The sequence below is a fragment of the Stenotrophomonas sp. 704A1 genome (assembly GCF_030549525.1).
GTDB lineage: Bacteria > Pseudomonadota > Gammaproteobacteria > Xanthomonadales > Xanthomonadaceae > Stenotrophomonas > Stenotrophomonas tuberculopleuritidis.
In genome coordinates this window covers 1181833-1293688 of the sequence record NZ_CP130831.1, presented here as the reverse complement: position 1 = coordinate 1293688, position 111856 = coordinate 1181833, and the positions used below count along the sequence as shown (strand labels likewise).

General features: G+C 68.2%; 108 protein-coding genes (2 of these 108 running past the window's edge). 56 read left to right on the top strand and 52 right to left on the bottom strand.

Annotated features, from left to right (window positions below; translation table 11 throughout):
* The 3 genes from obgE to rplU all read right to left on the bottom strand — a co-directional run.
* Window positions 1–42, bottom strand: the 5' portion of a protein-coding gene (obgE, locus tag Q5Z10_RS06020; protein ID WP_303638350.1) for a GTPase ObgE. 1011 nt of this gene lie to the left of the window's left edge; 42 of the gene's 1053 nt are visible here — the first part of the coding sequence; its start codon is at window positions 40–42; the stop codon falls past the left edge of the window.
* 177 nt (window positions 43–219) lie between these two features.
* Window positions 220–483, bottom strand: a complete 264-nt coding sequence (gene rpmA / locus Q5Z10_RS06015; protein WP_049467623.1) for a 50S ribosomal protein L27 — start codon at window positions 481–483, stop codon at window positions 220–222.
* A gap of 18 nt (window positions 484–501) precedes the next feature.
* Window positions 502–810 (bottom strand): 50S ribosomal protein L21, encoded by a 309-nt coding sequence (gene rplU, locus Q5Z10_RS06010; RefSeq protein ID WP_108748943.1) that lies wholly within the window; start codon window positions 808–810, stop codon window positions 502–504.
* A 294-nt stretch (window positions 811–1104) separates the two neighbouring features.
* Between rplU and uvrA the strand changes: the two genes are divergently transcribed.
* From uvrA to Q5Z10_RS05995, 3 genes are all read left to right on the top strand, one after another.
* A complete protein-coding gene (gene uvrA, locus Q5Z10_RS06005) occupies window positions 1105–4095 on the top strand; it encodes an excinuclease ABC subunit UvrA (RefSeq protein ID WP_303638349.1) in 2991 nt (996 codons plus the stop codon).
* Window positions 4095–4502: an acyl-CoA thioesterase gene (locus Q5Z10_RS06000; RefSeq protein WP_303638348.1), complete on the top strand. Its 408-nt coding sequence runs from the start codon at window positions 4095–4097 to the stop codon at window positions 4500–4502. The genes uvrA and Q5Z10_RS06000 overlap by 1 nt, the downstream gene beginning before the upstream one ends.
* A gap of 84 nt (window positions 4503–4586) precedes the next feature.
* Complete coding sequence (locus Q5Z10_RS05995; RefSeq protein WP_303638347.1) at window positions 4587–5312, top strand: enolase; 726 nt, start codon at window positions 4587–4589, stop codon at window positions 5310–5312.
* Window positions 5313–5512: 200 nt separating this feature from the next.
* Here Q5Z10_RS05995 and Q5Z10_RS05990 read toward each other — a convergent pair whose 3' ends face one another.
* The gene (locus Q5Z10_RS05990; protein WP_303638346.1) at window positions 5513–5959 is read right to left on the bottom strand and encodes a copper chaperone PCu(A)C; all 447 of its coding nucleotides are present in this window, start codon (window positions 5957–5959) and stop codon (window positions 5513–5515) included.
* Between the two features lie 34 nt (window positions 5960–5993).
* On the opposite strand from Q5Z10_RS05990, the gene Q5Z10_RS05985 reads away from it, so the two are divergent.
* The 4 genes from Q5Z10_RS05985 to Q5Z10_RS05970 all read left to right on the top strand — a co-directional run bounded on the left by Q5Z10_RS05985 (window position 5994) and on the right by Q5Z10_RS05970 (window position 9684).
* A complete protein-coding gene (locus tag Q5Z10_RS05985; RefSeq protein WP_303638345.1) occupies window positions 5994–6770 on the top strand; it encodes an enoyl-CoA hydratase/isomerase family protein in 777 nt (258 codons plus the stop codon).
* A 92-nt stretch (window positions 6771–6862) separates the two neighbouring features.
* Complete coding sequence (gene tesB, locus Q5Z10_RS05980; RefSeq protein WP_440138079.1) at window positions 6863–7783, top strand: acyl-CoA thioesterase II; 921 nt, start codon at window positions 6863–6865, stop codon at window positions 7781–7783.
* 4 nt (window positions 7784–7787) lie between these two features.
* Window positions 7788–8288, top strand: coding sequence for a pathogenicity-like protein (locus tag Q5Z10_RS05975; protein ID WP_303638343.1), 501 nt, complete (start codon window positions 7788–7790; stop codon window positions 8286–8288).
* Between the two features lie 172 nt (window positions 8289–8460).
* Entirely contained in the window at window positions 8461–9684 is a 1224-nt protein-coding gene (locus Q5Z10_RS05970; protein WP_303638342.1) for an RNA polymerase sigma factor, read from the top strand.
* 51 nt (window positions 9685–9735) lie between these two features.
* On the opposite strand, the gene Q5Z10_RS05965 is transcribed toward Q5Z10_RS05970, so the two are convergent.
* Entirely contained in the window at window positions 9736–10284 is a 549-nt protein-coding gene (locus tag Q5Z10_RS05965; protein WP_303638341.1) for an EF-hand domain-containing protein, read from the bottom strand.
* 156 nt (window positions 10285–10440) lie between these two features.
* On the opposite strand from Q5Z10_RS05965, the gene Q5Z10_RS05960 reads away from it, so the two are divergent.
* Both Q5Z10_RS05960 and Q5Z10_RS05955 read left to right on the top strand, forming a co-directional pair.
* Window positions 10441–11196: an arginyltransferase gene (locus Q5Z10_RS05960; RefSeq protein ID WP_303638340.1), complete on the top strand. Its 756-nt coding sequence runs from the start codon at window positions 10441–10443 to the stop codon at window positions 11194–11196.
* Between the two features lie 38 nt (window positions 11197–11234).
* Window positions 11235–12449 (top strand): endonuclease/exonuclease/phosphatase family protein, encoded by a 1215-nt coding sequence (locus tag Q5Z10_RS05955; protein WP_303638339.1) that lies wholly within the window; start codon window positions 11235–11237, stop codon window positions 12447–12449.
* 87 nt (window positions 12450–12536) lie between these two features.
* Here the strand turns inward: Q5Z10_RS05955 and purT are convergent, their stop codons facing one another.
* Complete coding sequence (purT, locus tag Q5Z10_RS05950) at window positions 12537–13724, bottom strand: formate-dependent phosphoribosylglycinamide formyltransferase (RefSeq protein WP_303638338.1); 1188 nt, start codon at window positions 13722–13724, stop codon at window positions 12537–12539.
* Between the two features lie 133 nt (window positions 13725–13857).
* On the opposite strand from purT, the gene Q5Z10_RS05945 reads away from it, so the two are divergent.
* Genes Q5Z10_RS05945 through Q5Z10_RS05920 form a run of 6 tightly spaced genes read left to right on the top strand, consistent with a single transcriptional unit; the run spans window position 13858 to window position 17841 of the window.
* Window positions 13858–14739 (top strand): SPFH domain-containing protein, encoded by an 882-nt coding sequence (locus Q5Z10_RS05945; RefSeq protein ID WP_303638337.1) that lies wholly within the window; start codon window positions 13858–13860, stop codon window positions 14737–14739.
* A 45-nt stretch (window positions 14740–14784) separates the two neighbouring features.
* The gene (locus Q5Z10_RS05940) at window positions 14785–14964 is read left to right on the top strand and encodes a type II toxin-antitoxin system antitoxin (RefSeq protein WP_005412615.1); all 180 of its coding nucleotides are present in this window, start codon (window positions 14785–14787) and stop codon (window positions 14962–14964) included.
* On the top strand, window positions 14961–15140 hold the full coding sequence (locus tag Q5Z10_RS05935) for a DUF4177 domain-containing protein (protein ID WP_303638336.1): 180 nt from the start codon (window positions 14961–14963) through the stop codon (window positions 15138–15140). The genes Q5Z10_RS05940 and Q5Z10_RS05935 overlap by 4 nt, the downstream gene beginning before the upstream one ends.
* A 2-nt stretch (window positions 15141–15142) precedes the next feature.
* Entirely contained in the window at window positions 15143–16432 is a 1290-nt protein-coding gene (locus Q5Z10_RS05930; RefSeq protein WP_303638335.1) for an alpha/beta hydrolase family protein, read from the top strand.
* Window positions 16429–17022: a PH domain-containing protein gene (locus tag Q5Z10_RS05925; RefSeq protein ID WP_303638334.1), complete on the top strand. Its 594-nt coding sequence runs from the start codon at window positions 16429–16431 to the stop codon at window positions 17020–17022. The genes Q5Z10_RS05930 and Q5Z10_RS05925 overlap by 4 nt, the downstream gene beginning before the upstream one ends.
* 9 nt (window positions 17023–17031) lie before the next feature.
* Window positions 17032–17841, top strand: a complete 810-nt coding sequence (locus Q5Z10_RS05920; RefSeq protein WP_303638333.1) for a M15 family metallopeptidase — start codon at window positions 17032–17034, stop codon at window positions 17839–17841.
* A gap of 51 nt (window positions 17842–17892) precedes the next feature.
* On the opposite strand, the gene Q5Z10_RS05915 is transcribed toward Q5Z10_RS05920, so the two are convergent.
* From Q5Z10_RS05915 to Q5Z10_RS05900, 4 genes are all read right to left on the bottom strand, one after another.
* Window positions 17893–18264, bottom strand: a complete 372-nt coding sequence (locus Q5Z10_RS05915) for a DUF423 domain-containing protein (RefSeq protein WP_303638332.1) — start codon at window positions 18262–18264, stop codon at window positions 17893–17895.
* A 105-nt stretch (window positions 18265–18369) separates the two neighbouring features.
* On the bottom strand, window positions 18370–19443 hold the full coding sequence (locus Q5Z10_RS05910) for a polyketide cyclase (protein WP_303638331.1): 1074 nt from the start codon (window positions 19441–19443) through the stop codon (window positions 18370–18372).
* Between the two features lie 234 nt (window positions 19444–19677).
* Window positions 19678–20319, bottom strand: coding sequence for a response regulator (locus tag Q5Z10_RS05905; protein ID WP_117309795.1), 642 nt, complete (start codon window positions 20317–20319; stop codon window positions 19678–19680).
* Window positions 20319–21524 (bottom strand): sensor histidine kinase, encoded by a 1206-nt coding sequence (locus tag Q5Z10_RS05900; protein ID WP_303638330.1) that lies wholly within the window; start codon window positions 21522–21524, stop codon window positions 20319–20321. The genes Q5Z10_RS05905 and Q5Z10_RS05900 overlap by 1 nt, the downstream gene beginning before the upstream one ends.
* A 149-nt stretch (window positions 21525–21673) precedes the next feature.
* Here Q5Z10_RS05900 and Q5Z10_RS05895 point away from each other — a divergent pair, with 149 nt between their 5' ends.
* Genes Q5Z10_RS05895 through Q5Z10_RS05875 form a run of 5 tightly spaced genes read left to right on the top strand, consistent with a single transcriptional unit; the run spans window position 21674 to window position 24704 of the window.
* Complete coding sequence (locus Q5Z10_RS05895; protein ID WP_303638329.1) at window positions 21674–22270, top strand: GNAT family N-acetyltransferase; 597 nt, start codon at window positions 21674–21676, stop codon at window positions 22268–22270.
* Window positions 22271–22272: 2 nt separating this feature from the next.
* Window positions 22273–23070, top strand: a complete 798-nt coding sequence (gene minC, locus Q5Z10_RS05890) for a septum site-determining protein MinC (RefSeq protein ID WP_303638328.1) — start codon at window positions 22273–22275, stop codon at window positions 23068–23070.
* Between the two features lie 35 nt (window positions 23071–23105).
* Window positions 23106–23915 carry a septum site-determining protein MinD gene (gene minD / locus Q5Z10_RS05885; protein WP_303638327.1) on the top strand — a complete coding sequence of 270 codons (810 nt, stop codon included), beginning with the start codon at window positions 23106–23108 and terminating at the stop codon, window positions 23913–23915.
* 2 nt (window positions 23916–23917) lie between these two features.
* The gene (gene minE / locus Q5Z10_RS05880) at window positions 23918–24178 is read left to right on the top strand and encodes a cell division topological specificity factor MinE (protein ID WP_004148073.1); all 261 of its coding nucleotides are present in this window, start codon (window positions 23918–23920) and stop codon (window positions 24176–24178) included.
* Between the two features lie 46 nt (window positions 24179–24224).
* Window positions 24225–24704, top strand: coding sequence for a hypothetical protein (locus Q5Z10_RS05875; RefSeq protein WP_303638326.1), 480 nt, complete (start codon window positions 24225–24227; stop codon window positions 24702–24704).
* Window positions 24705–24756: 52 nt separating this feature from the next.
* On the opposite strand, the gene Q5Z10_RS05870 is transcribed toward Q5Z10_RS05875, so the two are convergent.
* From Q5Z10_RS05870 to Q5Z10_RS05860, 3 genes are all read right to left on the bottom strand, one after another.
* On the bottom strand, window positions 24757–26001 hold the full coding sequence (locus Q5Z10_RS05870) for a DUF819 family protein (protein WP_303638325.1): 1245 nt from the start codon (window positions 25999–26001) through the stop codon (window positions 24757–24759).
* A gap of 123 nt (window positions 26002–26124) precedes the next feature.
* Complete coding sequence (locus Q5Z10_RS05865; RefSeq protein WP_303638324.1) at window positions 26125–28203, bottom strand: alpha/beta hydrolase family protein; 2079 nt, start codon at window positions 28201–28203, stop codon at window positions 26125–26127.
* A gap of 176 nt (window positions 28204–28379) precedes the next feature.
* A complete protein-coding gene (locus Q5Z10_RS05860) occupies window positions 28380–30344 on the bottom strand; it encodes an OPT family oligopeptide transporter (RefSeq protein WP_303638323.1) in 1965 nt (654 codons plus the stop codon).
* A gap of 200 nt (window positions 30345–30544) precedes the next feature.
* Between Q5Z10_RS05860 and Q5Z10_RS05855 the strand changes: the two genes are divergently transcribed.
* Both Q5Z10_RS05855 and Q5Z10_RS05850 read left to right on the top strand, forming a co-directional pair.
* Entirely contained in the window at window positions 30545–31690 is a 1146-nt protein-coding gene (locus Q5Z10_RS05855) for an acetyltransferase domain-containing protein (RefSeq protein ID WP_303638322.1), read from the top strand.
* 209 nt (window positions 31691–31899) lie between these two features.
* The gene (locus Q5Z10_RS05850) at window positions 31900–33654 is read left to right on the top strand and encodes a peptide MFS transporter (RefSeq protein WP_303638321.1); all 1755 of its coding nucleotides are present in this window, start codon (window positions 31900–31902) and stop codon (window positions 33652–33654) included.
* 47 nt (window positions 33655–33701) lie between these two features.
* On the opposite strand, the gene Q5Z10_RS05845 is transcribed toward Q5Z10_RS05850, so the two are convergent.
* The 3 genes from Q5Z10_RS05845 to Q5Z10_RS05835 form a co-directional block, all read right to left on the bottom strand.
* Window positions 33702–35687, bottom strand: coding sequence for an alpha/beta hydrolase family protein (locus tag Q5Z10_RS05845; protein WP_303638320.1), 1986 nt, complete (start codon window positions 35685–35687; stop codon window positions 33702–33704).
* A 60-nt stretch (window positions 35688–35747) separates the two neighbouring features.
* Window positions 35748–37733, bottom strand: a complete 1986-nt coding sequence (locus tag Q5Z10_RS05840) for an alpha/beta hydrolase family protein (protein WP_303638319.1) — start codon at window positions 37731–37733, stop codon at window positions 35748–35750.
* Between the two features lie 167 nt (window positions 37734–37900).
* Window positions 37901–38536, bottom strand: a complete 636-nt coding sequence (locus tag Q5Z10_RS05835; RefSeq protein ID WP_303638318.1) for a LysE/ArgO family amino acid transporter — start codon at window positions 38534–38536, stop codon at window positions 37901–37903.
* A gap of 138 nt (window positions 38537–38674) precedes the next feature.
* Here Q5Z10_RS05835 and Q5Z10_RS05830 point away from each other — a divergent pair, with 138 nt between their 5' ends.
* The 5 genes from Q5Z10_RS05830 (at window position 38675) to Q5Z10_RS05810 (ending at window position 45104) form a co-directional block, all read left to right on the top strand.
* Window positions 38675–39580 carry a LysR family transcriptional regulator ArgP gene (locus Q5Z10_RS05830; RefSeq protein WP_303638317.1) on the top strand — a complete coding sequence of 302 codons (906 nt, stop codon included), beginning with the start codon at window positions 38675–38677 and terminating at the stop codon, window positions 39578–39580.
* 67 nt (window positions 39581–39647) lie between these two features.
* Window positions 39648–40232, top strand: a complete 585-nt coding sequence (locus Q5Z10_RS05825) for a hypothetical protein (protein ID WP_303638316.1) — start codon at window positions 39648–39650, stop codon at window positions 40230–40232.
* 60 nt (window positions 40233–40292) lie between these two features.
* Window positions 40293–40739: a GNAT family N-acetyltransferase gene (locus Q5Z10_RS05820; protein ID WP_303638315.1), complete on the top strand. Its 447-nt coding sequence runs from the start codon at window positions 40293–40295 to the stop codon at window positions 40737–40739.
* A 224-nt stretch (window positions 40740–40963) separates the two neighbouring features.
* Window positions 40964–42664, top strand: coding sequence for a malate dehydrogenase (quinone) (gene mqo / locus Q5Z10_RS05815; protein WP_303638314.1), 1701 nt, complete (start codon window positions 40964–40966; stop codon window positions 42662–42664).
* 247 nt (window positions 42665–42911) lie between these two features.
* The gene (locus Q5Z10_RS05810) at window positions 42912–45104 is read left to right on the top strand and encodes a TonB-dependent siderophore receptor (protein ID WP_303638313.1); all 2193 of its coding nucleotides are present in this window, start codon (window positions 42912–42914) and stop codon (window positions 45102–45104) included.
* A gap of 115 nt (window positions 45105–45219) precedes the next feature.
* Here the strand turns inward: Q5Z10_RS05810 and Q5Z10_RS05805 are convergent, their stop codons facing one another.
* A complete protein-coding gene (locus tag Q5Z10_RS05805) occupies window positions 45220–45696 on the bottom strand; it encodes a hypothetical protein (protein ID WP_303638312.1) in 477 nt (158 codons plus the stop codon).
* 176 nt (window positions 45697–45872) lie between these two features.
* On the opposite strand from Q5Z10_RS05805, the gene mdcA reads away from it, so the two are divergent.
* The 9 genes from mdcA to Q5Z10_RS05760 all read left to right on the top strand — a co-directional run bounded on the left by mdcA (window position 45873) and on the right by Q5Z10_RS05760 (window position 54102).
* The gene (gene mdcA, locus Q5Z10_RS05800) at window positions 45873–47516 is read left to right on the top strand and encodes a malonate decarboxylase subunit alpha (protein WP_303638311.1); all 1644 of its coding nucleotides are present in this window, start codon (window positions 45873–45875) and stop codon (window positions 47514–47516) included.
* A gap of 10 nt (window positions 47517–47526) precedes the next feature.
* The gene (gene mdcC, locus Q5Z10_RS05795) at window positions 47527–47847 is read left to right on the top strand and encodes a malonate decarboxylase acyl carrier protein (RefSeq protein WP_303638310.1); all 321 of its coding nucleotides are present in this window, start codon (window positions 47527–47529) and stop codon (window positions 47845–47847) included.
* A complete protein-coding gene (locus Q5Z10_RS05790; protein WP_303638309.1) occupies window positions 47844–48752 on the top strand; it encodes a biotin-independent malonate decarboxylase subunit beta in 909 nt (302 codons plus the stop codon). Before mdcC ends, Q5Z10_RS05790 begins: the two co-directional genes overlap by 4 nt.
* Window positions 48749–49459 carry a biotin-independent malonate decarboxylase subunit gamma gene (gene mdcE / locus Q5Z10_RS05785; RefSeq protein WP_303638308.1) on the top strand — a complete coding sequence of 237 codons (711 nt, stop codon included), beginning with the start codon at window positions 48749–48751 and terminating at the stop codon, window positions 49457–49459. The genes Q5Z10_RS05790 and mdcE overlap by 4 nt, the downstream gene beginning before the upstream one ends.
* Complete coding sequence (gene mdcG / locus Q5Z10_RS05780; protein ID WP_303638307.1) at window positions 49452–50093, top strand: malonate decarboxylase holo-[acyl-carrier-protein] synthase; 642 nt, start codon at window positions 49452–49454, stop codon at window positions 50091–50093. The genes mdcE and mdcG overlap by 8 nt, the downstream gene beginning before the upstream one ends.
* A complete protein-coding gene (gene mdcB, locus Q5Z10_RS05775) occupies window positions 50090–50947 on the top strand; it encodes a triphosphoribosyl-dephospho-CoA synthase MdcB (protein ID WP_303638306.1) in 858 nt (285 codons plus the stop codon). The genes mdcG and mdcB overlap by 4 nt, the downstream gene beginning before the upstream one ends.
* Complete coding sequence (gene mdcH / locus Q5Z10_RS05770) at window positions 50944–51864, top strand: malonate decarboxylase subunit epsilon (RefSeq protein ID WP_303638305.1); 921 nt, start codon at window positions 50944–50946, stop codon at window positions 51862–51864. The genes mdcB and mdcH overlap by 4 nt, the downstream gene beginning before the upstream one ends.
* Window positions 51865–51961: 97 nt before the next feature.
* A complete protein-coding gene (locus tag Q5Z10_RS05765) occupies window positions 51962–53329 on the top strand; it encodes an SLC13 family permease (protein ID WP_303638304.1) in 1368 nt (455 codons plus the stop codon).
* A gap of 53 nt (window positions 53330–53382) precedes the next feature.
* Complete coding sequence (locus Q5Z10_RS05760; protein WP_303638303.1) at window positions 53383–54102, top strand: GntR family transcriptional regulator; 720 nt, start codon at window positions 53383–53385, stop codon at window positions 54100–54102.
* A gap of 44 nt (window positions 54103–54146) precedes the next feature.
* Here Q5Z10_RS05760 and Q5Z10_RS05755 read toward each other — a convergent pair whose 3' ends face one another.
* Window positions 54147–54476 carry a hypothetical protein gene (locus Q5Z10_RS05755; RefSeq protein WP_303638302.1) on the bottom strand — a complete coding sequence of 110 codons (330 nt, stop codon included), beginning with the start codon at window positions 54474–54476 and terminating at the stop codon, window positions 54147–54149.
* 229 nt (window positions 54477–54705) lie between these two features.
* Between Q5Z10_RS05755 and Q5Z10_RS05750 the strand changes: the two genes are divergently transcribed.
* The gene (locus Q5Z10_RS05750) at window positions 54706–55653 is read left to right on the top strand and encodes a nucleoside hydrolase (protein ID WP_303638301.1); all 948 of its coding nucleotides are present in this window, start codon (window positions 54706–54708) and stop codon (window positions 55651–55653) included.
* A 4-nt stretch (window positions 55654–55657) separates the two neighbouring features.
* On the opposite strand, the gene Q5Z10_RS05745 is transcribed toward Q5Z10_RS05750, so the two are convergent.
* The 5 genes from Q5Z10_RS05745 to Q5Z10_RS05725 all read right to left on the bottom strand — a co-directional run bounded on the left by Q5Z10_RS05745 (window position 55658) and on the right by Q5Z10_RS05725 (window position 60484).
* The gene (locus Q5Z10_RS05745; RefSeq protein ID WP_303639142.1) at window positions 55658–56932 is read right to left on the bottom strand and encodes an MFS transporter; all 1275 of its coding nucleotides are present in this window, start codon (window positions 56930–56932) and stop codon (window positions 55658–55660) included.
* 100 nt (window positions 56933–57032) lie between these two features.
* Window positions 57033–58349, bottom strand: coding sequence for a sensor histidine kinase (locus Q5Z10_RS05740; protein WP_303638300.1), 1317 nt, complete (start codon window positions 58347–58349; stop codon window positions 57033–57035).
* Window positions 58346–59086, bottom strand: a complete 741-nt coding sequence (locus Q5Z10_RS05735; RefSeq protein WP_303638299.1) for a response regulator — start codon at window positions 59084–59086, stop codon at window positions 58346–58348. The genes Q5Z10_RS05740 and Q5Z10_RS05735 overlap by 4 nt, the downstream gene beginning before the upstream one ends.
* 56 nt (window positions 59087–59142) lie before the next feature.
* On the bottom strand, window positions 59143–59688 hold the full coding sequence (locus Q5Z10_RS05730) for a redoxin family protein (protein WP_303638298.1): 546 nt from the start codon (window positions 59686–59688) through the stop codon (window positions 59143–59145).
* Between the two features lies 1 nt (window position 59689).
* On the bottom strand, window positions 59690–60484 hold the full coding sequence (locus tag Q5Z10_RS05725) for an alpha/beta fold hydrolase (protein WP_303638297.1): 795 nt from the start codon (window positions 60482–60484) through the stop codon (window positions 59690–59692).
* A gap of 343 nt (window positions 60485–60827) precedes the next feature.
* On the opposite strand from Q5Z10_RS05725, the gene Q5Z10_RS05720 reads away from it, so the two are divergent.
* The 6 genes from Q5Z10_RS05720 (at window position 60828) to Q5Z10_RS05695 (ending at window position 65131) form a co-directional block, all read left to right on the top strand.
* Entirely contained in the window at window positions 60828–61472 is a 645-nt protein-coding gene (locus Q5Z10_RS05720) for an HvfX family Cu-binding RiPP maturation protein (protein ID WP_303638296.1), read from the top strand.
* A 97-nt stretch (window positions 61473–61569) separates the two neighbouring features.
* Window positions 61570–62046: an HvfA family oxazolone/thioamide-modified RiPP metallophore gene (locus tag Q5Z10_RS05715; RefSeq protein WP_303638295.1), complete on the top strand. Its 477-nt coding sequence runs from the start codon at window positions 61570–61572 to the stop codon at window positions 62044–62046.
* Between the two features lie 56 nt (window positions 62047–62102).
* Complete coding sequence (locus Q5Z10_RS05710; protein WP_303638294.1) at window positions 62103–62948, top strand: HvfB family MNIO-type RiPP peptide maturase; 846 nt, start codon at window positions 62103–62105, stop codon at window positions 62946–62948.
* Window positions 62941–63675, top strand: coding sequence for an HvfC family RiPP maturation protein (locus tag Q5Z10_RS05705; protein ID WP_303638293.1), 735 nt, complete (start codon window positions 62941–62943; stop codon window positions 63673–63675). The genes Q5Z10_RS05710 and Q5Z10_RS05705 overlap by 8 nt, the downstream gene beginning before the upstream one ends.
* Window positions 63676–63726: 51 nt before the next feature.
* Window positions 63727–64365, top strand: coding sequence for a ferric reductase-like transmembrane domain-containing protein (locus tag Q5Z10_RS05700; RefSeq protein WP_303638292.1), 639 nt, complete (start codon window positions 63727–63729; stop codon window positions 64363–64365).
* 31 nt (window positions 64366–64396) lie between these two features.
* Window positions 64397–65131, top strand: a complete 735-nt coding sequence (locus Q5Z10_RS05695) for an SDR family NAD(P)-dependent oxidoreductase (RefSeq protein ID WP_303638291.1) — start codon at window positions 64397–64399, stop codon at window positions 65129–65131.
* 34 nt (window positions 65132–65165) lie between these two features.
* Here the strand turns inward: Q5Z10_RS05695 and Q5Z10_RS05690 are convergent, their stop codons facing one another.
* The 8 genes from Q5Z10_RS05690 to Q5Z10_RS05655 form a co-directional block, all read right to left on the bottom strand.
* Entirely contained in the window at window positions 65166–66293 is a 1128-nt protein-coding gene (locus tag Q5Z10_RS05690; RefSeq protein WP_303638290.1) for a metallophosphoesterase, read from the bottom strand.
* Between the two features lie 70 nt (window positions 66294–66363).
* Window positions 66364–67902, bottom strand: coding sequence for a TerC family protein (locus Q5Z10_RS05685; protein WP_303638289.1), 1539 nt, complete (start codon window positions 67900–67902; stop codon window positions 66364–66366).
* A gap of 51 nt (window positions 67903–67953) precedes the next feature.
* Window positions 67954–68184 (bottom strand): helix-turn-helix domain-containing protein, encoded by a 231-nt coding sequence (locus tag Q5Z10_RS05680; RefSeq protein ID WP_303638288.1) that lies wholly within the window; start codon window positions 68182–68184, stop codon window positions 67954–67956.
* A 13-nt stretch (window positions 68185–68197) separates the two neighbouring features.
* Window positions 68198–68665, bottom strand: coding sequence for a DUF2975 domain-containing protein (locus Q5Z10_RS05675; RefSeq protein ID WP_303639141.1), 468 nt, complete (start codon window positions 68663–68665; stop codon window positions 68198–68200).
* 218 nt (window positions 68666–68883) lie between these two features.
* Window positions 68884–69477 (bottom strand): NMCC_0638 family (lipo)protein, encoded by a 594-nt coding sequence (locus tag Q5Z10_RS05670; protein WP_303638287.1) that lies wholly within the window; start codon window positions 69475–69477, stop codon window positions 68884–68886.
* 180 nt (window positions 69478–69657) lie between these two features.
* On the bottom strand, window positions 69658–70089 hold the full coding sequence (locus tag Q5Z10_RS05665; protein WP_303638286.1) for a pyridoxamine 5'-phosphate oxidase family protein: 432 nt from the start codon (window positions 70087–70089) through the stop codon (window positions 69658–69660).
* Window positions 70090–70222: 133 nt separating this feature from the next.
* Entirely contained in the window at window positions 70223–70723 is a 501-nt protein-coding gene (locus Q5Z10_RS05660) for a GNAT family N-acetyltransferase (RefSeq protein ID WP_303638285.1), read from the bottom strand.
* A gap of 7 nt (window positions 70724–70730) precedes the next feature.
* The gene (locus Q5Z10_RS05655) at window positions 70731–71180 is read right to left on the bottom strand and encodes a hypothetical protein (protein ID WP_303638284.1); all 450 of its coding nucleotides are present in this window, start codon (window positions 71178–71180) and stop codon (window positions 70731–70733) included.
* A 286-nt stretch (window positions 71181–71466) separates the two neighbouring features.
* On the opposite strand from Q5Z10_RS05655, the gene Q5Z10_RS05650 reads away from it, so the two are divergent.
* Both Q5Z10_RS05650 and Q5Z10_RS05645 read left to right on the top strand, forming a co-directional pair.
* Window positions 71467–71910 (top strand): hypothetical protein, encoded by a 444-nt coding sequence (locus Q5Z10_RS05650; protein WP_303638283.1) that lies wholly within the window; start codon window positions 71467–71469, stop codon window positions 71908–71910.
* A gap of 25 nt (window positions 71911–71935) precedes the next feature.
* Window positions 71936–72442 carry a PaaI family thioesterase gene (locus tag Q5Z10_RS05645; protein WP_303638282.1) on the top strand — a complete coding sequence of 169 codons (507 nt, stop codon included), beginning with the start codon at window positions 71936–71938 and terminating at the stop codon, window positions 72440–72442.
* Between the two features lie 5 nt (window positions 72443–72447).
* Here Q5Z10_RS05645 and Q5Z10_RS05640 read toward each other — a convergent pair whose 3' ends face one another.
* From Q5Z10_RS05640 to Q5Z10_RS05630, 3 genes are all read right to left on the bottom strand, one after another.
* Window positions 72448–74190, bottom strand: a complete 1743-nt coding sequence (locus Q5Z10_RS05640; RefSeq protein ID WP_303638281.1) for a GGDEF domain-containing protein — start codon at window positions 74188–74190, stop codon at window positions 72448–72450.
* Window positions 74191–74244: 54 nt separating this feature from the next.
* Window positions 74245–75270, bottom strand: a complete 1026-nt coding sequence (locus Q5Z10_RS05635) for an AI-2E family transporter (protein WP_303638280.1) — start codon at window positions 75268–75270, stop codon at window positions 74245–74247.
* A 147-nt stretch (window positions 75271–75417) separates the two neighbouring features.
* Window positions 75418–76428: a LacI family DNA-binding transcriptional regulator gene (locus tag Q5Z10_RS05630; protein ID WP_303638279.1), complete on the bottom strand. Its 1011-nt coding sequence runs from the start codon at window positions 76426–76428 to the stop codon at window positions 75418–75420.
* 94 nt (window positions 76429–76522) lie between these two features.
* On the opposite strand from Q5Z10_RS05630, the gene Q5Z10_RS05625 reads away from it, so the two are divergent.
* The 5 genes from Q5Z10_RS05625 to Q5Z10_RS05605 are packed head-to-tail and all read left to right on the top strand — an operon-like array spanning window position 76523 to window position 81159.
* Window positions 76523–77575, top strand: coding sequence for a sugar phosphate isomerase/epimerase family protein (locus tag Q5Z10_RS05625; RefSeq protein WP_303638278.1), 1053 nt, complete (start codon window positions 76523–76525; stop codon window positions 77573–77575).
* A gap of 27 nt (window positions 77576–77602) precedes the next feature.
* Window positions 77603–78820, top strand: coding sequence for a nucleoside permease (locus Q5Z10_RS05620; protein ID WP_303638277.1), 1218 nt, complete (start codon window positions 77603–77605; stop codon window positions 78818–78820).
* A 12-nt stretch (window positions 78821–78832) separates the two neighbouring features.
* Window positions 78833–79957: a Gfo/Idh/MocA family protein gene (locus tag Q5Z10_RS05615; RefSeq protein ID WP_303638276.1), complete on the top strand. Its 1125-nt coding sequence runs from the start codon at window positions 78833–78835 to the stop codon at window positions 79955–79957.
* Window positions 79958–79977: 20 nt separating this feature from the next.
* Window positions 79978–80844, top strand: a complete 867-nt coding sequence (locus Q5Z10_RS05610) for a sugar phosphate isomerase/epimerase family protein (RefSeq protein ID WP_303638275.1) — start codon at window positions 79978–79980, stop codon at window positions 80842–80844.
* 18 nt (window positions 80845–80862) lie between these two features.
* Complete coding sequence (locus tag Q5Z10_RS05605) at window positions 80863–81159, top strand: c-type cytochrome (RefSeq protein ID WP_303638274.1); 297 nt, start codon at window positions 80863–80865, stop codon at window positions 81157–81159.
* Between the two features lie 30 nt (window positions 81160–81189).
* Here Q5Z10_RS05605 and Q5Z10_RS05600 read toward each other — a convergent pair whose 3' ends face one another.
* From Q5Z10_RS05600 to Q5Z10_RS05575, 6 genes are all read right to left on the bottom strand, one after another.
* Window positions 81190–81951 carry a 3-keto-disaccharide hydrolase gene (locus Q5Z10_RS05600; RefSeq protein WP_303638273.1) on the bottom strand — a complete coding sequence of 254 codons (762 nt, stop codon included), beginning with the start codon at window positions 81949–81951 and terminating at the stop codon, window positions 81190–81192.
* Window positions 81951–82526 carry a gluconate 2-dehydrogenase subunit 3 family protein gene (locus Q5Z10_RS05595; RefSeq protein ID WP_303638272.1) on the bottom strand — a complete coding sequence of 192 codons (576 nt, stop codon included), beginning with the start codon at window positions 82524–82526 and terminating at the stop codon, window positions 81951–81953. The genes Q5Z10_RS05600 and Q5Z10_RS05595 overlap by 1 nt, the downstream gene beginning before the upstream one ends.
* Complete coding sequence (locus Q5Z10_RS05590; RefSeq protein ID WP_303638271.1) at window positions 82526–84211, bottom strand: GMC oxidoreductase; 1686 nt, start codon at window positions 84209–84211, stop codon at window positions 82526–82528. Before Q5Z10_RS05590 ends, Q5Z10_RS05595 begins: the two co-directional genes overlap by 1 nt.
* 27 nt (window positions 84212–84238) lie before the next feature.
* Window positions 84239–85138, bottom strand: coding sequence for a hydroxypyruvate isomerase family protein (locus Q5Z10_RS05585; RefSeq protein WP_303638270.1), 900 nt, complete (start codon window positions 85136–85138; stop codon window positions 84239–84241).
* 201 nt (window positions 85139–85339) lie between these two features.
* Window positions 85340–85921, bottom strand: coding sequence for a single-stranded DNA-binding protein (locus Q5Z10_RS05580; protein ID WP_049413472.1), 582 nt, complete (start codon window positions 85919–85921; stop codon window positions 85340–85342).
* 170 nt (window positions 85922–86091) lie between these two features.
* On the bottom strand, window positions 86092–86487 hold the full coding sequence (locus Q5Z10_RS05575) for a hypothetical protein (RefSeq protein ID WP_303638269.1): 396 nt from the start codon (window positions 86485–86487) through the stop codon (window positions 86092–86094).
* A 137-nt stretch (window positions 86488–86624) separates the two neighbouring features.
* Between Q5Z10_RS05575 and Q5Z10_RS05570 the strand changes: the two genes are divergently transcribed.
* Window positions 86625–87656 carry a LacI family DNA-binding transcriptional regulator gene (locus Q5Z10_RS05570; RefSeq protein WP_303638268.1) on the top strand — a complete coding sequence of 344 codons (1032 nt, stop codon included), beginning with the start codon at window positions 86625–86627 and terminating at the stop codon, window positions 87654–87656.
* A gap of 7 nt (window positions 87657–87663) precedes the next feature.
* On the opposite strand, the gene Q5Z10_RS05565 is transcribed toward Q5Z10_RS05570, so the two are convergent.
* From Q5Z10_RS05565 to Q5Z10_RS05530, 8 genes are all read right to left on the bottom strand, one after another.
* Window positions 87664–89739: an ATP-binding protein gene (locus tag Q5Z10_RS05565; RefSeq protein ID WP_303638267.1), complete on the bottom strand. Its 2076-nt coding sequence runs from the start codon at window positions 89737–89739 to the stop codon at window positions 87664–87666.
* Window positions 89729–91213 (bottom strand): ATPase domain-containing protein, encoded by a 1485-nt coding sequence (locus Q5Z10_RS05560; RefSeq protein WP_303638266.1) that lies wholly within the window; start codon window positions 91211–91213, stop codon window positions 89729–89731. The genes Q5Z10_RS05565 and Q5Z10_RS05560 overlap by 11 nt, the downstream gene beginning before the upstream one ends.
* Window positions 91214–91338: 125 nt before the next feature.
* Entirely contained in the window at window positions 91339–91644 is a 306-nt protein-coding gene (locus tag Q5Z10_RS05555) for a hypothetical protein (protein ID WP_303638265.1), read from the bottom strand.
* Entirely contained in the window at window positions 91641–91892 is a 252-nt protein-coding gene (locus Q5Z10_RS05550; protein ID WP_303638264.1) for a hypothetical protein, read from the bottom strand. Before Q5Z10_RS05550 ends, Q5Z10_RS05555 begins: the two co-directional genes overlap by 4 nt.
* A gap of 89 nt (window positions 91893–91981) precedes the next feature.
* The gene (locus Q5Z10_RS05545) at window positions 91982–92368 is read right to left on the bottom strand and encodes an SseB family protein (RefSeq protein ID WP_303638263.1); all 387 of its coding nucleotides are present in this window, start codon (window positions 92366–92368) and stop codon (window positions 91982–91984) included.
* 87 nt (window positions 92369–92455) lie between these two features.
* On the bottom strand, window positions 92456–94171 hold the full coding sequence (locus Q5Z10_RS05540; RefSeq protein WP_303638262.1) for an alpha-amylase family glycosyl hydrolase: 1716 nt from the start codon (window positions 94169–94171) through the stop codon (window positions 92456–92458).
* Window positions 94171–95658, bottom strand: a complete 1488-nt coding sequence (locus tag Q5Z10_RS05535; protein ID WP_303638261.1) for an MFS transporter — start codon at window positions 95656–95658, stop codon at window positions 94171–94173. Before Q5Z10_RS05535 ends, Q5Z10_RS05540 begins: the two co-directional genes overlap by 1 nt.
* Window positions 95655–97847 carry a glucosidase family protein gene (locus Q5Z10_RS05530; RefSeq protein ID WP_303638260.1) on the bottom strand — a complete coding sequence of 731 codons (2193 nt, stop codon included), beginning with the start codon at window positions 97845–97847 and terminating at the stop codon, window positions 95655–95657. The genes Q5Z10_RS05535 and Q5Z10_RS05530 overlap by 4 nt, the downstream gene beginning before the upstream one ends.
* 236 nt (window positions 97848–98083) lie before the next feature.
* Here Q5Z10_RS05530 and Q5Z10_RS05525 point away from each other — a divergent pair, with 236 nt between their 5' ends.
* Window positions 98084–100141: a glycoside hydrolase family 97 protein gene (locus Q5Z10_RS05525; RefSeq protein WP_303638259.1), complete on the top strand. Its 2058-nt coding sequence runs from the start codon at window positions 98084–98086 to the stop codon at window positions 100139–100141.
* A gap of 224 nt (window positions 100142–100365) precedes the next feature.
* Window positions 100366–103125 (top strand): TonB-dependent receptor, encoded by a 2760-nt coding sequence (locus tag Q5Z10_RS05520; protein WP_303638258.1) that lies wholly within the window; start codon window positions 100366–100368, stop codon window positions 103123–103125.
* A 251-nt stretch (window positions 103126–103376) separates the two neighbouring features.
* Here the strand turns inward: Q5Z10_RS05520 and Q5Z10_RS05515 are convergent, their stop codons facing one another.
* Window positions 103377–104990 (bottom strand): alpha-glucosidase family protein, encoded by a 1614-nt coding sequence (locus Q5Z10_RS05515; protein WP_303638257.1) that lies wholly within the window; start codon window positions 104988–104990, stop codon window positions 103377–103379.
* Between the two features lie 202 nt (window positions 104991–105192).
* On the opposite strand from Q5Z10_RS05515, the gene Q5Z10_RS05510 reads away from it, so the two are divergent.
* Entirely contained in the window at window positions 105193–106191 is a 999-nt protein-coding gene (locus tag Q5Z10_RS05510; protein WP_303638256.1) for a polyprenyl synthetase family protein, read from the top strand.
* A gap of 76 nt (window positions 106192–106267) precedes the next feature.
* Here the strand turns inward: Q5Z10_RS05510 and Q5Z10_RS05505 are convergent, their stop codons facing one another.
* The gene (locus Q5Z10_RS05505) at window positions 106268–107059 is read right to left on the bottom strand and encodes a dienelactone hydrolase family protein (protein ID WP_303638255.1); all 792 of its coding nucleotides are present in this window, start codon (window positions 107057–107059) and stop codon (window positions 106268–106270) included.
* A 147-nt stretch (window positions 107060–107206) separates the two neighbouring features.
* On the opposite strand from Q5Z10_RS05505, the gene Q5Z10_RS05500 reads away from it, so the two are divergent.
* Entirely contained in the window at window positions 107207–108442 is a 1236-nt protein-coding gene (locus Q5Z10_RS05500) for a hypothetical protein (protein ID WP_303638254.1), read from the top strand.
* 70 nt (window positions 108443–108512) lie between these two features.
* Window positions 108513–109106 (top strand): SMI1/KNR4 family protein, encoded by a 594-nt coding sequence (locus tag Q5Z10_RS05495; RefSeq protein WP_303638253.1) that lies wholly within the window; start codon window positions 108513–108515, stop codon window positions 109104–109106.
* Between the two features lie 106 nt (window positions 109107–109212).
* Here the strand turns inward: Q5Z10_RS05495 and murD are convergent, their stop codons facing one another.
* Entirely contained in the window at window positions 109213–110622 is a 1410-nt protein-coding gene (gene murD, locus Q5Z10_RS05490; RefSeq protein ID WP_303638252.1) for a UDP-N-acetylmuramoyl-L-alanine--D-glutamate ligase, read from the bottom strand.
* A protein-coding gene (gene murL, locus Q5Z10_RS05485) for a UDP-N-acetyl-alpha-D-muramoyl-L-alanyl-L-glutamate epimerase (protein ID WP_303638251.1) crosses the window boundary here: on the bottom strand, window positions 110603–111856 show its 3' portion. Its footprint extends 99 nt past the window's final position; only the last 1254 of its 1353 coding nucleotides appear in the window; its start codon lies off the right edge, out of view; its stop codon occupies window positions 110603–110605. The genes murD and murL overlap by 20 nt, the downstream gene beginning before the upstream one ends.

The following is a 111856-nucleotide window of genomic DNA, read 5'->3' as shown; positions in this document are numbered from 1 at the left end:
GCCGGCGAACACTTCGATTTCTGCTTCGTCTACCAGTTTCATTGTTTCGATGCCTGCGATGGGCGCGGCGTGCACGCCGCCACCTTGATGTAGTGCCGGCCTCGGGCCGGCAACCGGGCGATGCCCGTTTTACCATTGATTCCAACGAAAAGCCCCGCCGAAGCGGGGCTCTTCATGCAGCGATCCCGTGCCGGAGCATGGGCGCCGGCCGTTGCCTTATCAGGCTTCGACCGAGACGACGCTGACGGTGCGGCGCTTCTTCGGGCCCTTCACCGAGAACTCCACCTTGCCGTCCGTGAGGGCGAACAGGGTGTGGTCGCGGCCGAGGCCAACACCGGTACCCGGGTGGAACTGGGTGCCGCGCTGACGCACGATGATGTTGCCGGCTTCGATGGCCTGGCCGCCGAAGATCTTGACGCCCAGGTACTTCGGGTTGGAGTCGCGACCGTTGCGCGAGGAGCCTACGCCCTTTTTATGTGCCATGACTGCTTCTCCTGATGCTTAGCCGGCGATGCCGGTGATCTCGATTTCGGTGTAGTACTGACGGTGACCCTGGCGCTTCATGTGGTGCTTGCGGCGACGGAACTTGATGATCCGGACCTTGTCAGCACGACCCTGGGACACGACCTTGGCGGTGACCGAAGCGCCGCTCAGGGCGTCGCCGATCTTGATGCCGTCGCTGTCGCCCAGCAGCAGGATGTTGTCAAACTTGATCTCGCTGCCGACTTCGACTTCGAGCTTTTCGACGCGGAGCTTTTCGCCCTGCGCCACGCGGTATTGCTTACCGCCGGTGACCAGTACTGCGTACATGACCAGACTTCCTCTGTAGTTATTGTGGTCTATGGACTGCCGCCATCGAGGGCGGACAGAAGCGGGATTTTAATGACTGGCAGGGCCTCGGGTCAAGTCACCCCCTGCCCTGGACGGCGGGGGCCTGAATCCCGTTCAGGTAAGCCGCCGGCCGGTCTCAGGAGATGAGACCGGGGGCTGGCATTGTCGCCGATTGCCCCCAAATCCCAAGCTCGGTAGGCTGATCGATTGCCGTCTCCGCTTGCCCCACCCGCTTGCCGACCTTCACGGTCGAAGCCTCACAACGGATCCCCCATGGCGATGGATTTCATCCGCATCCGCGGCGCGCGGACGCACAACCTCAAGAACATCGACCTCGACCTGCCCCGCGACAAGCTGATCGTGATCACCGGCCTGTCCGGCTCCGGCAAGTCCTCGCTGGCGTTCGACACCATCTATGCCGAGGGCCAGCGCCGCTACGTCGAGTCGCTGTCGGCGTACGCGCGGCAGTTCCTGAGCGTGATGGAAAAGCCGGACCTGGACCATATCGAAGGCCTGTCCCCGGCGATCTCGATCGAGCAGAAGTCGACCTCGCACAACCCGCGCTCGACGGTCGGCACGATCACCGAGATCTACGACTACCTGCGCCTGCTGTACGCACGCGTCGGTACCCCGCGCTGCCCGGACCATGGCTACCCGCTGGAAGCACAGACGGTCAGCCAGATGGTCGACCAGGTGCTGACGCTGGACCCGGAGCAGCGCTACATGCTGCTGGCCCCGGTGATCCGCGACCGCAAGGGCGAGCACGCCCAGGTCTTCGACCAGCTGCGCGCGCAGGGGTTCGTACGCGTGCGGGTGGATGGCGAACTGCATGAGATCGATGCGGTACCGCCGCTGGCGCTGCGCCAGAAGCACACCATCGAGGCGGTGATCGACCGCTTCCGGCCCCGCGAGGACATCAAGCAGCGGCTGGCCGAGAGCTTCGAGACCGCGCTGAAGCTGGGCGACGGCATGGCCTCGGTGCAGAGCCTGGACAACACCGACACCGCGCCGACCCTGTTCTCGTCCAAGTACTCCTGCCCGGTCTGCGACTACTCGCTGCCGGAGCTGGAGCCGCGCCTGTTCTCGTTCAACGCACCGATGGGCGCCTGCCCCGGCTGTGATGGCCTGGGCATGGCCGAATTCTTCGATCCCTCGCGCGTGGTGGTGCACCCGGAACTGTCGCTGGCCGCCGGCGCGGTGCGCGGCTGGGACCGCCGCAATGCCTATTACTTCCAGCTGATCGCCTCGCTGGCCCGGCACTACCGGTTCGATGTCGATGCGGCCTGGAGCTCGTTGCCGGCCGCGGTGCAGCAGGCCGTCCTGTACGGCAGCGGTGACGATGCGATCACCTTCACCTACTTCACCGAGGCCGGTGGCCGCACGCAGCGCAAGCATCGCTTCGAGGGCATCATTCCCAACCTCGAACGCCGCTACAAGGAAACCGAATCGGCGGCGGTGCAGGAAGAGCTGGGCAAGTACATCAGCGAGCATGCCTGCCCGGAATGCAACGGCGCGCGCCTGAACAGGGCCGCGCGCAACGTGTTCGTGGCCGATCGCCCGCTGCCGGAGCTGGTGGTGCTGCCGATCGACGAGGCCCTGAAGTTCTTCAGCGAACTGAGCCTGCCGGGCTGGCGCGGCGAGATCGCCGCGAAGATCGTCAAGGAGATCGGTGAACGCCTGGGCTTCCTGGTCGATGTGGGCCTGGACTACCTGACCCTGGAGCGCAAGGCCGACACCCTGTCCGGGGGCGAGGCCCAGCGCATCCGCCTGGCCAGCCAGATCGGCGCCGGCCTGGTCGGCGTGATGTACGTGCTCGACGAGCCGTCCATCGGCCTGCACCAGCGCGACAACGAACGCCTGCTGGGCACCCTCACCCGCCTGCGCGACCTCGGCAACACGGTGATCGTGGTCGAGCATGACGAGGATGCGATCCGCCTGGCCGACTATGTGCTGGACATCGGTCCCGGTGCGGGCGTGCATGGCGGCGAGATCGTCGGCCAGGGCACCCTGCAGGACATCCTGGATGCGCCGCGCTCGCTGACCGGCCAGTACCTGTCCGGCAAGCGTGCGATCGAGATCCCGGCGCGCCGGCACAAGCCGAACCCGAAGATGACGCTGCACCTGCGCGGTGCCAGCGGCAACAACCTGAAGGGCGTGGACCTGGCCATTCCGTCGGGCCTGCTGACCTGCGTGACCGGCGTGTCCGGCTCGGGCAAGTCGACCCTGATCAACGACACCCTGTTCTCGCTGGCCGCCAACGAGATCAACGGCTCCTCGCACCAGGTGGCGCCGTACCGCGAGATCGATGGCCTGGACCTGTTCGACAAGGTGGTGGACATCGACCAGTCGCCGATCGGGCGCACGCCGCGCTCGAACCCGGCCACCTACACCGGCCTGTTCACTCCGCTGCGCGAGCTGTTCGCGCAGGTGCCCGAGGCGCGCGCGCGTGGCTACTCGCCCGGCCGCTTCAGCTTCAACGTGCGCGGCGGCCGCTGCGAGGCGTGCCAGGGCGATGGCCTGATCAAGGTCGAGATGCACTTCCTGCCGGACGTGTACGTGCCCTGCGACGTCTGCCACGGCAAGCGCTACAACCGCGAGACGCTGGAGATCCTGTACAAGGGCTTCAACATCAACGATGTGCTGGAAATGACCGTCGAGGATGCGCTGAAGCTGTTCGAGCCGGTGCCGTCGATCGCGCGCAAGCTGGAGACGCTGGTCGATGTCGGCCTGAGCTACATCAAGCTCGGCCAGAGCGCGACCACGCTGTCCGGCGGTGAGGCGCAGCGCGTGAAGCTGTCCAAGGAACTGTCGCGCCGGGATACCGGCCGCACCCTGTACATCCTTGACGAGCCGACCACCGGCCTGCACTTCCACGACATCGAAGCGCTGCTGGGCGTGCTGCACAAGCTGCGCGACGAGGGCAACACGGTGGTGGTGATCGAGCACAACCTGGATGTCATCAAGACCGCCGACTGGATCGTCGACCTCGGCCCCGAGGGCGGCCACCGCGGTGGCACCATCCTGGTCACCGGCACTCCGGAAGACGTGGCGGCCTGCCCGCAGTCGTACACCGGCCAGTTCCTGGCGCGGATGCTGCCCTCCACCAGCGCGCGGCCGGACCAGCCGGCCGCCGTGGCCAACAAGCCCGACGCCCGCCCGCCGCGCAAGGTGAAGCCGGAGAAGCCCGCGAAGAAGGCGGCCGCTGCCAAGAGCACCGGCAAGGCCAGCAAGACCGCTTCGCCCCGCAAGAAGAAGGATGCCTGATGAGCAACGAGCACAAGATCCTGGCCCGCGTACCGATCAGCGTGCGCTGGCGCGACATGGACAGCATGGGTCACGTCAACAACGCCAAGTACATCTCCTACCTGGAAGAGGCGCGCGTGCGCTGGATGCTGGGCGTGGACGGCGTGTCGATGACCGATCGCATCGCACCGGTGGTGGCCGCGACCAACGTCAACTACCGGCTGCCGATCGTGTGGCCCAACGACATCCTGGTCGAACTGTTCGTCGAGCGCCTGGGCAACAGCAGCGTGACCATCGGCCACCGCATCGTTGACCAGCAGGATGATTCGAAACTGTATTCGGACGGCAACGTGGTGGTGGTCTGGATGGATACCCAGACCGGCAGGAGCGCGCCGCTGCCGGAGGCGATCCGCAGCGCGTCGAGCTGACACCCCCTCGATGGATGCCGACCGCGGCCGGCACCGAGCCGCCGGGCCTGGCCCGGCGCTACCGTTCCCGTTCAAAGGACTGAGATGATCCACCTGACCGAACTGCGCGACCTGCTGCCCGGCATGGTCGCCTTCCCCACCGATGTCTTTCCCACCGACCAGGCCTGGCTGGCACGGCACCTGCTGCCGCTGCTGCAGATCGACCTGGGTGTGCTGCGCCCGGAGCTGGCCGGCCAGGTCGCGACGATGCTGTGCCCGATCGAACCGTATGAAGGGCTGATCGGCGAGCACACCGAAGATCACCACAACGAGGTCACAGCCACCAACTGGATCGCGTTCGAACTGACCGCCGACAACCGCATGCGCTTCCTCGGCAACGAGGGCTACTTCCAGGGCGATGCCGTGCAAGATGAAGACGCGCGTGCGCACATCGCGCAGATGCGCGACAGCCATGCCAAGGCCAGGGCGTATTTCCAGCAGCACAGGACGCTGGCCAGCTATTCGCGCTATGGCAATGGCGAGCCCGGCGAACAGGCGTGGCTGGACACCTTGGGCGGGCAGATTTCGACCGGCAACTGGATCGAAACCACCGAGCTGCCGCCGGCGTTCACGCTGCAGTTCACCGCAGCCGCCGACGACTGGGATGCGCCGGACGATACCGAACGGGCGATCATCCGCCGCGATGGCAACAAGTTCTTTGCGGTGGCCGAAGTGGCCGGCTACAACTGGTGCGCCGCCGGCGCTGATGCCATCGTGATGCTGTACGAGCCGGTAAGCCGCACGGTGTTGTTCTCGTACGACTGGTCGTAAGCCTGCCGTCCCGCCGGGCATGGCCCGGCGCTACCGGGGGTGGTCTGGCCGTGATGCGTGCTCGCCGGGCATGGCCCGGCGCTACCGGGGGTGGTCCGGCCGTGATGCGTGCCCGCCGGGCATGGCCCGGCGCTACCGGGGGTGGTCCGGCCGGGTAGCCTGGGTAGCGCCGGGCCATGCCCGGCGGAACACGGAGTGCCTCAGGGTGCGGTCCTGCGCACGGTCAATGTCGCATCCGCTTCACCATTGCCTTCCAGTTGCAGCCGCAGTGGCACCGCCTGCCCTTCCTTCAGCGCGCTCCTGCCGTCCATCAGCATCAGGTGCAGGCCACCGGGCTTGAGTTCGGCGCGCGCCCCCGGCGCCAGCGGCAGGCGCTCGATCGCATGCATGCGGCTGACCCCATCGACGATCGTGGTCTCGTGCAGCGACACATCGCCGAAGCGGCTGCTGGTCGCCCCGATGATCGCCACCGCTTTGCTGCAGCCGTTGTGGATCACGCCGTAACCGGCGGTCATCGGCATCGCCGGGTTCGGCGGCAGCCGCGCCCAGCCCTGCTGCACGGTGACGCAGGCCGGCGCAGCGGCTGCCGCCGATGCTGCGCCCGCACACATCATCAACAATACGGCAACGAATGGTTTGGTTATCATCGTCCAGGTTCCTTCTCCGCAACGAGACCGCAGCATGACGACGCTCATCGAGGTGTTCAACCACGGCCCCATCCGCGAACTGCGCCTGGCGCGCCCGCCGGTCAATGCGCTGGACACCGAACTGTGCCGGCAGCTGATCCATGCCATCGAGCAGGCCATGGCCGAGGATGTGCACGGCATCGTGCTGTCCGGCAGCGAGCGGGTGTTCACCGGGGGCATGGACGTGCCGCACCTGCTCTCGCACGGGGATGATGCGCGCAAGCTGCTGGACAGCTGGAATGCGTTCTTCGGTGCGGTACGCACGCTGGCCGAGTGCCGCATTCCGGTGGTCGCCGCCATTACCGGGCATGCGCCGGCCGGCGGCTGCGTGCTGGCCCTGTGCTGCGATTACCGGGTGATGGCACGCAGTGCCGACCCGGCGCGACCCTATGCGATCGGCCTGAACGAGGTGCAGGTGGGACTGGTCGCTCCGGAAGGCATCCAGCGCCTGCTGCGCCGCGCCGTGGGCGTGCACCGCGCCAGTGTCCTGCTCAGCACCGGCGCACTGGTGCCGGCCGAGCAGGCCCTGCAGATCGGCCTGGTCGATGAGCTGGCCGAGGGCGATCTGGTGGTCGCACGCGCGGTCGCGTGGCTGCAGACGCTGCTGAAGCAGCCGCGACAGCCGATGCTGTTGACCCGCGCCATCGCCCGCGCCGAGCTGCATGAGGCGCTGCATCCGGACCTGATCCAGCTGGACCGCTTCGTCGAGGCCTGGTTCGCCCCCGATGCGCAGCATGCCCTGCACGCGCTGGTCGCCCGGCTGGGCAAGTAACCGGTCGCACCGGCCGCCGGCTGCCGGCCAGCGCCCGGCACGAGCGATGATGGGGCGGCCTGCACCGGTATAATCGGGCTCTCTTCATTGCTGTGGCCGCCCCTTTGAACGACACGCCCGAACCCGTCGTCTCCGAGCTGATCGACCTGCTCACCCTGGAGCGGCTGGAGGACAACCTGTTCCGCGGGCAGAGCCGCGATATCGGCACCAAGTACGTGTTCGGCGGGCAGGTGCTGGGCCAGGCCCTGGCTGCGGCGCAGGCCACGGTCGACAATGGCCGCCACGTGCATTCGCTGCACGCCTACTTCCTGCGCGCCGGCAACATCGACCACCCGATCGTGTACGACGTGGACCGTACCCGGGACGGTGGCAGCTTCTCGGTGCGCCGGGTCACCGCGATCCAGCACGGCAAGGTGATCTTCTTCTGTGCAGCCTCGTTCCAGCAGGCCGAATCCGGTGCCGAGCACCAGCACAAGATGCCCGAAGTGCCGCAGCCGGAAGACATCGAGCCGAACCGCCCCCTGCCGGCCGAGGTGCTGGAACGCCTGCCGATCAAGGTACAGCGCTGGCTGTCGCGCGGCGGCCCGTTCGAGTTCCGCCATGTGTACCCGCGCGATGAACTCAACCCGCCCAAGCGCCCGCCTTACCACCAGGTGTGGCTGCGCCTGAGCGAACCGGTCGGCGACGCTCCCGAGCTGCACCAGGCCCTGCTGGCCTATGCCTCGGACTTCCACCTGCTGGGGACGGCCACCTTCCCGCACGGCATCAGCTACTACCACCCGCACGTACAGATGGCCTCGCTGGACCATGCGATCTGGTTCCACCGTCCGTTCCGTGCCGACGAGTGGCTGCTGTATTCGCTGGACAGCCCCAGTGCGCAGGATTCGCGTGGCCTGGCCCGCGGCCAGTTCTTCACCCGCGACGGCGTGCTGGTCGCCAGCACCGCGCAGGAAGGCCTGATCCGCGTGGTTCCAGACCAGGCAGCAGCGGCCGCCGTGCCGGCCAAGGATTGATCCGATGCGGCAGATTTTCAGCAGCCAGCGCGTGGAAACCGTCGAAGGCGTGGCCGAGCTCCTGCGTGGCCATGGCATCGAAGTCAAGGTGACCAACGGGCGCTCGTACAAGACCCGTCGCCGTGGCCAGTTCAGCTATACCGACCTGGGCAACGCCAGCGCCTATCCGGCGGTATGGATCGTGCGCGCCGACGACCAGCCGCGAGCGCGCGAGATCCTGCGCGAGGCGCGCCTGCTCGACACCACCCGCCGTGACCACCCGACCGCCGAATTCGCCTTCCGCGACGAGGCACCGGCCGCCGGGGGCGGTCGTGGCTGGGCATGGCGCATCCGCATCGCGCTGCTGGTGGTGATTGCCGGTGTCGCCCTGGTGATCGGCCTGCGCCACCGCGGCGCCCCGGCACCGGCGGCCCCTGCCCCGGCGCCGCAGGCCCAGCCACAGCAGCCGCAGCCCGCCGCGCCGGAAGAAGAGGAAGTGCGGGTCCGCATCCAGCCTGCGAAGTAGCCGGGTGCGGCAGCGCCGGGCCATGCCCGGCGAGCGCAGCGGCGTGCATCAGCGGCCGTTGCGCTTTGTGGAAGCGCCGCCGGGCATGGCCCGGCGCTACCGTGACGACTCCCGGTCACACTTCGCGCGCCGCTCCGTCATGGGACACAATCCCCGCAGGAGAGCCGCCGCCATGACGACGTTCGCCGCATCGATCGACCAGACCCTGGAACGCGAACTGCCCGCTGCCAGCCGCGGCTGCCAGCACGCGTATGGCCGCATCGTGCTGGCCTGCCAGAACACGGTCACCGCCATCGCCCTGGCCATCACCGGTGACCGCCAGGCCAGCGAGGACATCGCCCAGGAAGCCTTCGTGAAGGGCTGGCAGCAGCTGCACCAGCTGCGCAGCGCCACCAGTTTCCTGCCGTGGCTGCGGCAGATCACCCGCAACCTTGCCCGCGACTGGCTGCGCGCCCAGCGCGGCCGCCCGCTCAGTGGCGAGGCTGCCGAACTGGCACTGGGCATGGCCGCCGACCCGGCCCCGGGCGCCGCCGACCGCCTGCAGCGGCTGGAAGAGGAAATCGCGGCCGAAGACATCATCTCCGCCCTGCCCGCCGACAGCCGCGAAGTGCTGCTGCTGTACTACCGGGAAGGCCAGCGTTCGCAGCAGGTCGCCGACCTGCTCGGGCTCAGCGATGGCGCCGTGCGCAAGCGCCTGTCGCGCGCCCGCACGCAGGTGCGCGATGGGCTGCTGCAGCGCTTCGGCGAATTCGCCCGCAGCAGCGCACCCAGCGCCGCGTTCGCCACCACGGTGGTCTCGATGGTGCTGGTGGCCGCGCCCGGTACGGCCAGCGCCGCGATCCTGCTCGGCACCGGTGTCGGCGTGGGCGGCAGCAAGCTCGGCCTTGGCGGCGCCAGCGTTGCCGGCGGCACCGCGCTGGGCTCGCTGACCGCCACCCTGGGCCAGCTGCAGATGCTGCCTGCATCGAGCTGGGGCGCGATCATCGGCGGCGTCGTCGGGGGCGCGCTCGGCAGCTATCTCGGTGGGCGATTCCTGTTGTCCTATGCAGAGACCGCGGCCGAGCAGCTGCAGGTCCGCCGCTTCGTCAACCTCAGCACCGGCACCAGCCTGGGCTGGTGCCTGGTCATCCTGTTCGCCGTGCTGCTGCAGGCGCCGGTGTGGGCGCAGCTGCTGGTGCTGGCACTGGGCCTGGCGGTGATCAACTACCAGTGCCTGGTGCCGCTGCGACGGATCATGGCACCGATGCTCGCCCGTGATGCCGCCCGGCGTGGCCGCACCGGGGTCAACTGGAAGTACGAATCCATGTACGGCCTGACCGGCATGATCGCGGTGAACCTGATCGTCACTGCCGCCGTCGCCTATACCTACGTGGTGAGGCTCAACGCCCCCCTGTAACGGACAACGCCGGCAGTACGCCGGCGTTGTCGTCGATCATCGCAGCGACACTCAGCGCTGCGGCTTCGGTGCGGCGCCATGGCGCGGGCCACGGTGCATCGGGCCCTTGGCCGCATCGAATTCGGCCTTGCTCAGCTGGCCATCCCGGTTGCTATCGGCCGCGGCGAACCAGGCGTCACGATGCTGCTTCCTGCGCAGTTCGCGGTCGGCCTTGTCCAGGTAACCATCCTTGTTCACATCCAGCTGGTCGAAGCGCTCGGCCAGGCGCGGGTCGGCCTTGGCTTCGTCGCGGCTGATGCGGCCGTCCTTGTTGGCGTCCAGCTTCGCCCAGCGCTCGCCGCCATGACCACCGCGGCGGCCGTGCTTCCAGCGCGGCATCTCATCGCGCGAGAGCTTGCCGTCCTTGTTCTTGTCCAGCGTGTCGAACGCCGCCGCCAGGCGGGGGTTGGCGGCCGCTTCGCTACGGTCGATGACACCATCGCCGTTGCTGTCGAGCTTGGCCGGACGCGGTGCCGGTGCGGTCGGGGCATCGGCGGCCAGGGCGATGCCGGAAGCAGAGGTGCCGAGCAGCAGGGCCAGCAGCAGGGGGGTACGGATCATGGGGTCACTCCTGGGGATGGAAATTGCGTCGGGGTGATCAGTTCACCCTCAGGGGACAACAACGCCCGGCCGCGACGCCGGTTGACGCAGCGGCCGGTTCCGTTCATCCGGCGGACAGTCGCCGCCGCTGCGACAGGCTGGCGCTATGCTGTGCCAATGGCGATACACGGCGACAGAGACGACGAACTGCGACTGTTCCAGACCGGCGAGCACCCTTGCGGGTATTGGCCCGATCGCGTTGCGCGCGATCTGGTGCTGGACCCGCATGATCGCCGCCTCGGCGGGCTGTACCCGCTGGCCCTGAGCTGGGGCTTCCGTCGCAGCGGTGATCTGGTCTACCGCCCGCACTGCGCCCAGTGCCACGCCTGCGTGGCGGTGCGCATCCCGGTCGCCCGTTTCGCGCCCGACCGCAGCCAGCGCCGCTGCGCCACGCGCAATGCGGACCTGGAAGTGCGCATCACTGCGGCGACCGCGCGCGATGACCTGTTCGCGCTCTATCACCGCTACCTGGCCCATCGCCACGCCAACGGCGGGATGGACGACCACGGGCCGCACGAGTTCGAACAGTTCCTGATCGGCAGCTGGTCGCATACCCGCTTCATGGAGATGCGCCTGCCCGGCCACGATGGCCAGCCCAGCCAGCTGCTGGCGGTGGCGGTGACCGACGTGACCGAACACGGACTGTCGGCGGTCTACACCTTCTTCGACCCGGACCACGCCGCGCGCGGGCTGGGCACCTTCGCGATCCTGCAGCAGATCGAGTGGGCGCGTCGCGAGGGCTTGCCACACGTGTACCTGGGCTACTGGATCCGTGGCCACCGGAAGATGGACTACAAGCGCCGCTTCCATCCGCTGGAAGCCTACGATGGCCGCCGCTGGCACGATTTCGACAATGATCTGGACGGGCGCTGACAAACCGCTGACACCGGGCCGGGTGCACAATACGGCCCATGAACATGACCCGCCGCCATCCCCTGATCCTCGCCCTGGCCCTGCTCTGCGGCGCCACCGCCCCTGCCTTCGCCACGTCCCCCGCGATGACCGAAAAGCCGTCCGCTGCGCTGCGCCTGGCCACCTACAACACCTCGCTGTACTCCGATGACGCCGGTGGCCTGATCAAGGAACTGGAAGGCGACAGCGAGCACGCACGCAAGATCGCTGCGGTGCTGCAGCAGGTGCGCCCGGACCTGGTGCTGCTGAACGAATTCGACTTCGACGACGCCCATCGCGCCGCCGACCTGTTCCAGAAGCGCTACCTGGAAGTGGCCCAGCCGGGCGGTGGCAAGCCGCTGCACTTCGCCTACCGCTACCTGGCCCCGGTCAACACCGGCGTGCCCAGCGGCCTGGACCTGGACAACAACGGCGTGGTCGGCGGCGAAGGCCGCAGCCGCGGCAACGATGCGTGGGGCTACGGCCTGCACCCGGGCCAGTACGGCATGCTGGTGCTGTCGCGCTACCCGATCGACGAAGCCAAGGTGCGCAGCTTCCAGCTGCTGAAGTGGAGCGCGATGCCCGGTGCGATCCGTCCGGTCGATCCGCGCACCGGCAAGAGCTTCTACAACGATGCGGTGTGGTCGCAGCTGCGGCTGTCGTCGAAGTCGCATTGGGACGTGCCGGTGAAGACCCCGGCCGGCGTGGTGCATGCGCTGGTCTCGCACCCGACGCCGCCGGTGTTCGACGGCCCGGAGAAGCGCAATGCCGCGCGCAACCACGACGAACTGCGGCTGTGGCAGGAATATCTGTCGGCCGGCGACAAGCCCTGGCTGTGCGATGACAAGGGCCACTGCGGCGGCCTGGCCCAGGATGCGCGCTTCGTGCTCCTAGGCGACCTCAACAACGACCCGGTCGACGGCGATGGCCGCCATGAGGCGATCGTCGAGCTGATCGAGAACGCCCGCGTGCTGCGCTACCCCACCCCGCGCAGCGTCGGCGCCGAACAGACCAGCCTGGCCTATGCGGCCAAGGGCATCGCGCGCAGGGGCGCACCGTTCCACGCCACCGGCGATTTCGGCCCGAAGGCGGGCACCATGCGGCTGGACTACGTGCTGCCCTCGACCGGTTTCGAGTACATCGGCAGCGGCGTGTTCTGGCCGGCCAATGAAAGCCCGGAAGCGAAGATCGCCGACGGCAGCGACCACCACCTGGTGTGGGTGGACGTGAAATAACCCGGTAGCGCCGGGCCCTGCCCGGCGGTTTTTGCAGGCCCCGTTGCACACACGCAAAGCCGCCGGGCATGGCCCGGCGCTACCTTTTCACGGGCGCAGTTCGACGCCGATGGCTTCGGCGGCATCACGGGCGATGGCGCGGGCTTCGTCGATGGTCTCGGCCCGCGCCAGGGTCACGCCGACGCGGCGGTGGCCGTGCACGCTCGGCTTGCCGAACAGGCGCACGGCGGTATCCGGTACCTGCAGGGCGGCGGCGACGTTGTTGAAGTACGGCACGCCCTCGCCATGCGCCAGCAGCGCGCACGAGGCCGACGCGCCGCTCTGGCGGATCAGCGGAATCGGCAGGCCGAGGATGGCGCGCGCATGCAGCGCGAACTCGCTCAGTTCCTGCGACACCAGGGTCACCAGGCCGGTGTCGTGCGGGCGCGGCGACACTTCGCTGAACCACACTTCGTCGCCCTTCACGAACAGCTCGACACCGAACAGGCCCCAGCCGCCGAGGTCGTCGGTGATCGCACGCGAGATTTCTTCCGCACGCGCCAGCGCCTTGTCCGTCATCGGCTGCGGCTGCCAGCTTTCGCGGTAATCGCCATCCTTCTGCAGGTGGCCGATCGGCGCGCAGAACGCGGTGCCGCCGGCGTGGCGCACGGTCAGCAGGGTGATCTCGTAATCGAAATCGATGAAGCCTTCGACGATGCAGCGGCCGGCACCGGCACGGCCGCCGGTCTGCGCGTACTCCCAGGCCGGCGCGATGTCCGACTCGCTGCGCAGGGTGCTCTGGCCTTTGCCCGAGGACGACATCACCGGCTTGACCACGCACGGCAGGCCGATCGCGGCCACCGCGGCACGGTACTCGGCTTCGGTGTCCACGAAACGGTACGGCGAGGTCGGCAGGCCCAGGGTCTCGGCCGCGAGGCGGCGGATGCCTTCGCGGTCCATGGTCAGGCGCGCGGCACGCGCGGTCGGGATCACCCGCAGGCCCTGCTCCTGTTCCAGCTGCACCAGGGTCTCGGTGTGGATGGCCTCGATCTCCGGCACCACCAGGTGGGGCTGTTCCTGGGCAATCAGCGCGCGCAGCGCCATCGCATCCAGCATGTCGATCACATGCGCGCGGTGCGCGACCTGCATGGCCGGGGCGTCGGCGTAGCGGTCGGCGGCGATCACTTCCACGCCCAGCCGCTGCAGCTCGATGGCCACCTCCTTGCCGAGTTCGCCCGAACCCAGCAGCAGCACGCGGGTGGCGGCGGGAGACAACGGAGTTCCAAGCTTGGCCATGGCGGGGGTCCGGCAGCAATGTGAAGGCGGGTGGGCATTCTAGCCGGTCCGCCCCCGGGTCCGCCGACGAACGGCACTTGCAGGTTGATATCAATTTGATATCTTCCAATCGAGCCCTCAAGGACGCACGACCATGAAAGAGAAGTCGCTTTCCTCCCTCAACGGCCTGGGCGCGCTGGCTGGCGCCCTGCTGGTCGCGCTGGCCGGTGGCGCGCTGTTCGTGCTCGGGGTCGCGGCCAAGGCCAGCACCGGTGCGCCGAACCTGCTGCTCCTGCTCGGCGGCCTGCTGGTTGCCGCACTGGCCCTGTTCGCGCTGGCCGGCCTGTACACCGTGCAACCCAACCAGGCCGCGGTCCTGAGCCTGTTCGGCAAGTACATCGGCACCGTCAAGGACAACGGCCTGCGCTGGAACAACCCCTTCTACAGCAAGCGCCGCGTCAGCCAGCGCGTGCGCAACTTCGAAAGCGGCAAGCTGAAGGTCAACGAGCTGGACGGCAGCCCGATCGAAATCGCCGCGGTGATCGTCTGGCAGGTGGTGGATGCCTCCGAGGCGGTCTACAACGTGGACGACTATGAAAGCTTCGTGCACATCCAGTCCGAATCGGCGCTGCGCGCGATGGCCACCAGCTATCCCTACGACCAGCACGAGGATGGCCAGCTCGCCCTGCGCAGCCACGCCAACGAGATTTCCCAGCACCTGAAGAACGAACTGGCCGAGCGCCTGGCCGACGCCGGCGTGCAGGTGATCGATGCGCGCATCAGCCACCTGGCCTATGCCGCCGAAATCGCCCAGGCGATGCTGCAGCGCCAGCAGGCCAACGCGGTGATCGCCGCGCGCACGCGCATCGTCGCCGGTGCGGTCGGCATGGTCGAAATGGCATTGGCCGAACTGCAGAAGAACGGCGTGGTGCAGCTGGATGAGGAGCGGAAGGCACACATGGTCAGCAACCTGCTGACCGTGCTGTGCTCGGACCGCGGCACCCAGCCGGTCGTCAACACCGGCTCGCTGTACTGAGCCACCCTCGCAACGGGGCGCCCCACCGCCCCGCCAGGAGCCTGCATGAGCGAAAAGAAGGCCTATCCGCTGCGCATCAACGCCGAGGTGCTGGCCGCGGCGCAGCGCTGGGCGGACGATGAGCTGCGCAGCCTCAACGCGCAGATCGAATACGTACTGCGCGATGCGCTGCGCAAGGCAGGACGCCTACCCAAACCCAAACCGTCACCGGAGGACAAGGAATGAGCAAGCGCTGGAGCTACCAGACCATCGAGGTCAACACGACGATGATGGGCCTGCTCAAGCCTGAAGACGTGCAGGCTGAACTCAGCCGCCAGGGGCAGCTGGGCTGGGAACTGGTCAACATCATCATCCCGGCGCCGTTGCGTCCGGCCATGCTGGTGTTCAAGAAGGAGCAGTGACGATGAGGACGTCCCGTTCCCTGTTGGCCAGCATGCTGTCGCTGCTGGCTGGTACCGCGCTGGCGGCCGAGCCGCAGCAGGTCGCGTCGCAGCTGCTGGACCACCTGCAGGCCGGGCGCAGTGCCGATGCCGAAGCGATGCTGACCGCGCAGATGGCCACGGCCGTGCCCGCCGACAGGCTGCAGGTCCTGTGGCAGTCGCTGGGCGAACTGCAGCAGCGCGGCCCCGCGCGCAGCAGCGAACAGCAGGGCATGCACCTGGTGGAAGTGCCGCTGACGTTCGCCACCGGCGCGGTGATCGCGCAGGTCGCGGTGGACGCGCAGGACAAGGTGGCCGGCCTGCTGCTGCGCCCTGCTCCGCCGGCCAAGGCGCCGCCACCGCCGGCCGATGCCCGCTACAGCGAAGCCGATTTCAGCATCCCGCAGGCGCGGGGCGCATTGCCCGGCACGCTGGCCGTGCCCAAGGGCAACGGCCCCTTCCCGGCGGTGCTGCTGGTGCACGGCTCGGGCCCGCAGGACCGTGACCAGACCATCGGCGGCAGCCGCCCGTTCCTGGACCTCGCCCGCGGCCTGGCCGCGCAGGGCATTGCGGTGCTGCGCTACGACAAGCGGACACAGGCCCGCCCGCAGGACTTCCAGAGCGGCAGCTTCAGCGTCGACGACGAAACCACCGACGATGCGGTGGCGGCGCTGACTGCGCTGGCAGCCGATGCGCGCATCGACAGCCGCCGCGTGTTCGTTCTGGGCCACAGCCAGGGCGGCATGCTCGCCCCGCGCATCGCCAGCCGCTGGCCGCAGGCGCGTGGCGCGATCCTGTGGGCGGCACCGGCACGTAGCCTGCTGGACCTGCTGCCCGAGCAGAACCGCTATCTGCTGTCGCTGGACGGCAGTATCAGCGCCGCCGAACAGGCCTTCCTGGACACGCTGGACCGGCAGATCGCCGCCGCACGCGGCAGCGCGCCGGCCGCGGCCGCCGAGCTTCCGCTGGGCGTGCCCCAGTCGTTCTGGAAGAGCATCGAGGCGGTCAATGCGCGTGCCGATGCGCAGGCCCTGCACATGCCGCTGCTGATGCTGCATGGCGGCCGCGATTTCCAGGTGCCCGATACGGACTGGAAGCTCTGGAAGGACGCTCTGGGCAACCGCAGTGACGTGCAATGGCAGGCCTATCCCGCGCTGAACCACATCGGCGTGGCCGGCAGCGGCCCGAGCTCGCTGAAGGAATACGCCAGCGCCGGCCATGTGGATCCCCAGCTGATCGCCGACGTGGCGCGCTGGATCGGAGCACAACGATGAGCGGCAGTGATCCGAAAGCCTTCGATGTTGCCGAAAGCTCGCCGCTGCGGGTGTTGTGGGTGCTGCTGCCGGTGCTGGCGGTGCTGGGCATCGGCGCCTGGGCGCAGCTGCATGACAACCGCAGCAACGCGCCATGGATCGAGATCACGCTGACCCCGCCGTTCTTCCTGATGGGCGGCAGCGCTGCGTGGAGCATGGCGGTGATCGTGCTGATCGGTGCCGGGCTGGGCGTGTCGTTCTTCCGTCGCCGGGTGGAACTGGCAGGCGGCGTGCTGGACGTGCGCTCGACGCTGTACCGGCGCCGCACCGCGGTCGCCGATCTGCTGCTGGACCAGGCCGAGGTGGTCGATCTCGGCCGGGACCGCCGTTACGGCATCCGTTTCAAGACCAACGGCTACAGCATGCCCGGCTTCTACTCCGGGCACTTCCGCCTGCAGGGCGGCGGCAAGGGCTTTGCGCTGGTCACCGACCGCGCACGCACGCTGGTGATTCCGGTACGCGGTGGCAGCGCCCTGCTGCTCAGCCTGGAACAGCCGCAGGCGCTGCTGGAGGCATTGCGCAAGGTGGCCGCCACCGCTGCACGGCAGTAAGCTGGGCCGATGCACCGCACCGCGCCGCTGTTGATCAATACCGAGGCCATCGAACTGTGGCCGGCCCATCTGCTGCGCGCGCGCAGCAACCTGGATGCCCGCCTGCTGGCGCGCGCGCGCTGGGTACTGCGGCGCAAGCACGATGGCCGTTATCTGGCAGCGGTGCTGGCGCACGGTGTGCATTCCCTGGTGCCGCGGCTGCCGCGCGAACCCGGCGTGGAAGCGGCCCTTGCGCTGCTGGAGCACACCCGTGCACGGCCCTTCGCCGCGACGCTGGACGATCAGTGGCTGCCGCTGGCCGGCCTGCAGCAGCGCCTGCAGCAGCTGGGCCTGGACGCACAGCGCTACGCCGAGGACAGCGGCCTGCCGCTGGAAGCCGAGCCCTGCCTGCTGCACTTTGCCGGGCGTGACCGCTTCGGCCGCCCGCTGTGGCTGCGCCGCGGCGCCGCGCAGGGATGGCGGCGGATGCGCCAGCACGCCGCGCGCGAAGGGATCGCGCTCGATGCCATTTCCGGCTTCCGCAGCCATGCGTACCAGCTGGGCATTTTCGAGCGCAAGCTGGCCCGCGGGCAGCACGTGCCGGACATTCTGAAGGTCAATGCGGCGCCCGGCTTCAGCGAACACCACAGCGGCCATGCACTGGACATCGGCACGCCGGGCGACGCACCGGCCGAGGAAACCTTCGAGGCGACCGCGGCGTTCGCCTGGCTGCAGGCCAACGCCGGGCAGCATGGTTTCCGCCTGAGCTACCCACGCGACAACCCGCACGGGATCGTTTACGAACCGTGGCACTGGTGCTGGGCGCCGGCCAACGGCTGAGGCCCCCTGCGCCGCCGACAGATCCCCGCATCGCAGGGATCTGTGGCCGCCTCAGCGCCTCAGCGCATTGACCGCCAGCACCACCCAGCCCGCCATCAGCGTGGTGCCGCCCACCGGCGCCAGCCGCGTCGGCCACTGCCACAGCGCCCCACCGGCCAGGCTGCCGGAGAACAGCAGCACGCCCAGCAGCAGCACATACAGCGCCAGATGCGCGATGACCCCCTGTGCGCGCGGCCCGATCGCCACCAGTACCGCACCGTGGGCGAAGGCGTACAGCGCGGCCATGTTCAGGTGCTGCTGCGCCAGTGGATCGGCCACGCCATGGGCCGCATAGGCGGACAGCCCGATCGAGGCCGCCGCCAGCAGGGCGCCCAGGCAGGCCAGCAGGGAGGGTTTCCGCGCGCGTCGTTCGTGATTGAACATGACTGCTCCTTGCGCAGTGCCCGCTGCCGGGCACGGGATGAAAAAAAAACGCGCCGCAGGAAGCGGCGCGTTTTCGTGTCCAACACTACATGGGTCAGCCGAGGCTTACTTGACGGCCCAGTAGATGTCGTAGGTCGCTTCCGGGGTGAACGACTTGTCCACGCCGTCCTTCCAGGTTTCGTACGGACGGTCGATGACTTCGTTACCCGAGGTCACGGCCCATGCACGCAGGGCGTTGCGGGCGACATCCAGGCCGGCCATGTGGCCGGTGTAGGCCGCATGCGCCGAGCGGTGCGGAGCCACACGGACGTACTTGACCGGGGCGCCACCGTCGATCTTGACGGTCATCGCTTCGGCGGCCGGCGCTTCAGCACCCTTCTTCTTCACCGGCTGGGCGATGTCGAAGGCGTACTTCTCGGCGCCGAAATCGGTGGTGATGATGCGCAGCGGGCCAGCGGCTTCCAGGCCATTGGCCTCGATCACGCGCTTGATCCATTCCTGGTTGTCCTTGATGGACTTGGTGATCGAATCCTGGCCGCGGTCGACGTTGCCGGCGGTGACGACCAGCAGATCCTCGGCCGGGACATCGACGATGCCCAGATCGGTCAGCGGCGCCTCGGCGGTGCGGTAGTCGACGTTCGGCACGGTGGCCAGCATGTTCGCCATGCGCGACAGGCCCATCTTGATGTCATCGCCGATCTGGCGGCTGACATACAGACCGGCGTAGCGGCCGAACAGGTCGAAGCCGTACTTCACCGAGTAGTCCTGGGTGATCTTGACGTTGCGACCGCCCTTGCCGGTCGGCTCGAGGGTGAAGGTGCTGACCTTGTCGTGACCCTTGGTGGCGTCGTCGATGGCGATCACAACACGCTTGTTCTCTTCGGCTTCGGTGATCTTCCAGGAACCGGTGCCCAGCTCCTTGGAGTTGAAGTCGAGGGTGGCGCCGACGCCGGAGGCCGGGCCGGACAGCTTCAGTTCAACGGCGGGATCGCGCAGGACCAGCGGGTTCCAGTCCTTGAAGCGGCGCAGGCTGCTGACCGTGTCGTACACGATCGTCATCTTGCGGTTGGTCTCGATGCTTTCGGTGATGTGACGCTCGCCCGGCAGACACACGCCAATGATGACGAACAGGCCAGCCACGATCCCCAAGGCGATCAGGAACTCGATAATACGGGTCATTCAGAGAGTCTCCGGGGCCGATCCCACGGCCGGGTTGATTGAAGCGAAGCGCCAATCCTAGCAGGCTTCGCGGGCATTGGTTATCGGGATTGGCGCACCGGTTTCCGTGCCGGCAGCGCATTTGTATGGACAAAGAATTCCAAGGGTACCGCATCCGCGTACCCGGCATGTAGGGGGCCTACCGGCGCCTGGGCCTGCGCAATGCCCCAAGTCTTTGTCGCAAAAGGATTTTCCTCAGACCAGCTGGAGTTCAAACGCTTTCAGGACCGCGCGCGTACGGTCACGTACGCCCAGCTTGGAGAGGATGTTGGATACGTGGTTCTTGATCGTTCCTTCGGCGACCCCCAGCGAATTGGCGATCTCCTTGTTGGAGAAACCGCTGGCCATCAGCCGCAGGATCTCGGTTTCACGGTCGGTCAGCGGATCCGGACGGTCCAGGCTGACGAAGTCGTTGCGCATGTGCTCCAGCCCGGACAGCAGGCGCTGGGTCACCGCCGGCTGCACCAGCGAGCCGCCCTCGGCCACCGTGCGGATGGCGCCGACCAGCTGCGCCAGGGTCACGTCCTTGAGCAGGTAGCCCTTGGCCCCGGCCTTGAGCCCGGCCAGCACCAGCTGGTCGTCGTCGAAGGTGGTGAGGATGATGGTCGGCGGCAACTGTTCCTGCCGCGACAGCACCTGCAGCGCCTCCAGCCCGGACATCACCGGCATGCGCATGTCCATCAGCACCACGTCCGGACGGATCTGCGGGATCAGCTCGACCGCCTGGCGCCCATCGGCCGCTTCGGCCACCACTTCGATGCCGTCGTCGAGCGCCAGCAGCGAGCGGATTCCCTGCCGCACCAGGGTTTGGTCATCGACCAGGCAGACGCGAATCATCAACGCACTCCTTCAGGAACCTGGGTAAGGGCGGCCAGAACCGTGGCCGGCACCGCGGCCCGCAGCCGGAAGCCCTCTCCGGGGCGGGTCTCCACCTGCAGCTGGCCGCCACATTGTTGCAGGCGCTCGCGCATGCCGCGCAAGCCATTGCCCACATTGACCGTTTCCGCACCGACACCGTCATCGCGGGCCTCGACCACGACCAGGTCCGGGGCCTCACGGTACACCCGCAGCCACAGGTGGCGGGCGCTGGCGTGGCGCACGGTATTGGTGATGATCTCCTGGGTGCAGCGCAGCAGCACGTGGGCCCGCTGCGGGTCCTCCACGTTCAGCGGCTCCTCGATCTCCAGCTGGATGTCCAACGAGGGCACGTTCTCGGTGAGCGGGCGCAGCGCCGCGGCCAGGTCGATCGCGCCGGTCTCGCGCAGCTGGCTGACCACTTCACGCACGTTGCCCAGCAACAGCTTGGCCAGGGTGTGCGAGCGCTTCACGTGGTCCAGCGCCTGCCCTTCGGCCAGGTGCCCGGCCACCTCCAGGTTCAGGGTCAGCGCGGTCAGCTGGTGGCCCAGCAGGTCATGCAGTTCGCGCGAAATACGGGTGCGTTCATTGACCCGCGCGCTCTCGGCCAGCAGGGCGCGGGTGGCACGCAGCTCGGCATTCAGGCGGCGCTGCTCCTCGCGCGCCTCGGCCTGGCGACGGGCGACCAGGGCGATGACGAACACGAAGCTGGAGAAGCCCATGTAGCCGACCGCCTGCAGCACGGCGATGACCGGCGGGAAGCCCAGTGGCTGGATGTAGACCGGCAGCACGGCCAGGTTGCTGGCCACCAGCCAGACCACGCCGATGCGCGGCCCCAGCAGCCATGGCAGCAGCCCGGCCACGACCATCAGCAGGATGCTGCCCAGCGCGGTGCCGGAGAAATAGCTCACCCCGATCGCGCAGCCGGTCAGCAGGATCAGGGCGGCGTGGTCGAAGAAGCCCGGACGGCTCTCGCCCAGCGAACGGGTCAGTACCCAGTACACGACGCCGAAGGCCAGGTAGGCCGAGGCCCAGGGAATGATCCGGTAGCCTGCCTCGCCGTCCAGGCTCTCCAGGGTCAGCGAGACCGGGTCGATCAGGTAGATCGCGAGCCAAAGGCCGACGGTGCCCCAGGTGAACAGCCCGGAGTAGCGCAGCATCGCATTGTGGTTCAGTCGGGCCAGCATGTCCCATCGTAGCCTGTGCGCCTGCGGGCCCAAGCGCCGAAAGTCATGTTTGGCCATATCCCCTGTTCATGCCGCAGCCCACCCCGGGCATGCAATAATCGTGCGCAGGGTCCTGTGCTGGACCAACCGCGTTACCCCACGGAGTCACAATGTCGATTGTCATCCGCGACGTGCGCGAGCACGAGCTCGATTCCGTCCTGGCTTTGAACAACAACGCTGGCCTGGCCATCCTTCCGCTGGATGCCGACCGCCTGCGCCTGTTCTATGAAACCGCTGAATATTTCCGCGTCGCCGAGCGCGACGGCAACCTGGCCGGCTTCCTGATCGGCTTCGGCAGCGACAGCCAGCACGACAGCAGCAATTTCGCCTGGTTCAAGCAGCAGCTGGACACCCCCTTCTTCTATATCGACCGCATCGTGGTCGCCAGCCGCCGCCGCGGTGGTGGCGTCGGCCGTGCGTTCTATGCCGATGCACAGAGTTTTGCCGAACTGCGCTACCCGCAGATGACCTGCGAGGTGTTCCTGGACCACGGCGCCGACGCCGCCCTGCTCTTCCACGGCAGCTTCGGCTTCCGCGAGCTGGGCCAGAACACCATGCCGCAGGTGGACGTGCGCGCCAGCATGCTGGCCAAGGAACTGTGCAGCTATCCGTGGGTGCACGAAACCTACGCGGGCAAGCTGCCCGATGTTGCGTGGGCGCGCGACCGGCAGCTGCCGGCGCAGGCACAACGGCCGACGGGGACCTGAGCGTGGCGGTGAATTTCGATTACGAACAGGCCGGTGAACTGAAGATCGGCCAGGTGGGCATCGCCAACCTGCGCATCCGCACCCTTGATGTCGAACGCCTCGTGCAGGAAATGCAGGAGCGCGTCACCCGTGCACCGAAGCTGTTCGGTCGCGCGGCGGTGATCCTGGACTTTGGCGGGTTGAGCCAGGTGCCCGACGTGGCCACGGCACAGGCGCTGGTGGATGGCCTGCGTGGCGCCGGCGTGCTGCCGGTGGCGCTGGCCTACGGCACCAGCGCGGTCGACCTGCTGTCGCAGCAGCTCGGCCTGCCGCTGCTGGCCAAGTTCCGGGCGCAGTACGAGCGTGCCGACGTCGAACCGGCGCCGGCGCCACCGCCGCCGCCGCCGGCCGAACCGCGTCGTGCCGTGCGTGCCGAACCGAAGCCGGCACCGGCCACGCCGCTGGCCAGGGTGGCCGACGCCAGCGCACCGCAACCGGGCCGCATGCAGCTGGGCAACGTGCGCTCGGGCCAGCAGCTGTATGCCGAGAACTGCGACCTGACCGTGATGGCCACCGTCGGCGCAGGCGCCGAGGTCATCGCCGACGGCAGCATCCATATCTACGGGACCCTGCGCGGCCGCGCGCTGGCAGGGGCCCAGGGCAACACCGCGGCACGCATTTTCTGCCGTGATTTCCATGCGGAACTGGTCGCCATTGCAGGCCACTACAAGGTACTGGACGATGTCCCGGACACCCTGCGCGGCAAGGCCGTGCAGGTGTGGCTGGAACAGGACCAGATCAAGATCGCTGCGCTGGACTGACGCAGCCCCCAAACAGAATCATCAGGAGAAGTCCTTTGGCTGAAATCATCGTAGTCACCTCCGGCAAGGGCGGCGTCGGCAAGACCACTTCCAGCGCGAGCCTGGCCTGCGGCCTGGCCCGGCGCGGCAAGAAGGTGGCGGTGATCGACTTCGACGTCGGCCTGCGCAACCTCGATCTGATCATGGGCTGCGAACGCCGCGTGGTGTACGACTTCGTCAATGTCGTGCACGGCGAAGCGACCCTCAAGCAGGCCCTGATCAAGGACAAGCGCTTCGACAACCTCTACGTGCTGGCCGCCTCGCAGACCCGCGACAAGGACGCACTGACCCAGGAAGGCGTGGGCAAGGTGCTGAAGGACCTGGCCGCCGACGGCTTCGACTTCATCATCTGCGACTCCCCGGCCGGCATCGAGAAGGGCGCCTTCCTGGCGATGTACTTCGCCGACCGCGCCGTGGTGGTGGTGAACCCGGAAGTCTCGTCGGTACGCGACTCGGACCGCATCATCGGCCTGCTCGATTCCAAGACCCACAAGGCCGAGTCCGGCCAGGACGTGCCGGCCTTCCTGCTGCTGACCCGCTACACCCCGGTGCGCGTGGAAAGCGGCGAGATGCTCAGCATCGCCGACGTCGAGGAAGTCCTCGGCCTGAAGGCGATCGGTGTGATCCCCGAGTCCGGCGACGTGCTCAACGCCTCCAACAAGGGCGAGCCGGTCATCCTGGATGCCGAGTCGGCTGCCGGCCAGGCCTATGACGACGCCGTCGCGCGCATCCTCGGCGAAGAACGCCCGATGCGCTTCACCAACGTCGAGAAGAAGGGCTTCTTCAGCAAGCTGTTCGGAGGGTAAGCATGGGCCTGTTTGATTTCCTCAAAGCGAAGAAGACCACCGCCGAAACCGCCAAGAACCGCCTGCAGATCATCATTGCGCAGGAACGCAGCAACCGCGGCGGTCCCGATTACCTGCCGCTCCTGCAGCGCGAGCTGCTGGAAGTGATCAAGAAGTACGTCAACATCGACGTCGATGCGGTGAAGGTGGATCTGGTCAAGGATGGCCAGCACGACGTGCTGGACATCTCCGTGGCGCTGCCGGAAGGCCCGGACAAACCCTGACGCCCTGCCCCGCCCGTGCCTGCATGGGCGGGGCTGCATGACCCGCATGACCGACACCACGCCCGAACCGAACGTCACCCGCGTTGGCGATATCGCCTTCGCCGATGCGCAGCGCCTGCTGGCGGCGCATGACCTGCGCCTGCACCACGTTGCCGCCGGCGCGCCGATTCCCGGCAGTTACTGGGGCGAGCCTGAGGCCGGGATCATCGCCAGCGACGTCTACGTGCGCGATGACACGCCCGTGCACTCGATGCTGCACGAAGCCTGCCACCTGATCGTGCTGCCGCCGGAGCGGCGTGCGCAGGTGCATACCGATGCCACCGACTCGGTACCCGAGGAAGACGCCACCTGCTACCTGCAGATCGTGCTGGCCGGGCACCTGCCGGGCGTCGGCAGCGAACAGCTGATGGCCGACATGGATGCGTGGGGCTATACGTATCGGCTGGGGTCGACGAAGGCGTGGTTCGAGCACGACGCCGAAGACGCGAAAGCATGGTTGGTTGAACGCGGATTGCCGGTGGCGTAACGCCTGCCGCCGCGATGCGGCTCGCCGGGCATGGCCGGGCGCTACCGCTGGATCAGCCCTGCCCTGCCAACGCGCGCAGGGTGATGCCGACGATGTAGGCCAGGTACGTGCCGGTGGCATAGCCCATCGTGCCGAGCAGCACGCCCACCGGCGCCAGCGCGGGATGGAACGCGGCCGCCACCACCGGCGCCGACGCCGGCCCGCCGATGTTCGATTGCGAACCAATGGCAAAGTAGAAGAACGGCACCTTCAACAGTTTGCCCAGGCACCACAGCAGCACGATGTGCACGGCGATCCAGATCAGCCCGAGCAGGAACAGCCACGGCCGGTCCAGCAGCGCCAGCAGATCCATCTGCATGCCGATGCAGGCGATCAGGAAATACAGCAGCAACGACCCCAGCCGCGATGCGCCGGCGCCCTCCAGCGTGCGCGCGCGGGTGAAGCTCAGGCCCAGGCCGAGCGTCGTGGACAACACCACCACCCACACGAACGGCGCATCCAGGCTGAACTGCGCGGCCCAGCTGACGTTCGCCTTGAACCACGCTGCCAGCGGCGCGCCGATGGCATGGGCCAGGCCGACGCCACCAAAGGCCACTGCGACGATCAGCATCAGGTCGGTCAGGCTGGGGATGCGTTCGTGCTCGGCCTGGAAGCGTGCGATGCGCTCCTTCAGTTCATCGATGGCCGAGGTATCGGCGCCGCTGCGCGCGTCGATCTTCGCCGCGCGACCGGCCAGGAAGATCAGCACCGCCATCCACACATAGCCCACGCCGACATCGACCACCGCGAACTGGCCGAACGTGGTGGCGTTGACATCGAATACCTCACGCATTGCCAGCATGTTGGCGCCGCCGCCGATCCAGCTGCCGGCGAGCGCGGCCATGCCGGCCCAGGTATCGCCGGCCACGGTTTCCGGATGCACGGCGCGCATCAGCAGGAAGGCCACCACCGCACCGAGCATGATGCTGGCCGACGCGCCCAGGTACATCAGCACCAGCTTCGGGCCCAGCCGCAGGATGCCCTTGATGTCCACTGCCAGGGTGAGCAGGATCAGCGCCGCCGGCAGCAGGATGTCGCGCGCCACCGGGTTGTAGAGCTGGGTGTTCTGCCCGTCGATCAGGCCGACGGTGTTGTAGATGCCCGGCAGCAGATAGCACAGCAGCAGCGCCGGCACGAAGGTGTAGAAGCGCTTCCACAGCCCCTGCTCGCGCGAGGCGGTCCAGAACACGGCGCCCAGGGTGGCGGCGATCAAACCGAACACGACGATGTCGTTCTGGATCAGGGCGGTCGAAGGCATGCAGGCGCTCGTGTAGAGCCGAGCCATGCTCGGCTGCTGTTGGTGGAAGGAGGGCAGAGCAGCCGAGCAGGGCTCGGCTCTACAGAAAGCAGGACGCCGCCCCGAAGGGCGGCGCTGCAGTCATCAATTGCCGATGTGCTGCTTCAGCCAGGCGTTGACGGTGTCATGCCACAGGATGCTGTTGTTCGGCTTCAGCACCCAGTGGTTCTCATCCGGGAAGTACAGGAACTTCGATTCGATGCCCTGGCGCTGCGCCGCAGTGAACGCGGCCAGGCCCTGCTCAACCGGAATACGGAAGTCCTGCTGGCCGTGGATGACCAGGATCGGCTTCTTCCAGTCAGCCACGTGGTTGACCGGGTTGAACTTCTCGTAGTTCGCCGCCTTCTGGTACGGGGTACCACCCTGCTCCCACTCGGTGAACCACAGTTCTTCGGTGGCGTAGCCCATCATGCGCTGGTCGAACACACCGTCGTGGTTGACCAGGCACTTGAACGGGCTGTTCCAGTTGCCGGCGATCCAGTTGACCATGAAGCCGCCGTAGCTGGCGCCCAGCGCGCAGGCCTTGTCGCCGTTGAGGAAGGAATATTTCTTCAGCGCCGCGTCCCAGCCCTTCTGCAGGTCTTCCAGCGGGCGGTCGCCCCAGTGCTGGCTGATCGCATCGGTGAAGGCCTGGCCGTAGCCGGTGGAGCCGTGGAAGTCGATCATCACCACTGCGTAGCCCTGGCCCGCGTACGTCTGCGGGTTCCAACGGTAGCTCCAGCCGTTGCCGAAGCTGCCCTGCGGGCCGCCGTGGATCAGGAACGCGACCGGGTAGGACTTGCCTTCCTGGTAGTTGTGCGGCTTGACCACGTAGCCGTGCACGGTGTCGTTGTTCCAGCCCTTGAACTCGAACTGTTCGTAGTCGCCGAAGCTGACATCCTTCAGCACGTCTCCGGCGGCCGGGGTCAGCGCGCGCAGCTCGCCGATGGCTTCGCCGGCGGCCGGCAGCAGGCCGACCAGCACCTGGTCGTTGCTCTTCAGGCTGTTGCGGGTGATCGCCACGCTGTTGCCGGCCACGTCGACCGCGGTCACGCTGCCGTCGCCGATCAGCCGGGTGGCCTTGCCGCTGGCCACGTCGATCTGGAACAGCGGGTGCTCGCCGAGGTCATCGGCGGTGGTGTAGATGCTGGCGCCGTCAGCGGACAGGGTGATGCCGCCGGCCGAGCGATCCCACTGCGGGGCGATCTCGCGGGTCTTGCCGCTGGCCAGGTCCATCGCCATCAGGCCGAAACGGTCGGCCTCGAAACCCGGGCGCTTCATCGCGCGGTAGAACAGGGTCTTGCCGTCGGCGCTGAACACCGGGCCGGCATCCCAGGCCGGGTTGGCGGCGGTCAGGTTGACCGGCGCCTGCTTGCCGGCGGCGTCGAAGCGGTACAGGTCGAAGTTGGTCGACCACGGCTCCTGCTTGCCGGCCACGCGGATGCTGGCGACCACGCTGGCGCCATCCGGCGACCACGCGAAATCATCGTTGCCACCGAACGGCTTGGACGGCGCATCACCGTCGATGGTCGCGCTCAGCGCCGAAGCGCCCTTCACCGCACCGGCCTTGCCTGCCGGCAGCGGTGCCACGAACAGCGTGTTGCGGCGGCCATCGTTCCAGGTGTCCCAATGGCGCACGAACAGCGAATCCCACACCTGGCCACTGGCCTTGGCGTCCTTCGTGTCCTTCAGCTTCTTCTCGGTGCAGGCCAGGTCCGAGGCGCAGGCCTGGAACACGCCGGCACTGAACAGCACGCGGTCGTCCTGCGGCGACACGTGGTAGCTGTCCACGTCGACCGGGAAATCGGTCAGCTGGCGCGGCGTGCCGCCACTGATCGGCTGCGCGTACAGCTGCTGGCTGCCGTTCTTGGCGCTCAGGAAATACACGGTCTGGCCATCGGCCGACAGCGATGCCGAATTGACGTTCCAGCCGGCCGGGGTGATCTGCTTCGGCGGTGCCGCATCGCGGGTGCGCAGGTTGCGCGCGAACAGCGCGGTGCTGGCCTTGAGGTTGGCATCGGTGCTGCGCTTGGCGAACACCACGGTGCCGCCGTCGGCGGTCAGCACCGGCGCCGAAACGCGGTCCATGGCCACCATGTCGCGGATCTCCAGGCCACGGGCAGCGGCAACGCTGGGCAGGGCGGCCAGCAGGCTCAGTGGCAGCAGGGCATGACGCAGTTTCATCGGGGTCTCCGCAGGACGGCAAAAGACCGATGGTAGGCCCGTGCGGCCGGGGCTGCCAAGGCCATCGGTCATGGCAGCCCGGCCGGGGTCGCCGCGCCGCCAGAAAAAGCAAACCGCGCCGTAGCGCGGTTTGCCAAGGCAGCCGAGCACAGGCTCGGCTCTACATGGGCACGGCGTTACGCCATGGCGCGCTTGCCGGTGCGGTAGATCAGCCAGCCCACCAGGAACAGCACGGCCAGGCCGAACCACTGCGCGGCCGGCAGGTGGAACGGCAGGGCCAGCACGTCGGCGCGGCTGCTGACCACGATCGGCACGGCGATGGCGATACCCATCAGGGCCTCGCCGGTGATCAGGCCGGCGGCGAACAGCACGCCCGGCTTGTGCACGCGGTCGCGGCCTTCCTCGTCATCGCCACGCACCTTGTGGAAGCGCTCGACCAGGTAGGCGATCAGGCCACCGAGGAAGATCGGCACCATCAGTTCCAGCGGCAGGTAGATACCGATGGCGGCGGCCAGCACCGGCACGCGGAAGCGCGCATTGCGCGACTTCAGCCAGCTGTCGAAGGCGATGATGACCGCACCGACCACGGCACCGATGCCGATGAAGGTCCACGGCAGTTCGCCACCGAACAGGCCCTTGGCCACCGAGGCCATCAGGTTGGCCTGCGGGGCGGCCAGCGCGTTCGGATGCAGCTCGGACTTCACGCCGATGCCGTAGGCGGTGGCCAGCAGGTTCAGCACCGGGGCCATGATCAGCGCGCACGAGAACGCGCCGATGCCCAGCATCAGCTGCTGCTTCCACGGGGTGGCACCGACGATGTAGCCGGCCTTGAGGTCCTGCAGGTTGTCACCGCCCACCGCGGCGGCGCAGCAGACCACCGCGCCGATCATGATCGCGGCCACCGCACCCAGCGGCGCACCGCCGGCACCGACCGGCTTGAGGCCGTCGGCGCCCAGCAGCACCACCAGCACGGCCGAAGCGAACAGGATGGTGGAGATGGTGATGCCCGAGACCGGGTTGTTGGACGAACCGATCAGGCCGGCCAGGTAAGCCGAGACCGACACGAACAGGAAGCCGGCGACGATCATGATGAGGGTCATCGGGATCGACACGTGCCACTGGCCGACGATGGCCTGGTACAGGGCCAGCAGCGGCAGCACGAAGACCACCAGGGCCACCAGCATCCACTTCATCGGCAGGTCGCGTTCGGTGTGGGCCAGCACCGGGCCGCCACTCTTGCGCGCGGCGGCAAAGCCGCTCTTGACGCCGTTCAGCAGCGACTTGCGCAGCGAGATCAGGGTCCAGATGCCGCCGATCAGCATCGCGCCGACGCCGAGGTAGCGCATCTTGGCGCCCCAGATGGCGAACGCCGCTTCGGTGGACGACGCAGTGGCAACCGACGCGGCCAGCGCCGGATCGGTGTTCATGAAGAACGCCTGGTAGATCGGGATGGCGATGTGCCAGGTCAGGATCGAGCCGGACACCACCACGATGCCGACGTTGAGGCCGACGATGTAGCCCACGCCCAGCAGGGCCGGCGACAGGTTGGTGCCGATGAAGGCGGTGATCTTGGAGCTGCCGACGTAAGCCGAGGTCGACCAGGCATCGGGGATCAGGCGCAGGCCGCTTTCGGCGGCCAGCTTGACGAAGGCGCCGATGACGGCCGACAGGCCGAGGATCTTCAGGCCCGGGCCGGGGTTCTCACCGGCCTTGAGGACTTCTGCGGCGGCCTTGCCTTCGGGGAACGGCAGCGGATCCTCGACGATCATCGAACGGCGCAGCGGCACCGAGAACAGCACGCCCAGCAGGCCGCCCAGGCCGGCGATGCCCAGCACCCACCAGTACTTGAAGTCCGGCCAGTAGCCCATGATGACCAGCGCCGGGATGGTGAAGATGACACCGGCGGCGATCGACGAACCGGCCGAAGCGCCGGTCTGCACGATGTTGTTCTCCAGGATCGAGCCACCGCCCAGCAGGCGCAGCACGCCCATGGAAATCACCGCGGCGGGAATGGCGGTGGCGATGGTCAGGCCTGCGAACAGACCGAGGTAGGCGTTTGCGGCCGACAGCACCACCGCCAGCACGATGGCCAGGGCCACTGCGCGGAAGGTGAGCTGCTTGGGCGCAGCGTCGTGGTTCATGGAAGCCCCTGCTGGCAAAAAATCCCTGCCACGCTAGCGTTCAGGCCCCGGCAAGTCCAGCGTGCCAAAGGATGGGGGCCAGCCGTGGAGCGCCCTGTCCCCGCATCGGCATGGCCAACCAGCCGATCCGGCAAAGCCCGGCTGGGCGCAGCTCAATTGGCATGTTATAACTTTACATACACCTGCACCTTTCCTTCTGCATGCCCCCTTCCTCCCCCCGGCTGGCCTCCATCGACCAGCTGCGCGGCACCGTGATGCTGCTGATGCTGATCGACCACGTCCGCGAGACCTTCTTCCTGCAGTACCAGGTCAGCGACCCGATGGATGCGGCCAGCGTGTCCCCTGCCCTGTTCGCGTGCCGCCTGCTGGCGCATCTGTGTGCGCCGGTGTTCGTGCTGTTGACCGGCATGTCGGCGTGGCTGTACGGCCAGCGCCAGGCCGACCCACGCCGCGCCACGGCCAGCTTCCTGCTCAAGCGCGGCCTGTTCCTGGTGCTGCTGGAGCTGACCCTGGTGAGCTTCGCCTGGACCTTCCAGTTCCCGCCGGACACGCTGTACCTGCAGGTGATCTGGGCGATCGGGCTGAGCATGATCGCGCTGGCCGGCCTGCTGTGGCTGCCGCGCCCGGCGCTGCTGGTGCTGGGCGTGCTGCTGGTGGCCGGCCACAACCTGTTCGACGGCGTGCGGGTGGAGGGCAACGGCGTGCTGGCCGTGCTGTGGAAGGTGCTGCACCAGCGCGACTGGATCGAGGCCGGCGTGATGCGCGTGCGCACCTCTTACCCGGTGCTGCCGTGGATCGGGGTGATTGCCCTGGGCTATCTGATGGGGCCGTGGTTCGCCGCCGGACGTGACCCGCAGCAGCGCCGGCAGTGGCTGCTGTGGGCTGGCGTGGGCGCGCTGGCGCTGTTCGCGCTGCTGCGCTTTGCCAACCAGTACGGCGATGCGCCGTGGCAGTACCAGACCAGCACGCTGCGCACCTGGATGAGCGTGTTCAACGTGACCAAGTACCCGCCGTCACTGCAGTTCCTGTTGCTGACGCTGGGCGTGGGCCTGCTGCTGCTGCGCTTGTACGAATGGCCGCCGCTGGCCCGTGCGCTGCGGCCGCTGGCCGATATCGGCGCGGCGCCGATGTTCTTCTACCTGCTGCACCTGTATGTGCTGAAGCTGCTGTATCTGGCTGCGTTGGCGACCTGGGGCCCGACCCAGGGCGAGCTGTACGCACTGGATTCGGTGGCCGGCCTGCTGCTGGTGGCCTGCGCGCTGGCGGTGGTGCTGTACCCGCCGACGCTGGCGTTCGCGAGGTTCAAGGCACGGCGGCGTGATCTGGCCTGGCTGCGGTATCTGTGAGTGCTCCGCCGGGCATGGCCCGGCGCTACCCGGGTGCCTGAGGCGCGCTTGCCGGGCATGGCCCGGCGCTACCGGGTGCCTGAAACGCGCTCGCCGGGCGTGGCCCGGCGCTACCGGGTGCCGGAGGGGGTTGGCCGCGCTGCGCGCTCGCCGGGCATGGCCCGGCGCTACCCGGCGTGTGCCTGTGGCACACGCCTATAATCCCGGCGATGAATTCCACCGCACTTGCTTCCGACGACTTCCTGGGGCATCCGAAAGGCGTCTACGTCTGCTTCTTCACCGAAATGTGGGAGCGCTTCTCCTTCTACGGCATGAAGGCGCTGCTGCTGCTCTATCTCACCAAGTACCACCTGTTCGGCGACAAGGCCGGCCTGGACCTGCTCGGCGCCTATGGCGGCCTGGTGTACTGCATCCCGGTATTCGGCGGCATGCTGGCCGACCGCTGGCTGGGCATGCGCCGGGCCGTGCTGTTCGGCGGCATCCTGCTGGTGCTGGGCCATCTGGGCATGGCCTTCGAAGGACACGCGGCGTACCGGGTCAACGGCGAAGTGGTGCGCGACACCTCCGCCCTGGCGGTGACCTATCTGTCGCTGGCCCTGATCATCATGGGCGTGGGCTTCCTGAAGCCGAACATCTCCACCATCGTCGGCAAGCTGTACCCGCAGGACGACCCGCGCCGCGATTCGGGCTTCTCGCTGTTCTACGCCGGCATCAACCTGGGTGCGCTGTTCTCGTCGCTGGTATGCGGCTTCCTCGGCGAGGCCTACGGCTGGAAGTACGGCTTCGGCGCGGCCGGCATCGGCATGCTGGCCGGCCTGGCGATGTTCCTGTGGGGCCAGAAGTACCTGCAGGGCCATGCCGAGCCGCCGCAGCCGGCCGCACTGAAGCAGAAAGTGCTGGGCCTGCCACGCGAATGGCTGATCTATCTGTGCGCGATGATCGGCGTGCTGCCGGTGGCCTGGCTGATGTGGGCTGCCGGCAACGGCGCCTTCGCGCTCGGCGGTGAAATCAGCCTGGCGCTGATGCTGATGCTGGTGGTGCTGGGCGGCGTGCTGGTCTGGTTCGCCTGGTTCACCGGCACCCAATGCACGCCGGTGCAGCGCCAGCAGATGATCGCGCTGATGGTGCTGATCTTCATGGCGCTGGTGTTCTTCACGATGTACGAGCAGTCCTACGGTTCGTGGGTCACCTTCACCGATCGCCTGCTGACCAAGGACATCGTGCCGGCACTGGTGATCACCGGTGGCACCCCGCTGCCGTGGTCGATCGTGTCGCTGCTGCTGGCACCGCTGGGCTTCGTGGTCAGCGCGCGCCTGTCCGAGCGGCGCCCCCGCTCCAACGCACCGCGTGCCTTCTTCATCGGCATCGTGGCCCTGATGCTGGTGCTGCTGGTACGCGACTGCCTGGTGATTCCGCAGACCGCCGGTTCGCTCACTTACCTGGGCGGGTTGTTCCTGGTGCTGCTGGCACCGGCCTTCGCGGCGTTGTGGACCTGGATGGACCGCCGCGGCTGGGAACCGGGCAAGCCGGTGAAATCGGCCTGGGGCCTGGTGATCGGTGCGCTGTCGTTCGTGCCGCTGGCACTGGCCGCGCAGCAGGTCGGCGCCACCGGTGAAATGGCCAGCGTGTGGTGGCTGGTGCTGGCCTACTTCCTGCTGGCCAGCGGTGAGATGTGCCTGTCGCCGGTCGGCCTGGCGGCGGTGACCCAGCTGGCCGTGCCGCGGGTGATGAGCCTGATGATGGGCACCTGGTTCCTGGCCACCGCATTCTCGGAGACGCTGGCTGCGCTGTTCGGCAAGCTGGCGGCGATCGAGGTGCCCGAAGGCGAGGCGCTGGACAGGGTCGCCGCCGCCGGCGCCTATGCGCACCTGTTCTGGCTGCTGATGTGGATCGGCCTGGGGTGCGCGCTGCTGGCCTTCATCGCCGCGCCGCTGTTGAAGCGGATGATGCACGGGGTGAAGTGACCCCGTGCCCTGCGGCGGCGGTGCTGACGGCCGCCGCCGTTGCCGCTTCAGGGTGCCTTGTCACGGGCTGAGGCCTGGGCGGTGGCTGCGGTCGCACCGCCCAGGCTGCGCGACAGGAATGCCAGCAGCCGGGTGTAGTAGTCGCGCTGGTTGGCTTCGGCGTAGAGACCGTGACCCTCGCGCGGGTAGTAGACCGCTTCCACCGGCACGCCTGCCTGTTTCAGCGCGGCCTCCATGCGCTCGGTGTGCTGCACCGGCGCACGCAGGTCTTCCCGGCCGGCGGCCAGCAGCACCGGCACCTTGATGCCCGCAGCGAGGTTCACCGGCGAGACCGCGTCCAGCGTGGCCGGATCACCGAGCCACTCGCGCAGGTAGGTGACCCCCGAGGCGCGATCCTGGATGTCACCGCGCTTGAACATCAACGGCAGGTCGTACACCCCGACCTGGCCCACCGCGCATCGGTACAGTGCGGGTTCGCGTACGACCCCCATCAAGGCCGAGTACGCACCGTAACTGGCGCCGTAGATGCAGATGCGCGTGCCGTCGGCGATGCCCTCGCTGATCGCCCAGCGCGTGGCATCGGTGACATCGTCCTGCATGGCACGCCCCCACTGCCGGGCAGCGGCCTGGGTGTGGGCACGACCGTAGTTGCCCGAACCGCGGAAGTTGACCTGCAGCACCGCGTAGCCGGCCTCGGCCAGCAACTGGTTCTCGCGCTCGAAGCCGCCATCGTCGAACTCGCCGATCGGGCCGCCGTGCGGCACCACCACCATCGGCAGGTTGCGCCCATCACTTCCTTTGGGCAGGGTCAGGAACCCATGCAGCGGCAGGCCATCGCGCGCGGCCAGGGTGAACGGGCGAACACTGGCGCTGGCGTCATGGTCGAACCAGCGATGGCGGCCGGTGAGGAACGCGGCGTTGCGGGTGGCCGTGGTGTAGAGGAAATAGTCACCGGGGTTGCTCGCCGACGTCACCTTCACCAGCAGCCGCGCGTTGTCGCGGGTACCGGAGACCAGGCTCACCGTCTGCCCGGGGAAGGCCTTCTCAAGCCTGCGCTGGGTGGCCGCGATCGCCGAGCTCTCGTCGAAGAAGGCCGTGCGTGTGGTTGCCCCGACGAACCGGACGCCGACCGGCACACGCGTGCCAGGCTGATGGATCACATGGGTCGGGTCGACGTCGTCGTCCTGCAGCAGCGTGCGCCGCTCGCCGGTGGCCGGATCCCAGCTGATGACCGCATCGGGACCGCGCGCCTGCTCCACCACCAGGTAGGCCAGACGGTTGTCGGCGGAGAAGCCGATCGGACGTTCGACGCGATGGCTGCTGCCTTCGTCATTGACCAGGGTCCACTGATCGCGGTCCTGGCGATAGTAGAGCTTGTTGACGTTGTCGGCGGCGGCACCGTGGGCGAAGCGCAGTTCACCTTGATTGTCGGTGGTGAACGTTGCGCGCTGCACCGGCGAGCGCGAGACCAGGACGCGGCGCCCGGTGATGACATCCATCCGTTCCAGCCGCGTATTGGTGTCGTTGGCAAACGGCCACAGCGAGATCAACACATTGCGCTCGTCCGCCGGCAGCGGATCGGCCAGGAATGCAGCCACCGGCTCGACCACCCGTCCGGTCACGAAGCCGGGCTCGTCCGGGCGCGCCCGGTAACCGACCAGCAGATCACCGCGCTTGCCATTGGCATCGATGGCATACAGTTCGCCGGTCGGCCGTGGCTGGTCCAGTGGCCCCCATTTCTCGGCCAGGCCGATGAGCAGGCGGGTGTCGCTGACCCAGTCGACCTCGGCGGCATGATTGTTGCGGGGCGGCCGGAAATTGCCGACCAGTTCCATCGTGTCGGTACGCAGCACCGCCACGGCAGTTGCGCCGTCCAGCGGCAAGGTCATGGCCAGGTACTCGCCGGTGGGCGAGAGCTGGATGTCATTGAACTCCGCGCGGCGCACGTAGCCGTCCAGCGAAACCTCCGCGGCCTCCACCCCACCCACGCCGCAGATGGCCATCCATGCGGCCAGCACCCTTGCATGCTTCATGACGTTCTCCTTGAAGCCGGGCATCCCCCTGCCCGGCACCGGGTCCGCGGCGCGCCTGCCTTACGGCGCCTTGTCGGCGCCTGCGGTCGCGCTGGCGCTGGCGGTGCTGCCGCCCAGGCTGCGTGACAGGAAGGCCAGCAGCCTGCTGTAGTACTCGCGCTGGTGCTCAGGCCGGTGGAAACCGTGCCCTTCGGTGCGGTAGTACAGGCTCTCCACCGGTGAGCCGGCCGCCTTCAGCGCTGCCTCCATGCGCTCGGTGTGCTTGACCGGCGCACGCGTGTCTTCGCCGCCAGCGGCCAGGAACACCGGCACTTTCAGCTGCGCGGCCAGGTTCACCGGCGAACGGGTTCCCAGGGTCTTCGGATCGCCTACCCATTCGCGCTGCCAGGCCATGGCCGAATCGCTCAACTGTGCCTCACCGCTGAACATCAGCGGCAGGTCGTACACACCGACGTAGCCTGCGGCGCACTGGTACAGCCCGGGCTCGCGAATCGGCCCCATCATCGCGGCATACGCACCGTAGCTGGCCCCATAGATGCAGATGCGGTTGCTGTCGGCGATGCCCTCTGCGATGGCCCAGCGGGTGGCGTCGCTCACATCGTCCTGCATGGCCGCGCCCCACTGCTTCGCACCCGCCTGGGTGAACGCGCGGCCATAGTTGGCCGAACCACGGAAGTTGACCTGCAACACGGCATACCCTGCCGCCGCCAGCATCTGCGGCTCGTTGCTGTAGCTGCCCTCATCGAATACGCCGAAGGGGCCACCGTGCGGCAGCACGACCAATGGCAGATTGCGCCCTTCGCTTCCCGGCGGCAGGGTCAGGAAGCCGTGCAGCGGCAGTCCGTCGCGCGCCTTCAGCGAGAACGGACGCACGCTGGCGGCCAGCTTCGGGTCGATCCATTCGCTGCGGCTGAGCAGATGCTCGGCCGCCTTTGCGCGGGTGTCGAACAGGTAGAAATCCCCGGGGTTGCTGCCCGACCACGTCTGCACCACCACCTTGCCGCCATCGCGGGTGCTGGAGGTGATGAACACCGGGCCGCCGAACGCCGCCTCAAGGCTGCGGTACTGACGGGCATCGGCGCCCTTCTCATCGAAGAACCGCGTACGCGGTGCATCGCCGGCAAACAGCGCACCCACCGGCACGCGGGTGCCCGGGCGGAAGATGATCGCGTAGGGATCGACCACGCCATCGCGCAGCACCTCGCGCCGTTGGCCGGTCTGCGGGTTCCAGCTGACGATGGCATCGGGCCCGGTGGGCTGCTCGACCTGCAGATAGGCCAGCGCGCCATCTTCGGAGAAGCCGATTGCGGTTTCTATCCGGTGGCTCAGCGACTCGTCATTGACCAGCGACCACTGCGCATTGGTCCCGGCGCGGTAGTAGAGCTTGTTGACGTTGTCCGACGCTGCGCCGTGGGCGAAGCGCACTTCACCCTGATGATCGGTAGTGAAATCGGCGCGCTGCACGGGTGAACCGGAAACGCGCACGCGACGCCCACTGACCACATCAAGCCGCTCGACCCGGGTGTAGGGGTCCTCGGCGAAGGGCCATACCGCGATCAGCACATTGCGGTCGTCGCTCGCCAGTTCGTCGGTGAGGAAGGCCGCGACGTCCTCCACCTTCTTCGGCTGGATGCGCGTGCCCAACCCGCGCCCCTGCACGCGGTAGCCGACCAGCAGTTCCCCGCCCTTGCCATCGACATTGACCCCGTACAGTTCACCGGTGGGCTGCGGCGTATCGAGTACGCCGAGCTTCTCGGCCAGGCCGACCAGCAGACGCTCGTTGCTCACCCATTCAAAGGTGTTGGCGTGGTTCCTGTCCTGCGGGCGGAACACGCCGGCAGGCTTACGGTCGGACGTGCGCAGGATGACCAGCGCAGTGGAATCGTCCAGTGGTACGGTGCCGGCAACGTATTCGCCGCCGGGCGAGAGCTTGACGTTCGAAAACGACTCCGGCTTCAGGTACTTCTCCAGGTCCACCCCGCCGGTACCCGCCGACGTCCCGCCCACGACCGCGCACAACAGCGCGGCAAGTACAGTCCTGCGCATCCTTCCCCCTCCCTGCCCGGACACCCTGTCCAGATTCGCCGATTCTAGGCAGGCAGGCGGCCGCGCCGCCAGTGGGCAGAAAAAACGACGGCACCGTTGCCGGTGCCGTCGTTGCCACTACCTTGGAGAGAGAGTAAGGACGTGGGTTCGGGGGGCGTGCGCCGGGATCAGTGGACCCCGCGCACCGCCAACGTGAGGGCCAGGATGCTGAGGATCACGGCGATGGTGCCGTCCAGCACGCGCCAGGTGCTGGACTTGGTGAACAGCGGTGCCAGCAGGCGTGCGCCCAGGCCCTGCGCGGTGAGCCACAGGCAGCTGGCGGTGACCACGCCGGCAGCGAAGGCCATGCGCGCGTTGCCGAAGTTCTCGGCGATCGAGCCGATCACCATCATGTCCAGCCAGAAGTGCGGGTTGATCAGCGAGAAGCCGACTGCGGCCATCAGCACCGCGCGGCGGCTGCCGTCGTCGCTGTCGGCCTCGCCCATGCCGCCGCCACCGGCGATCGCACGGCGCGCGGACTTCATCGCGTACCAGGCCAGGAACGCCACGCCGGTCCACAGCACGGCGGTGGTCAGCCACGGCAGCGCCGAGGTGAGCGTGCGCAGGCCGGCCACGCTGGCGAAGATGAAGATCGCATCGATGGCCGCACAGGTGGCGACCACCGGCACGATGTGCCTGCGCAGGATGCCCTGGCGCAGGATGAAGGCGCTCTGGGCACCCACCACGGCGAACAGGCCGATGCCGGTGGCTGCACCAGAGAACCAGGCACCGAGGCCGGTGCTGGCGGAGATGACCGAGAACATGGGATTCACTACCTTGTCTTGCCTGGGGGGCGGTGCCTCGCGAAGGCGGACAGCACCGGAACGGGCGCCATTGTCGCGCCGCAACATAGAAAAGACGAGCTAAACTTACTAAACCAACATTAGCGGAGCTTAATCGTCATGCGCATCGACCATGCCCAGCTGCGCGCCCTGGCCGCGGTGATCCGCGAAGGCAGTTTCGATCGCGCCGCGAAGTCGCTCAATGTCACTCCGTCGGCCATCTCGCAGCGGGTCAAGGCACTGGAAGACCGGATCGGACGCCTGCTGGTCAAGCGCGGTACGCCGGCCACCGCCACCGCCGAGGGCCAGCTGCTGGTGCAGCTGGCCGAGCAGACCGCCCTGCTCGAGCACGATGCGCTGCACCGGATGGGCCTGGCCGACGAGGACCTGCCGCAGGCCAGCATTCCGGTGGCGGTGAACCATGACAGCCTGGAGACCTGGTTTCCCCAGGCCGCGCATCAGTTCGCCCAGGGCACCGGCACCACTCTGGATCTGCGCGTGGAAGACCAGGACCACACCGTGGAACTGCTGCGCCAGGGCACCGTGCTGGGCGCGGTGACCACCCTGGACGAGCCGGTGCAGGGCTGCCAGATCCACGCCCTGGGCAGCATCCGCTACGCCGCCACCTGCACCCCGGAATTCCGCGAGCGCCATTTCGCCAAGGGCGTGACCGCCCAGGCGCTGGCCACCGCCCCGGTGCTGGTGTTCAACCGCAAGGACGACATGCAGTCGCGCTTCGCCCGCCGCCTGGCCGGCGATGACCTGCCCAGCACCGCACCGACGTGGTGGATTCCGTCCACCCGTGCCTTCGTGCAGGCCAACCTGGGCGGGCTGGGCTGGACCATGAATCCGCTGCCGCTGGTGAAGCGCCACCTGGACGCCGGCCGTCTGGTCTACGTGCGGCAGCGCGCGTGGGAGGACGTGCCGTTGTACTGGCAGCACTGGAAGGGCGACGTGCAGACCATGTCCCTGCTGACTCGCGCCGTGCTGGACGCCGCCTCGGCGCTGGTGCGGCGCCGGCGCTGAACCGCCCGTATGCATTCCTTCCACAGCGGTCGTGGATCCATTAGCCCATCCAACGAGGGCGCGACCGATGGAGACCGAACCGGTATTCCTGCATATCCGCGTGGTGATGGGGATCATCCTCGGCCTGTCCATCACCACCCTGCTGAAGGGCCTGGCCCAGGTGATCGAGCACCCGCAGCGACGCGGCTGTTCGGCCCTGCACCTGTGCTGGGTGGCGTGGACGCTGGTCTCGCTGGTCACGTTCTGGTGGTGGGAATTCCGCCTGATCGAGGTGCATCGCTGGACCTTCGAGACCTACCTGTTCGTGATCGGTTACTGCGCGACCTGGTTCCTGCTGTGTGCGCTGCTGTTCCCCGACGACCTGCGTGACTACCACAGCTACGGCAACTACCTGATGCAGCGCCGCCGCTGGATCTTCGCGGTGATCGCGGCACTGACCCTGCTGGACCTGGTGGATACCGCGATCAAGGGGGAAAGCCGCTGGCGGCTGCTCGGCCAGGCCTACCCGCTGCACACGGCACTGATGCTGGTGGTGTGCGTGCTGGGCTGGAACCTGCGCACGGCCCGCGCGCAGGTGATCCTGGCCGGGATGGCGCTGGCATACCAGATCGGCTATTTCGCTGCGGAATACTTCACCATTGGCAGCGATTGAGGGCTCATGCCGGGCACGGCCGGGCGCAACCGGTCACTCCCCCTTGCACAAGGAACGTACATGCCGATCCATTACCGCCCTGCGCTTGCCGATGATGCCGCTGCCTGCATCGACCTGCGCGGGCGCACCCGCGAGAACGCCTTCACTGCGGCGCAGCTGGCCGCGCTGGGCATCACCGTGGAGAGCTGGGCCGCAGGCATCGCCGCGGGCGACTTCGTCGGCCGCATCGCCTGGGAGGGCGAGCGCATGGCCGGCTACTGCTTCGCCGACCGTGGCAGTGGCGAGGTGCTGGTGCTGGCGCTGCTGCCGGAGTACGAAGGCCGTGGCATCGGCCGCCAGCTGCTGCAGCAGGTGGTCAGCCTGACCCGCGATGCCGGCCACCGGCGGCTGTTCCTGGCCTGTTCGGCCGACCCGCGGTCGCGCTCGCACGGCTTCTACCGCTACCTGGGGTGGCGACCGACCGGCGCGATCGACGAGGCCGGTGACGAGATTCTTGAGCTGGTCTGATTGAAGGCGTCGCCGGGCATGGCCCGGCGCTACCGGGGCTGCGATCGCCGGGCATGGCCGGCGCGCGGGTGACGGGCTGCGAAACCTCGGATGCTGCGTTGCATCAAATCCAGACCGGAACCGGTTAAAATTGCTGCACGGATGCTGCAAGGCGTTGTTTCTTCACGCTCTTTCGCGTTTCCTCGCGCATCCTGATCCCCTTCCCCGCCAACGATCCCGCCCCCATGAAGAAATTTGGCAAGGCCCTGCTCGCCCTGCTCGTGCTGCTGTTGCTGGCCGCCGCGCTGTTCCTGTACTGGCCGCTGACCAAGCGCTCGGTGCCCGCCGCCAGCAACGACAAGCCCGTCGATGTCGTACTGGTCGGCGCCGGCATCATGAGCATCACCCTGGCCACCTACCTGCAGGAACTGCAGCCGGACTGGAACATCCAGGTCTACGAACGCCTCGACGGTGTTGCCGGTGAAAGCTCGGACGGCTGGAACAATGCCGGCACCGGCCATTCGGCCTTCGCCGAGCTGAACTACACCCCGGAGCTGCCCGACGGCAGCATCGAGACCAAGCGCGCGGTCGGCATCGCCGAATCGTTTGAAGTCTCGCGCCAGTTCTGGTCCCACCAGGTGAAGCAGGGACGGCTGAGCCAGCCCAGCGACTTCATCAATCCGACCCCGCACATGAGCTTTGTCTGGGGTGATGACAACATCGCCTACCTGCACAAGCGCCAGCAGGCGCTGGTCAAGAATCCGCTGTTCTACGGCATGCAGTACTCCGAGGATCCGGCGCAGATCAAGCAGTGGGCACCGCTGCTGATGGAAGGCCGCGACCCGAAGCAGAAGGTCGCCGCGACCTGGATGCCGCTGGGTACCGACGTCAATTTCGGTGTCATCACCCGCCAGCTGACGGCCGGCCTGCAGCGCAGCCCGAATTTCGGCCTGCACCTCAACCATGAAGTGAGTGCGCTGCGGCAGAACCCGGACAAGAGCTGGAACGTGACGGTGAAGGACCTGAAGGCCGGCACCGAAAGCACCACCCATGCCCGCTTCGTGTTCATCGGTGCCGGTGGCGCCGCGCTGAAGCTGCTGCAGATGTCCGGCATCCCGGAGTCGAAGGACTACGCCGGTTTCCCGGTCGGTGGCCAGTTCCTGGCGTTCCAGGGCCAGGACGTGACCTCGCGGCACAGCGTGAAGGCCTACGGCATGGCCGAAACCGGTTCGCCGCCGATGTCGGTGCCGCACCTGGATGCCCGCAAGCTGGACGGCAAGCCGGTGGTGCTGTTCGGACCGTTCGCGCTGTACAGCACCAAGTTCCTCAAGCACGGTTCGTGGTGGGACCTGTATTCGTCGGTCACCCACAACAACGTCGGCCCGATGCTGGAAGTGGGCAAGGACAACCTGGACCTGGTGCAGTACCTGATGGGCCAGGCACGCCTGAACGATGCCGATCGCCAGGCCGAGCTGGTCAAGTACTTCCCCACTGCCAAGCCGGGTGACTGGAAACTGGTGACCGCCGGCCAGCGCGTGCAGATCATCAAGCGCGACCCGCTGAAGGGTGCGGTGCTGCAGTTCGGCACCGAGATCGTGACCGACAAGGACCACACCCTGGCCGCGCTGCTGGGCGCTTCGCCCGGTGCGTCGACCTCGCCGCCGATCATGCTGGACCTGATGGCCAAGGCGTTCCCGGAGCAGATGAAGGCCGGCTGGGAAACCCGCCTGCGCGAGATCGTGCCGTCCTACGGGCGCAAGCTCAACGACAGCGCGGCACTGGTCAATGAGATCCGCACGCTGACCAGCCAGACCCTGCGCCTGCCGTACCTGGAGGTGCCGGTGGACGCCAATGCGGCGGCGCCGGCCCCGGCGGTCATGCCGGCAGCGGTTCCGGCACCGGCCAAGGAAAAGCGCAACGCCAACGAGGAACTGCAGGCGCTGTAAGCCTGCGGCAGCTTCGGTAGTGGCGGACGGCCACCTTCGGGTGGCCGTTCGCGTTTGTGCGGCGCCTGGGCCTGCTGGCTGCCACGAAGCCGCTGGCGAATGATGCGAATTGTAATGGTGTTAAGAATTATTTACATTTACGCCCTGCGCAATGACCGCGCCGCTCCCAGATGGACCTGATGTGCCCGACGCCGCCGCCCGGGTGCTGGACCACTGTTGCCGCCCCCTTCCCGCCCTCGAGCCTTCCATGTCCCTGCCTACCTGTTCGTCTCTGCCCCGCCGTGCACTGCTGCCGGCTGCCCTGCTGTCCTGCCTGACCGTGGCGGCCTCGCCGGCGTTCGCCGAGGCGGCCGCCGATGCGTCCGATGCCAAGACCCTGGACCGGGTCAGCGTGCGCGCCGAACAGTCCGCGCCGCCGTCCAGCACCACCCGCCTGCCGATCACCCTGCAGGAGACGCCGCAGTCGTCGACCGTGATCGGCCTGCAGCGTTTGCGCGACGAATCGCTGTTCAGTCTCAACGACGTGATGCGCAACGTCACCGGCGTCAGCGTGTCCTTCTATGACACCCAGCGCCCGCTGTACTACGCGCGTGGCTTTGCCATCACCGATTTCCAGGTCGATGGCATTCCCACCTACAGCGGCTCGACCAACCAGGAATACGACACCGCCTTCTACGACCGCGTGGAAGTGATCCGCGGTGCCAACGGCCTGCTCAGCGGCGCCGGCGTGCCGTCGGCCACGGTGAACCTGCTGCGCAAGCGTCCGGGCAAGGAGTTCGACGCCTCGTTCTCGGTCAGCGCCGGCAGCTGGGACTACCGCCGCATGGAAGCCGACGTGACCGCACCGCTGACCGCCGACGGCCGCTTCCGCAGCCGCGTGGTCGCCGCCTATACCGATCGTGATTTCTATTACGACCGCTACAAGGAAAACAAGATGGCGGGGATGGCGGTGCTGGAAGGCGATGTGACCGACAGCACCACCGTCACCCTCGGCTACCAGACCCAGGACAACAACCCGATCGGCTCGACCTGGGGCACCGTGCCGTTCTTCGACAGCCAGGGCAACTTCGCGCACCTGCCGCGCTCGACCAACCTGGCGCCGAAGTGGAGCTACTGGCAGCGCGAGACCAGCACGGTGTTCGCCAACCTGGAACAGCGTTTCGGCGAGAACTGGCTGCTGAAGATCAACACCGCCTATACCCGCGGCAACGTGCAGAACATGCGCCTGTACGGTACCGGCAACCCGGACCCGGCAACCGGTGCGGGCATCTACCTGCGTACCGCCGCCGGTGATTCGGAAGACACCCGCCGCAACGTTGATGCCTACCTGACCGGCACCTTCAGCCTGTGGGGCCAGGAGCACGATGTGACCCTGGGTACGCAGTGGTCGGACCTGGAAGGCACGACCAACACCACCACGCTGAATTTCCCGAGCGACTGGGCGCGCTGCGGCAGCGAACGCTGCTACTACATTCCCAACGTCTACACCTGGGACGGCGACATTTCCGAGGTGACCTACACCCGTACCGGTGCGCGCCGCGTGGCCAAGACCACGCAGAGTGGCGTGTACCTGGCCACCCGCCTGCGCCTGGCCGACCCGCTGGCGCTGATTGCCGGCGCGCGCCTGAGCCGCTGGGAAACCCGCACCCGCGCCTACAACGCATCCGGCACCTATACCGGCACCAGCGGTGCCTACAAGGTCAGCGATGAAGTAACCCCGTACGTGGGCCTGGTGTACGACATCACCCCGAACGTTGCGGCCTATGCCAGCTATACCGAGATCTTCAATCCGCAGAACTACAAGGACCGCAACGAGAACCTGCTGGCTCCGGTGCAGGGTTCGAACCTGGAAGCGGGCCTGAAGACGCAGTGGCTGGATGGCCGCCTGACCGCCAATGCGGCGGTCTTCGAAGCCAAGCAGGACAACTACGCCGTGCGTGACATGAGCGTGCCGGATGGCTCCCTGAGCGATGGCAGCTCGGCCTACATCGGCGTCAACGGCACCAAGGCCCGCGGCTGGGAAGTGGACGTCAACGGCGAGATCCTGCCGGGCTGGACGGTCAATGCCGGCTACACCCACGTCAAGGTCACCCGTGCGGCCACCGACCTGCTGTACGCCAACCCGGCCGAAGACCTGCTGCAGCTGAACACCCAGCTGCAGCTGAGCGGCGCACTGGAGCGCCTGAGCGTGGGTGCCGGCGTGCAATGGCAGAGCAAGGTGCAGGGCTACAACATCCCCTACCCGCTGGGCGGCACGGTCACGGTGAACCAGCCGGCCTATGCGCTGGTGCAGTTCAACGCCAACTACCGCATCAGCGACAACTGGACAGCCACGCTGAGCGTGCGCAACGCGCTGGACAAGACCTACTGGGCCAACCTGGACTACAACAACTACGGCGAACCGCGCTTCGTGGCGGCCAGCCTGCGCTGGAAGTTCTGAGGCAGGCACCGGGGTCGGGTCCCTTTCCGCAGGAAAGGGCTCCGACCCCCAGATGTGAGGGGCCCATGGCCTGGAGCCAGACCCCAGGTAGCGCCGGGCCATGCCCGGCGAAGATTCACCGCAGCGAACCGCGAGCGAGCAGGAATCCGCCGCAGTAGGCCAACGTCATGAACGCACTGACGAACAGCCACAGCCAGGTCCACGCAACCGCACGCGGGTAATCGGCGGGAATCAACAGCAACGTGGCGACGCTGGCCACTACTGAAACACCGCCGATCAGCATCCTGCGCTTCAGCCGCAACAGGCGTGCGGCTCGTGCATCGTTGTCCAGTGATGACAATGTCTGCTGGACCTGATCGACACGCGCACGCTCGCGCACCTCATCATGGCGGGCCAGCAGACGGCGGGCATTGAACCCGGCGATGCCTGCGAACAGCACCGGCAGGCCCCAGGCCCACAGCACGGGTGGCTCGCCGCTGATCGTCTGGCCAACCAGCAGAACCAGCGCATACAGCGCCAGCAGGCCAAAGGCGAATGTGCGCACCAGCCGGCGCGTGCGTGCCATGCCGGCAGCCAGGTTCCCAATATCCATGCGTGTGTCCCCCTGTGGACGGCCGGTCGGTGCCGGTGAAGAAGACCGAGCGTACAGGGGACGAGGGAAAGATGAATACGGCTGGCGGTCGACGCGCCCGGGTTTGCTGCACTGCGAGTTGCAGCCGGCGCCGTAATTATGGCGTAATTACGTCAACACCACGCGGAAGCCGGTCGATGAACCCGAGCTGGGATACGTTGGAACGCAGCCGCCAGGCTCGCCTGGAACGGGCCGCGCCCTGGGCCCGCGGCCGCGAAGTGGCCGCCGCCGACATCGGCGAACTGCTGCACGCGCTGCTGGAGCCGGGCGACAAGGTCTGCCTGGAGGGCAACAACCAGAAGCAGGCCGACTTCCTCGCCCAGGCCCTGGCCGACCTGGATCCCGCGCGGGTGCACGACCTGCACATGGTGCAGTCGGTGCTGTCGCTGCCCTCGCACCTGGATGTGTTCGAACGCGGCATCGCCTCGAAGCTGGATTTCTCCTTCTCCGGGCCGCAGTCAGTGCGGCTGGCCAACCTGGTGGCCGAAGGCCGCATCCAGATCGGCGCGATCCATACCTACCTGGAACTGTTCGGCCGCTACTTCATCGACCTCACCCCGCGCGTGGCGCTGGTGGCCGCGCAGGCCGCCGACCGCCACGGCAACCTCTACACCGGCCCGAACACCGAAGACACCCCGGTGATCGTCGAGGCCACCGCCTTCGGTGGCGGCATCGTGATCGCCCAGGTCAACGAAATCGTCGACACCCTCCCCCGCGTCGACATCCCCGCCGACTGGGTCAACTTCGTGGTGCAGGCACCGCGCCCCAACCACATCGAACCGCTGTTCACCCGCGACCCGGCGCAGATCTCCGAGATCCAGGTGCTGATGGCGATGATGGCCATCAAGGGCATCTACGCCGAGTACGGCGTCAACCGCCTCAACCACGGCATCGGCTTCGACACCGCAGCGATCGAACTACTGCTGCCGACCTACGCCGAATCACTGGGGCTGAAGGGCAGGATCTGCCAGCACTGGGCGCTGAACCCGCACCCGGCGCTGATTCCCGCCATCGAATCGGGCTTCGTGAAATCGGTGCATTCGTTCGGTTCGGAACTGGGCATGGAGCAGTACATCGCCGCGCGCGGCGATGTGTTCTTCACCGGTGCGGACGGCTCGATGCGCTCCAACCGCGCGTTCTCACAGACCGCCGGCCTGTATGCCTGCGACATGTTCATCGGCTCCACGCTGCAGATCGATCTGCAGGGCAACAGCTCCACCGCAACCCGCGACCGCATCGCCGGCTTCGGCGGCGCGCCCAACATGGGCTCCGATGCCCGCGGCCGCCGCCATGCCAGCGACGCCTGGATCAAGGCCGGCCAGCAGGCCGCGCGCCCGGGCGAGATGCCGCGCGGACGCAAGCTGGTGGTGCAGATGGTGGAAACCTTCCGCGAACACATGGCCCCGGCCTTCGTCGAGCGCCTGGATGCGTGGGCGCTGGCCGAGCGCGCCGGCATGCCCTTGCCGCCGGTGATGATCTACGGCGATGACGTCAGCCACGTGCTGACCGAAGAAGGCATTGCCAACCTGCTGCTGTGCCGCACGCCGGAAGAGCGCGAGCAGGCGATCCGCGGCGTGTCCGGCTACACCGCCGTCGGCCTCGGGCGCGACCGCGCCATGGTGGAGAACCTGCGCGACCGCGGCGTGATCCGGCGTCCGCAGGATCTGGGCATCAACGTGCGCGACGCCAGCCGCGATCTGCTGGCCGCACGTTCGGTGAAGGACCTGGTGCGCTGGTCGGGCGGCCTGTATGACCCACCCAAGCGCTTCCGCAACTGGTAAGGGGCAGACCATGGAAACCCTCGAGTATCGATTCGACGGCAGTACCCCGGTGCACTTCCCGCGCGATGCGGTGCTGGTCGGTGTGCTGGCCTCGGGCAATCTGGAAATCCTGCTGGAACCCGCTGCGCTGGACGGGGCGATGGCGGTGCGCATCGTCACCGCCGCACGCGGCTTCGGTGCGGTGTGGCAGGCGGTGATCGCCGACTTCGCCCAGCGCCATCCGCTGCGCGATGTACAGGTGTCGATCAACGACGCCGGCGCCACCCCGGCGGTGGTCAGCCTGCGTCTGGACCAGGCCGTGGAAACGCTGCGTGCGGAGGGCCCGCGATGAGGCCCGCCCAGCGCCACAGCTACTACGAAGCCGACGCCCGCGAGCGCATCGCCGGGCTGGTCGACGCAGGTTCGTTCCGCGAACTGCTTGGCCCGGCGCGGCGGATGATGAGCCCGCACCTGGCCCAGCTGGACCAGCCGGCCGCGTTTGACGATGGCATCGTCGTCGGCGAGGCCACGCTGCACGGCAAGCGCGTGCTGCTGGCCGCGCAGCAGGGGCAGTTCATGGGCGGCGGCGTGGGCGAGGTGCATGGCGCCAAGCTGGCCGGGCTGCTGCGCCGCGCGGCGCTCACCCGGCCCGACGGCGTGCTGCTGCTGCTCGATACCGGCGGCGTGCGCCTGCATGAAGCCAACGCCGGGCTGATCGCCATTTCCGAGATCATGCGCGCCACGCTGGATGCGCGCGCGGCCGGCGTGCCGGTGGTCGCCCTGATCGGCAGCGGCAACGGCGCGTTCGGTGGCATGGGCATCGTCGCCCGCTGCTGCACCACGGTGATCATGTCCGAAGAGGGGCGGCTGTCGCTGTCCGGCCCGGAGGTGATCGAGACCGTGCGCGGTGTGGAGGAATTCGACGCGCGCGACCGCGCACTGGTGTGGCGGATCACCGGCGGCAAGCACCGCTACCTGATCGACCAGGCGCAGGTGCTGGTGCCCGATGCCATCAGCGCGTTCGCGCAGGCCGCGTTCGACGCGCTGCAGGCCGACACCGCCAGCAGCGACACCGAGGCGGCACTGGCCGTGCTGCAGGCCCGGCATGCCGCGCTCAAGGCGCGGGTGGATGCGTGGGGTGACTGCAACGACGGACTGCAGATCTGGGCACGCCAGGGCATTGCCGACCCCGAGCGCCTGCCGCTGCTGGATACCGATGTCTTCCTTGCCGCCACTGCGGACCGGAGCCTGCCATGACCCTCTCGCTGGATTCCCTGCTGGATGCGCTGTTCCCGCGTGGACACGCGATCACGGTGAAGGATTCGGTGCTTTCCGGCAGCGCCACCACCGACGATGGCGAGGTGACCGTGATCGGCACCACCGACCGGATCGAAGTGGGCGTGGATCACGCGCTGGCGCTGGCCGACAGCGTGCTGGCCAGCACCGCCGCACATCCCCAGCGGCCGATCGTGATGCTGGTCGACACCGCCGGCCAGCGGCTGGCGCGCCGCGATGAACTGCTGGGCATCAATGGCTACTTCGCGCATCTGGCACAGACCCTGGACCTGGCGCGCCGCCGCGGCGCCCGCCTGCTGGCGCTGGTGTACGGCGAGTCGGTCAGCGGCGGCTTCCTGTCATTCGGATTGATGGCCGATCACATCCACGCCCTGCCCGATGCACAGGTACGGGTGATGGACCTGCGCGCGATGGCGCGGGTGACCAAGCAGCCGCTGGAGAAGCTGCAGGCGCTCAGCCAGAGCTCGCCGGTGTTCGCGCCAGGCGTGGCCAACTATGTCGCGATGGGTGCGGTTGAATCGCTGTGGGACGGCGACCTGGCCCAGCACCTGCTGCAGGCGCTGCGCACGCCCAGCACGGGCGATCTGCGGGCGGCACGCGGCGCACAGCGTGGCGGCCGTGCGCTGGCTGCGGATGTCTGCACGGCAGTGGCCCACGGCGATGCCTGACCGGCCCGCCCGCCACACGCTGGTCTGGCTGTCGGCCAACGCCGACTGGCGGGCCGACGTGGCTGCGCACGAACCGCGCCTGGCGGCGTGGTTCGCGCAGGGGCTGCCCGCCATGGTGGCGCGCCGCGCGGTGGATGATCCCGACCCGCGACTGCGGCTGGGCGTGCCGCTGCCGCCCAGCGAAGGCAAACAGCGCCTGGCGCTGCGGGTTGCGCTGCAGGATGTGCAATGCCAGCAGCCGCCACCGACGCTGGACGCGGTGCTCGCCAGCGGCGTTGCCAGCGATTGGCAGGCCGCGTTGCACGCGCTCGCGCGGATTGCACCGGCCCGCGTCTTCGGCGCTTTCGCCTGGCAGCACCTCATTGGCCTGCCCTATGTGCATGCAGCGTCGGACATCGATCTGTTGTGGCCGGTGGCCGGCGCTGCGCAGGCAGATGCACTGGTCACGCGCCTGCGGGGCTGGGAGCGCGAGCACGGCCGCCGGGTGGACGGCGAACTGTGCCTGGCCGACGGTGGCGCGGTGAACTGGCGCGAATACGCCGGTGACACGCGCCAGGTGCTGGTCAAACGCCTGCACGGCGCTGCACTGGAAGCCCGCGAGCGCCTCTTCGTCGCCACCGGAGTGGCCGCATGAATGCCCGCGCGCAGGCTGCCCTGCCGGTTGCACACCGCGTCGACAGCGCGCGCCTGGGTCGCCTGGCCATCGCCAGCCTGCATGCCGAACTGGCCTGCGCCCCCAAGCCGGGCCTGGTCACCCCGTTCGATACCGGCAGCCATGACGACATGGATGCCGCTACCTTCCTGCGCAGCCTGTTCGCGCTGCGCCACTACTTCACTGCGGTCGCACACGCCGGTGCCGCCGACGCAGCGTTCGCCGAGCTGCGCGCGCATGGGCTTGCCGCCGAAGCGGCAATGCTGCGCGCGACCGGCGGCATCAACACCCATCGTGGCGCGATCTTCAGCCTGGGCCTGCTGGTCGCCGCCGCCGCGCGCTGCCGCCACCCGCAGGGCCACGCCGCGCCCGCCGCACAGGTCTGCGTGGTCGTGCAGCACTGGGCCGATGACTTCACCAGCGCACCGCTGGATGCACGCAGCCCCGGTCAGCGTGCACGCCTGCGGCATGGCGTACCGGGCGTGCGCGAACAGGCCGCCGCCGGTTACCCCGTGCTGCGCGAGCTGGCCGTGCCGACCCTGCGCCATGCCTTGGACAACGGCCTGTCGCGTGATGCGGCGCTGTGCCAGACCCTGATGCAGCTGGTTGCACAGGTGGATGACCTGAACCTGCTGCACCGTGGCGGCGCCGACGGGCTGGCCTGGGCCCAGCAGCAGGCCCGCCGCTTCCTCGATGCGGGCGGTGCCTTCGCACCCGGTTGGGAAGCACGGCTGCGCAGCATCGGCGATGGCTTCGTCGCGCGTCGCCTGAGCCCGGGCGGCAGTGCCGACCTGCTGGCCTGCAGCTGGTTCCTGCTGCAGCAGGAGGGCACATGAGCCTTGCCCTGCTCTGCCCCGGGCAAGGTGCGCAGCATGCGGCGATGTTCGATCGCGTGCGCGCAGTGCCTGGCGCACACGATGTCCTGGATGCCGCCAGCACGGCAATGGGCCGCGACGTGTTCGCAGCCGCCGCCGATGCAGCACGCTTCGACAATGCGCTGGCACAACCGCTGCTGTGCGCGGCAACGCTGGCGCACTGGCAGGCGCTGCGTGATGCCCTGCCCGCACCCACGGTGGTGGCCGGGTACAGCATCGGCGAGCTGGCCGCACATGCGGTTGCCGGCAGCATCGATGCACGCACCTGTTTGGACCTTGCCGCGCAGCGCGCGCGGCTGATGGATGCCGCCAGCCCTGCCGATGCGGGCATGCAGGCGGTGCTGGGGCTGCAGCGCCATACCCTGCAGCCGCTTTGTGATGCACACGGTGCGCATGTGGCCATCGCCAACGGCCAGGATCACTTCATCGTCGGCGGCCTGCAGGCATCCCTGCAGGCGGTGGCCGATGCCGCACGCGCGCTGGGGGCGGAGGTCCGCCCGCTGCCGGTCCATGTGCCGGCGCATACCCCGCTGCTGCGCTCTGCCGTCGCAGCGTTCGCCGCAGCGCTCGATGCCTCGCCACTGCAGGCGCCACGCCTGCCGCTGCTGGCCGGCATCGATGCGCGGCCGGTACGTGACCGCGCGACGGCGGTGCACACGGTGTCGGCGCAGCTGGCGCAGACCATCGAATGGGCACAGGTGGTGCGCCAGGCCTTCGAGCGCGGCGCGCGGGTGTTCCTGCAGCTGGGCCCGGGCACCGCGCTGGCGCGCATGGTCGCGCCGTCCTACCCGTGCTGCGAGGTGCGCGCGGTGGAAGAGTTCCAGAGCCTGGAAGGCGCGGCGGCGTGGGTCCGCAGCGCGCTGGAACGGCTGCAGTAACGGGTTCGAGCAGTACGCAACACGCAGTACGTCGCCTTACCCCGGGATGGCGGGCCTCCATCCGAGCTGTACGCGAGTCACGTGTCTGGGAGGGCGCATGAGTCCACAAATCGCAACGATCATCGGTCTGGTGATCATGTTCATCGTCGCCACCGCGATGCCGATCAACATGGGTGCCGTCGCCTTCGCGCTGGCCTTCATCATCGGCGGGCTGTGGGTCGACATGGGGGGCAAGGAGGTCCTGGCCGGCTTCCCCGGCGATCTGTTCCTGACCCTGGTGGGCATCACCTACCTGTTCGCCATCGCGCAGAAGAACGGCACCATCGATCTGCTGGTGCACTGGGCGGTGAAGGCGGTTCGTGGCCACATCGTGGCCATTCCGTGGGTGATGTTCGTGATCACCGCCGTGCTGACCGCGTTCGGCGCCCTCGGCCCGGCCGCAGTGGCGATCATCGGCCCGGTCGCGCTGCGGTTTGCCAAGCAGTACCAGATCAATCCGCTGATGATGGGGTTGCTGGTGATCCACGGTGCCCAGGCCGGTGGCTTCTCGCCGATCAGCGTGTACGGCAGCATCACCAACGGCGTGGTGCAGAAGGCGGGACTGGAAGTGACCGAGATGGCGGTGTTCCTGACCAGCCTGGGCTTCAACCTGATGATGGCGGTGATCTGCTTCTTCGCCTTCGGCGGCATCGCGCTGCTGCGTCGCGGTTCGATCACCGCCACGGCGGCCATCGGCAACGCGGATCTGGCGCTGGCCGGTGGTCCGCAGGCATCCTCGCGGCAGTTCGCGATCGAAGGCCAAGGCGCGCTGGTGGCTGCTGGCGGCGGCACGCTGTCCAATGATCCGGTGGCGCTGGACGCGGTGCAGCTGACCCGTGAGCGGTTGTTCACCCTGGTCGGCCTGCTCGGGCTGGGCGTCGCTGCACTGATCTACAACCTCAATGTCGGCCTGGTCTCGATCACCGTGGCGGTGGTGCTCGCGCTGCTGTCGCCGCAGAGCCAGAAGGGCGCGGTGGACGGCATCAGCTGGTCGACGGTGCTGCTGATCTGCGGCGTGGTCACCTACATCGGCGTGCTGGAACATGCCGGCGCGGTCGACTTCATCGGCCACGGCGTGTCCAGCATCGGCATTCCACTGCTGGGGGCACTGCTGGTCTGCTACGTGGGTGGCATCGTGTCCGCCTTCGCGTCGTCTGCGGCCGTGCTCGGTGCGACGATTCCGCTGGCGGTGCCGTTCCTCATGCAGGGGCACCTGGGCGCGGCCGGGGTGATCTGCGCGCTGGCGGTATCGTCGACGATCGTCGACGTCAGTCCGTTCTCGACCAACGGTGCACTGGTGGTGGCCTCGGCCGCGAAGGAAGAGCGCGAAACGCTGTTCCGCCGCTTCCTGGTCTACAGCGGTCTGGTGGTGGTGTTCGGACCGCTGCTGGCCTGGCTGGTGTTCGTGGTTCCGGGCTGGATGTAACGGGCGCGGGGGTGCCGGCCGCGGCCGGCACTGCCTGGCGTTACACTCTGCGCATGGCCATCGCTCCTGCTCCGCGTTCACCAAAGAAGCGTGCCCCTCTGTACGAAGAGGTGGCCGAGCATGTGCGCGAGCGGATCTACGACTATCGCCTGCCGCCGGGTGAATGGATCGACGAACCAGCGCTGTGCGAGGCGCTGGGCATCAGCCGCACGCCATTGCGCGAGGCGTTGAAGCTGCTTGCCGCCGAAGGCCTGGTGCAGATCGATGCCGGCCGGGGCGCACGGGTCACCCGGCTCACTCTGGAAGACCTCAACCAGCTGTTCCCGGTGATGGCGATGCTGGAGGGCCGCTGCGCGCATGAAGCAGTCAAGCACATCGACGAAGCCGGCGTGCAACATCTGGAAATGCTGCATGCGGCGATGGAAGTGGCCGCCGCCGACGGCAACATCGCCGAGTACTATCGCAACAACTACCTCATCCACGAGACCGTGCAGCACTACGCCGGCAACCCGTGGCTGATCCGCATCACCCACGACCTGCACCGCATCCTGAAGATGCATCGGGGCCGCCAGTTGCTGACGCCGGGACGCACCGCGCAGTCGCTGGCCGAGCACCGCGAACTGATGGAGTGCTTCCGCCGCCGCGATGCAACGGGCGCCGAACGCACCATGGAGCGGCACCTGCTCAGCCAGGGCCAGGCGCTGGCCGCGTATGTGGCAGCCGGTGGCCTGCTGAACGTGCCGGCACCGCTGCCGACCGAAGGCGGACGCTGAGGTCATCCGGGTGCCGGCCAGCCGCCGGCACGCCGCCCATGGCCTCAATCGCCGCCGCTGCCACCATCGCCACCGCCGCCACTGTCGCTGCCGCACTCGGCGCCGCCGTAGCTGTGCGGGCTGGTGCTGTCGCTGGCATGGCTGCCGGAGGCGTCGTACGGTCCCCCGCCGGCGCCATCGGCGCGCCCGGGCGAGCCATCGGCGGTGGCCATCGCCATGCACAGGATCGCGCCGACCAGCGGCAGCAGCCACACCACCAGCAGCTGCCCGGCGCGGCTGCTGACGGGCAGGTCGTCGCGGCCCACCACCACGAACGTCGCTACCAGGTTCAGGCCCAGCACCAGGGCAATCAGGACGAGGGTCACGGCCAGCATGGCGCAGCTCCTTGCAAGGGATGTCGGGTCCTGGGAGGCACGCCGGCGGCGGCCCCATCCGGCCACCGGCCGCTGACCTGCGGCCTGCGCCCCTCCCGTGGGTATCGACGATACCACCGGTGCGCCGGTTCGCCCTGCCTGTCATGAAGATGGGACAATGTGGGGTGCGCCGGCCCGCGATCACCGCCGCCGGCCCCCCTGTACCACACGGAAGAAGAAGAACAACAACATGCTGAAAGTCATTTTCGATACCGACCCGGGCGTCGACGACGCCCTGGCCCTGCTGTACCTGCACAAGCACCCGCAGATCGACCTGATCGCGGTGACCACCACCTTCGGCAACGCGTCGGTGGATTCGACCACCCACAATGCGCTGTACCTGAAGCAGGCCTGGGGCCTGCACGCTCCGGTCGCACGTGGCGCCGCAGGCCCGCTGCAGCCGGACGCCACGCCGGAAGCCTGGCCGGTGCACATCCACGGCCACAACGGTCTGGGCAACCACCCGGTGCCCGGGACCCTGGAGGTGAGCGCCGATGCGCGACCGGCCCACCAGATGATCATCGACCTGGTCCGCGCCCATCCGGGCGAAGTGACCCTGGTTGCGGTCGGCCGCATGACCAACCTGGCACTGGCCCTGCAGCAGGCCCCGGATATCGCCGGGCTGGTGCGCGGCGTGGTGCTGATGGGCGGCGCCTTCCACGTCAACGGCAACATCACCCCGGCCGCCGAAGCCAACATCTGGGGCGATGCGGAAGCGGCCGACATCGTGTTCACCGCCCGCTGGCCGGTGACCGCGATCGGCCTGGACGTGACCACCCGCGTGGAAATGAACCGCGATGGCCTGGACACGCTGGCCGCGGTCGGCGGCGCCGACGCCGAGCTGGTGCGTGCGCTGTCGCAGGACTACGTCGACTTCTACCTGCAGGCCGGCCACAAGGGCATGGTGGTGCACGACTGCTGCGCCTGCATCGCGCTGACCCGGCCGGAGCTGTTCCAGTTCGAGCGCGCCAGCGTGCGCGTGGCCACCGACGGCGTTGCCCGCGGCATGACCATTCCCAAGCCGGAAGGCATGGGCTTCGGCCCCAGCGTGTGGGATGGCCACGTGCTGCAGTCGATCGCCATCGGCGTCGATGCGGCCGCGGTACTGGCCGACATCGAGCAGACCCTGACGGTCTGAACCCTCAGCGCCCGCCCCGGTCACCGGGGCGGGTACGCAGTACGGTTTCCGGCAGTGTCCACAGCACCGGCAGCACCAGTACCGCCACCAGCGCGATCATCGCGCCCGGCGCCGCTGCCCAGCCGCTGCGCTGCACCCACCATTGCGCCAGCCAGGGCGTGGCCCCGCCGAACAACGCGGTGGCCATCGTGACCCCCAGGGCCAGCCCACTGACCCGGCCTTCGCCCGGGAACTGCTCTGCCGTGGCCGGGGCCGCCACCGCGCTGATGCCACCGGCCACGCAGGCCAGCACCACCGCCGCCAGCGCGATACCCAGCGGCGCGGCATCGGCCATCCAGGCGAACATCGACAATGGCAGCAGCGCCGCCAATGCGGTGAGCCACAGCAACAGGGGCCGCCGCCCGAAACGGTCGGACAACGCACCGCACAGCGGCGTGATCACGATCACCGCCACCGCGGCCAGCGTCGACAGCCACAGCGCATCGCCCTCGTCATGCCCCTGCGCATGCAGGAACGCCGGCACATAGGTGATGCCCACGTAGTAGGTGATCGAGCCGAGCGCCGAGATCGCAAAGGTGCGCGCCACGGCGCCAGGATGATTGCGCAGCACGTGGCGCAGCGGCGTCGCCGGAATGCTGCCCTCGCGACGCTGACGCTCGAACTCGGGCGATTCGTGCATGCCTGAGCGCGCGATGAGAATCACCAGCGCCAGCGCGGCGCCGACGAAGAACGGAATGCGCCAGCCCCAGCCATCGAGCTGCGCGGGCGTCAGCATCGCAACCGTCACTGCAGAAATCGCCACCGCCAGCAGCGCGCCCACTTCACTGGCCGCCGAGGCCAGCGAGGTCACCAGGCCGCGCCGCCGGGCCGGCGCGCTTTCCAGCAGGTAGGCGACCACGCCGGTGTATTCGCCGCCCACCGAGAACGCCATCACGCAGCGCAGCACCAGCAGCAGCACGCCGGCCGTGGTGCCCGCCGTCGCCGCGGTCGGCAGCAGCGCGGTGGCCAGCATCGCCGCCGCCATCAGCGCCATCGAGGCCAGCAGCATCCAGCGCCGGCCGAGGCGATCACCGAGGTGGCCGAAGCACAGCGCGCCGAGCGGGCGCATCAGATAGGACACCGCGAAGCCCGCGAGCGTGACCAGCATCGCTTGCTCGCCGCCACCGAAGAACACCCGCGACAACACGGTGGCGAAGTACAGGTACAGGGTGAAGTCGTACCACTCCACCACGGTGGACAGGCCCGCTACCCACATCGAGCGCTGCCGCGCCGCCGTCATTTCAGTCATGGCCGGAGGGTGTCACGCGCGGGGTGACGGCGCGGTGCACCTGCAAGCGGGGCCAGATCACTTTGCCGGTGGCAACGGGCTCTGCCCCCACCTACGACCCCGGCAGCTGCAGCACCGCCTGCAGCCCACCGCCTTCGCGGTTGTGCAGCTGCAGCGAACCACCCAGCGATTGCGCCAGCTGCAGGGCAATCGCCAGGCCCAGGCCGGTGCCGCCGGTATCGCGGTTGCGCGAGCTTTCCAGCCGATGGAAGGGCGCCAGCACTGCCTGCAGCTGGTCCTCGGGAATGCCGGGGCCGCGATCGGAAACCTGGATCCACACCCTGCCCGCTGGATCACGGCCGGCCTCGATGTCCGCACTGCCGGCATAGCGCAGCGCGTTGTCGACCAGATTGCCGACCACGCGCCGCAGCGGCTGCGGCCAGGTCTGCACGATCAGGCCAGGTGGCGCGCCGCCGGTGACCGGCCTGCCCATGTCTTTGTAGTCACCGACCACACTGGCCAGGAACGCGCCCAGGTCCATCGCTACCGGCGCACCACTGGCCACATGGCTGCTGCGCGCGTAGGCCACGCCCTCGCGCACCAGCTGGCCCAGATGGTCCAGGTCGGCCAGCAGGCGCTGCTGGGTGGCGTCTTCGGGCAGCGTCTCCACCCGCAGCTTCATCCGCGTGATCGGCGTCTGCAGATCATGCGAGATGGCCGCCAGGATCTGCAGGCGCTCGCTGACATGGCCCCGGATGCGCGCCTGCAGTGCGTTCAGCGCCGCGGCAGCGGCTCCGACCTCCGCTGGCCCCGCTTCGGGCAGCGCCGGCCCCTCCTTGCCGGGCTGCAGATGTTCGACCGCGTGCGACAGCTGCGCCAGCGGGCGCATCGCCAGCCGCACCGCCCACCATGCGCACAGCAGCAGCAGCGCCAGCTGCAACAGCAGCACGGCGGGCAGCCAGCGCGCCAGCGGCAGGCCAGACGGCGTGACTTCGATGGTCAGCGGCGTGCCGTCGCGCAGCCGCAGTTCCACTTCGAAACGCTCGGGCATGCGCGCGACCTGGCGCACCTGCAGGGGATAACGGTGCTGCAGGCTGTCATCGATGATGCCGGTCACCTGCCGGGCGCGATCGGTCAGCACGGCCGGACCGGGCGCCGCCGGGCGCAGCAGATAGCGGTAGGTGCGCCGCTCCAGGCGCGGCACCCAGGCGTCGCGTTCGCTGGCGGGAAGGTGCTCCAGCAACGCCACGCTCACCGCCACATCCTCGTCCAGGTTGCGCAGCATCATGCTCCGCGTGGCCTGGTAACGCTCGAAGAACAGCAGCCCGAACGAAAGCGCATGGGCTACGCTCAAGCCGCCCAGCAGCAACAGCAGCAGCCGTGCCGACAGCGTGCGCGGCCACGGCAGGCGACGCACGGCGGCGCTCATTCCTCCGGCCCCAGCATCTGCACCGGCATGCTGAACACATACCCTTCGCTGCGCACGGTCTTGATGTAGGTGGGCTCGCGTGCGTCGTCGCCCAGGCGCTGGCGTACACGGCTGACCAGCAGATCGATGGAACGATCGAACAGTTCAGCGTCACGGCCCTGGGTCAGGCTCAGCAGCTGATCGCGGCTGAGCACGCGGTTGGCATGGTCGAGGAACACGCGCAGCAGGCGGAACTCGGCGCCACTGAGCGGATAGGCGGTGTCCTGCGCATCCAGCAGGTGGCGCGCGGTGGTGTCCAGCCGCCACTCACCGAACGCCAGCTGGCGGCCCGCCTCGGTCACCTGCAGGTTCGGCGGCAGCATCTGCGTGCGGCGGATCACCGCGTTGATGCGGGCCAGCAGTTCGCGCGAGGAGAACGGCTTGGTCACATAGTCGTCGGCGCCCATCTCCAGCCCGATGATGCGGTCGGTCTCGTCATCGCGTGCGGTCAGCAGCACCACCGGCACCGCGCGGTGCTTGCCGGCACGCAGGTTGCGGCACAGGCTCAGGCCGTCCTCGCCGGGCATCATCACGTCCAGCACCACCAGGTCCACGGCATGGGTATCCATCAGCGCGCGCATGGCGCGACCGCCATCGGCCTGGCTGACACGCAGTCCATTGCGCTGCAGGTAGTCGGCCAGCATCTGGCGGATTTCGCTGTCATCGTCGACGACAAGGATGTGCGGTACGTGGTTCATCGCGTTCTCGGTGGAGGCAGGGGCAAGGCCGCACGGCGCGGCCATGGTAGCGCGGCTCAGGGGCTGGCCAGCAGGCGCTGGATCTCGCTTTCGGTGCGTGCGTAATCTCCTTCGCCGTAGTGGCGGTAGACCACCCGCCCCTGGCGGTCGATCAGGTACAGCGCAGGCCAGAAGCGGTTGCCCCAGGCGTTCCAGATCCGGTACTGGTTGTCCTGCACCACCGGCCAGCGGATGTCCAGCCGCTGGAGGGCATGGCGCACGTTGCCCGGCCGTCCTTCATCGGCGAACTCCGGGGTATGCACGCCGATCACCTGCAGGCCCTGCGCCGCGTAGCGGCGGTGCCACTGGTGGACGTACGGCGCGACGTTGAGGCAGTTGCGGCAGGTGTAGGTCCAGAACTCGACCAGCACCACCTGCCCGCGCAGCTGCTGGAGGGTGAGGGGCGGGCTGTTGTGCCAGGGGCCACCGCCCTGGAACCCGGCCGGCGGCGGCCCCGCCGCCGGCTGCGCGCCGGCGTCGGGGCTTGGCCATGCCAGCAGCAGGGCCGCGCCGCCGCACAGGGCCAGCAGCAACGGCAGCGTGTAGCTGCGAAGGCGGGCCATCTCAGCCGCCCTGCTCGGCCAGCGGCAGCTCGGCCGGCTTCACCCCGGCCGCTTCGAGGATGCTGTCGGCCACCTGTGCCGGGTGCGAGAGCAACGAAACGTGGCTGCTGCCAATCGACTGCACCTGCGCCCCGATGCGGCGCGCGGTGGCCGCCTGCAGCTGTGGCGACAGCATGCGGTCATCGCGGCTGATCACGTACCAGCTGGGCTTGCTGCGCCAGGCTGCGGTCGTCACCGCTTCGCCCAGTGCGCTGGCCTTCAGGGGTACCTGGGTGCTGTACAGCAGGGCGGCGGTCTTCTTCATCACGTCCGGCGCGAAGTCCTGCGCGATGGCGTCGGCCGGCAGGGTCAGGTAGCCGTTGCGTTCCTGCAGCCGGGCCAGCCCCGGGCCGACCGGAAAGCCCTCGCCCTGCTGCGCCGACGACTGGCCGGCATCGGGCGCGAACGCCGCCACGTAGACCAGCGCCTGCACCTTCGGGTCGTTGCCGGCTTCGGTGATCACCGTGCCGCCCCAGCTGTGCCCGACCAGCACCACCTTGCCCGGCGCCGCGGCAATCGCACGGCGGGTGGCGGCCACATCATCGGCCAGCGAACTGAGCGGGTTCTGCACGGCCACCGCCGGCAGCTTCCAGTCATGCAGCGTCGCGATGACCTTGTTCCAGCTGGAGCCGTCGGCGAAGGCGCCGTGGACCAGGATGACCGTGGGCGCTGCGCCGGCATCGGCCTGCGCGGCGAAGGCGGGGGTGGCGGCGCCGGCCAGGGCCAGGGCGGCGGCAAGCAGGGTGGTGCGGATCATGGGTGGCACTCCAGGGTTGGGAGTGGCCATTTCCACCTGACGGTGTATCGGTGCTGTTTCGCTGCCGGGCCGAGTTGTACCGGACTGTAGGGCGGCGGCGGGTTCCTACAGTGGGATACATTCGGCCGCCGGGCATGGCCCGGCGCTACCGGGGGGATATCGTTCCCCGCACGCGGGCGCGCAACGCGCCGATGCGCCCCCGATGCGGCGTCTTTGTATCTGACTGTACGAAACCCCTGCCACGGCCACAGTGGCTGACAAAACCCCGGGCAACGGCACACGTTGCCGATACCTGCACGTCCTGAAATGGCCTCCATCGACCACTGGCCCGCAGGACACCGACATGACCAGCACCACCGCTTCGCTGTACACCCCTCGCCTGGATGCGGTCGGCCGCTGGCTCTCGCCGCTGGCCCTGCGCGCCCTGCTGGCCTGGGAGTTCTTCGAATCCGGCCGCGAGAAGCTGGGCGGCCAGAACTGGTTCGCCGACCTGGACGGCCGCTTCCCGTTCCCCTTCTCCACCCTGCCGGCATCGCTCAACTGGCAGCTGGCCACCTGGCTGGAACTGGTTGGCGCAGTGATGCTGCTGCTGGGCCTGGCCACGCGCTCGGTGGCCTACATCTTCTGGGTGCTCACCATCGTCGCCATCGCCGCCGTGCACTGGCCCGACCAGTGGAACGGCCTGGGCGAACTCTGGCAGGGCTATGCGATCACCGACCAGGGCTACGGCAACTTCAAGCTGCCGCTGCTGTTCCTGGCCATGCTGCTGCCGCTGATCCTCAACGGCGGCGGTGCGCTCAGCCTGGATCGCCTGCTGGCCGGCCCGCAGCGCGCCACGGTCGGCAATGACGGCCTCGGCTGGGGCGTGAGCCTGATCGCCCTGCTGCTGCCGGTCGCCGCGCTGCTGCCCGGCATCGGCTTCGGTGGCGCCCTGCTCGGCGCTGCGCTGTTGCTGGGCCACGCGCTGCGCCGTCGCCGCAGCGCCTGAACCGCTTCGCCCCTCCCACGCACCTTCCGTTCGTTTCCGTCGCCTCCGGGCGGCGTCCATCCCGCACGCCCGGCGTGCCATTCAAGGAGTCATCACCATGTCCGTCCCGACCCAGAACACCACCGCTTCCCGTCTGCCGCGCATCGGCGCCATCGGCATCGCCCTCGCCGGGGGCCTGCTGCTGGCCGGCCAGGCCGCGGCCGTCCAGCCGCTGGCACTCAGTGCCGTGGCCATGAGCGCCGCTGCCGAAGGCAAGTGCGGTGAAGGCAAGTGCGGCGCCAACAAGGCCGCCACCTCCAAGCCGGCCGGCAAGGCCAAGGTGGCCGAGGGCCAATGCGGCGAAGGCAAGTGCGGCGACGCCTCGTTCGCCCGCACCGACCGTGACCACGACGGCAGGGTGTCGCGCGCCGAGTTCAACGCCGTGGCCGCCACGCGTGCCGCCGAATTCGACCGCATCGATACCGACCACGACGGCTACATCAGCGAACAGGAAGCGCACGACTACCTGCGCAGGGTCTACACCGCCAACGGCAAGCCGATGCCGAAGGGCCTGTTCTCACGCGTTGCCGACTGATTGCCTGCCACCCGGCGCCGCCAGCACGGCGGCGCCACTACCCCGGAGTACCGCGTATGTCCCTGCTGCTGCCTTCCGCCAGCGCCGGTCTTGGCCTGCGCCGTGGCCTGATCGACGACCTGCTGGCGATGCCGGCCGATGCCCTCGACTTCCTCGAAGTGTCGCCGGACAACTGGATCGGCGTCGGCGGCGCGCACGGCGCCGCCCTGCGCCAGCTGAGCGAGCGCCACCGCCTCACCTGCCATGGCCTGTCGCTGTCGCTGGGTGGCCCGGACCCACTGGACCGCACGCTGCTGGCGCAGACCCGTGCCTTCCTGGACCTGCATCAGGTGCACCTGTACAGCGAACACCTGAGCTACTGCGCCGCCGGCGGACACGTCTATGACCTGCTGCCGCTGCCGTTCACCGCCGAAGCCGTGCGCCACGTCGCCGGCCGCATCCGCCAGGTGCAGGACAGCCTGGGCCGCCGCATCGCAGTGGAGAACATTTCCTACTACGCGGTGCCCGGTGCCGACATGAGCGAGATCGACTTCATCAACGCCGTGCTCGACGAGGCCGACTGCGATCTGCTGCTGGACGTCAACAACGTCTTCGTCAACGCCTGCAACAACGGCTACAACGCCTTCGATTTCCTGGCCCGCGTACCTGCCCATCGGGTGGCCTCGCTGCATGTGGCCGGCCACTTCGACGAGGACGACGGCTTCAAGATCGACACCCATGGCGCGCCGGTGAAGGGCGTGGTCTGGGCCCTGCTGCGCGAGGCCTATGCCCGCGTCGGCGTGCACCCCACCCTGCTCGAACGCGACTTCAACTTCCCGCCACTGGCCGAGCTGCTGGACGAAGTCGCGCAGATCCGCCAGGCCCAGGCCGACGCGCTGATGCCGGAGGTGGCCCATGGCTGAGTCGCTGGCAACCCTCCAACGACGTTGGGCCGACCATGTGCGCGACCCTTCCATGACCGCACCCGAGGGTGTCGAGGCGCGTCGGCTGGCGGTGTACCGCCGCCTGTGCATCGACAGCCTGGACTCCCTGCTGGCCGGCAGCCTGCCGCGCCTGCAGCACCGGTTGGGCACGCAGCGCTGGCGCGCCACCGTCGAGGACTACTACGCCCGCCATGCCTGCCACACCCCGTTGTTCCCGCAGATCGCCGCCGAGTTCGCGCATTGGCTGGCGGCACAGGACACGCTCGGGTTGCCGGGCTGGGCCGCGGAACTGGCGCACTACGAAAGCACGCAGCAAGCGCTGCACATTGAAGCGCGCGAGGCCGGACAGCCGTTGCCGCGTGCCGCGGTGGGCACGGACGTGCTTGCGCTGTCGACGCATGTCCGGGTGCTGGGCTACCAGTGGCCGGTGCACCGGGACGACGCGCTGGCGGCACCGTCAGATGCGACGCCAACCTTGCTGCTGCTGCAACGCCACGCCGATTTCAGCGTGCACACGCAGATGCTGGCACCGCTGGCCTATGCCCTGCTGACGGCGCTGGGCAACAACGGCGCCCGCGTCGACGACGCACTAGGGACGCTGGCAGCGAACCACGGCGTGGAGCGCGCTGATCTGCAGGCGTCCAGCGCACCGTTGCTGGCCGACCTCTGCGCCGCCGGCGTGCTGGTCGCGGCGCACCCCTGCTGAACCCTGCGGCCACGCGCCGCTCCTCCCTTTTTCCTTCATCGAGGTCTGACCATGGCTGCTGCAACCCCCTCCTTCCTGCACGGCTGGCGCCTGTTCGTGGCCATCGCCGTCGTGCTGATCGCCTTCGCGATGGCCGCGTTCGCCCTGCAACCTGATGTGGTGGAAGGCAGCCGTGCGGCCATCCGGGTGACCGCGCGCACGTCGTTCCTGCTGTTCCTGGCCGCGTTCACTGCGTCTTCGTTCGCCAGCCTGCTGCCCGGCGCGTTCACCCGGTTCCTGTTGCGCGAGCGCCGCATCGTCGGCCTGTCGTTCGCGTTCTCGCACCTGCTGCATGCAGTGGCGATCACCGCCTTCGGCATCCTCAACCCCGCGTTCTGGCCGGCGCGCTCGGCCCTGGCCAACCTGCCGGGCACCGTGGGCTACGTGGCCATCCTCGCGCTGGCGATCACCTCGCACCGCGGCATCGCCCGGCGCATGGGACCTACCGCATGGAGGCGCCTGCACGTGACCGGCATGTGGATCATCGCCGCGGTGTTCACCTATTCGTACTTCAAGCGCGTGCCCGCCAACTTCTGGTACGCGGTGCCCTCGGCGCTGCTGTTCACCGCCTTCGTGGTGCGCTGGATCGCCAAGCGGGCACAGACGCTGCGGCGCGGTGCGCGTTCGCATGCTTCGCAACCGGCGTCCTGAGCGCCTTTCCCACCCCCACTGGAGTTTCAACATGACATCGACTTCTTCCCGCCGCCGTGCACTGGTCATCGGCGGCTCACGCGGCATCGGCGCGGCGATCGCGCAGCGCCTGGCTGCCGACGGCCATGAGGTGGCCATCACCTACGTCTCGCGCCCCGAAGCGGCGCAGGCATCGCTTGAGGCCATCCGCATGCACGCTGGCCGTGCCATCGCCGTCCACGCCGACAGCAGCGATGCCGATGCACTGCGCCAGGCCGTGGCCGCCACCACGCAGGCCTTCGGCGGGCTGGATGTGCTGGTGGTCAACGCCGGCCTCTACCGGCATACGCCTATCGACAGCGTGGACCTGGCCACGCTGGACCAGCTGCTGGCGGTGAACATCCGCGGCGTGGTGCTGGCCATCCAGGCGGCGCTCCCGCAGCTGTCGGCGGGCGGCCGCATCATCACCATCGGCAGCAACACCGCCGTTCGCAGCGGCTCACCGGGCAGCAGCCTGTACGCGATGAGCAAGGCGGCGGTGGCCGCGCTGGTGCGCGAGCTGGCGCTGGAGCTGGCCCCCCGCGGCATCACCATCAACAACCTGCAACCCGGGCCGACCGCAACCGACATCACCGCCGGATGGGATGCAATGCTGGCTGCGCGGGTGCCGCTGGGCCGCATCGCCCAGCCTGCCGAGATCGCGTCACTGGCCAGCTGGGTGGCCGGCCCGGAGGCCGGCTACATGACCGGCAGCAGCCTGACCATCGATGGCGGCTTCATCCTCTGAGCCGTGGACCGGTCATGCCGCGCGCCGCACCCGGTCACGGTGCGCGGCGCAGGGTGATCAGGGTGATTTCCGAAGGCACGCCGATGCGTGCCGGGAAGCCTGCCCACAGGCCGGCGCCGTTGCTGACGTACAGGGTCATGTCGTCCACCGCGTAACGGCCGGATACGTAGCCGCCGTTGGCCCGCTTCACCAGCTGGTCCATGCCGATGATCTGGCCACCATGGGTATGCCCGGACAACTGCAGCTTCACGCCGCGCTCGGCCGCTTCGCGCGCGTTGCGCGGACGGTGGTCCAGCAGGATCACCGGCGCGGCCGGCGCGGCACCGGCCAGCGCGGCGTCCAGATCGGGAAGCGGCAGGCCATAGCGCGCCGCAACGGGATCGGTGACACCGGCGATGGTGAGCGCGGCACTGCCGCGACGCACCTGGGTATGGCTGTTTTCCAGCACCTGCATGTGCAGCGCGCGGAAGGCCTGCATCCATTCGCGGTACTGGGCGTAGTACTCGTGGTTGCCGGTGATGGCGATCACCCCGTCCGGCGCCTGGAGGTCACCCAGCGGCTGGAAATCGTTGCGGCGCGCCGCCACCGTGCCATCGATCAGGTCGCCGGTGATCACGATCAGATCCGGCTCCAGCGAATTGCTCTCTGCCACGACCCGACGCACCCAGTCGCCGGTCAGCAGGCGGCTGGCGTGGATGTCGGTGAGCTGCAGCACACGGTAGCCGTCGAAGGCGGCCGGCAGCCCGGCGATGCGCACGTCGATCTGCCGCACCGTCGGTACCGCCATGCCCTGGCTGACACCGTAAGCGCTGAGCAGCAGGGCCAACCCGGCCGCCAGCGGCCGCAGCATGCGCGTGCGCAGCGCCGCCACCGCACGCGGCCAGCGCAGCGCACGCGACAGCAGCAGGCCCGCATCCAGCACCAGCAGCCCCAGTGCCAACAGCAGCACCGCGGTGGAACCGGTGGCGAGGGTGGCGATGGCCATTCGTGGGATCTCCGGCGACGCCATCGTGCCCCAGAACGTAGCGACGATGCGCAGCTGCACCGCCAGCGCCACCAGCAGCAGTGACAGCAGCGCCTTGGCCCAGAGCGGCAGCCGCAGCGGCCAGAACAGGCGCCAGGCCACATACAGGCCCATCAACAACCCCATCGTACTCAGCACAACCACACGTCCATGGAAAAAACCGGGCGCTCATGGTGACTGCAGACGATGTCATTGGGTAGGGGCGCGGTCACGCCTCCGGCAGGCGCTGCACCCGCAGGCGGGCGATCCGGCGTTTCTCCATCGCCAGCACGGTGACGCGCACACCGGCCACCTCGACCGCGTCGCCGATGTCCGGCAGGCGTCCCAGCTGCTCCAGCACCAGTCCCGAGATGGTCATGTAGTCGGCACTGCGCGGCAGCGATACGCCGGCCAGGCGCTGCAGATCGTCCAGGGTCAGCGCGCCATCGGCCTCCCAGCAATCCTCGCCCTGCGCCACCACGCCATAGCGCGCGTCCTGGGTATCGGCCAGATCGCCGGCAATGGCCGCCAGCAGGTCATTGGCGGTGACCAGGCCTTCCACGCTTCCGTATTCGTCCACCGCCACCGCCAGCGGCACCGGGTGCTGGCGGATCAGTTCCAGCGCATGCAGGGCGCTGGCGCTGGACAGTACGTACTGCGGCTCGCGCAGGTTGCCTTCCAGCTGCAGCGGCCTGCCCTGCAGCAGGTCGGCCAGCAGATCCCGGCTCTGCACCACACCACGCAGGCTGTCCAGGTCACCCTCGCCCACCAGCAGGCGGGTGTGCGGCGAGGCCACCAGGCGGGCCACCACATCCTCGTGACCACGGGCCAGGTCGATCCACTGCACATCGGCACGCACGGTCATCACGCTGGACACCGGACGATCGGCCAGGCCCAGCACACTGCGGATCATCTCGTGTTCGGCCGGCTGCAGGCGTTCCTCCGCCTCATCGCCGCGCTCCTCATGCGCATCGTCGTGGCCATTGGCCGGGCGCGCCCCCAGCATGCGCAGCACCGCATCGGCCGTGCGCTGGCGGAACGGCTGCCGGCGCTCGTTGCGCTCGCGGTTGAAGCGCACCCACTGGTTGAATGCCTCGACCAGGATCGAGAACGCAATGGCCGCGTACAGGTAGCCCTTCGGAATCCTGTAGCCCAGGCCTTCGGCGACCAGGCTGAAGCCGATCATCAGCAGGAAGCCCAGGCACAGCACCACCACGGTCGGGTGCTTGTTGACGAAACGGGTGAGCGGCTTGCTGGCCACCAGCATCAGCGCCATCGCGATGGTCACCGCTGCGTACATCACGCCCAGGTTGTCGACCATGCCCACCGCGGTGATCACCGAGTCCAGCGAGAACACCGCGTCGAGCACCACGATCTGCGCCACCACCATCGCGAAGCTGGCGTAGACCTTCCTGCCCTCTTCGTGATGCTCGCGCCCTTCCAGCCGCTCGTGCAGCTCCATCGTGCCCTTGAACAGCAGGAACAGGCCACCGCCCAGCAGGATCAGGTCACGCCCGGAGAAGCTGTGCTCGAACAGCGTGAGCAGCGGTTCGGTCAACTTCATGATCCATGCCAGTGCCGCCAGCAGCACCAGCCGCATCAGCAGCGCCAGGGCCAGGCCGATCACCCGTGCGCGGTCACGCTGGTGGGGCGGCAGCTTGTCGGCCAGGATCGCGATGAACACCAGATTGTCGATGCCGAGAACGATCTCCAGCACCACCAGGGTCGCAAGGCCCATCCAGATCGAGGGGTCAGCCAGCCATTCCATTTCAGTTCCGTTTGATCAACAGGGGAATACAGCGCGCAGGCCAGGCACCGGTCAGACCTGATCGGCGTCCTGCAGCTGCGCAGGGTCATGCCCGAGCAGGTCGCCCGGGCTGCATTGCAGTTCGCGGCAGATCGCATCGAGCGTCGAAAAGCGGATCGCCCGCGCCTTGCCGGTCTTCAGGATCGACAGATTGGCCAGGGTGATGTCGATCCGCCCGGCCAGCTCGGACAGGGTCATTCCGCGTTGCTGCAGCATGCGGTCGAGGGTGATCACGATCGCCATCAGAGCCGTTCCATCAGATCACAGCGTCCAGGTCGTCGCGCATCGCCGCGCCCACCGCGAATACCCGCGCCAGCACGAACAGCATCAGCACTGCGACCAGGCCGGTGATCGACATGCCGCCGCCCACTTCCATCCAGCTGAAATCCGGCCCCATCCATGCGGCGTAGAGGCCGATCACGATCGACAGCACTTCCATGGCCAGCATCAGCCAGGCCATGCGCTGCAGGCGCTGCGCGTTGGCGTGGGTGAACGGACGTTCGCGTGCGGCCGAGCGCAGCAGGCGCGCCAGGTGCCGCAGGAACACCAGGCACAGCACCAGCAGTGCCACGATGGCGCCCAGCCCGGCGCAGAAATGCAGGAACAGCCAGGAACCGTGCACGGCCATCGCGTGCGCGTCCTGCACGCTGTCCAGCAGCCAGCGGCGGTCGTAGGCCAGCAGGGGAACCGCCAGCAGCGCGGCGAGAATGCCGAGCCAGCACATCGCGCGGACCGCCTGCACGGCGGTCTGGGCCAGGGTGAACAGGCCGCGCGCAGGTCTGGCGCGGGCGGGAAGAGCGGTCAAGCAGCCTCCGGTGTGGGACGGTCGCGCCGCCCCGGGGTGGATTTATCGATAAACGATATACCACAACCGGCCCGCGTGGATGAATCTCGGGCTGCCCGCGCCCGCTCCAGCCTGCCGCCGGGAAGGCCGGGCCGGCGTCAGCGCTCGCCGTGCGGCGGCGTGGCCGCGGGCTGCTCGCGCATCGCCTCGCCCGGCGTGGCCGAGGCCATCGCCTGCACTCCGGCGTCGGCCGCCTGCCGGGTCACCAGCCGGAAGCGCACCCGCAGCTTGCTTTCACCGGGCGTCGCCCATCCGTACTGGATCGCCACCTGGTCGCCGGACAGCGGCCCGCGCGATGGCAGCGAGCGGATCTGCAGTGGTTTCGGCGCCGCCTGCATCAGCCGCGCAAAGCCCTTCTGCACCACCGCCGGATCGGCCTTCTCGGCGTACACGGTGCAGGTGCCATCATCGGCCCAGCTGACCGCGTAGCGGCCACTGGCCAGCGGCACCATCCAGGCCATGCCCTGCTGGCCCTGCAGCAGGGTGGCGGCCTCGGCCGGCTGCAGGGGTGTCAGCCCATTGGCATCCATCAGCGACTGCAGGCGCGCCGGCGCGCCGATGTGCTGCATGCACGCGGTGTCGAACAGCTCGCTGAAGGGATCCTGCGCGGCGGCCTTGGGCGCACGCGCGGGCTGGGCCGCCGCCAGCATCGGCAGCAGCAGGCCGGCCGTCAGCCAGGTCGCAGCACGCATGGCACCTCCACGCAACGAAAAACAGCCGGGAGGATGGCAAACACCGGCGGCAGAGCGCAACGGGCGTGGCCGGCCTGCACCCGGCAAGCAGCAGCACAAGCGGCCGACAACCCGGGACGTTGAGGCGCTGCCGTGCCGAGCGGGCAGCGCCGTGCGATGCATCGCCTGCGCCGGCATCGATCAGACGCTGATCTCGCCCTGGTCCTCGCCGTCCCAGTAATGGATGCGGCGGGCGTGCACATGGATCAGCACCAGACCCGGAGTATCCACGCCCTGCTCGAACCAGCGTTCCAGGTCCTTCACCCAGTGCTGGGCCATCGTGGCGCGGTCGCGCAGCAGTGCCGCCCTGCCCTGCACATGCACGAACAGCGGCGGCTTGCCCAGCAGCGACTTGCTGCCGGTGAAGCCCAACGCCACGGCCGGGTCGGCGGCGATCTCGCGCACCATGTCGGTGCTGTCCAGTGCGAAGAACCAGCTGTCACCGTCATAGTCCACGTCACCGTTGTTGCTCATCGGCCGGCCGGCGATCTCGCCACCGGCGTGGGTCTGCAGCAGCGCGAAATCGATGCCGGCCATCTTCCTGGCCAGTTCATGCAGGGTCAACGTGGTCATGTGCCGTTCCTTCCGCAGGTGGGCGCCCAGCGTCCGCCCTGCGCGGTGACCGGCACGTGGATGGCTGCTGCCGCGGTCTTCACGCACGGCCTGTCGGCGGCTGCGCTGCGCGCAGCGCGGGCCCGTGCACGCATCAACGCCGGTAGTAGCGGAATACCAGGTCATCGGGATCGGTGCGCCGCGCCTGCCGGTCCAGCACGCCGCCCAGGCGGCGCGCGACCGCCGCCGACGCTGCGTTGTCCGGCGCCATGTAGCTGACCAGCGTCGGCAACCCGCGCACGTCGAATGCCCAGTCACGCAGTGCTGCCGCGGCTTCGCTGGCGAAGCCCTGCCCTTCCTGCCCGGCGTACAGCAGCCAGCCCAGCTCCGGCTCGGGAAACAGGGGCCCGTGGTTGATGCCCACCTGGCCGATGCAGGCGCCACTGTCGCGGCGCTCGACCATCAGCGCGCCGTGGCCGAACAGGCGCCAGCTGGCCAGATCGTGGCAGAACTGTCCCCACGCGGCGACCTCGCCGAACGGCCCGCCCATGCCGGTCGCGCGTGGCGATGCCAGGAAGGCGGCATACGGCGCAAAGTCCTCCAGCCGTTGCGCGCGCAGGCGCAGTCGCGGCGTTTCCAGCTGCGGAATATCCATGCCCCGCTCAGTACACCGCCAGGAAGCCGCAGCCACGACGTTGTGGCTGGCCCTCCATCGTCAGCTGCACGCTGGCCAGGGTGTCCACGCCCTCGGCGTTGCGACAGGAGGTGCGGGTGATCTCGACGACCACCGGCTGGTTGCCCAGCTCGCCATTGAGCACCGTCAGCGACGCAGGGGCACCGGCCGGCTGCCCCAGGTAACGCAGCGTACCGGTGCTGCTGCGACCGCCCACCGTGAGCGTGGCATCGTGGTTGCCCTTGCCGGTGGAGGCGATCTCGAGGGTCCAGTCCGCGCCACCGCCGGTGAACCCGGGCACCGGGCTGGCATCGGCGGCAATCGAGCGCTGGCGCGGTGCATCGGCACCGGCATGGGCGGCGGGCGGCGGCGCACTGCTGGCACATCCCAGCAGCAGGCCCGACATCAGCATGGCGGTCACAACGGAGCGGTGCGTCATGATCATGTCCTGCAGTGGCGTAGCGGCCAGTCTAGGCAGCAGCGCGTGCGCCAGTGATGAACATGCGCAAGGTGCCGCCACGCCTGAAGCCGTAACGCCGGTCACAACACCGATGTGATGCAGCACGCAACACGCGGCGCGCGTTAATTCCTGATGGAGAAACACGCTGATCCGCGCGACACACGGCTAACAGGGCGCCGTTCGAGAATCGCGCAGCCACGGGCCAGCGTCGTACTGCCTGCCCTGGCCATCGCCCTCTCCCCGGCACCCGCATGGATGGCAGCACATGGACCTGTTCGCTTCGCTCGCGTTCGGCAGCTACCTGTTGGCCTTTTTCATCGTCGCGCTGTTCGCGGCGACCTACCTGAAACGCTCCGAGTTCATGCCCTATCACGGCGAGGCGGTCGGCCTGGCGTGGGGTGGCGTCCCGCCGCGCATGCAGGTGCTGCTGATGGCCTTGATCCGGGTGGTTGGCGCAGGCTGGATCGCGCTGGCCGGCGCCGGGGTGATGCTGGCCTGGCTGATCTTCTTCGGGGGGCACTTCGCGCTGCCGCAGCTGCTCACGTTCCAGGTGTTCTGCCTGGTGGCCACGTTGCCGCCGGTCGCGGTGGCGTCCGGGGTGCGCAAGCGCACCGGTGCCAAGACGCCGGTGTCCGCCGGTGCGGCGGTGGTCGCCCTGTGCTGCATCGGTTTCCTGCTGGCGCTGCTGTCCCTGCTGCAACCCGCCTGACCTCCCCCACATCGAGGGTTACCGCATGAATCCCCAGTCCCTGCTGTACAGCGTGATCAACGGTGATCTTCCGCCGTCCAAGGCCGGTCTGCTGCTGGGGTGGCGTTTCATCAGCCACGATCCCGAGCAGGACCAGATCCATGTCGAGTTCGATGCCAGCAGCGCCCTGACCAACCCGATGGGCAACATCCAGGGCGGCTTCCTGTCGGCCATGCTGGACGACTGCATGGGGCCGGCCATCTACGCAATGCTGCCGCCCAACCGGCTGGCGGTAACGGTCGAATCGAAGACCAGCTTCGTCAGCCCGGCCCGTCCCGGACGCATCCTCGGCTGGGGGCAGATCGAACACAGCAAGGGCAGCATCATCTTCACCCGTGGCCGTCTGACCTCGCCCAACGGCCGCCTGCTGGCCACGGCCAGCGCGACGTTCCGCGTGGGGGCGATGCGCTGGCGCGGCCTGCCGGTACCGAGGACGGTGGCCCGGCACATGGTCGGCCGGATACTGCGGCGGGCACAGGCAGACAGCGGCTGATCCGATCAGCGCGCGGCGCGTCCGCTGTCCGCCACCTGCACCCGGTCGCGACCCAGCGCCTTGGCTTCGTACATGGCGGCGTCGGCGGCACGCACCAGTGCACGCCAGCCGGCCGGATCCAGCCGGCCCTGGGCGACGCCGAAACTGGCGGTGACGCGCAGCGACTGCCCGTCGCCGAGCGCGATGTCCTGCTGCCGCAATGCCACGCGAAGCGTTTCGGCCAGCTGGCGTGCACCGGCCAGGTCAGCGTCGGCCAGCAGCACCAGGAACTCTTCGCCACCGTAGCGGGCAATGCTGTCGTTGCGCCGCAGCTGGCGCTGCAGCAGGTGCGCCACCTGCACCAGCACGTCATCGCCGGCGGCATGGCCCTGGCCATCGTTGATCGCCTTGAAATGGTCCACGTCCAGCAGGATCACCACCGCCTGCGTGCTGCCGGCGGCGTGGCGCTGCTGCACCTGCTCGTCCAGCGAGCGCCGGTTCAACAGCCCGGTCAACTGATCGGTGCCGGCCAGTTCGCGCAGCTCGCGGGTCAGTGCGGCGCGCTGGTGCGACTTCGCGCGCAGGACCTCGATGGCATCGAACAGGCGCTGCATCTCGGCCATCGGATGGGTGCCGCGCTGCGCACTGCCCGGCGTGTCCGAGGCGATCTGGATCACCTGCGCCTGGGCCTGCAGCAGCGGCCGCAGGATCTGCACGTGGGCGATGCGCATTGCCAGGCCCAGGATCATCAAGGTGCCGAGCGCGGTCCCGGCCAGGACTGCCAGGCGCACCGCTTCGCGGTTGCGGGTGTGTTCGAAGCGCGCGATCGACACGCCCAGGTAGCCATCGCGCAGCGCCTCCAGCGACTGCAGGGTCGGCACATAGCGGGCGGTGAATTCGGCGGCGGTCCACCGCGGCGGTACGCCGCGCCGGCCGTCCTCGATCAGCTGCTCGATCATCGGCAGCGATTGGCCGAAGAACTGCCGGCGCGCCATGTCCCAATGCCACGACAACGCCGGGTCACTCCGGAATACCGACTCATGGCTGGCGGCCAGCCGCCACAGTTCCAGCAGGCGGCCTTCGGTCTGCCGTGCGGCGCGCACCTGCTGCGCGCGCCAGGCACCGGGCACGGCCAGTGGCGCCATCACGTTGGAGGCCAGTCGCCCCCCATGCTCGCGCAGATCGATCAGCACCTGGCCCTGCAGGGCCGGAATGGCCGCCTCGCGGTCCGCGCCGACCAGATCGCTGATCTGTACCGAGGTCAGCGCCTGCAACCGGTCGTAGACCGCGAACATGCTGCTGATCGCACGGTCCACCTCGTCCACCGAGCGCTCGGCCAGCGGCAGCGCGGCCACCCGGTCGACCGTGCCACGTGCGGCCTGCAGCCGGCGCTGTGCATCGCGCAGCAGTGGCGTTTCCTCCACCACCCGCGGGTCCGCCTCGAACACGGCGTGCAGGCCGGTCGCGGCAACGTCCACCCGCTGCCGCGCGACCGCCAGCTGCGCGGCCAGCCGGGCATGTTCCTGCGCATCGGCCACATCGGCGCCGAGCAGGCTGTTGGCCGGCCCACGCTCGGCAGACACCCGGTTGGCCAGCTCGAAGGTCTGCCGCAACTGCCGCAGCGCGACCAGGTTGTCATCGGCCTCGGTGTAACGCTGGGTGCCCTGCACCAGGGCGATGGCCATCAATGGCAGCGTGCACAGCACGAACAGCCCGGCCAGGATCCAGAGCCAGGTCTGCAGCCCGTTCGGCGGTGCCCTGTGACCCATCGGTGTGTCCCCTGGCGTGCGGACCAGTGTAGCGCTGCACCGGTGCGCGGCGGGTCAGATCCAGCGCTGGTCGACCAGTTCGCGCTTCACATACGCGTAGAACACCGGCGCGGCCACCAGCCCCGGCAGGCCGAAGGCCGCTTCCATCACCAGCATGGCCAGCAGCAGCTCCCAGGCGCGGGCCTGGATCTCACCGCCGACGATGCGCGCGTTGAGGAAGTACTCCAGCTTGTGGATCACCACCAGGTACAGCAGCGCCACCACCGCCACGTAGAACGATACCGAGAGCGCGACGATGGTGATGATGGTATTGGAGATGATGTTGCCCACCACCGGCAGCAGTCCGGCCAGGAAGGTGATCAGTACCAGGGTCTTCGACAGCGGCAGGTGCACGCCGAACAGCGGCAGCACCCCCAGCAGGAACAGGGCGGTGAACACCGTGTTGAGCAGCGAGATCTTCACCTGGGCGAACACCACCTGGCGGAACGCAGTGGCCAGGCGGCTGGTGCGTCCGATCAGCTCCCGCGCCAACGGCCCCATCTTCGGCAGCGGCAGTTCGTCGTACAGCGCGATCATCGCGCCCAGCACCATGCCGATCAGCACGCGCACGCCCACCTGCACCACCGAAGTGCCTGCCACGCCCAGCTGGCGCTGGTGTTCTGCCGCCCATTCGTTCACCGCCGCACGCAGCGCGGTCAGGTCCTCGGGAATGTACGGCTGCAGCAGCGCCGGCACCTGGTGGCGCGAGGTGTTGAGGATGTCCATCAGCCGCGCCAGCAGCACGTCCGGGCCTCCGGTCTCGTTGCGGAAGAACGAGGCCACGCCGATTCCGGCCAGCACCAGCACCCCGATGATCACCGCCGAGAGCACGATCACCGCGATCGCCCGTGCCCGCCCGGGGCGCAGCTTGCCTTCCACGGTGGCGGCCAGCACATGGGTCAGCTGGAACACCAGCAGGCCCGACAGCAGGGTCACCACCAGGCCCAGCTTCAGCGCCAGCCACATGCCCAGCAGCATCAGCAGCCAGGCCGCGATGCGCGCCACGGGGGGCCTGGGCAGGGTCGGGATGACGAGTGACATGGGGCACATCCTGGAGGGGTGGCCCATGGTAGTGGATTGCCGCACCGCCGCCGCTGCACCGCTGCCGGCGTTCAGGCGGCCGGGAAGACGACGCGGGATCTGCGCGCCCGCCTCCAGGCAGCACGCCATCGGCCGGGCGCCCTGCCCTCACATCCGGCGCGGCGGCGCTGTCGAGCCGCGCAGCATCAGGCTGAAATCCAGTGTCTGCTGAAGCGGTACATCGACCTGGTCGATGATGGCGAGCAGCAGGGCGACCGCACGCTCGCCGATCTCCCGCATCGGCTGCCGGATGGTCGTCAACGGCGGCGTGAGATACCGGGATGACGCCAGATCGTCGAAGCCGGCAATGGACACCTGCTCCGGCACGCGGATGCCCAGATCCCGGCAGGCCGCCAGCGCGCCCAGCGCCATCTGGTCACTGAAACAGAAGATCGCGGTCGGCGCCGCCGCCGCGGTTGCCAGCAGGGCCAGCGCGGCCGCATGGCCGGATTCCACCGAGAAATCGCCCGGCACCACGCTCAGCTGGCGCAGGCGGCCGCGCGCCTTGCCAGCGACACGGACCCCTTCCAGCCGTTGCTGGTGCAGGGGATTGTCGGTGGGCCCGCCCACCACCGCGATCCGCTCGTGTCCCAGCGCATACAGGTGGTCCATCACCGCGCGCGCGGCGGCTGCGTTGTCGATGTGGACGCTGGGAATGCCCAGCGCAGGATCGAACTCGCAGCCATTGACCACCGGCGCGGCGGCGCCCCGCTGCTGCACGATGTCGCGCGCCGTCGGCGGCAGGCGATGCCCCAGCACGATCAGGCCGTCGGCCTCGTTGCGCCGGAGCATCTGCGCGTAGCGCTCCTCGCGCTCGGGCAGGTGCTGGGTATCGCCGAGCAGCACGGCGTAGCCGAGCGCCTGCGCGGCGTCCTCCGCGCCCTGCAGGATCTGCGCGAAGAACGGGTTGGCGATGTCCGGCACGGTGACCAGGATCTTGCCGCTGCGCTGGGTCTTGAGTGTCCGGGCGATCGTGTTGGGCACGTAGCCCAGCGCGTCGGCGGCCTGTTCGATGCGCGCGCGCGTGGCCGGCAGGACCTTGTCCGGCCGGGACAGCGCCCGCGATACCGTACCGGCCGAAACGCCGACGTGCTTTGCGATGTCGTAGATGGTTGCCATGGGTCAGGGTGCTGGTGCCGGTGTGCACTGCACAACGGATCTCGGGAAAGCCCATGCTAGGGTAATGCAATCGATTGCATCGAGGCGAATCCGCTTGAAGACGCTCAAGGGTCCAGCGCTGTTCCTGGCGCAGTTCATCGGCGACACACCTCCCTTCGATCGGCTGGACACGCTGGCACAATGGGCCGCGGGCCTGGGCTATTCTGGCCTACAAGTACCGACCAGTGCGCCCGGCCTGTTCGACCTGGCCGAAGCGGCACGCAGCCAGGCGTACTGCGACGACGTGGCCGGCATGCTGGCCGGGCATGGCGTGCAGATCACCGAGCTGTCCACCCACCTGCAGGGGCAGCTGGTCGCCGTGCATCCGGCCTACGACAGCCTGTTCGACGGCTTCGCACCGGCCGACAGGCGCGGCAATCCGGCTGCACGCCAGGCCTGGGCGGTGGAGCAGCTGCTGCTGGCGGCCCAGGCCAGCCAGCGCCTGGGGCTGACCGCACACGCCACATTCTCCGGCGCGCTGGCCTGGCCTTACTTCTATCCCTGGCCACAACGCCCGCCCGGCCTGGTGGAAGAAGCCTTCGCCGAACTCGGCCGCCGCTGGCGCCCCATCCTGGACGCGTTCGATACCTGCGGCGTGGATCTGTGCTTCGAGCTCCACCCCGGCGAGGATCTGCACGACGGTGTGACCTTCGAGCGCTTCCTCAAGGTAGTGGACCACCATCCCCGTGCCAGGATCCTGTACGACCCCAGCCATATGCTGCTGCAGCAGATGGACTACCTGGGCTTCATCGACCGCTACCACGACCGCATCGGCATCTTCCACGTCAAGGACGCGGAGTACCACGCCAGTGCACGCAGTGGCGTGTATGCCGGCTACCAGGACTGGATCGATCGTCCAGGCCGGTTCCGTTCACTCGGCGATGGCCAGATCGACTTCAAGGCGATCTTCTCGAAGTTCGCGCAGTACGACTTCCCGGGCTGGGCAGTGCTGGAATGGGAGTGCTGCCTGAAGCACCCGGAAGATGGCGCGCGCGAGGGCGCTGCGTTCATCCGCGACCACATCATCCGCGTGACCGGGCGCGCCTTCGACGACTTTGCCGACAGCGGAACGGATGCCGCATCACTGCAGCGCATGCTGGGAATCTGAGCCATTACCGCCCCGGGAGGGCAAGCCATGACGCACGCCATGTCGCGCTTGGGCGCGATGATGTTCCTGCAGTTCTTCATCTGGGGGGCGTGGTTCGTCACCCTCGGAACCTACCTGGTGCAGGGCCCGCTGCAGGCCAGCGCCAGCCAGGTCGCCACGGCCTTCCTCAGCCAGTCCATCGGCGCCATCGTTGCCCCCTTCCTGGTCGGCCTGATCGCCGATCGCTACTTCGCCGCACAGCGCATCCTGGCGGTGCTGCACCTGGCCGGCGCGGTGCTGATGTGGCTGGCGTCCACGGCAACGACCTTCAGCGTGTTCTCCGCCTGCGTCATGGGTTACATGCTGCTGTTCATGCCGACGCTGGCACTGGCCAACAGCGTGGCGATGCGGCACATGCAATCGCCGGAGAAGCAGTTCCCACTGGTGCGGGTGGCCGGCAGCATCGGCTGGATCGTGGCCGGTGTGCTGATCGGCTGGCTGGGCTGGGAACAGGCGCATCGGCTTGAACTGACCTTCCGCATGGCGGCGCTGGCATCGCTGGCGCTGGGTCTGTATGCATTCACCCTGCCGCACACGCCGCCGCTGGCACAGCAGCGCGACGCCGGGCTCGGGCAGATCCTGGGCCTGGATTCGCTGCGGCTGCTGAAGTCGCGCGCCTACCTGGTGTTCTTCCTGGCCTCCATCGCCATCTGCATCCCGCTGTCGTTCTACTACAACTTCACCAACCCCTATCTCAACGACCTGGGCGTGCGCGGCGCGGCCGGCCTGCAGTCGCTGGGCCAGGTCTCCGAAGTGCTGCTGATGCTGGCCATGCCGTTCCTGTTCGTGCGGCTGGGGGTGAAGACGATGCTGGCGGTGGGCATGGCGGCGTGGGTGCTGCGCTACGCCCTGTTCGCCTTCGGCGATGCCGGCAGCGGCTTCCCGCTGCTGGTGATCGGCATCGTGCTGCATGGCATCTGCTACGACTTCTTCTTCGTCACCGGCCAGATCTACACCGACGCCCATGCCGGCCCCGCCGCGCGCAGCAGCGCGCAGGGCTTCATCACCCTGGCCACCTACGGCGTGGGCATGCTGATCGGCACCTTCCTGTCCGGCGCGGTGGTGGAGCACTTCACCACCGCGGCCGGGCCGGACTGGCAGCAGATCTGGCTGTTCCCCGCAGGCGTCGCGCTGGTCGTGCTGGTCGCCTTCCTGCTGCTGTTCCGCGAGCGGCCGGTGGCCGCGGCCGCGCCTTCCACGCCCTGAGGAGCGGAACCGATGCCCAAGCTTGGAATCGCCATCGTCGGTGCAGGCATGATCGGTGCCGTGCATCGCCGCGCGGCACTGCTGGCCGGCGCCGACGTGCGCGGCGTGGCCGCCTCGTCCGCGCACCGCGCACGCGAGGCCGCGCAGTCGTGGAACGTACCGCGCGCCTATCGGGACATCGAAGAAGTGGTCGCCGATCCACAGGTGCAGGTCGTGCACGTCTGCACCCCCAACCACCTGCACCGCCCCATGGCGCAGGCCGCACTGGAAGCCGGCAAGCATGTGATCTGCGAGAAACCGCTGGCGACGACGCTGGACGATGCGCAGGCGCTGGCGGCCCTGGCCGCATCGGCCGGGCGGGTCGCCACCGTGCCCTTCGTCTACCGCTACCACCCGGTGGTGCGCGAGGCGCGCGCACGCATCGCGCAGGGCGACCTGGGGCCGCTGCACCTGATCCACGGCAGCTACCTGCAGGACTGGCTGCTGGACCCTGCCAGCAACAACTGGCGCGTGGATCCGGCGCTGGGCGGCGCATCGCGCGTCTTCGCCGACATCGGCTCGCACTGGTGCGACCTGGTGGAATGGGTCAGCGGCGAGCGCTTCAGCGAGGTCAGCGCCGCGTTCGACACCGTGATCGCCGAACGCGGTGCGCTCGGCGGGCAGAGCTTCAGCACGCCGGCAGCGGGTGGCGCGATGCAGGCGGTGGCGAGCGAAGACGTCGCGGTTGCGATGTTCAGGACCGGCGCCGGCACGCTGGCCTCCTTGACCGTCAGCCAGGTCTCGGCCGGACGCCGCAACCGCCTCTGGTTCGAGATCGATGGCGCCAAGGCCAGCGTCGCATTCAACCAGGAGGACGCTGAGCGTCTGTGGATCGGCCTGCCCGAGCAACGCGAGGAAATCTTTGTACGCGGACCCGGCGCCGGCAGCGCCGAACAACGCCGGCTGTCGGTGCTGCCGGCCGGGCACGCGCAGGGCTACGCGCAGTGCTTCGAAGCGTTCGTCGCCGACACCTATCGCGCCATCGACGGCGAGCGGCCACAGGGCCTGCCCACCTTCGAGGACGGCGTGCGCTCGGCGCGGATCGTCGATCGTGTCATCGCATCGGCCAGGTCACGCGCCTGGACGGCCATCGGTTGAACCCCCGGGAGGATCTGTTGATGAAAACCCCTGTGCTTGGAACTGCAGGCCTGGTCCTGCTGCTGCTCGCTGCCCTGCCCGCCTTCGCAGGCGACGCTGCCGGCACGCAGAAACCCATCGCGGTGCAGATGTACACCCTGCGCGATGCCGGCTCGCTCGAGCAGCAGTTGAAGATCGTCCACGATGCCGGCATCCATGCGGTGGAGACGGTGGGCACGCAGAACACCACCGCGGCCGACCTCAAGCAGCTGCTGGAGCGGTATTCGATCAAGGCGATTTCATCGCATGTGGCGCTGGCCGAACTGCGCGCGGACCTGGACAGCGTGATCGCCTTCAACCAGGCGATCGGCAACACGATGCTGGTGGTGCCGTACCTGGACAGGAAGGATCGTCCGACCGATGCGGCCGGCTGGACCGCCCTGGGCAGGGAACTGGGCCAGATCGCGAGCAAGGTGCGGGCCAAAGGCATGCGCCTGGCCTACCACAACCATGACTTCGAGCTGGTCGACGTCAACGGCAGCACCGGGCTGGAACGGCTGTTCGCCGCAGCCGGCCCCGACCTGCAGACCGAACTGGACCTGGCCTGGGTCGCGCGTGCCGGGCTGGACCCGGCAGTGATGCTGGGAAAATTCCGCGGCCACGTGTTCGCCGTACACGCCAAGGACAATGCGCCCAAGGGCCACGCCGAAGACGAAGGTGGATTCGCTGCGGTCGGCCAGGGTGTGCTGGACTGGAACGCGATCCTGCCTGCGGCGGCAACGGCCGGCGTGCAGTGGTACATCATCGAGCACGACCAGCCACGCGACCCGGCCCGGGTCATCCGGACCGGCGCGGCCTACCTGCGTGAACACCTGCCCACCCCCGTGCCCGCCCCTGCGCAGCGCTGACGCATGAAGGAGCCCCGCATGAAAACGATCCTGGCAATGGCCGTGGCCCTGGGCAGCATGAGCGTTGCAGCGGCAGCGTGGTCGAAGGACGACCCGGTTGCCGGTGCGAAGCTCTATACCGCGAACTGCGTGGCCTGCCACGGCGCCGACCGTGCGGGCATGCCGGGCGCGTTCCCGGCGCTCACCGATATCGGCAAGCGCATGGCACCGGCGCAGATCAAGGAAAAGATCAGCAAGGGCGGCGGATTGATGCCGCCCTTCTCCCAGCTGTCGCAGCAGGAGATCGATGACATCGCCAGCTACCTGGCGAAGTAAGGGGCCGGCGACCACGCCGGCCCTGTGCCGCTACAGCTCGCGCACCCAGATGTTGCGGTAGCTGACCCGGGAATCATGCTCCTGCAGGTAGAGCGGCTCGCACCCATGGGGCGCGTAGGAAGGCGCACCGATGTACTCGGTCTTGCCCGCCAGCACGGTGTCATCCTGTACCAGCACGCCATTGTGCAGCACCGTGATGCGCGCGGGCGACACCAGCCCACCGCCTGCCGAGAAGCGTGGCGCCTTCCAGAGGATGTCGTAGGCCTGCCACTGGCCCGGTGCGCGTGAGGCGTTCACCAACGGCATCGCCTGCTTGTAGAGGGAGCCGGCCTGGCCATTGGCATAGGTCGGGTTGTGGTAGCTGTCGAGCACCTGCAGCTCATACCGTTCCTGCAGGAAGATCCCGCTGTTGCCCCGGTTCTGCCCGTCGAAGCCCTGGGTGTCGGTCGGTGTGCGCCACTCGACATGCAGCTGGACATCGCAGAAGCGCTGCCGGGTGCGGATGCCCTTGCTGCCCGGCACGACCGTCATGGCGCCATCGGCCACCGTCCAGGGCACGCGCCCGCCCTGCTCCGACTCCCAGGCTGAAACATCCTTGCCGTCGAACAGCACGATCGCGTCGGAGGGCGGCTTGCCCACAGGCGTCGCCACCACCGCAGGCACCGGCGTCCACACCTCGGTACGCTTCGGATCGCGTGCAGGATCGGTGTCGCTGGCCTGCGCGAAGGCAGACGCGGCGGCCAGCAGGCCGGTGGCCATCAACAGTGGGCGGATCATCAGGGCGGTGGCCATCAGCTGGTCCCCCAGGCGGGCGTGCCGGGCACATAGGCGAGGTCGCCGTCGTAGCGGCCCGGCACGGCGACGTACTGCAGCACCCCGGTCGCACCGACCTTGGAGGTGAAGAAGCCGAAGATGGCCAGCTGCTTGAGCATCGTGAAGTAGTGCGGCATCGCTTCGCCCTCTTCGGGGGTACCGGTCTCGGTCACATCGGCAGGCCGCGCCCTGGCTTCCGCGTCCAGCGTGCGCAGCAGTGCGGTGCGGGCCTCCGGCGTGAGCGACACGAAGCGACCACCGGCACGCCGGTCGATATCGACCAGGCCGGCGCGGAACACCGCCTGCTGCCGGGCGGTGTAGCAGTCACTGACGAACGTGGCCATGAACAGCCCGGCACCGGCATCCTTCGCTCCCGGCGTCCGCGTGCGCGGCAGGATGGTCTCGGCGATGTCATCGAGCATGCCGATATCGGCGTCGGAAAACGGCGTGCGGGGGCCGGCGTCCGGCGCCTGCCCCTGCACGAGGGCCGGCAGTCCCACCATGGCCGCCCCGGTGGCGGCAACGATCATCTTCAGCAGTTCGCGACGATCCATCAGAGATTCCCCGCCTTCAGTTCGCGTACGGCATGGTCGGCGGCGCGCGCGGTCAGCGCCATGTAGGTCAGCGATGGATTCACGCAGGCGCTGGAGGTCATGCAGGCACCGTCGGTCACATAGACATTGGGCGCATCCCAGACCTGGTTGTGCGCGTTCAATACCGAGCTTCTGCGATCGCGTCCCATGCGCGCCGTCCCCATCTCATGGATGCCCTTGCCCGGGGCATAGTCGTTGTCGTGCATCTTCACGTCCTTGACGCCGGCCGCCTCCAGCATCTCGGCAGCATCGGCGGCCATGTCCTTGCGCATCGCCAGTTCGTTGGCGCGCATGGACACATCCATCGCCAGCACCGGCAGCCCCCACTTGTCCTTGCGCTCGCGGTCCAGCCGGATCGTATTGTCGTGGTGCGGCAGCATCTCGCCGAACCCGGTCATGCCGATGCGCCAGTCGCCCGGCACGGTCAGCGCGTCCTTCAGGTCGGCACCGATGTTCAGCTCGGCGATCTCGCGCGACCAGCCGGTGCGGCTGGCACCGCCCTGGTAACCGAACCCGCGCAGGTAGCCGCGCTTGTCGGCAGCAACGTTGCGGAACCGCGGAATGTAGAAGCCGCAGGGGCGCCGTCCGAAGTAGTACTTGTCGTCGTAGCCTTCGACCCGGCCGGAAGCGCCCGCGCCGAAATGGTGGTCCATCACGTTGTGGCCAAGCTCGCCCGACGATGAGCCCAGCCCGCCCTCCCACACATCGGTGGCCGAGTTCATCAGCAACCACGTCGAGTTGAACGACGACGCGTTGAGGAAGATCACCTTGGCGGTGTACTGGTAGGTCTGCCCGGTCTCGGCGTCGATGACCTCCACGCCGCGCGCACGCCTGCGGTCCTTGTCGTACAGCACTTCCTTGACGATCGAGAATGGCCGCAGGGTCAGGTTGCCGGTCTTCATCGCCGCAGGCAGCGTCGCCGCCTGGGTCGAGAAATAGGCACCGAAGGGACAGCCCAGGATGCACTTGTTGCGGTACTGGCAGTTGACCCGCCCCTGCTCGGGCATCGGCTGGGTGATGTTGGCGGTGCGCGAGTGGATCATGTGGCGGGTGCCGCCGAAGGCCTTCTTTATCCTCGCCGCCACATCCTTCTCGACGATGTTCAATGGCACCGGCGGCAGGAACTGGCCATCCGGCAGCACGTCCAGCCCCTCGCGCGTGCCGGCGATGCCGGCGAACGTCTCCACGTGGTCGTACCACGGCGCGATGTCGGCGTAGCGGATCGGCCAGTCGGTGGCGATGCCATCCTTGCGGTTCGCTTCGAAATCCAGGTCGGAGAAGCGATAGCTCTGCCGGCCCCACATCAGCGAGCGGCCTCCTACGTGGTAGCCGCGGAACCAGTCGAAGCGCTTGGTCTCGATGTAGGGTGATTCCTGCTCGTTGGCCCACATCCCCTGCAGGTTCTCGGCCAGGCCATAATCGCGCATCAGCACGGGGAATTCGGCCTTCATCGCCTGCGTCGGTCGGTTGCGGTGGGGGAAGTCCCACGGCTCCTTCATCGCGTTGACGTAGTCCTTGACGTGCTCGATGTTGCGTCCGCGTTCCAGCATCAGCACCTTCAGACCCTTTTCGGTCAGCTCCTTTGCCGCCCAACCGCCACTGATTCCCGAGCCAACAACAATGGCGTCGTAGTGATTATCTGCCATGGGTTTCTCACCTGGGTGGATATCGTTTCAGACGTCGCAGAGGCGGATCGCCTCGCGCAATGAGGCAACGGGATCGGGCGCTGCAGGCGTGAACTCCTGCGCCAGATACCCCTTGAAACCGGTGTCGCGGATCGCACGACAGATGGCCGGATAGTGGAGCTCCTGCTGGTCTCCGATCTCGTTCCGGCCGGGCACGCCGGCGGTGTGGTAGTGCTTGAAGCAGGCGTGGTGTTTTCCAATGGTGGCGATGATGTCGCCTTCCATGATCTGCATGTGGTAGATGTCGTACAGCAGGCCGAAGTTGTCCGAGCCCAGCCGCTGGCACAGCTCCACGCCCCATGCGGAGTGGTCGCACAGGTAGTCGCGATGGTCGACCTTGGAGTTCAGCAGTTCCATCACCAGCACCACGCCGCGCTTCTCGGCATGCCCGAGGATGCGCTTGAGGCCTGCCTCGGCATTGGCCATGCCGTCATGGGGATCCATGCCGTTGCGGTTGCCGGAGAAGCAGATGAGATTTCGGTAACCGGCATCGGCCACCAGATCGATATGCCGGGTGTAGCGTTCCACCAACGGGTCATGGAACTGGCGTCCGGCAAAACCCTGGGTCAGGCCCAGCTCCGCGCCATTGCACATCGAGCTGTACACGCCATTCGCCTTCAGCGTGGGCCAGTCTTCCGGGCCGACCAGGTCGATCGCGGCAAAACCGATGTCCTTCACCGTCGCGCAGAGCTGGGCGACCGACAGGTGCGGGAAGGTCCAGCGGGCGACGGAGTGCTTCAGGTTGCCCTTGAGCGGCGCATCGGCAGCGAACGCAGGCAGCACCGCCGTGGCGGTACTCAGGGCCACGCTCCCGGCAACCGCCAGGCGCAACGCATCGCGCCGCGTGAGGCCCGTCGCCGGGGCCGGTCTGATCGAATGGATGGACATCCACCTTCCGGCCTCCCAACCGGTATCAAACGCAACGATTCACTGCAATGCAATCGATTGCACCATAGGGGAGGAAATTGTCTGTTTGCAAGTCGCGCTGCAAGAAAACCCGATGCTGCGAGGCACAACCCCGATGCAATCGCGGAAAAAGAAAAGCCCCGCATGGCGGGGCTTTCTTTTCTGCTGCAGACGCGCGTTCGATCAGAACGGAATATCGTCGTCGGCGAAGTCGTCCATCGGCGGCGCCTGCTGCGGCTGCGGGCGCTGGTTGCCACCCTGGTTGCCATAGCCGCCGCCCTGGTTGCCGCCCTGGTTGCCATAGCCACCGCCCTGGCCACCACGCTGGCCACCGCCACCGCCACCGCCACCATACTCCTGGCGCGGCGCCTGCTGACGCTGCGGGCGATCGCCGCCGTAGTTGCCGCCACCGCCACCGCCGCCGCCTTCACCGCGGCCGCCCAGCATCTGCATTTCATCGGCGACGATATCGGTGGAGTACTTCTCCACGCCATCCTGGCCGGTGTACTTGTCGTAGCGCAGGCTGCCTTCGACGTAGACCGAGCTGCCCTTGCGCAGGTACTCGCCGGCGATCTCGCCCAGCTTGCCGAAGAACACCACGCGGTGCCATTCGGTACGCTCCTGCTGGTTGCCATCCTTGTCCTTGCGGACGCTGGTGGTGGCCAGGCTGATACGGGTGATCGCCATGCCGCTCTGGGTGTACTTCACGTCCGGGTCGTTGCCGAGGTTGCCGACCAGGATGACTTTGTTGATGCCGCGCGCCATAGATGGATTCTTCCGTTGTCCGGGGCTGGCCCAGTGATAGCACACCCAACGGGGTGCCGGTTCGCCGGGTCTCCCACGGTTGCGAATGGGGGATGTCGGAACGAGGCATCTTACCATTCCCTCAGCCCTGGGCCCGTAGGGGATCTGGACGATCGGGACCGGAACCTGCCTCAGCGGCGCGTTGGTCGATCCAGCAGGAGGCCGGTGACGCAGGTGACCTCGCCCCGCGCCACGACCCGGGGCCCCTCATGGCAGTGGAAGCGGACGCCAGGCCGGATGCGCTCGCGGTGCAGCCTGACCCGCTGCACGTCATTGACCACGGTCAGGCCCGCCAGCAGCGGCTCGCCCACCGGCAGCGGCAGATCCACCGCCCAGCTGTCACCCGACGCCTGCCTGAAGTCGGGCCAGATCATGAACAGTTCCAGCGCCTGCACGCCGTCGGCGTAGGCGAAATCCCAACGGATGCCGTTCCGGGGCGGGCTGCGGCGCCCACCTTCGTCCGGCGTCAGGATGCGGATCCGGGCCTGGAAATCGTCAGCGACGCCAGGGTACAGGCGAAATGTCACCAGGTGTCTCCCAAAGGCAGGACGCCGACCCTCGCATGACCGGGGGCCTGTCCACAACCCGCGCCCACACGGACTGCCGGCAGCCACCCCATGGCATCATGCCCGGGCACCTTCCACCTGGCCCCTTCCAGCCGCACATGACCATCAAAGGCAAAGCCACCTCCCTGGACATCGCCCACCTGGCCGGGGTCTCCCAGCCGACCGTGTCGCGGGCCCTGCGCGGCAGCCCGATGGTCAATGCCGAGACCCGCGAGCGCATCCTGCGCATCGCCCGCGAGCTGAACTACAAGGTCGACAAGAACGCCTCCAGCCTGCGCCTGCGCAATGCCGGCACCCTGGCCCTGCTGTTCTTCGAGGACCCGACCAACGACGACTCGCTGATCAACCCGTTCTTCCACTCGATGCTGGGCTCGATCACCCGCGCCTGCGCCCTGCACGGGCAGGACCTGCTGGTCTCGTTCCAGCAGCTGTCCACCGACTGGCAGGCCGACTACGAGGACAGCAACAAGGCCGACGGCATCATCCTGCTCGGCTACGGCGACTACCACGAATCACGCGACCGCCTGCAGCGACTGGTCGAACAGGGCACGCATTTCGTGCGCTGGGGTGCCGCCCTGCCCGGCCAACCGGGCGTGTCGATCGGCAGCGACAACTTCCAGGGCGGGCACGACATCACCACCCACCTGCTGCAGCAGGGTTGCCGCCGCATCGCCTTCCTCGGCCATGCTTCCAGCCATTACCCCGAATTCCAGGAACGCTATCGCGGCCACGTCGCGGCCCTGCAGGAACACGGCCTGGCTGCCGAACCGGCACTGCAGCACGATGCGATCACCACCGAGGCGTCCGGCCAGGAGGCCTGCCAGCTGCTGCTGGCGCGTGGCGAGCCGATCGATGCGATCTGCGCCGCCAGCGACCTGATCGCCATCGGTGCGATTCGCGCGCTGCGCGAATGCGGCTTGCGCGTTCCGCAGGATGTTGCGGTCACCGGCTTCGATGACATTCCGCTGGCGGCCTCGGTGTCTCCTGCGCTGACCACCGTGCAGCAGGACACCAAGCAGGCCGGCCAGCTGCTGGTCGAACGCCTGCTGGCACTGATCGGCCGGCAGCCGGTGGACAGCCAGAGCATTCCGGTGAAGCTGGTGGTGCGCGAATCGTCGCTGCGCGGGTAGCCCCGCGCTACCGCGACCCCGCCGCTGCCGCCGCATCCGGCATCGCCATCCGCACCGCCGCACTGAATTCATCCAGCAGGAAGGGTTTGGCAATCATGGCCATGCCTTCGTCCAGGAACGATGCGCGCTCCTGCGCCTTTTCCGCATAGCCGGTCATGAACAGGATCGGCAGCGCCGGCCGCGACTGCCGGGCAATCTCGGCCAGCTGGCGCCCGTTGAGCCCGGGCAGGCCGACATCGGTCACCAGCAGGTCGATGCACTGGTCCGACGCCAGGATCGGCATTGCCGCATCCGCATCGCCCACCACCTGGGTCTGGTAGCCCAGATCTTCCAGCACCACCGTGACCAGCATGCGCACCTGTTCGTCATCCTCCACCACCAGGATCGACTGCCCCGCGCCCAGGCGGATGGCGCTGGCCGGCGCCGGTTCCGGCTCGGACGCCACCGCCTCGACCAGCGGAATGAACAGCGACACGGTGGTGCCCTTGCCGGGCGCCGAGTCGATGGCGATGTGGCCCCCGGACTGCTGCATGAAGCCGTACACCATCGACATGCCCAGGCCGGTTCCCTTGCCGATCGGTTTGGTGGTGAAGAACGGCTCGAACGCACGTTCGACCACCTCCGGCGCCATGCCGGCCCCGGTATCGGCCACCTCCACCCGCGCATAGTGTCCTGCCGGCACGGCGGGGTACTGGCCGGGCTGCACGGTCACTTCGGTGGCACGCAGGGTCAGCTCGCCGCCATCGGGCATCGCATCGCGGGCGTTGATGGCCAGATTCAGCAGCGCGCTTTCAAACTGGTTCGCGTCCAGCGTGGCGTGCAGCGGCACCACGCAGGGTTCGGCGCGCAGGCGCACGGTCTCGCCCAGCGTGCTGTGCAGCAGGTGCTGCACCGACACCATCAGCGTGTTGATCTCCACCGGGCGCGCGTCCAGTGACTGCCGGCGCGAGAACGCCAGCAGGCGCTGGGTCAGCGCGGCGGCACGCTGCGCCGAGGCGGTGGCGGTGTCCAGGAACCGTTCCAGATCATCGACCCGCCCCATCTCCAGGCGCAGCCGCACGATATCCAGCGCCGACAGGATGCCGGTCAGCATGTTGTTGAAATCGTGGGCGATGCCCCCGGTCAGCTGGCCGATCGCCTCCATCTTCTGCGACTGGCGCAGCGCCGCCTCGCTGGCCTCGCGCGCGGCCATCTGCATTTCCAGCTCGCGGGTGCGTTCAGCCACCATCGCTTCCAGTGCATGCGCGTGCTGCTGGCTGCTGGCCAGCGCCAGCTTGGCGGCGGTGATGTCGGTGACGAACACGTGGAAGCCATCGACCTGGCCTGCCGCGTCCCGGCGCGGCGAGTAGCGTACTTCGCAGTCGCGGCGGCCGTGCACGCGATGCGACCAGACAATCTCGAACAGCGCTTCACGGCCCTGCAGCGCCGCCTCCATCGCCGGCCGGCGCTGCAACCACACGCCGTCGCCGATGATCTCGCGCACGTGCTTGCCGATCACCGTGCCGGTGGCCAGGCCGAACCAGCTTTCGTAGGCCGCGTTGGCGAAGCGGAAGCACATCGTGCGGTCGACGAAGGCGATCAGCACCGGCATCGCGTCTGCGATCAGGCGCAGCTCGGATTCGCTGCGTGCCAGTGCCGCGCGGCCATCCGCCAGCGCGTCCAGCTGGTCACGCACCAGGAACTGCTTGTCGCGGGCGCGCAGGGCACCCTGTACCGCGCTGAGCAGCGAGACACTGCCCAGCGGCCGGTCCAGCTCGACCACATTGATCGCGCCCGGCAGCAGCGGCTCGCGGGTGGAGCGCCGGTAGGAACGGGCCGAGCGCAGCAGGATGAACGGGATGTCCGACCAGGTCGGTTGCCGCTGCAGCATCGGCAGCAGCGCATCGCTGCCCCGTGCCAATGCTTCCTGGGTGACCACCACCAGTCCGGTATCGTCATCCAGCTGATCGGCAAGAACGCCCAGGCTGGGCGCGATATGGGTGCGCAGGCCGGCACTGCCGAGCACCGCCGCGATGCTTTCGGCATCGCGGCCGAACGGCGCCACGATGCGGACGACCGCCGCGCCCTCGCCGCTATCGGACATCTGACTGGCCCAGCAGCGCAGCGCTGTCGCCAACGAATTCCGGGGTGCCGGTCAGAATCCCCTGGAAATCCGCCAGGGCCGCGCTGACCGTGATGCCACGGCCATCGATCTTCAGTTCGCGGATGGTGTCTTCATGCGCGCCACCGCGGTTCTTGATCACCGAGATCGCCTTGCGGATACGGCCCTTGGCCTCGAAGAAGCGGAACAGCACCACCGCGTCGGCGATGTAGGACACATTGAGGCTGCCGGTCGACATGGTGCCCACCAGGCCGTGCTGCGGATTGATCAGGAAGGTCGCAACACCCTTCTGGTTGAGGTAGGACAGCATCTCGTGCAGCTGCAGCATCAGCTGCTTCTCCTGCGGCATCGCGGTGACGTAGCCGTTCAGGCTGTCGATCACCAGCAGCGTGCAGTTGCGTTCCTCCACCGCCTTGCGCAGGTTCCATGCAAACTCGCCCGGTGACACCTCGGCCGGATCCATCTGCAGGATCTCCAGCAGGCCCGTGCGCAGGTGCTTCTCCAGGTCGATATCCAGTGCCGACGCCCGCGCCAGCAGGGTGCCGACGCGTTCATCGAACTCGAAGATGCAGCAGCGCTCGCCGCGTTCGCAGGCTGCCCACACGTACTGCAGGGCGACATTGGTCTTGCCACTGCCGGCCGGGCCGGTCAGCAGGGTCGAGGTACCCCGCAGCGGGCCACCGCCCAGCAGCCGATCGATTTCGGCCACGCCGCTGCTGACCGGGGTACCGACGAAGTGCCCGTGATGTTCGGAGGCGATCAGCCGCGGGAACACTTCCAGCCCGCCGTGGCGGATCACCATGTCGTGATAGCCGGCGACGAAATCCACGCCGCGCAGCTTCTGCACCTGCATGCGGCGCCGGGCCGGGCCGAAGTCCAGCGTCAACCGTTCCAGCGACAGCACGCCGTGGCACAGGCTGTGCAGCTGGCCGTCGCGTTCATCGCCCGTGGAGGTAAGGTCGTCGACCAGGATTACCGTCGCGCTCTTGGGCGCGAAGAACTGCTTCAGCGCCAGGATCTGCCGACGGTAGCGCAACGAGTCCTGGGCCAGCAGACGCAGCTCGGACAGCGAATCGAACACCACGCGGGTGGGGCCGATGCTGTCGACCTTGGACATGATCAGGTTGATCGTTTCGTCCAGCTCCATTTCCCATGAGTGCAGCACCGACTGCAGGCGCCCGTTGCCCATCGCGCCTTCGGCCGAGCCCAGCTCGAACAGGTGCAGGCCTTCCAGCGACCAGCCGTGCGCCGCAGCGACCTCGCGCAGCTCCTCGGCGGTCTCCGACAGGGTGATGTACAGACAGCGCTCGCCGCGGCGCAGGCCTTCCAGCAGGAACTGCAGCGACAGGGTGGTCTTGCCGGAGCCGGGCGGTCCTTCCAGCAGATACAGCCGTGCCTGCGGAAGTCCGCCGCCAAGAATGCTGTCCAGCCCTTTTACCCCGGTGACGATCCGCATATGCGCCTGCGTTGCAACGATGAGAGGGGCAAAGCCTAGCGACGCCGCTGTGCAGGCGTTGTGTGAACCAGTGCACGTGCGGCAACGCATTCAGGATGACTTCACGGCCGCCCCGGCGAGCCCCGCTACGGCCCTGGTGCGCGCGCGGCGGTCTTCGGCCCCAGTACCGCCAGCAGCACATAGACCACGATCGCGGTCGCCGTGCCGAGCGCAGCGACGACACCGAAGGCCCCTGCCGGGCGTCCCTGCTGGCGTGCCCACTGGGCCAGATGCCAGGCCGCGCCGAGGTTGACCAGCCAGGCGATCACGAAGACCGGCCACTGCACGACGCCGAGCGCGCGCAGCACCGGCATGGCCAGCAGCGCGGCCACGATGGCCGCGATCAGGAAGATCAGCGCGGACCGGGCATGGCGGCCGGCGGTCCCACTCACGCGGCTACCCTGCGCACCATCTGCGGGAACGCCTGCATCTCCCGGCGTTTGAGCTGCACCGCACCGACCTCCTGGCCGTTGTCAGACGCGGCGATCAGGTGCGGGAATCCAGCCTCGTCCTGCGCCCGGTTCAAGCGCTGCAGTTCCTGCTCCAGCGTCATCCCCGCCTCGCGGCCCCACTGCGCGTGGTACCACTGCGCCAGCTGCAGCCGTTGCGGCGCATCGGCGGCCAATACGCTGAACTCCATGGCAGAACCTCGATCCTGTTGTTGCCCCAGAGAACCACGTACGGCGGTGAAAGGAAAGCTGTCTGCAACGCCGAGCCCTGCTCGACGATTCAGCCCTGGGCGAAGTCCTTCAGGATCTCGCCGATGCCGCTGGGCGAGATCTCGAAGCCGAGCCGGGTGCCCGGGTTGATCACTACGCCGTAGCCAGCGGGCACGCGGCGCAGCACATCCAGCATCCGCCAGCGGATCTGATGCGGCGCCTGCTGGCTATGGATGCCGACCCGCGACGGGTCGGTGAACACGGCCACGTGCAGGGTGCCCTGCTTGTCGAACAGCAGCGGGTCGAAGCCGCTGCCGTCGGGGGTGACCAGGCTGCCGGTCAGCAGCACCACGTCGGAGGCGACGAAGGCCTCCATGAAGGCACGGATCGGCACGGTGCCGTCCATCGCGGCCTTCAGCAGCGTTTCGGTCGGGGTCTGCGGGGCGAGGTCGGTCATCGGGTACGGCTGGGCATCAGGCGGGCACGCTAGTGTATCGCGGCGCCGGGCATGGCCCGGCGCTACCGACGCGTCCGGGCGACGGTGTCAGCGCCCCAGACGCTGGTCGCGGGCCTGCTGGTCGGCCATCGCCTTGTCCAGCTCGGCCTGCAGCGCCGGCTGTGTCACCACCGCATCGAGCACGTAGACCTTGACGCCGTGCGCAGGCACCTCGGCCTTCAGTGCCCGCGTCACCGTCACGTCACCGCCGTCCAGTGCATCGCGCCAGCGGCCGGCCTGCAGGTAGCGGTCCACGTGGAAGGTCTTGGCACGATCGCCCTTGTTCAGCAGCACCAGCGCGGTCTGCGCCACATCGGCATGCTGCAGCACGCGCAGGAACACCGCCTCATCGCCCTGCAGGCGCTCGTTCACCTGCAGGCCGCGCTGCAGCGCCGGGGTGGCCTGACGCAAGCGGGCGATGCGCTGCAGTGGCGCGAAGATCGGGCTCTGCGGGGCGGCATCCACGCGTGGCTGGCCGAAATAGGCGCGGTTGCCGGCGTGCTCGGCGCGACCACGCATGAAGCCGGTTTCCGAGCCGTAGTAGAGCACCGGGATGCCGCGTGCGGTGAACAGCCAGTTGTGCGCATCGATGAAGCCGTTGTCGCTGGCCTGCAGGCGCGGCATGTCGTGGTTGTCGTAGAAGCTCATCAGCTCGTACGGGTTGGCATACGGGCCAGCGCTCAGGTGCAGCGGTTCGGCCAGGGTTTCAAAGCCCTTGCCGGTGGTGCCGAAGGTCTGCTCCATCGCGCCGCGCAGCGGGAAATCCAGCACACTGACGTTGGCATTGGCCGGCCAGGTGTGCTCGGCAATGCTGGCCGCGTTGTAGTCGAATGCTTCGCCGAACATGAACATGCCTGGGTGCTGCGCCCGGATACGGCTGACGAATTCATGCCACCACGGGTGCGGCAGCCAGCCGATGGTGTCGATGCGCAGCGCATCCACGCCCTGCGCGGTCCATTGCAGGTAGGCCCCGACCAGATACTCCATCACCGCCGGGTTGTCCTGGTTGAAATCCCCCAGCTCGGCCAGGTTGCCGTCGAAGATCGAACCGTCCTTGCTGTCGACCGGGCCGATGTTGTTGTAGAAGGCGTGCAGCGGGTTGTGCTGCGGGTCCAGCTTCTGCGGCGGCAGGTTCTGGTGGTCGGCAATCAGCTTCCCATCCTTGTCGAAGATCTGGCCGAACTGCGGCTGCCGCTTGGGCATGGTCCAGGCCGGCGAACCATGATTGCCGACGATATCCAGCACCACCTTCAGGCCGGCATCGTGCAGGCCCTTGTTGAGGCCGGCGAAGTCCAGATCCTTGCTGGGCAGATGCTCGTCGAGCTTGTAGAAGTTGATGCCCCAGTACCCGTGGTAGCCGGTCTTGCCGCGGTCGGTCAGCGTGCTGGTGCAGCTGATCGCCTTGCTGCCGGTGAAGGCCTCATCGGGGTTGTCGACGATGGGGGTGATCCACACCGCGCCGAAGCCCAGGTTGCGGATGTACTGCGCGTTGTCCAGCACGCCGCGGAAATCACCGCCGAGGTAACCGATGTTGCCATCCACCTTGTCCGGGCATGGCACCGGAATATCGAAGGTACGGTGCTCCCCGCCCTGGTCGCGATGATCGTTGGACGGGTCACCGTTGACGAAGCGGTCGGTGACCACGAAGTACACCGCATCGCTGGCGAACGGCTCGGTGGTGCCGACGTAGTCCGGGCGCGGCGCGGCCACGGCCTGGCCGGCGAACAGGGCAAGGGAAACCGCAACAGGCAACGCACCACGCATCACACCACCTCCGGACGGGACGGAACCCGCAGCACGCACAGGCCGGCCAGCAGCAGGCTGCAGCCCCCCAGCACCAGTACGTGCATCGGCTGGCCACCCAGCCACGCACGCAGGGCAAAGCCCAGCGCGCTGGCCGCGACCAGCTGCGGGATCACGATGAAGAAATTGAAGATGCCCATGTACACGCCCATCTTCGCCGCCGGCACACTGTCCGACAGCAGCGCATAGGGCAGCGACAGGATCGAGGCCCAGGCGAAGCCGACGCCGACCATCGACAGCAGCAGCCACTGCGGATCGTCGATGAACATCATCGAGATCAGTCCGGCGCCGCCCAGCCACAGGTTGAGCAGGTGGCTCCAGCGCAGGCCGATCGCCCGCACCATCGGCGCAATCAGCAGCGCCGCCAGTGCGGCGAACCCGTTGTAGGCGCCGAACAGCACGCCCACCCAGTTGGCGCCTTCGTTGTAGGCGACGGACTCGACATCAGTTGAGCCGAAATGCACGCCTGCCACCGCACGCGTGGTGAAGATCCACATCGCGAACAGCGCGAACCACGAGAAGAACTGCACCCACGCCAGCCGGCGCATGGTGACCGGCATCGCGCGCAGGTCGCCGACGATGGTCGACAGCATATGCGTGCCCGGCAGTACCCGCGTGGCCGCAAGCAGTGCGCCGTAGCCCGCGCACAGGCCGGCCAGCACGTACAGCATCCTGTCGCCCTGCCGCCACGCGATCAGCACCGCCAGCAGCACGCCCAGCCCCAGCCACAGCACCACCTGCGCCCACGGCGCAGGGCCGCTGACCACGGCATTGCCATGATGCGCCGGCGGCTCGGCATCATCGAACCCGGCCAGTTCGTCCGGCGAGTACTCGCGGGTGCTGAGCACCGTCCAGGTGATCGCCGCCAGCAGCACCACCGCGCCAAAGTAGAACGCATAGCGCACGGTATCCGGCACTTCGCCTGCTGCGGCGGTGTTGGCCACGCCGAAGTGGGCGAGGATGAACGGAAGGAAGCTGGCGACAATGGCGCCGATGCCGATGAAGAAGCTCTGCATCGCATAGCCGGCCGGGCGCTGGCGGGGCGCCAGCTGGTCGCCGACGAAGGCACGGAACGGCTCCATCGATACGTTGATCGACGCGTCCAGCACCCACAGGGTCCCTGCCGCGATCCACAATGTCGGCGAGTTCGGCATCACCAGCAGCGCCAGCGTGGTCAGCACCGCGCCGATCATGAAGAACGGCCGGCGCCGGCCCCAGCGCGTCCAGGTGCGGTCGGACAGGTAGCCGATCACCGGCTGCACCAGCAGCCCGGTCAACGGCGCGGCGATCCACAGGCCCGGCACGGCCTCCATGTCCGCGCCCAGCGTTTCGAAGATGCGGCTGGCGTTGGCGTTCTGCAGGGCGAAGCCGAACTGGATGCCGAGGAAGCCGAAACACATGTTCCAGATCTGCCAGAACGACAGCTGCGGTTTTGCCGGACGGCTCATCGCGCGCCCTCGCCTGCCGCCACCGGCGCCACCGTCAGCGCCTGTACCGTGGCCTGGTTGAGCACGCCCTCGCGCCCGCCCTTGCCGCCGGTATAGTGCGCGAAGTGCTGCAACGCGCTCATGTTGAAGCCCTCTTCCAGTACCACCGTGCAGCGTCCCTTCGGCACCGCGAACACGGCCGCCGTGGAGTCCTGCACCGCCACGCTGTGCGGCAGTGCCACCGTCAGCCGTTGCGGCGGTTGTCCCTTGCACTGCACCGCCAGCTGTTTCACCGCCGCGGTCACACCCGTGTTGATCGGCCCGTTGCCGTTGCTGTACTTCAGGCGCAGGCGCACATGGCCGGCCCGTGCTGCAGTGAACTGCCAGCGCTGTGCGCCGCGCAGCACCTGCTGCGGGCCGACACAGAGCGTCGGGCTGTGCAGCGATTCCAGCACTCCCTCGCGCCGGGTCAGGCTCAGGCAGTGCTGCAGGCCGTCGTCGCCGATGCGCACCACCCCCGCGCGGGCGGCCACTGCGGTGCCGTCCTGCCACAGCACCTGCCCGGCGGCCACCGGCACGGTCCAGCCCCTGCCGCTGCGCGTGGCCCGTGGCGCAGCCGGGGTGGCCGGCGCACGGGTGCTGGCATCGGCGTGCGGCACGTCGGTGCCCGCCGCCATCGGCGCGGCAACCAGCTGCACGGTGGTCACCCTGCCACGTGTCTTTGTCTTGCCGGCCACCAGCAGTCCAGCGCCAACCTGCTTCGGGCGCTCCAGCACATAGCGGTGGCGACCGGTATCGAGGGTGATCCGGCGCTGCGCGCCGAACAGTTCGGGTACCAGTCCGGCCGGCAGCTTGGGCTGCACGCGGCCATCATCCTGCACACCGAACACGCCTTCGGTGACCATCGCCAGATAGCCGGCCACCGACCACAGCTGGCGCTCGGAATTGACCACCGGGCCACTCAGTGCACCTTCGTCCACGTGCACCGCCTGGCTGGCCAGTTCGTAATTCTCCATGTTCGATCCGGCCAGCGCCGCGCCCCGCATCAGCGAGCGGATCTCGGCGGCGATCCGCGGCGCGTCGTCCAGCGCGCGCGCGGCACGCAGCGAGTACGCACTGACGAACGGCCAGATCGCTCGGTTGTGGTAGATCGGCTGCTGCGCTTCCTGCGGCCACACCACCGGGCTGCCGGCCGGCCCCATCGGGTAGCTGGCCAGCGCGCGCCGGGCGCGCTCGGCGGGCAGCACGTCGGCCAGGATGCCCAGCGACAGGCCGAGCAGATCGACCTTGGCGTAGGGCACCGGATGCGCCGCTTCGCCGATGTAACTCATGTACTGGCCCATGTCCTCGCGCCAGAAACGCGCGTCGATCTGCACCGCCAGCGCGTCGGCCCATTCGCGGTACTGCACGCTGCGCGCGTCGCCCAGCTGCGCGGCCATCCGCTGCGCCAGGCGCAGCGCCTGGTAATGCAGCACATTGGTGGACAGCGCGTAGGAATCCCCGAGGAAGCGGACGTTGTCGCGGGTCCAGTCCGGGTAGGTCTGCTCGCGCCAGTCCAGGAACGAGGTCTCGCCGCGGTACAGCCCCATCTGCGGGTCGAACACCATCGCCCGGTCCTGCGCCAGGGTGCCCTGCAGTGCCTGCCAGACCTGGTCGGCGAAGGCCGGATCATCCAGCAGATGGCGGGCAGCCAGGAACCACACCACGCGATCGCTGCTGATCGGCCAACTGCCGCCGGAACCGGTGTCCTGGGCCACGAACAGCCCGGACGTATGCCCGTCGCGCGGCGCCGACAGTTTGAACTGCAGCGATTGCCGCGTGCGCACCGGATCCAGCCGGGCCAGCGCCAGGTCGGCGGCGAAGCTGACATCGCGCGTCCATACGTAGGGCCAGCGCGCGCCGGTCTGGAAGCACGCGCACGGCACCGGGCGGCCTTCATCGAACGCCGGATCACGGATGGCCTCCACCCGGTCCTGGTCCATTTCCTGCTGGGCCAGCGCGAACAGCGCATCGAATAGCACGCTGCCGGTCTGGCTGCGCATGGGCGCGGCGGCGATGCGTACCTCACGGTCCGGCGCATGCAGGACGAAGCCGCCATTGGCAACGGATTCGGCGCGCGCCTGGCGGCCGTCGAATGTCAGGTCGGCCGCATGCGCGGTCGACCCCAGCGCTGCCCCCAGGGCAGCGGTCAGGCAAATGATCTTCAGCATCGAAGCGGCAGACCGGCTTGCGCCCGTCGACCTCCCTCCCTCTCTGCACCGTTGTGGGTCCGCGCGGCCATGGCCGGTGCGCGGGCGCGGCACCTCCCTCAAGGCGCCTTGGCTCCATGGTAGACGCGGGGCTGTGGCGTGCGTCCAGCTGCATACGTATTCATCGCCGGACGCGCCGGTCGGGCTGCCGCGCTGGCTTATGGTCCGGGTCTGCCAACGGCGCCTTGGGAGGGGAAATGCCGATGTCACCCACTGCTCTACGCGTGCTGCTCGCGCCCCTGGCCGGCATGGCCCTGTACGCGCTGGCCGCGCTGGCACAGGCCGCAGCGCCCGAAATTGCCAGCATCGAATCACCCGACAAGGTGCTCAAGGTCAGCCTGGTGCTGCGGGACGGCAGCGCGCACTACCGCGTCGAGCGCCTGGGCCAGACCGTGGTGGAGGATTCCCGGCTCGGGTTCGTGCTGCGCGATGGCCGCCTGGATCGCGACTTCGCCCTGCTCGGGCAGGCCCGCCGCAGTGTCGACGACCGCTGGGAGCAGCCCTGGGGCGAACGCCGGGTCACCCGCAACCGGTTCAACGAGCTGAGCGTGCAGCTGGCCGAGACCACCGGCAGCCGGCGCCGGCTGGACGTGGTGTTCCGCGTGTACGACGACGGGCTCGGCTTCCGCTACGTGTTCCCCGAACAGCCGAACCTGCGCGAGGCGATCATCGATGACGAGCTGACCGAGTTCGTCATCGCACCGGACGCCACCGCCTGGTGGATCCCCGCCGGCGAACCGATCCACTACGAGTACCTGTACCAGCGCACGCCGTTGCGCGAGGTCCCGCTGGTGCACACGCCGATGACCCTGCGCAGCCGCGATGGCCTGCACCTGGCCATCCATGAAGCCGCGCTGGTCGACTATGCCGGCATGTGGCTGCGCCGCACCGAAGGCCAGCGCCTGCGCGCGCAGCTCTCGCCCTCGGCCGAAGGCTGGAAGGTCCGCCGTACCCTGCCCTTCGCGACCCCGTGGCGCACGCTGCAGATCGCTGACCGCGCCGGCGGCCTGGTCGAGTCCGACCTGATCCTCAACCTCAACGAGCCCAATGCACTGGGCGATGTGAGCTGGGTGAAACCGGCCAAGTACCTGGGCGTGTGGTGGTCGATGCATCTGGACAACGAGAGCTGGGCGACCGGGCCGAAGCATGCGGCCACTACCGCGAAGACGAAGAAGGTGATCGACTTCGCCGCCGCGCACGGCTTCCGCGGCGTGCTGGTGGAAGGCTGGAACCCGGGCTGGGACGGCAACTGGGTCGGCAACGGCTACGACTTCGATTTCACCCGCGCCACGCCCGATTTCGACATCGAGGCGCTGTCGGCCTACGGCCTGAAGCAGGGCGTGCACCTGATCGGCCACCACGAAACCGGCTGCGCCATCGAGCACTACGAAGACCAGCTCGGCGCCGCACTGGACCTGTACGCGCGGCTGGGCGTGGACCAGTTCAAGACCGGCTACGTCTGCGATGACGGCCAGGTGGACCGCCGCAATCCGGCCGGCGGACCGCTCTGGCGCGAGTGGCACGACGGCCAGTTCATGGCGCGCCACCACCTGAAGGTGGTGCAGGAAGCCGCCGCCCGCCACCTCTCGGTGAACGCACATGAACCGATCAAGGACACCGGCCTGCGCCGCACCTATCCGAACTGGATCGCGCGCGAGGGTGCGCGCGGCATGGAGTACAACGCCTGGGGCCAGCCACCGAATCCGCCCGAACACGAGGTCAACCTGGTGTTCACCCGCATGCTGGCCGGGCCGATGGACTACACCCCCGGGATCCTCAGCCTGAAAGGTCGCCACGGCCAGCCCATTCCCAGCACCCTGGCCCGCCAGCTGGCGCTGTACGTGGTGCTGTACAGCCCGATCCAGATGGCCGCTGATCTGCCTGAGCATTACCTGCAGCACCGCGAGGCGTTCCGCTTCATCGAGGATGTGGCGGTGGACTGGGAACAGAGCCGCGTGCTGGACGGTGAAGTGGGCGACTACGTGACCCTCGTGCGCCGCGACCGCAACAGCCGCGACTGGTTCCTCGGCAGCATCACCGACGAGAACGGCCGCGTGCTGCCGGTATCACTGGGCTTCCTGGAGCCGGGCGTGCGCTATCGCGCCGAGATCTACCGCGACGGCGAAGCTGCTGATTTCCGCAGCAACCCGTTCGCGTTCAGGCGCGAAACCCGCGAAGTGGACAGCACCGACCGGCTGACGCTGGTGCTGGCTCCGGGCGGTGGCCAGGCCATCCGCTTCACGCCGTTGAAGTGATGAACACCTCGCGTGACGTTCGCCGGGCATGGCCCGGCGCTACCGAAACGGGGATCTGAAAGCGATTACACCCCTGCATGCGCCATTGAATACGTATGCAGGGTGATTCCCGCGGAGAACGCGCTGCCTACCATAGCGGCGACGACAGCGGCCACCGCGTCGCACGTCCCGGACCGCATCGGGACGACCACGAATCGCACTACAACATTGCCTGGGAGGGGAAAATGTTGAACCACAAGCGCAGCGCGCTGAGCATCGCGTTGGCCGTCGTGCTGACGCCGTCGCTGGCAGCCGCACAATCCACGCCGTCCACCGACACCCCGCCGTCCGCCACCACCGCCACCAACCTGGATACGGTGCAGGTCACCGGCATCCGTCGCGGCATCGAGAACGCGATCGCGGTCAAGCAGGACGCCACCTCGGTGGTGGAAGCCATCTCGGCCGAAGACATCGGCAAGCTGCCCGACGTCAGCATCGCCGAATCGATCTCGCGCCTGCCCGGCCTGGCCGCGCAGCGCGTGGCCGGCCGCGCCCAGGTGATCAGCGTGCGCGGTCTGTCGCCGGACTTCGCCACCACCCTGCTCAACGGCCGTGAAGTGGTCAGCACCGGTGACAACCGTGGCGTCGAATTCGACCAGTACCCGTCCGAGCTGGTCAACGGCGTGACCGTGTACAAGACCCCGGACGCGGCACTGGTCGGCCAGGGCCTGTCGGGCACCATCGACATGCAGACCGCGCGTCCGCTGAGCTTCCCCGACCGCGTGATCGCCGTCAGTGGCCGCCTGCAGAAGAGCTCGCTGGGCGATGCCGCCAATGTCGATGAGTTCGGCAACCGCTTCAGCGCCAGCTACATCGACCAGTTCCTCGACAAGACCCTGGGCATCGCGATCGGCTACGCGCACAGCGACAACCCGATCCACGAGAACCAGGTGGGCCTGTACGAGCCGTGGACCACCGAGCACACCGACGCCGGCAACCGTCCGGGCGTGGCCGCCGGCACCTACTTCTCCGACGGCATCAAGGCGCTGCGCCGTACCGGCAACAACAAGCGCGACGGCGTCATGGCGACGATCCAGTTCCGGCCGAACAACAGCTGGACCAGCACCTTCGATGCGTTCCACACCGAAGCCGAGCAGATCGACACCGCCAACCAGTTCGAGCTGAATCTCAGCAACTACAACGGCAACTACACCCCGGGCCTGCTGGTCAGCAACCCGCAGGTCAACGGCAACCACTCCTTCACCGGCGGCACCGCCAGCGGCGTGTATCCGCTGGTGCGCGGCATGTACAACAAGCGCAAGGACAAGATCGATGCGTTTGGCTGGAACAACGAGTTCACCTTCGGCAGCGTCAAGCTGGTCGCCGACCTGAACTACTCCAAGGCCACCCGCGATGAGCTGAACCTGGAGAACAACCTGCAGCTGACGCCGATGCCGCAGCTGGATACGGTGGGCGTGGTGGTGCGCCAGAACGGGTTCTCGCAGATCAGCCCGGGCCTGGATTATTCCAACCCCGATGCGCTGTTCCTGACCAATACCATCTACGGCTCCGGCTACGGCAAGGTGCCCACCGTGGAAGACCGCCTGAAGGGGGGCAAGCTGGCGGCGACCATCGCCCTGCCCGAGGCGATGGCCTCGTGGGCGCCGGACCTGGATATCGGCGTGAACTACGCCGATCGCCGCAAGGTCAAGACCCAGTCCGAGGGCAACATCCTGCTCGGTGCACAGGGCGATGCCAACATCGCCGCGGACCTGCAGTACGACCCGGTCAACCTCGGCTTCGCCGGCCTCGGCACCATCCCCGCCTGGAACGTGCCGGCAGCGGTGGCGCGCTACATGACCTTCAATCCGGTCGACAACCTGGACTACCTGATTCCCAAGTCGTGGACGGTGCAGGAAAAGATCACCACCGCCTGGGCACGGCTGAACATCAACGCCGACATCGGCGAGGTTGGCGTGCGCGGCAACATCGGCGTGCAGATGCAGCACACCGACCAGAGCTCGGATTCCCGCTACTGGGACAGCTCGCAGCCCGCCGGCAGCAACATCCAGCCGTACTCGAACGGGCGCACCTACAACGACTGGCTGCCCAGCTTGAACCTGGCCTTCATGTTCCCGCACCAGCAGACGCTGCGCTTCGCCGCCGCCAAGCAGGTCGCGCGCCCGCGCGTCGACCAGATGCGTGCCGGCCTGGAATTCGGCGTGGACACCGGCACCGGCCGCCCCGGCGGCAGCGGCGGCAACCCGCTGCTGGATCCGTGGCGCGCCACCGCGCTGGACCTGTCCTACGAGAAGTACTTCGGCGAAAAGGCCTATGTGGCCGCCGCGGTCTTCTACAAGGACCTGAAGAGCTACGTCTACACGCAGTCGGTGGACAACTACGACTTCACCGCGTTGCTGGGCAGCTATGTGCCGCCGCCGGGCATGACCACCCCGGTGCTGACCACCGGCACCTTCTCCACTCCGGAGAACGGCAAGGGCGGCACCCTGAAGGGCCTGGAGCTGACCGCGTCGTTCCCGCTGGAGATGGTGACCGACAGCCTGCGTGGTTTCGGCGTGCAGGCCAGTGCCACCTTCAACAAGAGCGACATCAAGATCCTCGACCCGGAAAGCGCCTCCAGCGTCGGCAATGATCCGATCAGCCTGCCGGGCCTGTCCGAGCGCGTGTACAACTTCACCGCCTACTTCGAGCGCAATGGCTTCGAGGCACGGGTGAGCCAGCGCCGCCGGTCGGACTTCATCGGTGAGATCGGCAACTTCAACGGCAATCGCAGCCTGCGCTACGTGGTGGGTGAGAACGTGACCGATGCGCAGATCAGCTACACCTTCAGCGACAGCAGCAGCCTGCGCGGGCTGACCCTGCTGCTGCAGGGAAGCAACCTGACCAACGAGCCGTACCGCACCTACGCCGGCACCAAGGATCGTCCGCTGGAGTACATCGAGTGGGGCCGCACCTACGTGCTGGGTGTGAACTACACGTTCTGACCAGCGGCGACCGCCGGTAGCGCCGGGCCATGCCCGGCGGTCGATGGGTAGCGCCGGGCCATGCCCGGCGACGCAACACGGGGAGCAGGACCACAAACCCGCTGCGCAGGCAGCGGGTTTTCTTCTGCGCGCGTGCCGCGCCAGCCCCCATCCCCGCCACGCGTGGATGCCGTCTGCCCGACCGTCGCCCACAAAAAAGGGACGGGGCGCTTCGGCCCCGTCCCCGCAAGTACCGCCACCGGAGAAATCGGTCAGCTGCGTCGTGCGCAATACACCGCACGCGGCGGCAGCCGCAGTTCATTGCCCTGCACCGTGCCCGCATCCGGACCCGGTACGGCCACCTGCTGCCAGTCGCCGGCCGGCAGCGGATGGCTCACGGCCTCGGCCGACAGGTTGAAGGCCAGCAGGAGGGTTTCATCTGCAAGCATACGCTCGAACAGCAGCACGGGCTCGGCACTGTCCAGGAAGCGGATGTCACCGTGCAGCAGGGCCGGCTGGGTGCGCCGCCAGGCCAGGAAGCTGCGGAAGGCCGACAGCACCGAGTGCGGGTCCTGCGCCTGCACCGCCACGGCCGCAGCCTGGTGCTCGGCCGGGATCGGCAGCCACGGCGTGCCGGTGGTGAAGCCGGCCAGCGGCGCATCGGTCCACGGCAGCGGCGTACGGCAGCCGTCACGGCCCTTGAAATTCGGCCAGAAGGTGATGCCGTACGGGTCCTGCAGGGCCTCGAACGGCACATCGGCCTCGGCCAGGCCCAGCTCTTCCCCCTGGTACAGGCAGACCGAGCCGCGCAGCGAGCACAGCATCGCCACCAGCATCCGCGCCAGACGGGGATCGGCCGGATGCCCGCCCCAGCGGCTGACCGCCCGCTCCACATCATGGTTGGACACCGCCCAGCACGGCCAGCCCTGGGTCATCGCGGCCTCCAGGCGTGACACCGTGTCGCGGATGTAGGCGACGCTGTAGTCGTTCACCAGCAGCTCGAAGCTGTAGCCCATGTGCAGGCGGCCGTCCTGGGTGTACTCGGCGGTGGTCGCCAGCGAGTCTTCCGAGGAGATCTCGCCCAGGCTCACCGCGCCCGGGTAATCGTCCAGCAGCGCGCGCAGCCGTTCCAGGAACGGCAGGTTCTCCGGCTGGGTGTTGTTGTAGTAGTGGTACTGGTAGGCGTACGGGTTGTCCGCACTGAAGCCGCGGCCGACGCGCCTGTCGGCCGGCTTGGCCGGGTTGTCGCGCAGCTGTGCATCGTGGAAGCAGAAGTTGATCGCATCCAGGCGGAAGCCATCCACGCCGCGGTCCAGCCAGAAGCGGACGTTGTCCAGGGTGGCCTGCTGCACCTCCGGATGGTGGAAGTTGAGGTCCGGCTGATCCACCAGGAAGTTGTGCAGGTAGTACTGCTCGCGGCGCGGCTCCCACTGCCAGGCACCACCGCCGAACAGCGACAGCCAGTTGTTGGGTGGCGTGCCGTCCTCGCGCGGGTCGGCCCAGACGTACCAGTCCGCCTTCGGGTTGCTGCGGTCCTGGCGGCTTTCGCGGAACCAGGCATGCTCGATCGAGGTATGGCTGAGCACCTGGTCGATCATCACCTTCAGGCCCAGCGCATGCGCCCTGGCCAGCAGGCGGTCGAAGTCGTCCAGGCTGCCAAACAGCGGGTCGACATCGCGGTAGTCGGCGATGTCGTAGCCGAAGTCGGCCATCGGCGATCTGAAGAACGGCGAGATCCAGATCGCATCCACCCCGAGCGCGGCGATATGGTCCAGGCGCTGGATGATGCCGGGCAGGTCGCCTACCCCGTCGCCGTTGGCGTCGAGGAAACTGCGCGGGTAGATCTGGTAGATGACGGCTCCGCGCCACCATGGATAGTGCGACATCGACAGCCCCCCTCCGGGCATGCGGGACCCGCCGGAGCGGGCCGAAAAGCAACTCCCGCAAGCTTAGCGGCGGCCCCCCGGCGATGGCGCTGCCTGCATACGTATTCACGCCCCGTGGCCGCCGCCGCCCGCCCGGCCACGCCATCCGCCCGAATTCACAGGCAGCGCCTATAATCAACGGCGAGCCTGAAAGCCTGATCGCATGACCATCACCGAAGACACCCGTCCCGCCCTGGGCCTGCCCCAGATCCAGTCGCTTGCCGCGGCCGACATGGCCGCCGTCGATGCCCTGATCCGGCGCCGGCTGTCGTCGGACGTCGTGCTGATCAACCAGATCGCCGACCACATCATCTCCGCCGGCGGCAAGCGCCTGCGCCCGATGCTGGTGATGCTGGCCGGCCATGCGGTCGGTTCGGCCGGCCCGGAACACCACCAGCTGGCGGCGATCATCGAATTCATCCACACCTCGACCCTGTTGCACGACGACGTGGTGGACGAATCCAGCCTGCGGCGCGGCCGCAGCACCGCCAACGCCCTGTGGGGCAACGCGCCCAGCGTGCTGGTCGGTGACTTCCTGTACTCGCGCAGCTTCCAGCTGATGGTCGAACTGGACCGGATGCCGGTGATGCGGATCCTGGCCGACACCACCAACCGCATCGCCGAAGGCGAAGTGCTGCAGCTGCTGCACGTGCACAACCCGGATACCGACGAAGCCGCCTACCTGCGCGTGATCGAGCGCAAGACCGCGGTGCTGTTCGCCGCCGGTACCCGCCTGGGCGCGCTGGCCAGCGGCGTGGACGACTCCACCCAGCAGGCCCTGTACGACTACGGCATGCACCTGGGGTATGCCTTCCAGATTGCCGACGACGTGCTGGACTATTCGGCCAACGCCGAAGAACTGGGCAAGAACCTGGGCGACGACCTGGCCGAAGGCAAGGCGACCCTGCCGCTGATCCACGCCATGGCGCACTCGGATGAGGCGACCCGCCAGCGCCTGCGCACGATCGTGCAGAACGGCGATGCGTCGGCGATGCCGGAGGTACTGGCGGCGATCCACGCCACCGGTGGCCTGGACTACAGCCGCCGCCGGGCCGAGGAATATGCCGAAGCCGCCGAGCGCGCGCTCGACGGCCTGGGCGACAACGATGCGGTGGCGGCCCTGCGTGGCCTGGCCCGTTACGCGGTGCAGCGCTCGCATTGATGGCGTCGCCGGGCATGGCCCGGCGCTACCGCACGCGATCGGGTAGCGCCGGGCCATGCCCGGCGAACACCGCGCCTCAACGTTTCTCGAAGCGCTCCTCGAAGAAGTCATCCAGCGCCTTCCACGCGCGCTTGGCCGCCCGCTCGTTGTACTGGCAGCCCGGCGGGCTGTTGGCATCGCGCTCGGCGAAGCAGTGCACCGCGCCGCTGTAGTTGGTGAACTCCCAATCGACCTTGGCCGTGTCCATTTCCTTCTGGAAGCTGCCGATGTCCGCGGCAGTCACGCTCCTGTCGTCGGCGCCGTTGAGCACCAGCACCGACGGATGGCTGCCACCGGCCTGTGCCGGCAGCGGCGAACCCAGGCCCCCGTGCAGGCTGACCACACCGGCCAATGGCGCACCGGCACGGGCCAGTTCCAGCACCGTGGTGCCGCCGAAGCAGAAACCCACCGCACCAATGCGGCTGGCATCCAGCGGCGCCTTGCCGGCCTGCGCCTTCAGCACGTTCACCGCCTCCAGCGCACGCGCGCGCAGCAGCGGCCGGTCGTTGCGCAGCCGGGTTGCCACCGGGCCGGCCTCGGCGTCGGTCTTCGGCCGCACGTCCTTGCCGTACACATCGGCCACCAGCACCACGTAATCATCGCCGGCCAGCTGCTTGGCCTTCTCGATCGCCGATGCGTTCACACCCTTCCAGTTCGGCACCATCACCAGGCCCGGACGCTTGTCCTTGTCGCCGTCGTCGTAGACCAGCACGCCGCTGAATGTCGTGCCCTGGTGGGTCCACTCCACCGGCTGGGTCTTCATCGCCGCCCAGGCCGGCATCGCCGCCAGCCCCAGGATCACCGCCACACCGCATCGCCAACGATTCATGTGCCTGCTCCACCAAGAGGGAATCCGGAGTGTACGGGGCCGGTGTGAAGCTGGAGCAGGCAGTGCAGCCCGCACTTCAGGACCAGGCATGAAGGCCGATAGCTAGTGTCCAGCCATGCCCCCTTCCCCAACAAGGATGTCCTCTTCGTGAAAACCCTGGGTTCCACCGCGCTTGCTTCGCTTGCTCTGCTGCTCCCCGCCGCCCAGCTGACCGCCAGCCCCCTGGACGAAACCTTCACCGCGTTCAGCCGCTGCGATGCCAGTTTCTTCTCCAGCCTGCACCAGCATGCAGGTGCATGGGCTGCGCACGCGTCGCTGGGCGGCACGGGCACGATCAACTGGATCGAGAGCAAGGACCGTTCCGATGCCGCCAATGAAGTCCAGCTCCGCGGTGAACCACGCATTGCCGGCCTGCCGGTCACCGCCTATTTCGACAACGCCTCGGACCTGGGCGTACTGGGTCGCTATGTGGCCTGGGGATTCACCTTCGATGCGCCTCTGGATGCAGTGGTCAAGCAGCTGTCGCCACTGATCGAACACGCCGACCGCCTGCAGGGCGATCGCGGAATGCACGTCCGCAGCGAAGTGCGCGCGGGTGATCAGTGGCTGCCCACCTCCAATCGTGGTGGCATCGCCGCCGGACGCATGCTTCTGGAACGCGTGCTGATGATGGAATCCAGCAACGGCAGGACCATGGTGGGATGCTCACTGCAGGGCGCGGTGGATGCAGACATCATGGCCCTGCTGCGTCCCGACGTACCGGCGGCCGATCGCCCGCAACCGCAGTCAGCCGGTCGCCGGCTGGAAGATGTCCCCGTTTCCAAGGTCGTTGTTGATGGCGTGGACAACCCGTTGCTGGCACCTCGTTTTGCATCACTGACCTACCGTTACCGGATCAAGGGAAAGCCCGCCTCGACCACGCCCACCACCATCACGATGGTGGCCGACAACGGGCTGTTGAAGATTACCGAGGACTACACCTCGTTCACCATGCGTCGGTTGTCAAAGGCCAATCTCTTCCAGCTGGCATCAATGCGCGACGCATCGATCACGCTGCAGACCCGATCGCTGAAGCAGGATCTTCCCGCCGCGTGGACACCCGGCAGCCGCTTCCGCGCTGAAACGACGATGGCGTTCTATCCGGAACGCGGCACTTCAAAGCCACTCAGCACCGAGTTGTCCTGCGTGATCGGGGAGCGCTTCCCGGCACGCGAGGTATCTGCTTCGCTTTCCGGCGATGCGATACGGCTGGAGTGCAAGGTGGATGGCGATCGCAGTGTCCGTGCCTTCATCGAGGATCTCGGCATCGCGATCACCTTGGAATCGCATGGCAAGTACGGCACATCGCTCTACGACATCACCGATGTCGAGGTGGTACGCTGAGAAGCCGTTCTGCACGGCCGGTTTCGACGCTCGAAGCCGGCTGTGCCTGCCCTGCTATTGGCGTCTTCCGATGACACGTATTGATCGCTTCCTGTCCGGCCTGATCCCACGCCTGCCCGCCGACGATGCCGCGCAATGGGCGTTCGTCCACGGCGCAACCGCCGAAGACCTGCAACGGCTGCGCGCGCAGTGGCCGCAGGTGCCGGACAGCCTGCTGGCGCTGCTGGCGCGGGTGGACGGCACGCACTTCCGCGCGTATCCCGGTGGCCAGGTCGTGGTCTACATGCTGGGTTCGGATGTCGAGGAGGGCAGCTACCCGTACTACCTGCGCTCGGTCGCACAGATCTTCGAGGACCAGCAGCAGTGGGACGACAGCATCCGCTCGATCTACGAGGAGTGGCTCGACGAGGAACCGGACATCCTCGGCGCCGGCATCGATCCCGACCTGCCGATGAGCCGCCGCCTGTGCTTCTCGCACTGCATGAACAACGGCGGCACCTCGATGCTCTATCTGGATTTCGACCCGGCACCGGGCGGCACGGTCGGCCAGGTGGTGCGCTACCTGCACGATCCGGACAGCTATGCGGTCATCGCGCCCAGCTTCGATGCCTACCTGCAGCAGCTGATCGACGGCGACTACGCGTTCATCCACGACGACTACTGAACCCTGCGCACACCGCGCGCAAGGGCCGCCGCGCGCGGGCGTTGCTGTACAGGAGTTCCACGCCGTGCGTGGATGCCACTCCCTGGCAGCCGGCCAACAACCGGCGCTACCCGATACCCAATCCCGGAATCGCGCTGATGCTGTCCGGGTCGAATCCGGCCAGTTCGGCGAAATGGCGGCCCCGGGCGACGTAGTCGCGGTAGGCACCGAAGCTGGGCGCGCCCGGCGACAGCAGCACCACCCCGCCCCGCGCGCCCAGCGCCGCGCGTGCCAGCGCCATGGCCTCGGGCAGATCCGCGGCAGCATGCAGGCCGAAGCGGCCGGCATCGGCCAACGGCTGCAGCATGGCGTGGATGCGCGGGCCGTTGCTGCCCATGGTCACGATCTCCACCGGCGGCACGTCGTGCGCCATGTGCTGCATGAAACCGGTCCAGTCCAGGCCACGGTCGTGCCCGCCCACCAGCAGCGCGATGCGCTGGCCGGCAAAGCATTCCAGCGCGGCCAGGCTGGCATGCGGCGTGGTGCTGATCGAATCGTTGACGTAGGTCAGGCCACCCGCCGCGCCGATACGCTGCAGGCGGTTGGGCAACGGACGGAAATCCCGCACCGCCGGTGCCAGCGCCACCGCATCCAGCCCCAGCGCTTCCAGCGCGGCCAGCACCGCGCACAGGTTGCCGCGGTTGTGGCGGCCAGGCAGCGGCGTGTCGCGGGTATCGAACACGGCCTGTTCGCCGCGGTGCACGATGTCGCCGCGCATGTGCCAGCCCTGCGGCTGGTTGAACCACACCACCTCGCTGTCGGGCAATGACAGCGCGGCCAGATGCGGATCGGCGGCGTTGAGCACGGCAACCCGCGGCGCCGCTTCGGTCACCAGCCGCAGCTTGTCCTCGATGTAACGCTGCTCGCTGCCGTGCCAGTCCAGGTGTTCGGGGAACAGATTCAGCACCACCGCCACCTGCGGGCGGGCGCCACTGCGCGCCACTTCGCCGGTCTGGTAGCTGGACAGCTCCACCGCCCAGTACGCGGGTGCGGGCCGTGGGTCGAGCACTTCCAGCAGCGGCAGGCCGATGTTGCCGACCAGGCCGGTGCGGTGGCCGGCCGCACGCAGCAGGTGCGCCACCAGCGCGGTGGTGGTGCTCTTGCCCTTGGTGCCGGTCACGCACACGGTGTCGTGCACGATGCCATCGTCGGCCGCGTGTTCGGCGAACCACAGTGCGGTGCCACCGATGAAGGCGGTGCCCTGCCCTGCCGCCGCCAGCGCGATCGGCTGGTAGGGGCTGATGCCGGGCGACTTGATCACCACCTCGAACGCGGCCAGCGCCTCGGCCGAGGGCTCGCCACGCACATCCAGCGCGCCCTGCGTTTCCGCACGCGCCGCCTCGGCTTCGGCGGCCGGGCAGAACAGGCTCAGGGCCAGCGTGGGCAGGCGCGCGCGCAGCACGGCAAACGCCGCACGGCCCTCCCGCCCCCAGCCCCACAGCGCAACGCGCTTTCCCTCAAGCTGCGAAATCTTCACGTACCTGTTCCCACAGCGCGGCCGGAATGCGGTGCTCGCCCTGCAGCTGCAGCAGCGGCGCCAGCTCCAGCTCGGCAGCGTCCAGCTGCGGCTGGATCTCGTTGCAGAAACGCTTCACCAGCACATCTTCCTTCCACTCCGGGCGCTGCGCCAGGGTCGCCATCGCCGCACGCGATTCGCGGCCTTCGCCCACGCATTCGAACGGCTTGTGGTCCTGGAACTCCAGCAGCGCGTCGAAGCCGCCGGCCTGCTCGATGTCGTCCAGCAGGTTGCGGCCGAAGATGCGCACCAGGCGGGTCTTGGGCATGAACGGCGCCAGCGCCAGGAACACGAAGTGGCACTTCGGGCACACGCCGCACCAGCGGTTCACCGGGCGCTCGCCGAGGATGTGGAAGTTGCGGTTGCAGCTGGAGAAATGCGCGTCGTAGAAATCACTCTTGGCGAACTGGCGGGCCACCGCCAGCTCGGACATCGGCCGCAGCAGCGAGTAGTACTGCAGATCGGCAGCCACCTGCTTCTGCACATGCGCGCCGAAGGCCTGCTCGAACGCCCAGCCCTTGGACCACTGGTGGTTCACTTCGCCGGTGCCCGGAATCTGGCTGCCATAGCTGGCCGAGCGTTCGTTGGAGAACACCACCTGGTCCACGCCCTGCAGCAGCGCGGCCAGCACCATGATCGCCGAGTTCACCGCGGTGACCGGAATGTGGCCGTTCCACGCGCCCTGGCGGTTGAGTTCGAACAGCTCCGGCGCCAGCGCGCGCCCCAGGTTCAGGGTCGGCAGGCCGGTGCGCTCGGCGCAGGCACGGATCAGCTGCGAACCGCCGATCCAGGTCACCGTCTCGTCCACGCCGGCACGGCGCAGCGCTTCGATGCTGACCAGCGAATCCTTGCCACCGCCGATGGCCACCAGCGCATGCGGCTGCAGGCCCAGCACCGGCGCCGGCACCGCTTCGCCCTGTACCGGCAGGCGGAAACGACCGCGCAGGTTCAGGCCGTTGCGGTAGGCGAATTCACCCAGGCCGTTGAGGTAGATGGTCTCCACCAGGGCTGCAGTACCGGCATCGATCGCATAGCTGTCGATGCTGACGGTATCGGGCACCCCGGCCTTGTAGTAGCTGACACCGGCAATCAGGTGCAGCAGCTGCAGCGCGCGCTGTACCGCTGCCGCGCGTTCCGTGTCCAGCACGAACGGGGCGCCGGGCACGGTGATGGTTTCCACCATCTCCGGGCCGTC

Bases quoted from the DNA above. Each gene is read 5' to 3' on its own strand.
- rpmA (WP_049467623.1), bottom strand. From the start codon at position 483: ATGGCACATAAAAAGGGCGTAGGCTCCTCGCGCAACGGTCGCGACTCC.
- rplU (WP_108748943.1), bottom strand. From the start codon at position 810: ATGTACGCAGTACTGGTCACCGGCGGTAAGCAATACCGCGTGGCGCAG.
- uvrA (WP_303638349.1), top strand. From the start codon at position 1,105: ATGGCGATGGATTTCATCCGCATCCGCGGCGCGCGGACGCACAACCTC.
- Q5Z10_RS06000 (WP_303638348.1), top strand. From the start codon at position 4,095: ATGAGCAACGAGCACAAGATCCTGGCCCGCGTACCGATCAGCGTGCGC.
- Q5Z10_RS05995 (WP_303638347.1), top strand. From the start codon at position 4,587: ATGATCCACCTGACCGAACTGCGCGACCTGCTGCCCGGCATGGTCGCC.
- Q5Z10_RS05990 (WP_303638346.1), bottom strand. From the start codon at position 5,959: ATGATAACCAAACCATTCGTTGCCGTATTGTTGATGATGTGTGCGGGC.
- Q5Z10_RS05985 (WP_303638345.1), top strand. From the start codon at position 5,994: ATGACGACGCTCATCGAGGTGTTCAACCACGGCCCCATCCGCGAACTG.
- Q5Z10_RS05975 (WP_303638343.1), top strand. From the start codon at position 7,788: ATGCGGCAGATTTTCAGCAGCCAGCGCGTGGAAACCGTCGAAGGCGTG.
- Q5Z10_RS05970 (WP_303638342.1), top strand. From the start codon at position 8,461: ATGACGACGTTCGCCGCATCGATCGACCAGACCCTGGAACGCGAACTG.
- Q5Z10_RS05965 (WP_303638341.1), bottom strand. From the start codon at position 10,284: ATGATCCGTACCCCCCTGCTGCTGGCCCTGCTGCTCGGCACCTCTGCT.
- Q5Z10_RS05960 (WP_303638340.1), top strand. From the start codon at position 10,441: ATGGCGATACACGGCGACAGAGACGACGAACTGCGACTGTTCCAGACC.
- Q5Z10_RS05955 (WP_303638339.1), top strand. From the start codon at position 11,235: ATGAACATGACCCGCCGCCATCCCCTGATCCTCGCCCTGGCCCTGCTC.
- purT (WP_303638338.1), bottom strand. From the start codon at position 13,724: ATGGCCAAGCTTGGAACTCCGTTGTCTCCCGCCGCCACCCGCGTGCTG.
- Q5Z10_RS05945 (WP_303638337.1), top strand. From the start codon at position 13,858: ATGAAAGAGAAGTCGCTTTCCTCCCTCAACGGCCTGGGCGCGCTGGCT.
- Q5Z10_RS05940 (WP_005412615.1), top strand. From the start codon at position 14,785: ATGAGCGAAAAGAAGGCCTATCCGCTGCGCATCAACGCCGAGGTGCTG.
- Q5Z10_RS05935 (WP_303638336.1), top strand. From the start codon at position 14,961: ATGAGCAAGCGCTGGAGCTACCAGACCATCGAGGTCAACACGACGATG.
- Q5Z10_RS05930 (WP_303638335.1), top strand. From the start codon at position 15,143: ATGAGGACGTCCCGTTCCCTGTTGGCCAGCATGCTGTCGCTGCTGGCT.
- Q5Z10_RS05925 (WP_303638334.1), top strand. From the start codon at position 16,429: ATGAGCGGCAGTGATCCGAAAGCCTTCGATGTTGCCGAAAGCTCGCCG.
- Q5Z10_RS05920 (WP_303638333.1), top strand. From the start codon at position 17,032: ATGCACCGCACCGCGCCGCTGTTGATCAATACCGAGGCCATCGAACTG.
- Q5Z10_RS05915 (WP_303638332.1), bottom strand. From the start codon at position 18,264: ATGTTCAATCACGAACGACGCGCGCGGAAACCCTCCCTGCTGGCCTGC.
- Q5Z10_RS05910 (WP_303638331.1), bottom strand. From the start codon at position 19,443: ATGACCCGTATTATCGAGTTCCTGATCGCCTTGGGGATCGTGGCTGGC.
- Q5Z10_RS05905 (WP_117309795.1), bottom strand. From the start codon at position 20,319: ATGATTCGCGTCTGCCTGGTCGATGACCAAACCCTGGTGCGGCAGGGA.
- Q5Z10_RS05900 (WP_303638330.1), bottom strand. From the start codon at position 21,524: ATGCTGGCCCGACTGAACCACAATGCGATGCTGCGCTACTCCGGGCTG.
- Q5Z10_RS05895 (WP_303638329.1), top strand. From the start codon at position 21,674: ATGTCGATTGTCATCCGCGACGTGCGCGAGCACGAGCTCGATTCCGTC.
- minE (WP_004148073.1), top strand. From the start codon at position 23,918: ATGGGCCTGTTTGATTTCCTCAAAGCGAAGAAGACCACCGCCGAAACC.
- Q5Z10_RS05875 (WP_303638326.1), top strand. From the start codon at position 24,225: ATGACCGACACCACGCCCGAACCGAACGTCACCCGCGTTGGCGATATC.
- Q5Z10_RS05870 (WP_303638325.1), bottom strand. From the start codon at position 26,001: ATGCCTTCGACCGCCCTGATCCAGAACGACATCGTCGTGTTCGGTTTG.
- Q5Z10_RS05865 (WP_303638324.1), bottom strand. From the start codon at position 28,203: ATGAAACTGCGTCATGCCCTGCTGCCACTGAGCCTGCTGGCCGCCCTG.
- Q5Z10_RS05860 (WP_303638323.1), bottom strand. From the start codon at position 30,344: ATGAACCACGACGCTGCGCCCAAGCAGCTCACCTTCCGCGCAGTGGCC.
- Q5Z10_RS05855 (WP_303638322.1), top strand. From the start codon at position 30,545: ATGCCCCCTTCCTCCCCCCGGCTGGCCTCCATCGACCAGCTGCGCGGC.
- Q5Z10_RS05850 (WP_303638321.1), top strand. From the start codon at position 31,900: ATGAATTCCACCGCACTTGCTTCCGACGACTTCCTGGGGCATCCGAAA.
- Q5Z10_RS05845 (WP_303638320.1), bottom strand. From the start codon at position 35,687: ATGAAGCATGCAAGGGTGCTGGCCGCATGGATGGCCATCTGCGGCGTG.
- Q5Z10_RS05840 (WP_303638319.1), bottom strand. From the start codon at position 37,733: ATGCGCAGGACTGTACTTGCCGCGCTGTTGTGCGCGGTCGTGGGCGGG.
- Q5Z10_RS05835 (WP_303638318.1), bottom strand. From the start codon at position 38,536: ATGTTCTCGGTCATCTCCGCCAGCACCGGCCTCGGTGCCTGGTTCTCT.
- Q5Z10_RS05830 (WP_303638317.1), top strand. From the start codon at position 38,675: ATGCGCATCGACCATGCCCAGCTGCGCGCCCTGGCCGCGGTGATCCGC.
- Q5Z10_RS05825 (WP_303638316.1), top strand. From the start codon at position 39,648: ATGGAGACCGAACCGGTATTCCTGCATATCCGCGTGGTGATGGGGATC.
- Q5Z10_RS05820 (WP_303638315.1), top strand. From the start codon at position 40,293: ATGCCGATCCATTACCGCCCTGCGCTTGCCGATGATGCCGCTGCCTGC.
- mqo (WP_303638314.1), top strand. From the start codon at position 40,964: ATGAAGAAATTTGGCAAGGCCCTGCTCGCCCTGCTCGTGCTGCTGTTG.
- Q5Z10_RS05810 (WP_303638313.1), top strand. From the start codon at position 42,912: ATGTCCCTGCCTACCTGTTCGTCTCTGCCCCGCCGTGCACTGCTGCCG.
- Q5Z10_RS05805 (WP_303638312.1), bottom strand. From the start codon at position 45,696: ATGGATATTGGGAACCTGGCTGCCGGCATGGCACGCACGCGCCGGCTG.
- mdcA (WP_303638311.1), top strand. From the start codon at position 45,873: ATGAACCCGAGCTGGGATACGTTGGAACGCAGCCGCCAGGCTCGCCTG.
- mdcC (WP_303638310.1), top strand. From the start codon at position 47,527: ATGGAAACCCTCGAGTATCGATTCGACGGCAGTACCCCGGTGCACTTC.
- Q5Z10_RS05790 (WP_303638309.1), top strand. From the start codon at position 47,844: ATGAGGCCCGCCCAGCGCCACAGCTACTACGAAGCCGACGCCCGCGAG.
- mdcE (WP_303638308.1), top strand. From the start codon at position 48,749: ATGACCCTCTCGCTGGATTCCCTGCTGGATGCGCTGTTCCCGCGTGGA.
- mdcG (WP_303638307.1), top strand. From the start codon at position 49,452: ATGCCTGACCGGCCCGCCCGCCACACGCTGGTCTGGCTGTCGGCCAAC.
- mdcB (WP_303638306.1), top strand. From the start codon at position 50,090: ATGAATGCCCGCGCGCAGGCTGCCCTGCCGGTTGCACACCGCGTCGAC.
- mdcH (WP_303638305.1), top strand. From the start codon at position 50,944: ATGAGCCTTGCCCTGCTCTGCCCCGGGCAAGGTGCGCAGCATGCGGCG.
- Q5Z10_RS05765 (WP_303638304.1), top strand. From the start codon at position 51,962: ATGAGTCCACAAATCGCAACGATCATCGGTCTGGTGATCATGTTCATC.
- Q5Z10_RS05760 (WP_303638303.1), top strand. From the start codon at position 53,383: ATGGCCATCGCTCCTGCTCCGCGTTCACCAAAGAAGCGTGCCCCTCTG.
- Q5Z10_RS05755 (WP_303638302.1), bottom strand. From the start codon at position 54,476: ATGCTGGCCGTGACCCTCGTCCTGATTGCCCTGGTGCTGGGCCTGAAC.
- Q5Z10_RS05750 (WP_303638301.1), top strand. From the start codon at position 54,706: ATGCTGAAAGTCATTTTCGATACCGACCCGGGCGTCGACGACGCCCTG.
- Q5Z10_RS05745 (WP_303639142.1), bottom strand. From the start codon at position 56,932: ATGACGGCGGCGCGGCAGCGCTCGATGTGGGTAGCGGGCCTGTCCACC.
- Q5Z10_RS05740 (WP_303638300.1), bottom strand. From the start codon at position 58,349: ATGAGCGCCGCCGTGCGTCGCCTGCCGTGGCCGCGCACGCTGTCGGCA.
- Q5Z10_RS05735 (WP_303638299.1), bottom strand. From the start codon at position 59,086: ATGAACCACGTACCGCACATCCTTGTCGTCGACGATGACAGCGAAATC.
- Q5Z10_RS05730 (WP_303638298.1), bottom strand. From the start codon at position 59,688: ATGGCCCGCCTTCGCAGCTACACGCTGCCGTTGCTGCTGGCCCTGTGC.
- Q5Z10_RS05725 (WP_303638297.1), bottom strand. From the start codon at position 60,484: ATGATCCGCACCACCCTGCTTGCCGCCGCCCTGGCCCTGGCCGGCGCC.
- Q5Z10_RS05720 (WP_303638296.1), top strand. From the start codon at position 60,828: ATGACCAGCACCACCGCTTCGCTGTACACCCCTCGCCTGGATGCGGTC.
- Q5Z10_RS05715 (WP_303638295.1), top strand. From the start codon at position 61,570: ATGTCCGTCCCGACCCAGAACACCACCGCTTCCCGTCTGCCGCGCATC.
- Q5Z10_RS05710 (WP_303638294.1), top strand. From the start codon at position 62,103: ATGTCCCTGCTGCTGCCTTCCGCCAGCGCCGGTCTTGGCCTGCGCCGT.
- Q5Z10_RS05705 (WP_303638293.1), top strand. From the start codon at position 62,941: ATGGCTGAGTCGCTGGCAACCCTCCAACGACGTTGGGCCGACCATGTG.
- Q5Z10_RS05700 (WP_303638292.1), top strand. From the start codon at position 63,727: ATGGCTGCTGCAACCCCCTCCTTCCTGCACGGCTGGCGCCTGTTCGTG.
- Q5Z10_RS05695 (WP_303638291.1), top strand. From the start codon at position 64,397: ATGACATCGACTTCTTCCCGCCGCCGTGCACTGGTCATCGGCGGCTCA.
- Q5Z10_RS05685 (WP_303638289.1), bottom strand. From the start codon at position 67,902: ATGGAATGGCTGGCTGACCCCTCGATCTGGATGGGCCTTGCGACCCTG.
- Q5Z10_RS05680 (WP_303638288.1), bottom strand. From the start codon at position 68,184: ATGGCGATCGTGATCACCCTCGACCGCATGCTGCAGCAACGCGGAATG.
- Q5Z10_RS05675 (WP_303639141.1), bottom strand. From the start codon at position 68,665: ATGTGCTGGCTCGGCATTCTCGCCGCGCTGCTGGCGGTTCCCCTGCTG.
- Q5Z10_RS05670 (WP_303638287.1), bottom strand. From the start codon at position 69,477: ATGCGTGCTGCGACCTGGCTGACGGCCGGCCTGCTGCTGCCGATGCTG.
- Q5Z10_RS05665 (WP_303638286.1), bottom strand. From the start codon at position 70,089: ATGACCACGTTGACCCTGCATGAACTGGCCAGGAAGATGGCCGGCATC.
- Q5Z10_RS05660 (WP_303638285.1), bottom strand. From the start codon at position 70,723: ATGGATATTCCGCAGCTGGAAACGCCGCGACTGCGCCTGCGCGCGCAA.
- Q5Z10_RS05655 (WP_303638284.1), bottom strand. From the start codon at position 71,180: ATGACGCACCGCTCCGTTGTGACCGCCATGCTGATGTCGGGCCTGCTG.
- Q5Z10_RS05650 (WP_303638283.1), top strand. From the start codon at position 71,467: ATGGACCTGTTCGCTTCGCTCGCGTTCGGCAGCTACCTGTTGGCCTTT.
- Q5Z10_RS05645 (WP_303638282.1), top strand. From the start codon at position 71,936: ATGAATCCCCAGTCCCTGCTGTACAGCGTGATCAACGGTGATCTTCCG.
- Q5Z10_RS05640 (WP_303638281.1), bottom strand. From the start codon at position 74,190: ATGGGTCACAGGGCACCGCCGAACGGGCTGCAGACCTGGCTCTGGATC.
- Q5Z10_RS05635 (WP_303638280.1), bottom strand. From the start codon at position 75,270: ATGTCACTCGTCATCCCGACCCTGCCCAGGCCCCCCGTGGCGCGCATC.
- Q5Z10_RS05630 (WP_303638279.1), bottom strand. From the start codon at position 76,428: ATGGCAACCATCTACGACATCGCAAAGCACGTCGGCGTTTCGGCCGGT.
- Q5Z10_RS05620 (WP_303638277.1), top strand. From the start codon at position 77,603: ATGACGCACGCCATGTCGCGCTTGGGCGCGATGATGTTCCTGCAGTTC.
- Q5Z10_RS05615 (WP_303638276.1), top strand. From the start codon at position 78,833: ATGCCCAAGCTTGGAATCGCCATCGTCGGTGCAGGCATGATCGGTGCC.
- Q5Z10_RS05610 (WP_303638275.1), top strand. From the start codon at position 79,978: ATGAAAACCCCTGTGCTTGGAACTGCAGGCCTGGTCCTGCTGCTGCTC.
- Q5Z10_RS05605 (WP_303638274.1), top strand. From the start codon at position 80,863: ATGAAAACGATCCTGGCAATGGCCGTGGCCCTGGGCAGCATGAGCGTT.
- Q5Z10_RS05600 (WP_303638273.1), bottom strand. From the start codon at position 81,951: ATGGCCACCGCCCTGATGATCCGCCCACTGTTGATGGCCACCGGCCTG.
- Q5Z10_RS05595 (WP_303638272.1), bottom strand. From the start codon at position 82,526: ATGGATCGTCGCGAACTGCTGAAGATGATCGTTGCCGCCACCGGGGCG.
- Q5Z10_RS05590 (WP_303638271.1), bottom strand. From the start codon at position 84,211: ATGGCAGATAATCACTACGACGCCATTGTTGTTGGCTCGGGAATCAGT.
- Q5Z10_RS05585 (WP_303638270.1), bottom strand. From the start codon at position 85,138: ATGTCCATCCATTCGATCAGACCGGCCCCGGCGACGGGCCTCACGCGG.
- Q5Z10_RS05580 (WP_049413472.1), bottom strand. From the start codon at position 85,921: ATGGCGCGCGGCATCAACAAAGTCATCCTGGTCGGCAACCTCGGCAAC.
- Q5Z10_RS05570 (WP_303638268.1), top strand. From the start codon at position 86,625: ATGACCATCAAAGGCAAAGCCACCTCCCTGGACATCGCCCACCTGGCC.
- Q5Z10_RS05565 (WP_303638267.1), bottom strand. From the start codon at position 89,739: ATGTCCGATAGCGGCGAGGGCGCGGCGGTCGTCCGCATCGTGGCGCCG.
- Q5Z10_RS05560 (WP_303638266.1), bottom strand. From the start codon at position 91,213: ATGCGGATCGTCACCGGGGTAAAAGGGCTGGACAGCATTCTTGGCGGC.
- Q5Z10_RS05550 (WP_303638264.1), bottom strand. From the start codon at position 91,892: ATGGAGTTCAGCGTATTGGCCGCCGATGCGCCGCAACGGCTGCAGCTG.
- Q5Z10_RS05545 (WP_303638263.1), bottom strand. From the start codon at position 92,368: ATGACCGACCTCGCCCCGCAGACCCCGACCGAAACGCTGCTGAAGGCC.
- Q5Z10_RS05540 (WP_303638262.1), bottom strand. From the start codon at position 94,171: ATGCGTGGTGCGTTGCCTGTTGCGGTTTCCCTTGCCCTGTTCGCCGGC.
- Q5Z10_RS05535 (WP_303638261.1), bottom strand. From the start codon at position 95,658: ATGAGCCGTCCGGCAAAACCGCAGCTGTCGTTCTGGCAGATCTGGAAC.
- Q5Z10_RS05530 (WP_303638260.1), bottom strand. From the start codon at position 97,847: ATGCTGAAGATCATTTGCCTGACCGCTGCCCTGGGGGCAGCGCTGGGG.
- Q5Z10_RS05525 (WP_303638259.1), top strand. From the start codon at position 98,084: ATGCCGATGTCACCCACTGCTCTACGCGTGCTGCTCGCGCCCCTGGCC.
- Q5Z10_RS05520 (WP_303638258.1), top strand. From the start codon at position 100,366: ATGTTGAACCACAAGCGCAGCGCGCTGAGCATCGCGTTGGCCGTCGTG.
- Q5Z10_RS05515 (WP_303638257.1), bottom strand. From the start codon at position 104,990: ATGTCGCACTATCCATGGTGGCGCGGAGCCGTCATCTACCAGATCTAC.
- Q5Z10_RS05510 (WP_303638256.1), top strand. From the start codon at position 105,193: ATGACCATCACCGAAGACACCCGTCCCGCCCTGGGCCTGCCCCAGATC.
- Q5Z10_RS05505 (WP_303638255.1), bottom strand. From the start codon at position 107,059: ATGAATCGTTGGCGATGCGGTGTGGCGGTGATCCTGGGGCTGGCGGCG.
- Q5Z10_RS05495 (WP_303638253.1), top strand. From the start codon at position 108,513: ATGACACGTATTGATCGCTTCCTGTCCGGCCTGATCCCACGCCTGCCC.